90 protein-coding genes, 2 pseudogenes and 2 riboswitches (2 of these 94 cut by a window edge) are annotated in these 115,343 nt (G+C 68.5%); of the genes and pseudogenes, 49 read left to right on the forward strand and 43 right to left on the reverse strand.

Annotated elements, in window-relative coordinates; translation table 11 throughout:
* Positions 1 to 347: the 3' portion of a peptidylprolyl isomerase gene (locus CMV14_RS00275; RefSeq protein WP_066964714.1), read on the forward strand. 310 nt of this gene lie to the left of the window's left edge; 347 of the gene's 657 nt are visible here — the last part of the coding sequence; its start codon lies off the left edge, out of view; its stop codon occupies positions 345 to 347.
* Between the two features lie 109 nt (positions 348 to 456).
* Here CMV14_RS00275 and CMV14_RS00280 read toward each other — a convergent pair whose 3' ends face one another.
* From CMV14_RS00280 to CMV14_RS00290, 3 genes are read right to left on the reverse strand one after another with little or no spacing between them, the layout of a single operon-like run.
* On the reverse strand, positions 457 to 1,950 hold the full coding sequence (locus tag CMV14_RS00280; RefSeq protein WP_066964712.1) for a malonate--CoA ligase: 1,494 nt from the start codon (positions 1,948 to 1,950) through the stop codon (positions 457 to 459).
* Positions 1,951 to 1,971: 21 nt separating this feature from the next.
* Complete coding sequence (locus tag CMV14_RS00285; protein WP_066964710.1) at positions 1,972 to 3,279, reverse strand: lipopolysaccharide biosynthesis protein; 1,308 nt, start codon at positions 3,277 to 3,279, stop codon at positions 1,972 to 1,974.
* The gene (locus CMV14_RS00290; RefSeq protein WP_066964708.1) at positions 3,276 to 4,400 is read right to left on the reverse strand and encodes a glycosyltransferase; all 1,125 of its coding nucleotides are present in this window, start codon (positions 4,398 to 4,400) and stop codon (positions 3,276 to 3,278) included. The genes CMV14_RS00285 and CMV14_RS00290 overlap by 4 nt, the downstream gene beginning before the upstream one ends.
* A 26-nt stretch (positions 4,401 to 4,426) precedes the next feature.
* On the opposite strand from CMV14_RS00290, the gene CMV14_RS00295 reads away from it, so the two are divergent.
* From CMV14_RS00295 to CMV14_RS00305, 3 genes are all read left to right on the forward strand, one after another.
* Positions 4,427 to 5,617, forward strand: a complete 1,191-nt coding sequence (locus tag CMV14_RS00295) for a sugar-transfer associated ATP-grasp domain-containing protein (RefSeq protein WP_238147140.1) — start codon at positions 4,427 to 4,429, stop codon at positions 5,615 to 5,617.
* Between the two features lie 87 nt (positions 5,618 to 5,704).
* Entirely contained in the window at positions 5,705 to 6,733 is a 1,029-nt protein-coding gene (locus tag CMV14_RS00300) for a D-alanine--D-alanine ligase family protein (protein ID WP_066964706.1), read from the forward strand.
* Positions 6,720 to 7,544, forward strand: a complete 825-nt coding sequence (locus tag CMV14_RS00305) for an NTP transferase domain-containing protein (protein WP_083215909.1) — start codon at positions 6,720 to 6,722, stop codon at positions 7,542 to 7,544. The genes CMV14_RS00300 and CMV14_RS00305 overlap by 14 nt, the downstream gene beginning before the upstream one ends.
* Before the next feature lie 6 nt (positions 7,545 to 7,550).
* Here CMV14_RS00305 and CMV14_RS00310 read toward each other — a convergent pair whose 3' ends face one another.
* From CMV14_RS00310 to CMV14_RS00320, 3 genes are all read right to left on the reverse strand, one after another.
* Positions 7,551 to 8,003 carry a MaoC family dehydratase gene (locus CMV14_RS00310; RefSeq protein ID WP_066964699.1) on the reverse strand — a complete coding sequence of 151 codons (453 nt, stop codon included), beginning with the start codon at positions 8,001 to 8,003 and terminating at the stop codon, positions 7,551 to 7,553.
* An 87-nt stretch (positions 8,004 to 8,090) separates the two neighbouring features.
* Entirely contained in the window at positions 8,091 to 8,930 is an 840-nt protein-coding gene (locus CMV14_RS00315) for an HpcH/HpaI aldolase/citrate lyase family protein (protein WP_066964810.1), read from the reverse strand.
* A 63-nt stretch (positions 8,931 to 8,993) separates the two neighbouring features.
* Positions 8,994 to 9,299, reverse strand: coding sequence for a putative quinol monooxygenase (locus CMV14_RS00320; RefSeq protein ID WP_066964808.1), 306 nt, complete (start codon positions 9,297 to 9,299; stop codon positions 8,994 to 8,996).
* Positions 9,300 to 9,457: 158 nt separating this feature from the next.
* On the opposite strand from CMV14_RS00320, the gene CMV14_RS00325 reads away from it, so the two are divergent.
* Both CMV14_RS00325 and CMV14_RS00330 read left to right on the forward strand, forming a co-directional pair.
* Positions 9,458 to 9,940 carry a pyridoxamine 5'-phosphate oxidase family protein gene (locus tag CMV14_RS00325; RefSeq protein ID WP_066964697.1) on the forward strand — a complete coding sequence of 161 codons (483 nt, stop codon included), beginning with the start codon at positions 9,458 to 9,460 and terminating at the stop codon, positions 9,938 to 9,940.
* 40 nt (positions 9,941 to 9,980) lie between these two features.
* Entirely contained in the window at positions 9,981 to 10,925 is a 945-nt protein-coding gene (locus CMV14_RS00330; protein ID WP_066964695.1) for an enoyl-CoA hydratase/isomerase family protein, read from the forward strand.
* Positions 10,926 to 11,047: 122 nt separating this feature from the next.
* On the opposite strand, the gene CMV14_RS00335 is transcribed toward CMV14_RS00330, so the two are convergent.
* From CMV14_RS00335 to CMV14_RS00350, 4 genes are all read right to left on the reverse strand, one after another.
* Complete coding sequence (locus CMV14_RS00335) at positions 11,048 to 12,103, reverse strand: 2-oxoacid:ferredoxin oxidoreductase subunit beta (protein ID WP_066964692.1); 1,056 nt, start codon at positions 12,101 to 12,103, stop codon at positions 11,048 to 11,050.
* Positions 12,100 to 13,947: a 2-oxoacid:acceptor oxidoreductase subunit alpha gene (locus tag CMV14_RS00340; RefSeq protein WP_066964689.1), complete on the reverse strand. Its 1,848-nt coding sequence runs from the start codon at positions 13,945 to 13,947 to the stop codon at positions 12,100 to 12,102. Before CMV14_RS00340 ends, CMV14_RS00335 begins: the two co-directional genes overlap by 4 nt.
* Positions 13,944 to 15,725, reverse strand: a complete 1,782-nt coding sequence (locus tag CMV14_RS00345; RefSeq protein ID WP_066964686.1) for an FAD-dependent oxidoreductase — start codon at positions 15,723 to 15,725, stop codon at positions 13,944 to 13,946. The genes CMV14_RS00340 and CMV14_RS00345 overlap by 4 nt, the downstream gene beginning before the upstream one ends.
* A gap of 302 nt (positions 15,726 to 16,027) precedes the next feature.
* Positions 16,028 to 18,532: an esterase-like activity of phytase family protein gene (locus CMV14_RS00350; RefSeq protein ID WP_066964683.1), complete on the reverse strand. Its 2,505-nt coding sequence runs from the start codon at positions 18,530 to 18,532 to the stop codon at positions 16,028 to 16,030.
* A 135-nt stretch (positions 18,533 to 18,667) separates the two neighbouring features.
* Here CMV14_RS00350 and CMV14_RS00355 point away from each other — a divergent pair, with 135 nt between their 5' ends.
* From CMV14_RS00355 to CMV14_RS00360, 3 genes and pseudogenes are all read left to right on the forward strand, one after another.
* On the forward strand, positions 18,668 to 19,906 hold the full coding sequence (locus CMV14_RS00355) for a DNA adenine methylase (protein ID WP_066964680.1): 1,239 nt from the start codon (positions 18,668 to 18,670) through the stop codon (positions 19,904 to 19,906).
* A gap of 206 nt (positions 19,907 to 20,112) precedes the next feature.
* Positions 20,113 to 20,250 (forward strand): annotated as a pseudogene (locus CMV14_RS27040) (LysR family transcriptional regulator); the annotation flags it as partial.
* Between the two features lie 77 nt (positions 20,251 to 20,327).
* Entirely contained in the window at positions 20,328 to 21,038 is a 711-nt protein-coding gene (locus CMV14_RS00360; protein WP_238147141.1) for a substrate binding domain-containing protein, read from the forward strand.
* Positions 21,039 to 21,051: 13 nt separating this feature from the next.
* Here the strand turns inward: CMV14_RS00360 and CMV14_RS00365 are convergent, their stop codons facing one another.
* Entirely contained in the window at positions 21,052 to 21,453 is a 402-nt protein-coding gene (locus CMV14_RS00365; RefSeq protein WP_066964677.1) for an Ohr family peroxiredoxin, read from the reverse strand.
* Between the two features lie 293 nt (positions 21,454 to 21,746).
* Here CMV14_RS00365 and CMV14_RS00370 point away from each other — a divergent pair, with 293 nt between their 5' ends.
* From CMV14_RS00370 to CMV14_RS00380, 3 genes are read left to right on the forward strand one after another with little or no spacing between them, the layout of a single operon-like run.
* A complete protein-coding gene (locus CMV14_RS00370; protein WP_083215904.1) occupies positions 21,747 to 23,210 on the forward strand; it encodes an efflux transporter outer membrane subunit in 1,464 nt (487 codons plus the stop codon).
* A gap of 3 nt (positions 23,211 to 23,213) precedes the next feature.
* Positions 23,214 to 24,398, forward strand: coding sequence for an HlyD family secretion protein (locus CMV14_RS00375; protein ID WP_066964674.1), 1,185 nt, complete (start codon positions 23,214 to 23,216; stop codon positions 24,396 to 24,398).
* A gap of 41 nt (positions 24,399 to 24,439) precedes the next feature.
* Positions 24,440 to 25,945, forward strand: a complete 1,506-nt coding sequence (locus CMV14_RS00380) for a DHA2 family efflux MFS transporter permease subunit (RefSeq protein WP_066964804.1) — start codon at positions 24,440 to 24,442, stop codon at positions 25,943 to 25,945.
* Positions 25,946 to 25,980: 35 nt separating this feature from the next.
* On the opposite strand, the gene CMV14_RS00385 is transcribed toward CMV14_RS00380, so the two are convergent.
* Positions 25,981 to 27,228, reverse strand: coding sequence for a flavin monoamine oxidase family protein (locus CMV14_RS00385; RefSeq protein ID WP_066964671.1), 1,248 nt, complete (start codon positions 27,226 to 27,228; stop codon positions 25,981 to 25,983).
* Positions 27,229 to 27,322: 94 nt separating this feature from the next.
* Here CMV14_RS00385 and CMV14_RS00390 point away from each other — a divergent pair, with 94 nt between their 5' ends.
* The 5 genes from CMV14_RS00390 to CMV14_RS00410 all read left to right on the forward strand — a co-directional run bounded on the left by CMV14_RS00390 (position 27,323) and on the right by CMV14_RS00410 (position 34,844).
* Positions 27,323 to 27,916, forward strand: coding sequence for an anthranilate synthase component II (locus CMV14_RS00390; RefSeq protein ID WP_066964668.1), 594 nt, complete (start codon positions 27,323 to 27,325; stop codon positions 27,914 to 27,916).
* Position 27,917: 1 nt separating this feature from the next.
* Positions 27,918 to 28,904 carry an anthranilate phosphoribosyltransferase gene (gene trpD, locus CMV14_RS00395; protein ID WP_066964666.1) on the forward strand — a complete coding sequence of 329 codons (987 nt, stop codon included), beginning with the start codon at positions 27,918 to 27,920 and terminating at the stop codon, positions 28,902 to 28,904.
* Between the two features lie 96 nt (positions 28,905 to 29,000).
* The gene (locus tag CMV14_RS00400) at positions 29,001 to 30,497 is read left to right on the forward strand and encodes an ATPase domain-containing protein (RefSeq protein WP_066964802.1); all 1,497 of its coding nucleotides are present in this window, start codon (positions 29,001 to 29,003) and stop codon (positions 30,495 to 30,497) included.
* Positions 30,487 to 32,223, forward strand: coding sequence for an ATP-binding protein (locus CMV14_RS00405; protein WP_066964664.1), 1,737 nt, complete (start codon positions 30,487 to 30,489; stop codon positions 32,221 to 32,223). Before CMV14_RS00400 ends, CMV14_RS00405 begins: the two co-directional genes overlap by 11 nt.
* Before the next feature lie 182 nt (positions 32,224 to 32,405).
* Positions 32,406 to 34,844: a TonB-dependent receptor gene (locus CMV14_RS00410; RefSeq protein ID WP_066964662.1), complete on the forward strand. Its 2,439-nt coding sequence runs from the start codon at positions 32,406 to 32,408 to the stop codon at positions 34,842 to 34,844.
* 63 nt (positions 34,845 to 34,907) lie between these two features.
* Here CMV14_RS00410 and CMV14_RS00415 read toward each other — a convergent pair whose 3' ends face one another.
* Together CMV14_RS00415 and CMV14_RS00420 are read right to left on the reverse strand one after the other, a co-directional pair.
* Positions 34,908 to 35,327: a nuclear transport factor 2 family protein gene (locus CMV14_RS00415; RefSeq protein ID WP_066964659.1), complete on the reverse strand. Its 420-nt coding sequence runs from the start codon at positions 35,325 to 35,327 to the stop codon at positions 34,908 to 34,910.
* A 68-nt stretch (positions 35,328 to 35,395) separates the two neighbouring features.
* Positions 35,396 to 35,776, reverse strand: coding sequence for a VOC family protein (locus CMV14_RS00420; RefSeq protein ID WP_066964653.1), 381 nt, complete (start codon positions 35,774 to 35,776; stop codon positions 35,396 to 35,398).
* Between the two features lie 56 nt (positions 35,777 to 35,832).
* Here CMV14_RS00420 and CMV14_RS00425 point away from each other — a divergent pair, with 56 nt between their 5' ends.
* From CMV14_RS00425 to lexA, 5 genes are read left to right on the forward strand one after another with little or no spacing between them, the layout of a single operon-like run.
* On the forward strand, positions 35,833 to 36,210 hold the full coding sequence (locus tag CMV14_RS00425; protein ID WP_066964651.1) for a DOPA 4,5-dioxygenase family protein: 378 nt from the start codon (positions 35,833 to 35,835) through the stop codon (positions 36,208 to 36,210).
* 47 nt (positions 36,211 to 36,257) lie between these two features.
* On the forward strand, positions 36,258 to 37,052 hold the full coding sequence (trpC, locus tag CMV14_RS00430; protein ID WP_066964649.1) for an indole-3-glycerol phosphate synthase TrpC: 795 nt from the start codon (positions 36,258 to 36,260) through the stop codon (positions 37,050 to 37,052).
* Positions 37,049 to 37,522: a cyclic pyranopterin monophosphate synthase MoaC gene (moaC, locus tag CMV14_RS00435; RefSeq protein WP_066964647.1), complete on the forward strand. Its 474-nt coding sequence runs from the start codon at positions 37,049 to 37,051 to the stop codon at positions 37,520 to 37,522. Before trpC ends, moaC begins: the two co-directional genes overlap by 4 nt.
* 4 nt (positions 37,523 to 37,526) lie before the next feature.
* A complete protein-coding gene (locus CMV14_RS00440) occupies positions 37,527 to 38,714 on the forward strand; it encodes a molybdopterin molybdotransferase MoeA (protein WP_066964645.1) in 1,188 nt (395 codons plus the stop codon).
* Between the two features lie 57 nt (positions 38,715 to 38,771).
* Entirely contained in the window at positions 38,772 to 39,446 is a 675-nt protein-coding gene (lexA, locus tag CMV14_RS00445; RefSeq protein WP_066964642.1) for a transcriptional repressor LexA, read from the forward strand.
* A 125-nt stretch (positions 39,447 to 39,571) separates the two neighbouring features.
* Here lexA and CMV14_RS00450 read toward each other — a convergent pair whose 3' ends face one another.
* Positions 39,572 to 41,647: a ComEC/Rec2 family competence protein gene (locus tag CMV14_RS00450; RefSeq protein ID WP_096367822.1), complete on the reverse strand. Its 2,076-nt coding sequence runs from the start codon at positions 41,645 to 41,647 to the stop codon at positions 39,572 to 39,574.
* 149 nt (positions 41,648 to 41,796) lie between these two features.
* On the opposite strand from CMV14_RS00450, the gene gltX reads away from it, so the two are divergent.
* The gene (gene gltX / locus CMV14_RS00455; protein ID WP_066964640.1) at positions 41,797 to 43,254 is read left to right on the forward strand and encodes a glutamate--tRNA ligase; all 1,458 of its coding nucleotides are present in this window, start codon (positions 41,797 to 41,799) and stop codon (positions 43,252 to 43,254) included.
* Between the two features lie 55 nt (positions 43,255 to 43,309).
* The gene (locus CMV14_RS00460; RefSeq protein WP_066964638.1) at positions 43,310 to 44,593 is read left to right on the forward strand and encodes a citrate synthase; all 1,284 of its coding nucleotides are present in this window, start codon (positions 43,310 to 43,312) and stop codon (positions 44,591 to 44,593) included.
* A 50-nt stretch (positions 44,594 to 44,643) separates the two neighbouring features.
* Here the strand turns inward: CMV14_RS00460 and CMV14_RS00465 are convergent, their stop codons facing one another.
* From CMV14_RS00465 to CMV14_RS00490, 6 genes are all read right to left on the reverse strand, one after another.
* The gene (locus CMV14_RS00465) at positions 44,644 to 44,937 is read right to left on the reverse strand and encodes a type II toxin-antitoxin system RelE/ParE family toxin (RefSeq protein ID WP_066964636.1); all 294 of its coding nucleotides are present in this window, start codon (positions 44,935 to 44,937) and stop codon (positions 44,644 to 44,646) included.
* Positions 44,925 to 45,197 carry a CopG family ribbon-helix-helix protein gene (locus tag CMV14_RS00470; protein WP_066964634.1) on the reverse strand — a complete coding sequence of 91 codons (273 nt, stop codon included), beginning with the start codon at positions 45,195 to 45,197 and terminating at the stop codon, positions 44,925 to 44,927. Before CMV14_RS00470 ends, CMV14_RS00465 begins: the two co-directional genes overlap by 13 nt.
* Positions 45,198 to 45,264: 67 nt before the next feature.
* The gene (locus tag CMV14_RS00475; protein ID WP_066964631.1) at positions 45,265 to 46,623 is read right to left on the reverse strand and encodes a sensor histidine kinase; all 1,359 of its coding nucleotides are present in this window, start codon (positions 46,621 to 46,623) and stop codon (positions 45,265 to 45,267) included.
* Positions 46,620 to 47,735 carry a DUF2336 domain-containing protein gene (locus tag CMV14_RS00480; protein WP_066964628.1) on the reverse strand — a complete coding sequence of 372 codons (1,116 nt, stop codon included), beginning with the start codon at positions 47,733 to 47,735 and terminating at the stop codon, positions 46,620 to 46,622. The genes CMV14_RS00475 and CMV14_RS00480 overlap by 4 nt, the downstream gene beginning before the upstream one ends.
* A gap of 41 nt (positions 47,736 to 47,776) precedes the next feature.
* Complete coding sequence (locus CMV14_RS00485; RefSeq protein ID WP_066964624.1) at positions 47,777 to 49,000, reverse strand: hypothetical protein; 1,224 nt, start codon at positions 48,998 to 49,000, stop codon at positions 47,777 to 47,779.
* 109 nt (positions 49,001 to 49,109) lie between these two features.
* Positions 49,110 to 49,406 carry a hypothetical protein gene (locus CMV14_RS00490; protein ID WP_066964620.1) on the reverse strand — a complete coding sequence of 99 codons (297 nt, stop codon included), beginning with the start codon at positions 49,404 to 49,406 and terminating at the stop codon, positions 49,110 to 49,112.
* 84 nt (positions 49,407 to 49,490) lie between these two features.
* On the opposite strand from CMV14_RS00490, the gene CMV14_RS00495 reads away from it, so the two are divergent.
* From CMV14_RS00495 to CMV14_RS00505, 3 genes are all read left to right on the forward strand, one after another.
* Entirely contained in the window at positions 49,491 to 51,923 is a 2,433-nt protein-coding gene (locus CMV14_RS00495; RefSeq protein ID WP_066964617.1) for a coiled-coil domain-containing protein, read from the forward strand.
* 82 nt (positions 51,924 to 52,005) lie between these two features.
* Positions 52,006 to 52,716: a uracil-DNA glycosylase gene (gene ung, locus CMV14_RS00500; protein ID WP_066964614.1), complete on the forward strand. Its 711-nt coding sequence runs from the start codon at positions 52,006 to 52,008 to the stop codon at positions 52,714 to 52,716.
* A 64-nt stretch (positions 52,717 to 52,780) separates the two neighbouring features.
* A complete protein-coding gene (locus CMV14_RS00505; RefSeq protein ID WP_066964612.1) occupies positions 52,781 to 53,230 on the forward strand; it encodes a pyridoxamine 5'-phosphate oxidase family protein in 450 nt (149 codons plus the stop codon).
* Positions 53,231 to 53,345: 115 nt separating this feature from the next.
* Here the strand turns inward: CMV14_RS00505 and CMV14_RS00510 are convergent, their stop codons facing one another.
* The 3 genes from CMV14_RS00510 to CMV14_RS00520 form a co-directional block, all read right to left on the reverse strand.
* Positions 53,346 to 53,933 (reverse strand): permease, encoded by a 588-nt coding sequence (locus tag CMV14_RS00510; RefSeq protein WP_238147142.1) that lies wholly within the window; start codon positions 53,931 to 53,933, stop codon positions 53,346 to 53,348.
* Positions 53,934 to 54,028: 95 nt separating this feature from the next.
* The gene (locus CMV14_RS00515; protein ID WP_066964609.1) at positions 54,029 to 54,574 is read right to left on the reverse strand and encodes a 2'-5' RNA ligase family protein; all 546 of its coding nucleotides are present in this window, start codon (positions 54,572 to 54,574) and stop codon (positions 54,029 to 54,031) included.
* Between the two features lie 98 nt (positions 54,575 to 54,672).
* Positions 54,673 to 55,323 carry a glutathione S-transferase family protein gene (locus CMV14_RS00520; RefSeq protein WP_066964606.1) on the reverse strand — a complete coding sequence of 217 codons (651 nt, stop codon included), beginning with the start codon at positions 55,321 to 55,323 and terminating at the stop codon, positions 54,673 to 54,675.
* A gap of 445 nt (positions 55,324 to 55,768) precedes the next feature.
* On the opposite strand from CMV14_RS00520, the gene CMV14_RS00525 reads away from it, so the two are divergent.
* Positions 55,769 to 56,041 (forward strand): type II toxin-antitoxin system Phd/YefM family antitoxin, encoded by a 273-nt coding sequence (locus CMV14_RS00525; RefSeq protein WP_238147143.1) that lies wholly within the window; start codon positions 55,769 to 55,771, stop codon positions 56,039 to 56,041.
* Entirely contained in the window at positions 56,038 to 56,304 is a 267-nt protein-coding gene (locus CMV14_RS00530; RefSeq protein WP_066964600.1) for a Txe/YoeB family addiction module toxin, read from the forward strand. The genes CMV14_RS00525 and CMV14_RS00530 overlap by 4 nt, the downstream gene beginning before the upstream one ends.
* An 8-nt stretch (positions 56,305 to 56,312) precedes the next feature.
* On the opposite strand, the gene CMV14_RS00535 is transcribed toward CMV14_RS00530, so the two are convergent.
* From CMV14_RS00535 to thiC, 4 genes are all read right to left on the reverse strand, one after another.
* On the reverse strand, positions 56,313 to 56,639 hold the full coding sequence (locus CMV14_RS00535; protein ID WP_066964597.1) for a type II toxin-antitoxin system PemK/MazF family toxin: 327 nt from the start codon (positions 56,637 to 56,639) through the stop codon (positions 56,313 to 56,315).
* Positions 56,636 to 56,866, reverse strand: coding sequence for an antitoxin MazE family protein (locus CMV14_RS00540; RefSeq protein WP_066964594.1), 231 nt, complete (start codon positions 56,864 to 56,866; stop codon positions 56,636 to 56,638). The genes CMV14_RS00535 and CMV14_RS00540 overlap by 4 nt, the downstream gene beginning before the upstream one ends.
* 85 nt (positions 56,867 to 56,951) lie before the next feature.
* Positions 56,952 to 57,617: a hypothetical protein gene (locus CMV14_RS00545; protein WP_083215903.1), complete on the reverse strand. Its 666-nt coding sequence runs from the start codon at positions 57,615 to 57,617 to the stop codon at positions 56,952 to 56,954.
* A gap of 373 nt (positions 57,618 to 57,990) precedes the next feature.
* Positions 57,991 to 59,850 carry a phosphomethylpyrimidine synthase ThiC gene (gene thiC, locus CMV14_RS00550; protein WP_066964591.1) on the reverse strand — a complete coding sequence of 620 codons (1,860 nt, stop codon included), beginning with the start codon at positions 59,848 to 59,850 and terminating at the stop codon, positions 57,991 to 57,993.
* 43 nt (positions 59,851 to 59,893) lie between these two features.
* A riboswitch (TPP riboswitch) is annotated at positions 59,894 to 59,999 on the reverse strand.
* Between the two features lie 290 nt (positions 60,000 to 60,289).
* On the opposite strand from thiC, the gene crtY reads away from it, so the two are divergent.
* Both crtY and CMV14_RS00560 read left to right on the forward strand, forming a co-directional pair.
* On the forward strand, positions 60,290 to 61,432 hold the full coding sequence (gene crtY / locus CMV14_RS00555; protein WP_066964588.1) for a lycopene beta-cyclase CrtY: 1,143 nt from the start codon (positions 60,290 to 60,292) through the stop codon (positions 61,430 to 61,432).
* Positions 61,429 to 62,013 (forward strand): LOG family protein, encoded by a 585-nt coding sequence (locus tag CMV14_RS00560; protein ID WP_083215902.1) that lies wholly within the window; start codon positions 61,429 to 61,431, stop codon positions 62,011 to 62,013. Before crtY ends, CMV14_RS00560 begins: the two co-directional genes overlap by 4 nt.
* 126 nt (positions 62,014 to 62,139) lie before the next feature.
* Here the strand turns inward: CMV14_RS00560 and CMV14_RS00565 are convergent.
* Positions 62,140 to 62,430: pseudogene (locus CMV14_RS00565) on the reverse strand (GIY-YIG nuclease family protein).
* Positions 62,431 to 62,560: 130 nt separating this feature from the next.
* On the opposite strand from CMV14_RS00565, the gene CMV14_RS00570 reads away from it, so the two are divergent.
* The 5 genes from CMV14_RS00570 to CMV14_RS00590 all read left to right on the forward strand — a co-directional run bounded on the left by CMV14_RS00570 (position 62,561) and on the right by CMV14_RS00590 (position 66,750).
* Positions 62,561 to 62,881 (forward strand): hypothetical protein, encoded by a 321-nt coding sequence (locus CMV14_RS00570; RefSeq protein WP_066964586.1) that lies wholly within the window; start codon positions 62,561 to 62,563, stop codon positions 62,879 to 62,881.
* A gap of 152 nt (positions 62,882 to 63,033) precedes the next feature.
* On the forward strand, positions 63,034 to 64,233 hold the full coding sequence (sucC, locus tag CMV14_RS00575) for an ADP-forming succinate--CoA ligase subunit beta (RefSeq protein ID WP_066964584.1): 1,200 nt from the start codon (positions 63,034 to 63,036) through the stop codon (positions 64,231 to 64,233).
* 182 nt (positions 64,234 to 64,415) lie between these two features.
* Complete coding sequence (locus CMV14_RS00580) at positions 64,416 to 65,165, forward strand: electron transfer flavoprotein subunit beta/FixA family protein (RefSeq protein WP_066964582.1); 750 nt, start codon at positions 64,416 to 64,418, stop codon at positions 65,163 to 65,165.
* Positions 65,162 to 66,091, forward strand: coding sequence for an electron transfer flavoprotein subunit alpha/FixB family protein (locus tag CMV14_RS00585; RefSeq protein WP_066964577.1), 930 nt, complete (start codon positions 65,162 to 65,164; stop codon positions 66,089 to 66,091). Before CMV14_RS00580 ends, CMV14_RS00585 begins: the two co-directional genes overlap by 4 nt.
* Positions 66,092 to 66,276: 185 nt before the next feature.
* A complete protein-coding gene (locus tag CMV14_RS00590) occupies positions 66,277 to 66,750 on the forward strand; it encodes a GAF domain-containing protein (RefSeq protein WP_066964569.1) in 474 nt (157 codons plus the stop codon).
* 45 nt (positions 66,751 to 66,795) lie between these two features.
* Here the strand turns inward: CMV14_RS00590 and CMV14_RS00595 are convergent, their stop codons facing one another.
* Positions 66,796 to 67,968 carry an FAD-dependent oxidoreductase gene (locus tag CMV14_RS00595; protein ID WP_066964566.1) on the reverse strand — a complete coding sequence of 391 codons (1,173 nt, stop codon included), beginning with the start codon at positions 67,966 to 67,968 and terminating at the stop codon, positions 66,796 to 66,798.
* Positions 67,969 to 68,107: 139 nt separating this feature from the next.
* Between CMV14_RS00595 and CMV14_RS26630 the strand changes: the two genes are divergently transcribed.
* A complete protein-coding gene (locus tag CMV14_RS26630; RefSeq protein ID WP_176488976.1) occupies positions 68,108 to 68,281 on the forward strand; it encodes a Thivi_2564 family membrane protein in 174 nt (57 codons plus the stop codon).
* Positions 68,282 to 68,363: 82 nt separating this feature from the next.
* On the opposite strand, the gene CMV14_RS00600 is transcribed toward CMV14_RS26630, so the two are convergent.
* From CMV14_RS00600 to CMV14_RS00630, 7 genes are all read right to left on the reverse strand, one after another.
* Entirely contained in the window at positions 68,364 to 69,737 is a 1,374-nt protein-coding gene (locus tag CMV14_RS00600) for a UdgX family uracil-DNA binding protein (protein ID WP_066964564.1), read from the reverse strand.
* A 249-nt stretch (positions 69,738 to 69,986) separates the two neighbouring features.
* Positions 69,987 to 71,222: a putative DNA modification/repair radical SAM protein gene (locus CMV14_RS00605; RefSeq protein WP_066964562.1), complete on the reverse strand. Its 1,236-nt coding sequence runs from the start codon at positions 71,220 to 71,222 to the stop codon at positions 69,987 to 69,989.
* Between the two features lie 70 nt (positions 71,223 to 71,292).
* Positions 71,293 to 84,969 carry a putative Ig domain-containing protein gene (locus tag CMV14_RS00610; RefSeq protein ID WP_153046157.1) on the reverse strand — a complete coding sequence of 4,559 codons (13,677 nt, stop codon included), beginning with the start codon at positions 84,967 to 84,969 and terminating at the stop codon, positions 71,293 to 71,295.
* A gap of 147 nt (positions 84,970 to 85,116) precedes the next feature.
* On the reverse strand, positions 85,117 to 88,227 hold the full coding sequence (locus tag CMV14_RS00615; protein ID WP_066970094.1) for a CHAT domain-containing protein: 3,111 nt from the start codon (positions 88,225 to 88,227) through the stop codon (positions 85,117 to 85,119).
* Entirely contained in the window at positions 88,227 to 88,355 is a 129-nt protein-coding gene (locus CMV14_RS27345) for a hypothetical protein (RefSeq protein ID WP_255250160.1), read from the reverse strand. Before CMV14_RS27345 ends, CMV14_RS00615 begins: the two co-directional genes overlap by 1 nt.
* Before the next feature lie 88 nt (positions 88,356 to 88,443).
* A complete protein-coding gene (locus CMV14_RS26635; protein ID WP_192876305.1) occupies positions 88,444 to 93,894 on the reverse strand; it encodes a beta strand repeat-containing protein in 5,451 nt (1,816 codons plus the stop codon).
* The gene (locus tag CMV14_RS00630) at positions 93,894 to 95,678 is read right to left on the reverse strand and encodes a ShlB/FhaC/HecB family hemolysin secretion/activation protein (RefSeq protein WP_066970026.1); all 1,785 of its coding nucleotides are present in this window, start codon (positions 95,676 to 95,678) and stop codon (positions 93,894 to 93,896) included. The genes CMV14_RS26635 and CMV14_RS00630 overlap by 1 nt, the downstream gene beginning before the upstream one ends.
* Before the next feature lie 257 nt (positions 95,679 to 95,935).
* A riboswitch (cobalamin riboswitch) is annotated at positions 95,936 to 96,138 on the forward strand.
* Positions 96,139 to 96,270: 132 nt separating this feature from the next.
* Here CMV14_RS00630 and CMV14_RS00635 point away from each other — a divergent pair.
* Positions 96,271 to 98,142, forward strand: coding sequence for a TonB-dependent receptor plug domain-containing protein (locus CMV14_RS00635; RefSeq protein ID WP_066970027.1), 1,872 nt, complete (start codon positions 96,271 to 96,273; stop codon positions 98,140 to 98,142).
* Positions 98,143 to 98,298: 156 nt separating this feature from the next.
* On the opposite strand, the gene CMV14_RS00640 is transcribed toward CMV14_RS00635, so the two are convergent.
* Positions 98,299 to 98,943, reverse strand: coding sequence for a response regulator transcription factor (locus tag CMV14_RS00640; protein WP_066970040.1), 645 nt, complete (start codon positions 98,941 to 98,943; stop codon positions 98,299 to 98,301).
* 639 nt (positions 98,944 to 99,582) lie between these two features.
* Between CMV14_RS00640 and CMV14_RS00645 the strand changes: the two genes are divergently transcribed.
* From CMV14_RS00645 to CMV14_RS00655, 3 genes are read left to right on the forward strand one after another with little or no spacing between them, the layout of a single operon-like run.
* Positions 99,583 to 99,951: a response regulator gene (locus CMV14_RS00645; RefSeq protein WP_066970042.1), complete on the forward strand. Its 369-nt coding sequence runs from the start codon at positions 99,583 to 99,585 to the stop codon at positions 99,949 to 99,951.
* A 13-nt stretch (positions 99,952 to 99,964) separates the two neighbouring features.
* Positions 99,965 to 101,041, forward strand: a complete 1,077-nt coding sequence (gene cheB, locus CMV14_RS00650; RefSeq protein WP_066970028.1) for a chemotaxis-specific protein-glutamate methyltransferase CheB — start codon at positions 99,965 to 99,967, stop codon at positions 101,039 to 101,041.
* A 23-nt stretch (positions 101,042 to 101,064) separates the two neighbouring features.
* Positions 101,065 to 101,328, forward strand: a complete 264-nt coding sequence (locus CMV14_RS00655) for a hypothetical protein (protein WP_066970030.1) — start codon at positions 101,065 to 101,067, stop codon at positions 101,326 to 101,328.
* A gap of 33 nt (positions 101,329 to 101,361) precedes the next feature.
* Here the strand turns inward: CMV14_RS00655 and CMV14_RS00660 are convergent, their stop codons facing one another.
* Genes CMV14_RS00660 through CMV14_RS00670 form a run of 3 tightly spaced genes read right to left on the reverse strand, consistent with a single transcriptional unit; the run spans position 101,362 to position 104,611 of the window.
* The gene (locus CMV14_RS00660) at positions 101,362 to 102,558 is read right to left on the reverse strand and encodes a glycosyltransferase family 4 protein (protein WP_066970031.1); all 1,197 of its coding nucleotides are present in this window, start codon (positions 102,556 to 102,558) and stop codon (positions 101,362 to 101,364) included.
* Entirely contained in the window at positions 102,555 to 103,484 is a 930-nt protein-coding gene (locus tag CMV14_RS00665; protein WP_238147146.1) for a Gfo/Idh/MocA family protein, read from the reverse strand. The genes CMV14_RS00660 and CMV14_RS00665 overlap by 4 nt, the downstream gene beginning before the upstream one ends.
* On the reverse strand, positions 103,481 to 104,611 hold the full coding sequence (locus tag CMV14_RS00670) for a Gfo/Idh/MocA family protein (protein ID WP_066970033.1): 1,131 nt from the start codon (positions 104,609 to 104,611) through the stop codon (positions 103,481 to 103,483). The genes CMV14_RS00665 and CMV14_RS00670 overlap by 4 nt, the downstream gene beginning before the upstream one ends.
* A gap of 182 nt (positions 104,612 to 104,793) precedes the next feature.
* Here CMV14_RS00670 and CMV14_RS00675 point away from each other — a divergent pair, with 182 nt between their 5' ends.
* From CMV14_RS00675 to CMV14_RS26985, 6 genes are all read left to right on the forward strand, one after another.
* The gene (locus CMV14_RS00675; protein WP_238147147.1) at positions 104,794 to 105,360 is read left to right on the forward strand and encodes a helix-turn-helix domain-containing protein; all 567 of its coding nucleotides are present in this window, start codon (positions 104,794 to 104,796) and stop codon (positions 105,358 to 105,360) included.
* Between the two features lie 79 nt (positions 105,361 to 105,439).
* Complete coding sequence (locus tag CMV14_RS00680; protein ID WP_066969066.1) at positions 105,440 to 105,796, forward strand: hypothetical protein; 357 nt, start codon at positions 105,440 to 105,442, stop codon at positions 105,794 to 105,796.
* 75 nt (positions 105,797 to 105,871) lie between these two features.
* Complete coding sequence (locus tag CMV14_RS00685; protein ID WP_066969068.1) at positions 105,872 to 106,321, forward strand: hypothetical protein; 450 nt, start codon at positions 105,872 to 105,874, stop codon at positions 106,319 to 106,321.
* An 83-nt stretch (positions 106,322 to 106,404) separates the two neighbouring features.
* Positions 106,405 to 106,902 (forward strand): JAB domain-containing protein, encoded by a 498-nt coding sequence (locus tag CMV14_RS26645; RefSeq protein ID WP_238147274.1) that lies wholly within the window; start codon positions 106,405 to 106,407, stop codon positions 106,900 to 106,902.
* Between the two features lie 48 nt (positions 106,903 to 106,950).
* Positions 106,951 to 107,139, forward strand: coding sequence for a DUF6961 family protein (locus CMV14_RS00695; RefSeq protein WP_079648458.1), 189 nt, complete (start codon positions 106,951 to 106,953; stop codon positions 107,137 to 107,139).
* A gap of 409 nt (positions 107,140 to 107,548) precedes the next feature.
* Positions 107,549 to 108,856, forward strand: coding sequence for a class I SAM-dependent methyltransferase (locus CMV14_RS26985; RefSeq protein WP_202820879.1), 1,308 nt, complete (start codon positions 107,549 to 107,551; stop codon positions 108,854 to 108,856).
* Positions 108,857 to 108,866: 10 nt separating this feature from the next.
* Here the strand turns inward: CMV14_RS26985 and CMV14_RS00705 are convergent, their stop codons facing one another.
* Together CMV14_RS00705 and lepA are read right to left on the reverse strand one after the other, a co-directional pair.
* Positions 108,867 to 110,399: a tetratricopeptide repeat protein gene (locus tag CMV14_RS00705; RefSeq protein WP_066969072.1), complete on the reverse strand. Its 1,533-nt coding sequence runs from the start codon at positions 110,397 to 110,399 to the stop codon at positions 108,867 to 108,869.
* 2 nt (positions 110,400 to 110,401) lie between these two features.
* Complete coding sequence (lepA, locus tag CMV14_RS00710; protein ID WP_066969074.1) at positions 110,402 to 112,225, reverse strand: translation elongation factor 4; 1,824 nt, start codon at positions 112,223 to 112,225, stop codon at positions 110,402 to 110,404.
* Positions 112,226 to 112,424: 199 nt separating this feature from the next.
* On the opposite strand from lepA, the gene CMV14_RS00715 reads away from it, so the two are divergent.
* Both CMV14_RS00715 and CMV14_RS00720 read left to right on the forward strand, forming a co-directional pair.
* Entirely contained in the window at positions 112,425 to 113,366 is a 942-nt protein-coding gene (locus CMV14_RS00715; RefSeq protein WP_066969076.1) for an SH3 domain-containing protein, read from the forward strand.
* Positions 113,367 to 113,565: 199 nt separating this feature from the next.
* Positions 113,566 to 115,343: the 5' portion of a CHASE2 domain-containing protein gene (locus tag CMV14_RS00720; RefSeq protein ID WP_066969078.1), read on the forward strand. 100 nt of this gene lie beyond the right edge of the window; only the first 1,778 of its 1,878 coding nucleotides appear in the window; it begins with the start codon at positions 113,566 to 113,568; its stop codon lies beyond the right edge, outside the window.

Genomic DNA, 115,343 nt, shown 5'->3' on the forward strand with positions numbered 1-115,343 from the left:
AGATATTGCCGCCGATCGCGCATGAATCGACGACGAAGACCGGCCTCCATCATACGAACGGCGCGATATCGATGGCGCGCAACGCGCCGGGCACCGCGACCTGCGACTTCTTCATCATCGTCGGCGACATGACCTATATGGACGCCAACCCCAGCGCCCCCGGCGACAACCAGGGCTATGCGGTGTTCGGCCATGTCGTCGAGGGGATGGACGTGGTGAAGAAGATCCTCGCCGCGCCGCGATCGCCGACGGCCGGGGTGGGCGTGATGAAGGGCCAGATGCTCGCGGCGCCGGTGAAGATCGTGACCGCGCGGCGGGCGACCGCGCCGGTGGCCAAGGCGCCGTAAATCGTGTCGCCCCGGCGGAGGCCGGGGCCGCAAGAGGCTCTTGCCTAACCTGACCGCAGGAGCCGATGACGGCCCCGGCCTCCGCCGGGGCGACGCGCAGGAGTGAAGCCTACCCCAGCACGTCCTTATGCTCTTCGCGGAGCAGGGCCTTCTGCACCTTGCCCATCGCGTTCTTGGGCAGCGCGTCGACGAACAGGATCGCGCGCGGCTGCTTGTAGCGGGCCAGCTGATCGGCCAGCCCCGCCTTGATCGCTTCGGCGTCCGAGAAACCGGGCTCGCGCGGGACGATCACCGCGACCGGGGCCTCGCCCAGTTCGCGATGGGGCACAGCGATCACCGCCGATTCGTGGACCTGGGGCAGTTCGTCGAGCGCGGTTTCGACCTCGGCCGGATAGACATTGTACCCGCCCGAGATGATCAGGTCCTTGGCGCGCCCGACCAGGCTGACATAGCCACGGGCATCGACGAAGCCGAGATCGCCCGAGACGAAGCGGCCGTCGCGGAACTCGGCCGCCGTCTTCTCCGGCATCCGCCAATAGCCCTGGAAGACGTTGGGGCCGGATATCTCGACCACGCCGACCTCGCCCTGCGGCATCTCCGCGCCGGTCTCGGGATCGGCGATGCGGATCGACACTCCCGGCAGCGGCACGCCGACGGTGCCTGCGATCCGATCCCCGTCATAGGGGTTGGAGATGTTCATGTTGGTCTCGGTCATGCCATAGCGTTCAAGGATGGCGTGGCCGGTGCGCTCGCGGAACTCGCGGTGGATATCGGCGGAGAGCGGCGCCGATCCCGAGACGAACAGCCGCATGTGCGCCACCAGATCGCCGGTGAAGCCGGGATCGTCGAGCAGGCGGATGTAGAAGGTCGGCACCCCCATCATCGTCGTCGCGCGCGGGAGTTGCGCCAGCACCTGCCTGGCGTCAAACTTCGCCAGGAAGATCATCGAGGCGCCGGCGGCGAGGATCGTGTTGGTGGCGACGAACAAGCCGTGGGTGTGGAAGATCGGCAGGGCGTGGAGCAGCACGTCCGCGCCCGTGAACCGCCACGCATCCTTCAGCATGAAGGCGTTGGAGCCGAGATTGTCGTGGCTCAGCATCGCCCCCTTGGAGCGCCCGGTGGTGCCCGATGTATAGAGGATCGCGGCAAGGTCCTTGTCGTCCCGCGCGACATCGTCGAAATGGCCGGGCTGCCCGGCCGCCTGCGCGGCCAGGCTTTCCAGCGTCGCGAACCTCGGCACGCCCGCCACCTCGGCCAGCGGCTCGATCGACGCCAGCGTGGCCGGATCGCAGACGAACAGCGCCGGTTCGGCATCGCGCATGAAATAGTCGAGCTCGCCTGCGGTATAGGCGGTGTTGAGCGGCAGGAAGACCGCCCCGGCGCGCAGCGCGCCGAGATAGAGCATCAGCATGTCGATGCTCTTTTCCGCCTGGACCGCGACCCGATCGCCGATCCCAACGCCCGCGGCGCGCAGCTGGTGTGCGAAGCCCGCCGAGCGGCGCCCGACATCGCCATAGGTGACGATGCCGCCATCGGGGAGATGGGCGAAGGGGGTTTCGGCGGAGGGGAAACCGGCGGCGAGGCGGGTGTAGAGATTGGCCATCCCCGCCCCTTAGCGGAGTGATCAGCGCGATTGAAGCGCCCCCGCCTCCCGCCCCATCCAGACCCGCATCAGCAGCGAGGCGGCGACCGTGGCGCTGGCGGCGGCAATCGCGCCGAACAGCGGCAGCAGCACCGCGAGCAGGAACGCGAACAGCGCCGCGCCCGCCAGCCTTATGCGCAGCACCGCGCCCGCCCGGCCATGCGCAACCAGCCGCGGTTCCAGCGCGAAGCCCGACAGGTCGATCGCGACGCCGACCGCGAGGATCGACAGCAGCCCCTGGGCGAAGCCATAATCCCGCCCGGCGAGCAGCATGATCAGCCAGGGGCCGCCCGCCACGCCGATCAGGATCACCGCGGCCGCCAGCCCCAGCGCGTAGCGGCTCACCCGCGCCATGACATGATCGAGCGTGGCGAGGTCCGCGCCGGCATGGAGCCGGGCCATTTCGGGATAGACGATCCGCGCGGCGATCTGGATCGGCCGGGCGAGCGCACGGGCGATCCTGGCGGCGATGCGATAGCCGCCCGCTGCCGCGGCCCCCGCCACACCACCGACCGCGAGCGTGCCGAGCTGTTCGGTCAGCAGGCCCAGCGTGCCGGCGGCGTTGGTGGTCAGCATGAAGCGCCAGATGCCCGCATTCTCCCGGTTCGCCCTATGCCACTGCCTGCGGCCCAGCGCGATCGGCAGGGGGGTGAGGGCCAGCGCCGCCGCCCAGGTCGCGGCATGCTGGGCGAGCGCGGCGGCGGCCCACGCGGCAAGGAACAGCTCGATCCCGCCGCCCGTGGCCCAGGCGACCAGCGATCCGGCCAGGCGCACCGATGGCCCCACCGCCTGCACATAGGCGATCAGCTCGAACCGATCGACGAGGCGCAGCATGCCGGTCGGCGTCGCCCCGATCGACAGCAGCAGCGCCACCCCGAACCAGGCGGCATGCTGCTGCTGGGCGGGGTTCCAATCCAGCCAGGCCGCGACCAGCGGCACCGCCAGCACCGCGGCCGCCGCCCCCAGCAGGGCGCCGACGATATCGAGCAGGGTGGTGAAGCCGAGCAGCCGGGCGAGCCGATCGCGGCGCCCCTTCGCCAGATGGATCATCCCGTAGCGGATCACCGTCTGCCAGGACTGGAGCTGCGCGACATTGGCGATGGCCTGCCCATAGGCCAGGATCAGCGAGAACAGGCCGAAGCCGGCAGGCCCCAGCGCCCGCGCCGCGACGCCGAGATAGACGAGGCTCGCCACCGCCTGGAAGCCGCGCCCGCCCAGCAGCCAGACGAGGTTGCGGCCCATCCGCGCGAACACCGCGCCGCCGCCTTGGGCTGCCGCCGCCGCCGTCATGCGGCGCTCCGCACCCCGCCCGCCATCTCCGCCAGCACATCCTCGATCAGCCCGCGATAGATGGCCGATGGCAGTGCGTAATCGCGCGCCCGATCGCCGGGACGCACCGCCGCGCCGGAAAGCTGGACATGGATCGCCGCCGCCAGCTCCTCGGCGCGCTCGCCACCGACCAGCAGGCCATGGCGGCCTTCGCCCAGCACCAGCGGCGCGTCACCCGCCAGCCGCGAGGCGATCACCGGCTTACCGACCGCCATCGCCTCGAGCAGCGCCAGCGACGAGCCCTCCCAGCGCGACGGCAGCACGAACAGCGCCGCACGCGCGGCCCAGGCGAAGACATTGCCGGTCTCCCCCGCCAGCAGAAAATCCTCGCCCAGTCCGGCCGCCTCGGCGCGCTGGAGCAGGCTGGAGCGCTCATCCGCGCTGCCGCCGCCGACGATGGCGAGGCGCAGCCGCCGGCCCTGCCGGGCGATTGCCACCGCATCGATCAGCAACTCGAAATTCTTCTGCGGGCGCAACCGGCCGATGCCGAGGACGACCGGCACATCCTCCTCGAACCAGCGATGCGGCGAGGGCGCCCGGGCCTGGGCGAGCGCATGATCGACATCGACCCCGCTCGGTATCTCCACCGCATGGCCCGTCTCCAGCGAGCGGGCGAGCATCGGCGCCCGGCCCAGCGCCGCGCCGACGATCGCGATCCGCGCCGCGTCCGCCACCAGCCGTTCCATCCAGCGCATCCGCAAGGCGCCGCGCAGGCCGTCGCCGCGCGTCACCGCGTTGCTGATGCGGTAGATACGGGGGAAGCGGCCAAGGCCCTGTGCGGCGATATGCGGGGTGGCGTGGCCGAGATTGCCCATCGATACGATCACGCCGGGCGGCTGCGTCTTCAGCCAGCGGCGCAGCGGCCAGGCGGCGGTTATCCGCGAGGCCGCAGGGCTGGCCGCCTCCTTCAGGATCACCGTCCGGTAGGGCGCCCGCTCCACCGCATCGCGGAAGAAGCCCTCGCCATGGCCGGCGACCAGGGTGGTATCGTGGAAGGCGGCGCAATGTTCGGCCAGCATCATCGCGTCGCGGGTCACACCGCTGGAGCGCAGATCGTGGATATAGATGATGATATGGCCCATGCGTCCCGGTCCGACCCGAAAACGTCATGCTAGCGGCGATATATGACGATCCCGCGAGCGCGACGGGACCCGGCATGGCAGGCTATAACCGATTCTATCATCTGAAGAAGGCATGGCCGCTGTTCCCCGGCATCGTCCGCCCGATCGCGGCGGCCTTCCTCGGGGATCATTATGCGCGGCGGCGGGCGCGGCGCGGCCGCTTACGCGCCGGGATCGACGCGCTGGTCGGCCTCGGCTTCCATCTGTGGATCCCGCGCCGGGCCGCGCTGGTGCAGCGGCGCTTCGGCTATGACGAGAACTGGCGCCGCCGGGCGATCGCGATCGCGCGGGCGCGCTTCGCCGATCCCAACGACATCGCGCTGTTCCGGATCGAGCAGGCCGAGCAGCTCGACCATTATATCCGCCGCTTCGAGGATGCCGCCATCAACAAGCGGATCAACCCGCTGGGCTGGACCGGCGACTGCGCGCTGGCCGACAAGCGCCGCTTCGCCGAGCGTTGCCGGATCGCCTGCCTGCCTCATGCCGAGACGGTCGCGATGGTCGAGGCCGGCCAGGTCCACATCCTCGCCGATCCCGCCGACCGGCCGCTGATCGCCAAGCCCGCCGACGGCGAGGGCGGCGACGGCGTCCGCATGCTGGGGTCGATCGCCGACGCGCCCACGCTGATGGCGCGGCTGCGCGGGATACGGCACCCGACCATCGTCCAGCCGCTGATCAGGGTTCATCCCGAGCTGGCCGACATCGCGCTGGGCGCGCTGCCCACCGTGCGGATCGTGTCGATCCTGGACGAGGCGGGCCGGCCCGAGGTGGTGAGCGCCACCTTCCGCTGCGCCTCCGACCCGCGCGCGCGGGTCGACAATATGAAGGCCGGCGGGCTGATCGTGCCGGTCGACCTGACCGACGGGCGTCTCGGCCTCGCCTGCTTCGGCTATGGCGGCCATGATCATGACATCCATCCCGCGACCGGCGCGCCGATCGCCGGACGGACCCTGCCCGGCTGGGCCGAGGCGATCACCCTCGTCACCGGAGCGCATTGCGCCGCCTTTGCCGATTATGCGCTGATCGGCTGGGACGTGGCGCTGACCGGGCAAGGCCCCGTGCTGATCGAGGGCAATGGCAAGCCCGGCGTGCTGATGCCGCAGCGCGCCGCCCGGCGCGGCCTGGGCGAAAGCTGCTACGGCGCGCTGCTCGCCCACCATCTCGCAACCAAATCGTAGCCGTGCCGTCACGCCGCCGCCCCATGCGGGTAACAAGCCCGGCCTAGACCCGTCGCGATCGGCGTACCGCCGGGCTGGAGACACGACATGACCCGCAACGCGGCGCCCCGCGCGCTTCCCGCGGCGACGAAGCGCGCCCTCAAGATCCTGTTCATCGCCAAGCATGTGCATTGGGAAGGCGGGCTGCACCCCAGCGACGGCACCCATGCCACCTATCACCGCGAGATGCGCGCCGTGCTGGAGGGGATCGGCGTCGATCTCCAGCTGGCCGATAGCTATGAGGCGCTGTTCGCCGCCCCCGATGCCGACTTCGTCTTCCCGCTGCTCAACCGGGGCGGCTTCCTCAATTCGGAGATGCTGCTGCCGCTGCTGTGCGAGCGTTCGGGCATCCCCTATCTGGGGGCCAGCCCGATCCTGCGCGGACTTTCCGACGACAAGCATCTTTCCAAGCGCGTCGCCGCCGCGCGCGGCCTGCCGACCGCGCCCTGGGCGATGTTCCGCCATGGCGTGCCGGCCGACCTGTCGATCGTCCCGCCGGCGCGCAAATGGGTGGTCAAGCCCAACGCATCATCGGCCAGCTGGGGGATCAGCGCCGCCCATGACCATGCCGATATCGCGGCTGCGGTGGGCAAGATCCACAAGGAGGGCCATGACGCGATCGTCGAGCCCTTCATCCCCGGCCATGACATCGAGGTGTGCGTCATCACCCTCGACGGCGCGCCGTTCATCCTGCCGGTCCAGATGGTCGAGCAGCATGATCCGAACTATCTGCGCACCTATCTGGAGAAGCGGAACCTGGTCGACGGCCAGGCCTATGACATCCGCCCGCTGACCGACGAGCGCATCCTGCGCGAGGCCGAGCGCCAGTCGCTGGAGATGATGCGCGAGTTCCTGCCCTTCGACTATGGCCGCTTCGAGTATCGGCTGGACCACAGGACCGGCGAACTGAGCTTCATGGAGGTCAACCTCAACTGCAACCTCTGGTCGCGGAAGACGATCGCGATCGCGGCGGCGCAGCTCGGCTGGAGCCATGCCGAACTGATCGAGACGATCCTGACCGAGAGTCTCGCCCGCCAGGGCCTGCTCGCAAGGACCTATGACCGTGTCGCGGCATGACGGCGGCTTCACCGCGATCATCCTGGCGGCGCAGCGCGCGGGCCAAATCGATCCGCTCGCCGAGGCCGTGGGGCTCTCGCACAAATGCCTGGTGCCGATCGCGGGCGCTCCGCTGATCGCGCATGCCGCCGCCGCGCTGTCGGCGACGCCAGGCTGCCGCCGGCTGATCGTGGTGGTCGAGCCGGCGATGTTCATGGCCGTCCGCCAGGTGCTGCGCGACGGGCCGCCGCCGGTCGATTTCGTCGCGGCGGCGGACAATCTGGCAGACAGCGTGTTCGCGGCGGCCGACGGGATCGATGGCCCGATGATCGTCACCACGGCCGACAATGTGCTGCTGACCTCCGGCGCGGTGGAGGCGATGCTCGCCGCGCTCGCGGGTGGCGCGGAGGTGGCGGTGGCGATGGCGAACAAGGCGTCGGTGCTGGCGGCGCATCCCGAGGGACAGCGCCGCTTCTACCGCTTCCGCGACGACGACTATTCGAACTGCAACCTCTACGCCTTCGGCGGCGGCCCGGCGGTAAAGGCGGCCGAGGCCTTCCGCAGCGGCGGGCAGTTCGCGAAGAAGACGTCGCGCCTGATCGCGGCGGTCGGCCTGGTCAACGTGCTGCTGATGGCGATGGGGCGGCTTTCGCTGAAGGGCGCGCTGGCCCGGCTCGGCAAGCGGCTGGGGCTGCGGCTGGAGCCGGTGCTGCTGGCCGACGGCGCCCATGCGATCGACGTCGACAATGAACGCACCTATCGCTGCGCCGCGCTGCTGCTGGAGCGGCGCGAGGGGCTGGCGACCGATCAGGTCCAGGCGCGCGCTGCCTGAACCTGTTCAGGCCGGCTTCTTCCTGAGCAGTGCAGAGCGAAGGCACTGGCAGGTGATCTGGTCGCGCTGGTTGATCAGATGGTGCCGGAAGGTGACGATGCCCGCATCGGGGCGCGACTTCGACTCGCGCAGCTCGACGACTTCGGTGGTCGCGCGCATCGTGTCGCCGATGAACACCGGGTTCGGCATCACCAGCTTGTCATAGCCGAGATTGGCGACGAGCGTCCCGAGGGTGGTGTCGCCCACCGACAGGCCGACCATCAGCGCGAAGGTGAAGGTGCCGTTGACGAGGATCTGGCCGAACTCGCTCGCCTTCGCCGCCTCCACGTCGATGTGGAGCGGCTGCGGATTGTGCGTCATCGTGGAGAAGAGCAGGTTGTCGGTCTCGGTGACCGTCCGCCTGATCTCATGCTCCATGCTGTCGCCGACCTGCCATTCGTCGAACCACCGACCCGCCATCTTCCGCTCCTATCCGATATGCGGTGGGCTAGCCGATGCGCGGGGCGAGCGACAATCGAAAGATCGGCAGAAGCATATAGAGATTGTCTATGAACGGCCGCTCCGGGCAAGCAGCGCTTCGGCCTGCTTGAGATGGGGCCGGTCGATCATCTTGCCGTCGAGCTTCAGGGCGCCCGCGCCGGGATTGGCGGCGAACATGTCGACCACCGCGCGGGCGTGGGCGATCTCCTCCTCGCTGGGGGTGAAACCGGCGTTGATGATCGCGACCTGGGCGGGGTGGATCGCCATCATGCCGGTGAAGCCGTCGCGCCGGCCGCGCGCGACATAGGCGGCGAGGCCATCGGTATCGGCGATGTTCGGATAGACCGTCTCGATCGCGGCGGTGCCGGCCGCGTGCGCGGCGAACAGCACGAGCGAACGGACCGTTTCATAGGGCGCGGTATAGCTGCCGTCAGGATTGCGGGCGGTGGCCGCGCCGATCGCGGCGGGCAGATCCTCGGCGCCCCAGGTCAGGCCGGCGAGCTGGCCTCCCACCTCCCCATAGCTGCCCAGCGCGAACACCGCGGCGGGCACCTCGCTGGCGATCGGCAGCACCGGGGGCAGCGGGCCGCCCGCCATGTCGGCAAGCTGGCGCAGGGAAACGGCACCCAGGGCCTTGGGCAGCATGATCCCGTCGGGCCGGGCGCCGAGCACCGCGTCCAGATCGGCGCGGACATGCTCCGAATCGAGCGGGTTGATCCGCACGAAACAGGGGACCTCGCCGCGATCGGTCAGCCAGGCCGCGACCGCGGCACGCGCCGCCGGCTTGTTCTCCGGCGCCACCGAATCCTCCAGGTCGAGGATCAGCGCGTCGGCGCCGCTGGCGGCGGCCTTGGGGAAACGTTCCGGCCGGTCGCCGGGAACGAACAGGAAGGATTTGAGCGAGATCGTCATGGCCGACGCCATTGCGCGCACCGCGCGCCATGGCAAGCATCAATTCGGAGCAAGGTGTCAGCGCGGGGCGGGCAGGACCAGCACGGGATCGAGATAACGGCCCTCGGGCGGACCGGCGAGAACGGCCATGACCGGCGCGAAGGCCTCCTTGCCAAGCGCGGCGCCGGCGGCCTTATGGTCGTCGACCGAGGCCCAGTGCTCGACGAAGATGAAGGTCGCGGGATCGGCGGGATCGGCGAACAGCTCGACCTTCTCGCATCCGGCGAGGGGCGCGACGAGGCCCGCGAGGTCGGTCAGCACCGCCTTCAGCTCGTCCCCGCGTCCTGCGGCGGCCTGCATGCGATAATGGCGAAGCACGGTCATCTTTCCCTCCTGTCGGTCGAGCTTGAGTAGGCGGCGCACATCGCCCCTGCAAGCCAGCGGCTATCCGGCGATTCCACGGAAAAGGGCGGAACTGCGGCCGGCTGCGCAACCCTGTCCGCCGCTCTTCGTTCTGCTTCCATCACACTGAGGAGAGAAAGATGCCCGTCGATACGCACGCGCTGAAGCAGCATATGTGGGACAAGCTGACCCAGAGCCCCTTCATGATGGTGGGCCTGCACGAGCCGCACATGCATTCGGCGCCGCTGACCGCGCAGCTCGACAAGGATCAGGTGGACACCATCTGGTTCTTCGTCGCCCGCGACAACCGGCTGACCAGCGGCGGCCCGGCGATGGCGCAGTTCATGTCCAAGGGACATGACTATTTCGCCTGCCTTTCGGGCACGATCAGCGTCAGCAACGACCGGGCGATGATCGACAAGCTGTGGTCGCGTGCGGTGGAAGCCTGGTTCCCCGGAGGCAAGGACGATCCGGACCTGACGCTGATCCGCTTCGACATCGACGATGCCGAATTGTGGGAGGCCGACATGAGCCTGACCGGCAAGCTGAAACTGCTGTTCGGCGGCCGCATCCGCGCCGATGAGGAAGGTTCGCACGCGCGGGTTTCCGACACGATCGTCTGACCGCTTCTTGCCAAGGGCCGGGCAGTGCTAGCAAGGCGCCATGGATGCCGAATCCCTGCGCCTCGACCCGGCCCTGCTCGCCCTTCCCTGGAGCGGCGAGCCCCAGCTCGCCGGCATCGTCAACCTCGATGCGGCGGGCGACGCCCCGGAAACGCTGATCGCGCCGCCCTTCCCGCTGATCGGCGTCGGGGATCCCGCCCATCCGCTGGCGCGGCAGGTGGATGCCGTCATCGAAGCGCCGGTGACGCTGGACGGCGTGCTGCGCAACATGGCCGCCCGCCCCAGGACGGCGGCAGTGGTCGTGAAATTGCTGTGCGGTATTGAGGGCCTCCCGTTCGAGCGCGCGCTGGCGTGGGAATCGATGGCCTTCGCGATGCTGCAGGGCAGTGCCGAACATGCCGCATGGCTGGCGCGACAATCCGCCGGCGAGGCGATGCCCGCCGGCCGGATTGACGTGCGGCGCGAGGGCGAGCGTCTGGAGCTACGGATCGACCGGCCCGAAGCGCGCAACGCAATAGACCGGGAGATGCGCGACGCGCTGTTCGAAGCCTTCACCCTGGCGGCGCTGGACCCCGGCATCCGCCATATCCGCCTGACCGGGGCGGGCGACAGCTTTTCGATGGGTGCGGACCTGGCCGAGTTCGGCACGACCCGCGATCCTGCCACCGCCCACCTGATCCGCGCCGCCACCCTGCCCGCCCATATGATCGCGCGCTGCGCCGATCGGCTGGAGGCCCATGTCCAGGGCGCCTGCGTCGGATCGGGGCTGGAGATGGCCGCCTATGCCCGGCGCCTGACCGCCAGCGCCGATGCCTGGTTCCAGCTGCCCGAGCTGGCAATGGGGATCTTGCCCGGCGCAGGCGGCTGCGTCTCGCTCAGCCGCCGTATCGGCCGCCAGCGCACCGCGCTGCTGATCCTGTCCGGCAAGCGCATCAACGCCCGAACGGCGCTGGGCTGGGGGCTGGTGGACGACGTGGTGGGGTAGCCGACGCTCTCCCGGACGGGTGGATGCTGAAACAAGTCCAGCATGACGACGAAATTGGCGCTTCCTTTCACCTTCGGACGCCAACTGATGACACACCCAAGTTCAGGGGTTGACGGCTCCGGTCAGCGCAGCGCCGCGTTGACCTTGTCCAGCGCGGCCGCCGACGGCACCAGTTCGGCGTCGGACAGCGCGTTCAGCGGCTTCTTCACCGTGCCGAGCGCGTCGTGCAGGTCCTCCGCCTCGGGATCGACATAGAGCAGGCCGGTGACGATCTCACCGGCGGCGTGCGCCTGCTGGAGATAGTTGATCGCGCCGACATGGTCGGTCGGGTCGTAATCCTCGGCGATCTTGCGCAGCAGCAGGGTCGAGCCGTCATGCTGGGTCACTTCGGTCAGCGATCCCGGCTCATAGCTTGCCTTGATCGCCATCCGCGCCATCAGCACGTCGAGCTTGTTCACCGCCTCATTATGCTCGCGCACCCAGTCGAAGCTCTTGGTCGAGCCCTTGTGGTTGTTGAAGGCGATGCAGGGGCTGAGTACATCGATGAAGGCGGCGCCCTTGTGGGTCAGCGCCGCCTTGATCAGCGGCACCAGCTGGTCCTTGTCGCCCGAGAAGCTGCGCGCGACGAAGGTGGCGCCGAGCTGGAGCGCGAGGGCGACCAGATCGATGCCGCTATCCGAGTTGACGACGCCCTTTTTGGACTTGCTGCCCTTGTCGGCGGTGGCCGAGAACTGGCCCTTGGTGAGGCCGTAGACCCCGTTATTCTCGACGATATAGGCCATGTTGACGCCACGCCGCATCGCATGGGCGAACTGGCCGAGGCCGATCGAGGCGCTGTCGCCATCGCCCGACACGCCGAGATAGATCAGGTCGCGATTGGCCAGGTTGGCGCCAGTCAGCACCGACGGCATGCGGCCATGGACGGTGTTGAAGCCGTGGCTCGCCCCCAGGAAATAATCGGGGGTCTTGGAGGAGCAGCCGATGCCGGAAAGCTTGGCCAGGCGATGCGGCTCCAGATCGATCTCGAAACAGGCCTGGACGACCGCGGCGCTGATCGAATCATGGCCGCAGCCCGCGCAGAGCGTCGAGACCTTCCCCTCATAATCGCGGCGGGTGAAGCCCAGCGCATTGGTGCGCAGCGAGGGATGGTGGAATTCGGGCTTGGCTATGTAGGTCATCGCACCATCTCCCCGGCGCGGGGCTTGGACAGCCCCATGCCCTTGGCCAGTTCCGTCTTGATGAAGCGCGCCGTGATCGGCGAGCCGTCATAGTTGAGGACTTTCACGAGGCGGGCCGGATCGACCCCGCCCTCGTTGATCAGCAGCGCACGCAGCTGCGCATCGCGGTTCTGCTCGACCACGAACACCAGCTCATGGTGGGCGATGAAGTCGAATATCTCGCCCGCGAAGGGGAAGGCGCGGATGCGCAGCGCATCGACCGCCAGCCCCTCGGCCTCCAGCTGGTGGAGCGCCTCGTCCATCGCCGGGCTGGTCGATCCGTAATAGATCACGCCATAGCTGGTCTTCTTCGGCGCCTTGCGCAGGATCGGCGCGGGGACGATCGCCTTGGCGCTGTCGAACTTGCGGAGCAGCCGCTCCATATTGTCGACATAGACCGCCCCCTCCTCGCTGTAGCGGGCATAGGGATCGCGCGACGTGCCGCGGGTGAAATAGCTGCCCCTGGAGGGGTGGGTCGCGGGCAGGGTGCGATAGGGAATGCCATCCCCGTCGACATCCTTGTAGCGGCCGAAATCGGCGCCCGCCTCCAGCATCTCGGCGGTCATGATCTTGCCCCGGTCGAGCACCCGGTCATGATCCCATTCGAACGGGTCGATCAGCCATTCGTTCATGCCCATGTCGAGATCGAGCATGACGAAGATCATCGTCTGGAGCCGGTCGGCCAGGTCGAAGGCGAGCGCGCCGAATTCGAAGCATTCGTTCGGCCCCTCGGGCAGCAGCAGCACATGCTTGGTATCGCCATGGCTGGCATAGGCGGCCGAGAGGATGTCCGACTGCTGGGTGCGGGTCGGCATGCCGGTCGAGGGGCCGCCGCGCTGCACGTCGAAGATCACCGCCGGGATCTCGGCGAAGTAGGACAGGCCGATGAACTCCTGCATCAGCGAGATGCCGGGCCCCGAGGTGCAGGTGAAGGCGCGCGAACCGTTCCAGCCCGCGCCGGTGACGATGCCGATCGAGGCGATCTCATCCTCGGCCTGGACGATCGCATAGCGCGCGCTACCCTCTTCTGGGCCGGCCTCGGGATCGTGGCGCAGCTTCTTGCAATAGGCGATGAACGCCTCGGCCAGCGATGTCGACGGGGTGATCGGATACCAGGCGCAGACGGTGGCGCCGCCATAGACCGCGCCGAGGCCGGCGGCGGTGTTCCCATCGACGAAGATACGCCTGCCGACCTTGTCGCTGCGGCGCAGCTGCAGGCCGAGCGGCCTGAGGTTCGCGCGGGCATGATCGAAACCGATCTGGAGCGCTTCGAGATTGGCGGGGATCAGCGCCGGCTTGGAGGCATATTCCTCGCTCAGCAGCGCCTCGACCACGCCGCGCTCGATACCGAGCAGATAGGTCAGCGCGCCCAGATAGATGATGTTCTTCAGTACCTTGCGCTTCGACGGCTCGGCATAGGCGGCGTTGCACAGCGCGGTCAGCGGGATGCCGACGATGGTGATGTCCTGGCGGAAGCGATCGGCCGGCATCGGCTTGGTGCTGTCATAGAAGAGATAGCCGCCGCTCTCGATCTCGGCGATGTCCTTTTCCCAGGTCTGCGGGTTCATCGCGACCATCAGGTCGACCCCGCCGCGCCGGCCGAGCCAGCCATGGCCGCTCACCCGAATCTCATACCAGGTCGGCAGCCCCTGGATGTTCGACGGGAAGATGTTGCGCGCGCTGACCGGCACGCCCATGCGCAGGATCGCCTTGACGAACAGCCCGTTGGCGGAGGCCGATCCCGATCCGTTGACGTTGGCGAATTTGACGACGAAGTCATTCACCGCGGTGATGGGCACGCTCATTTCATGCACCCCCCGGCATGGGTCATCTCCAGCAATGTCTTCTGCATGTCCCAGGCTCCGGTCGGGCAGCGTTCGGCGCACAGGCCGCAATGGAGGCAGACATCCTCGTCCTTCACCAGCACCCGGCCGGTCGGCAGGGTGGAGGAGACGTAGAGGTCCTGCGACAGGTTCATGGCGGGCGCCTTCAGCCGCGGCCGCAGATCCTCCTCCTTGCCGTTGACGGTGAAGGTGATGCAGTCGGTCGGGCAGATGTCGACGCAGGCATCGCATTCGATGCAGAGCGGCTTGGAGAAGACGGTCTGGATGTCGCAGTTCAGGCAGCGCTGGGTCTCGGCCCAGCTGCGCGGATCATCGAAGCCCAGCTCGACCTCGGCCTTCACATCGCCCAGCGCCTCGGCGAGCGGCAGCAGCGGCACCTTCTGCCGGTCCTCCAGGCTGACGTCGTTGTCGTAGCTCCACTCATGGATGCCCATCTTCTGCGACGATATCTGGACCCCGGGCGGAGGCCTGAGGCGGAGGTCGGCGCCCCGGCAGAAATGGTCGATCGAGATCGCCGCGTCATGGCCGTGCGCGACCGCCCAGATGATGTTCTTCGGCCCGAAGGCGGCGTCGCCGCCGAAGAATATCTTCGGGTTGGTCGACTGGAAGGTGGTCTCGTCGACCCGGGGCATGCCCCACTGGTCGAACTCCAGGCCGATGTCGCGCTCGATCCAGGGGAAGCTGTTCTCCTGGCCGATCGCGACCAGCACGTCGTCGCATTCATGATGCTCGTCGGGCTCGCCGGTCGGCTTCAGGGTGCGGCGGCCCTTCTCGTCGATCACGGGAGCAACCTTCTCGAAGGTGATGCCGGTCAGCTTGCCCCCTTCATGGGTGAAGGCCTTGGGGACGAGATAGTTGAGGATCGGGATGCCCTCATGCTGGGCATCCTCCTTCTCCCAGGGCGAGGCCTTCATCTCGTCATAGCCCGAGCGGACGATGACCTTGACGTCTTCGCCGCCCAGCCGGCGCGAGGTGCGGCAGCAGTCCATCGCGGTGTTGCCGCCGCCGAGCACGATCACCCTTTTGCCGATGCCCTCGACATGGCCGAAGGAGACATTGGCCAGCCATTCGATGCCGATATGGATGTTGGCGGCGGCCTCCTGGCGGCCGGGGATATCGAGATCGCGACCGCGCGGCGCGCCGCTGCCGACGAAGATCGCGTCATAATCCTGCTTGAGCAGGGCGGCGAGGCTGTCGACCCGCTGGCCCAGCTTCATCGTCAGGCCGAGATTGGTGATGAAGCCCATCTCCTCGTCGATCACGCTTTCGGGCAGGCGGAAGCGCGGAATCTGGCTGCGGATCATCCCGCCCGACTTGGCATCGGCATCATAGACGGTGACGTCATAGCCGAGCGGGGCGAGATCGCGCGCCACCGTCATCGAGGCGGGGCCCGCGCCGATGCAGGCGATCTTCTTGCCGATCTTCTTCTTGGGCGGAGCGGGCATCCGCGCCGCGACGTCGCCCTTGTTGTCGGCGGCGACGCGCTTCAGCCGGCAGATCGCCACCGGCTCCTCATCGACCCGGCCGCGCCGGCAGGCGGGCTCGCACGGCCGGTCGCAGGTGCGGCCGAGGATGCCGGGGAAGACGTTCGACTTCCAGTTGACCATATAGGCGTCGGCATGACGCCCCTGCGCGATCAGGCGGATATATTCCGGAACGGGGGTGTGGGCCGGGCAGGCCCATTGGCAATCGACGACCTTATGGAAATAATCCGGCGCCTCGATATTGGTGGGCTCCAACGCAATCCACTCCTCTCGATCCGCTCCCCTGTCTTGGCGGGGCGGCGGTCCTTGTCAGGTGGCCCGTCCGTCCTGTGCCCGCACGAGATGCGTGGGCCTGACCTTAACGCGCCGGAACAGCGCTCGCCAAGCCCGTTGTCATTAAAAATTCACGGGTAGCGACGCGATTCGCCCCATAATCCTGGTAAATTGCATTGTACAGTCGTTCAAATACATGAAGCGCGGATCATTTCGCTCCGGCCGACGATAAAAAAGGGGCGGCGCCAAGCGCCACCCCTCCGGTCATCGCAGCAGGAACGGGATCAGAAACGGAAGCCGAGCGCCGCGCGGACCTTGAGCTCGTCCTCGCCCCTGATGAAGCGGTTCTCGCCGCCGGCCTGCCAGAATATCTGGTCGCCGAGCGCCCCCGTGAAAGACAGTGCGGCACCGACATAGTCACGCGCGGTATCGGGCAGTGCGAACGCCTGTGTGCCCATGGCATGCTGGGCCGAGGCGAGGCGGACGGTCGCCGCCCGGTCGCCGCGCTCGTCCTCCCTGGCATAGCTGATCCGGATCGCCGGAACGAAGGCCGGCGACGCCATCAGCTTCGCCTCCAGGCCGGCATAGCCGGTCAGCCGCTTGTACCGGACCTTGCCATAGGCGACGTTGCCAAGGCTGGCGCCGGTCTCGGTGTAGCCGTCGATCTCGGCATCGACATAGTCATAGCCGGCGAAGGGCCCGACGCGCAGCCTGTCGAATGCCGCCTGCCAGCCGATCTCGCCGCCGATCGACCAGGCGTCGCCATCGGGATTGCCGCCGCCGGTCAGTCCATAGGCCGAATCGCGCGCGACGTTGCGGATCTGCAGATCGACCGCCTTCGATACCGCCCCCTGGACGTAGAGGCCGTTGGCGAGGCCGATCCCGGCATAGCCGCCGACGCTGGTTCCCCGCGCCTCCAGGCGGTTGCCCGCGCCGAAACCGCCATCGAGGTTGCGATAGCTTATCAGCAGGCCGACCCGCACCGGGCCGATCGCCGCATCGATGCCGCCGTTCATGGCATAGCCGTCGGCGTTGAGATCGCCGCCGCCCAGTTCCGCGCTGTTGACCCGCGCATAGCCACCGTCGATCCAGATCCGCACGCCCTTGCCCATGCCGGTCTCGCCGATCTGGCGCGCGCCCTGCAGCGCATTCAGGCCGGCGCGGGTGGCGGTGAGGCCGATGTCGGCAGCGGCGCTGCGGGTCGCGTTGATCGCCAGCGGCGCGGTCGCGATCATCGAGGAGAGCGCCTGCGGATCGACATAGGTCGGCAGGGTCAGCCGATAGACCAGCAGCACGTTGTCATTGTTGCCCGAGCCGTCGAGCGCGCCCGAGGCCGAGGTGACGCCGTTGAAGGTGACGCTCGTACCCTGGAAGTCGTTGTCGTTGCCGACGAACAGAAAGAAGTCCTGCGGCGCGCCCTCCTCCAGCACCGGCGCCAGCGCCAGCGCCTCGATCTTCTCGCTGATCGTGGTCGGGTTGCTGAGCGGAAGCCGGGTGAGGTTCATGCCGACCCGGCCGAGCTGGACCGGGTTGAGCATGTTGACCAGCTCGACCTGCCGGACCGGGGTAATGCCCGCCACAAGGCCGCCATTGCTGGCGATCGGGGTCACGCCGGTCTCATAGGCGGTGCCCGCCAGGTTGGTGGCGCCGCTGGTATCGACCAGCAGGATGCTCTTGAACATCGGTGTGGTGCTGGTGCTGGCATTCGCCGCCACCCCACGCCCGATGCCGTCGCGGGCGAGCACCAGGAACTGGGTGTCGTTGAGCGCCAGCATCTCCGACTGCGCGGCGGTGCGATCGGGGGCGCCGCCCGATCCGTTGTTGTTGAAGATCGGCAGCTGCAGCACATAATGGCCGATCGGGTTGGCCGGCGCGGCGTTGCCGCTGATGTCATAGACCAGGATGCGGGTGTTGTTGCGGGTCTGCTGGTTGGCGCCATTGGTGTCCTGCACCGTCGCCGACTGCTGGATCGTCACCAGCTTGCGGTTGTCCGGGGTCAGCGCCATGGCTTCCAGGCCCTGGTTGTTGCGGCGCCCGGTCTGGCCCGGAGTGGTGCTGTTGAAATTGATCGCCCCGCCGGTGCGCGGCAGCATTGCCGCCACCGTCTGGATCGCGCCGATCTGCTTTCCGGTCGCGTCGAAATAATAGATGCCGTCGGCATATTCGTCGGAGACGTAGAAGCTGCCGTCGGGCCGGAAGGCGATCGCCTCGGCGTCGAGGCTGATATGGCCGGCAGCGGTGCCATCGGTGGCGATCGGATAGACGATGCCGCCCCGGGTCACGGTGCTGGCGCCCGGATCGCGGCCGGTCATCTCCACGCCCAGCGCGTCCTTCAGGGTGAAGCCGCCGGTCGGGGTGATCGTCACCTGGCTCTGCGAGCTGGCCGCCTGCGGCAGCGCCGCCGAGCCGCCGGCGAGCGGCCGGAAGGTGATGGCGCTGGTGTGGACGCGGTTGCGATAGTCGATCGCGCCATCGAACGGCCCGCGATCGGGCAGGGTGAAGATGCTGCCCGAATAGCTGCCGTCGGCGTTGCGCCGCCAGCTCGACAGGTCGATCGCCATGCCCGAGAAGCTGCCCAGCGTCTCGCCCCGGAAATCGAGCGTGGTGGCGCTCAGCCGGCCCGCGCCGGTGATGCCCCGGTTGACGAAGGTCACGCCACCCAGGGTCGCCGATTCGGAACCGGCGGCGTTGGTGATGTGCGGCGTGGTGAAGCTGGCCGACTGGGCATGAGCGCCGCCGGCGGCGGAGATCGCCGTGCAGGCGAGGAGAATCTGGCGGATAGATCGCATGGTTCGAAGCCCCCTGTGAAAACGGGGGACCGTTATTGGCGGGGGGTGACAGTGCGGCGGCAACCATGTTGCAACCCCGTGAAACCACGCGGCGCCCATCGACAGCGGGCACGGGGCGCTCTACCCCTGCGACCCATGCGTTATGACCGCCGCCTGCACGCCGCGCGCAGCACCGACCATTATGTCTTCAACCAGCTGATCCCCTATATCGGCAACAAGCGGAAGCTGCTGCCGCTGATCGGGCGCGCGGTGACGGCGAGCGGGGTGGCGGCAGGCGGGAGCTTCCTGGACCTGTTCGCGGGCAGCGGCGTCGTCGCGCGCTTCGCCAAGACGCTGGGCTTCCGGGTGATCGCCAATGACTGGGAACCCTATGCCGAGGCGATCAACCGCTGCCATGTCGGCGGCAATGCCGCGCCGCGCTTCGGCGCGCGATCCTATGCCGAGATGCTGGGCCAGCTCAACGCGCTGCCGCCAACCGCCGGCTGGGTGACGGACCATCTCTGCCCCGATGACGACGAGGCGCTCGAGATCGGCCGCGACCGGATGTTCTACATGCGCAAGAACGGGATGCGGATCGACGCGATCCGGGAGGAGATCGCCCGGCTGGAAGCGTCCGGCGCGATCGACGCCGATCAGGCCGCCTGCCTGATCGCGCCCTTGCTCTACCAATGCTGCTACACCAGCAACACATCGGGGGTGTTCAAGGGCTTCCACGCGGGCTGGGGCGGCAGCAACGGCACCGCGCGCTACCGCATCTGCGGCGACCTGATGCTGGAGCCCGCCCTGTTCCTGGACAATGGCCAGACGAACGAGGTGACCCGGCTCGACGCCCACCGCTTCGCGGCCGAACATGGGCAGAGCTACGACTTCGTCTATCTCGATCCGCCCTATAACCAGCACCCCTATGGATCGAACTATCATGTCCTCAACAGCGTCGCGCTGTGGGACAAGCCCGAACTGAGCCCCAAGATCAGCGGCCGGGGCGACAAGTCTGCAATCCGGCACGACTGGCGCAGTGAACGGCGCAGCCCCTATAACAGCGCGCGCCACGCCGCCGCCGCCTTCGCCGATCTTGTCGGCTCGCTGCCGGCGCGCTGGATCGCGGTCAGCTATTCCACCGACGGCAACATCCCGCTGATCGACCTCGCCCGCGCCGCCGTGGCGCGCGGCGCGACCCAGGCCTTCATCCAGCCGTACAAGCGCTATCGGGTGAGCAGCCAACGCTTCTCGGCCAAGCCGCTCAACGCCGAGTTCGTGCTGCTGATCGACACCGGCCGCCGCGCCACCACCTCCCCAGAGGCGATCTGCGACGCGATCCTCGCCGAGGAACGCGCCGCGCTGATGCGTCATCCGGAGATGGCGGTCGCGCCCTAGATCCTCCCTATGCCGCAACCATGGGTAGGGGGACCGCCGCAGGCGGTGGAGGGGCTTTCCGACAATCCCGGCCGCGCGGACCGAGACGGTGACCTCTCCACCACGCCTTCGGCGCGGTCCCCCTCCCCGTCCTTCGGACAGGAAGGATCCAGGGGCGCTTCTCCTCGCATCGATCAGCCGCTATCCTGCCGGCAGGGGGACCGGACATGCCGCACCTGCCCGATTTCGAAGCCTGGGCGATCTTCGCGAAGGTCGCCGAGAAGGGGTCGTTCAGCCAGGCGGCCGAGGAGCTGGGGCTGGCCAAGACCACCGTCTCCAAGGCGATCAGCCGGCTGGAGGAGCGGATGCGCACCACCCTGCTCCACCGCACCACGCGCAAGCTGTCGCTGACCGAGAGCGGGCGGCGTCGCTCGACCGGGCGATGCGCATCCTGGCCGATGGCGCCGCGATCGAGGCGGACATATTGGAGGAGGCGGCGATCCCGCGCGGGCTGGTCCGCCTCGCCACCTCGGTCACCTTCGGGGAGACCGCGCTCGCCCCGCTGCTCCCCTCCTTCATGGCGACCTATCCCGACATCAGCCTCGATGTCGTGTTCACCGAAGGGCGGGTCGATCTGGTCGGCGAAGGCTATGACCTTGCGATCCAGATCGGCGACAATCCCGACGACAGCTCGCTCCGGATCAGCCGCCTGTTCAACCTGCGCCGCCGGGTCAGCGCCGCGCCATCGCTGCTGGCGCGCCACGGCATGCCGTCGCACCCCAGCGAACTCGCCCATTATCCGGCGCTGATCCCCAGCCATGTGCCGTGGGGTGCCGAGATCGACTTCACCGGCCCAGACGGCAAGCATTGCCTCGTGCCGATGTCGGGGCCGCTCAAGATCAACAGCACGCTGGGCCTGCGCGAGGCGCTGATCGGCGGCGCGGGGGTGAGCCCGATGCCCGAATATTTCATCTGGGAAGCGCTGGAGGACGGCCGGCTGATCGAGCTGTTTCCCGACTGGACGATCCCCTCGGCCCCGATCTGCATGGTGACGCCGCCGGGCCGCGCCCGTCCGGCACGGGTGCGCGTGCTGATGGAATTCCTGCGCGCGCAATTCGCGAGCCAGCCCTGGGCGCACGGGGTGGAACGGTGACGCCGGCGCGCCGTCAGGCGACGCTCAGCCGGACCTCGACATTGCCACGGATCGCCCGCGAATAGGGGCAGATGCGGTGCGCGGCGGCCGCCAGCCGCGCGGCCTCTTCCTCCGCCACGCCCGGCAGGTCGACCGACAGCAACACCGACAGCCGCTCGCCGAGCCCCACCGAGGCGGTGACGTTGCTGTCGGCGGCAAGCTCCACCCCCTCGTCCCGCGCCACGCGCTGGAGCGACGAGAGGAAACAGGCCGCATAGGCGGCGGCGAACAGCTGTTCGGGATTGGTGCCTTTTCCGGCGGGATCGCGCGGCCCGTCCAGCCGCAGCTTCAGCCGCCCGTCGGCGCTGGCGGCAGCACCCGACCGGCCGCCGAGCGCGGTCACCTGGGTCTGATAGGGGGCGGTCCTGGATCGCATCGATCAGGCGGGTCTCCGGATCGGTCGCACCGCCCGGCGGGGGGTACAGGGGGAGTGCCGGACGGTGCTTGGCGCCCATCTAGCGACCGGCCCGCGATCGAATTAGCCATCCGGCCTTCATTTCACTGGTGACGGAAAGCCACCAATCCCGAAACGGGGCCTGCCCGCTCCCCGCCCGGCACCCGTAATGATTAGAAGCTAATCGCCACCTCTATTATGCACTTTTGGTGGATAATCTGAACAAGGGCGCGGGCCTATCTCCCGGCGGATCAAGGTCCAGGGAAAAGACGCCCATGTCCCGTTCCGCCCAAATCCTCCGTTCCGCTTCCATCACCACGCTTGTCGCCGCGCTGCTGTCCGGCTGTGCCGCCGTGCCACAGGTGCAGCCACGGGTGACGCCACTGTCTGCGGCGTCCGCCGGCCTCGGCGGCGCCACCGCCCTTCCTGCCGCGGGCGCGTGGTGGAAGGGCTTCGGCGATCCTCAGCTCGACCGGATCATGGCCGACGCGCTGGCCGGCAATCCCTCACTGGATGCCGCGACCGCGCGGCTCGCCCGCGCCCAGGCCGGGATCGCCGCCAACAAGGCGGGGCTGCTTCCGCAGATCGACGGCAGCGCCGATGCCACCCGCCAGCGGCTGAGCGACCAATATATCATCCCGCCGCCCTATGGCGGCTCGACCCGCTGGATCGGCAACGCCCAGGCCAATCTCGGCTGGTCGCTCGACCTCGCCGGTCGGCAGAAGGCGCTGGTGGCGCAGGCCGCCGCCTCGGCCGACGCCGCCGGGCTCGATCTTGCCGCCGCGCGGGTGACGCTGTCGGGCGCGGTCGCGCAGGCCTATGTCGACCTCGCCCGCGCCACCGAACAGGCCCGGATCGCCGACCGCTTCGTCGCCTCGCGCGAGCAGCAGTTCAGGCTCGCCCAGGTCCGGCAGCGGACCGACCTGTCGAGCGACTTCGACCTGCGCGCCGCCGAGACGCTGCTCGCCGAGGCCCGCCAGGCGAAAATCCGCGCCGATGGCGCCCGGCAGCTGATGATCCATGCGCTGGCGGCGCTTGCCGGGCGCGGTGCCGACTATCATGCGACGATCACCGATCCGGTGCTGACGCTCGACCGCGCGCTGCCGGTCCCGGCCGCGCTGCCCGCCGATCTGCTCGGTCGCCGTCCCGACATCCTCGCCGCCCGCGCGCGGATCGAGGCGGCCGAGGCGGGACGCCGGGTGGCGAAGGCCGATTTCTATCCCGATGTCGACCTGAAGGGGCTGGTCGGGCTCCAGGCGATCGGCCTCGGATCGCTGTTCACCGGCGGGGCCGCCACCTATGGCGCGGGCGCCGCCCTCCACCTGCCGATCTTCGAGGGCGGGCGGCTGAAGGCGAACTACAAGGGTGCCGTCGCCGGGATCGACGAGGCGATCGCCAGCTATAACGGCACGGTCGTCGGCGCGGTGCGCGAGAGCGCCGACGCGCTTTCGGCGATCGCCACCAACGCCGCCGATGCCGCCGAGCAGCGCCGCGTCTCGGCCGGGCTGGCCGAAACGATGCGGCTCGACCAGGTGCGCCTGCGCACCGGCCTGGGCGTCCAGCTCGACGTGCTCGGCGCGGGCGACCGGCTGCTCGCCGCCAACCAGCGCGAGATCGACCTTGCCGCCGAAGGCGCGGCCGCGCGCATCCGGCTGCTGGTCGCGCTCGGCGGCAGCTTCGATCCGATCAACCAACAGACCGCGTCGGCCACCCCCGCCGCCACCCCCGCAGGGAGGTAATCCATGAACGCCATCACCCCCATCCAGGCCGAAGACGAAGCCCCCGCCCCGCCGCAGGGCGCGCCCCGTGCCCGCAAGCGCGGCCTGCTGCTGCTGGGCGCGGCGGTGCTGATCGGCGCCGCTTCCTATGGCGGCCATGAACTGCTGGCCCCCAGCAGCGAAGTGACCGACGACGCCTATGTCGCCGGCGACGTGGTGGCGATCACCGCGCGCGAGCCGTCGACCGTGCTGGCGATCAACGCCGACAACACCGAACAGGTGAAGCGCGGGCAGACGCTGATCGAGTTCGACCCCGCCACCGCCGACGCGCAGATGGCGGCGGCCGAGGCGGAGCTGGCCCGCGCCGTGCGCGCCGTCCGCTCCGATTTCGCCAAGGTCGACGAGACCGGCGCCGCCACGGTGCAGGCCGAGACCGAGCTGGCCAGGGCGCGCAACGACCTGGCCCGCCGCCGCGCCGCCGCCGCCGAAGGCGCGGTATCGGGCGAGGAGGTGGCGCACGCCGCCGACCAGGTCCGCACCGCCGCCGCCGCGCTGGCGCTGGCGCGCAGCCGCGGCGCGCAGGCGCATGCGGCGGTGGACGGCACCAGGATCGAGACCAACCCCGACGTGCTCGCCGCGATCGCCGCAGTGCGCCGTGCCGCGATCAGCCAGGGGCATAACCGGCTGGTCGCCCCCGTCGACGGCATCGTCGCGCAGCGCGGCGTCCAGCTCGGCCAGCAGGTCGGCCCCGGCACCCCGCTGATGGCGGTGGTGCCGCTCGACCGGCTGTGGATCGACGCCAATTTCCGCGAGACCCAGCTGGCCGACATCAGGGTGGGCCAGAAGGTCGAGATCGAGACCGACATCTATGGCGGCGGCGTGACCTTCCACGGCAAAATATTGGGACTCGGCGCGGGCAGCGGCAGTGCCTTCGCGCTGCTGCCGCCGCAGAATGCCAGCGGCAACTGGATCAAGATCGTCCAGCGGGTGCCGGTGCGCATCGCGCTCGACCCCGCCGAGCTGAAGGCCAATCCGCTGCGGATCGGCGTATCGGCCAAGGTGACGGTGGACACCAGCGACCATCATGGCGCCCCCGTCGCCCGCGTCGCGGCGCCGCCGCTGCCGCGCGAGACGAGCCAGGACGGCGGGCCGGCGGTGCAGGCGAAGATCGACGCGATCATCGCCGCCAACCGGGGGACCCTCCGGTGAGCGGCGCGGCGCCGGCCGCTGGCCCCGCGCCGCTTTCCGGCATGGCGCTGGGCGCGGCGGCGCTGGCATTGGCGCTGGGCACCTTCATGCAGGTGCTGGACACCACCATCGCCAATGTCTCGCTGCCCACCATCGCCGGCAATCTGGGCGTCAGCACCGACAGCGCCACCTGGGTCATCACCGCCTTCGCCGTCGCCAATGGCGTGACGGTGCCGCTGACCGGCTGGCTGATGAGGCGCTTCGGGGTGGTCCGCACCTTCGTCGCCTCGGTGTTCCTGTTCACCGCCGCCTCGCTGCTCTGCGGCCTCGCCTGGAGCCTGCCCTCGCTGATCGCCTTCCGCATCCTGCAGGGCGCGGTTTCGGGGCCGATGATCCCCGGCAGCCAGGCGCTGCTGATCTCGATCTTCCCGCCCGAGAAGCGCGCTACCGCGCTCGGCATCTGGACGATGACGACGCTGACCGGGCCGGTCGCCGGGCCGATCCTGGGCGGCTATATCTCCGACAATTACCACTGGGGCTGGATCTTCCTGATCAACGTGCCCGTCGGCCTCGCCGCCGCCTGGGTGAGCTGGCGCGCGATGAAGAGCCGTGAGACGCCGACCGGCAGGCTGCCGATCGACGCGGTCGGGCTCGGCCTGCTCGCCTTCTGGGTGGGGTGCCTCCAGGTCTTCCTCGACCTGGGCAAGAATGCCGACTGGTTCCATTCGTCCTTCATCACCACCATGGCGCTGCTCGCCGCGATCGGCTTCGTCGCCTGGCTGATCTGGGAGCTGACCGACGCCCGGCCCGCGGTCGACCTGAAGCTGTTCCGGAACCGCAATTTCGCGCTCGGCACGGCGGCGCTGACGCTGGGCTATGCGGTGTTCTTCGGCAACATGCTGCTGCTCCCGCTCTGGCTCCAGCAGCATCTCGGCTACACCGCCACCTGGGCAGGGCTGGTGGCGGCGCCCAGCGGCGTGGTCGCGGTGCTGGCGACGCCGATCATCGCCCGGCTGTCGGGCAGGCTCGACGCGCGCTGGCTGGCGACGCTGGCCTTCGTCGCCTTCGCGGCCTCCTATGCGATGCGCAGCGGCTTCACCGTCCAGACCGACTATTGGCACTTCATGCTGCCGATGCTGGTGCAGGGGCTGGGGATGAGCATGTTCTTCATGGCGATGCTGGCCATCTCGCTCGATGGCGTGACGGCCGAGCAGACCCCGTCCGCGACCGGCCTCACCAATTTCGCGAGGATCACCGGCAGCAGCTTCGCCGCCTCGCTGGTGACGACGCTGTGGGACCGGCGCGAGGCGCTCCACCAGAGCCGGCTGGCCGATGCCAGCTCGTCCTTCGATCCGGTGTTCCAGCAGGCGGGCGCCGCGCTCGGCCGGCTCGGCGTCAGCGCCCAGCAGGGCTATGCTATGCTGACCCGCGAGATGGTGGGCCAGGCCTATCTGCTTTCCTCGGTCGACATCTTCCGGGCGAGTGCCTGGGCGATGATGGCGATGATCGCGCTGGTCTGGATCGCCCGCCGCCCGGCGCCGATGACCGGGCCGGTGGCGGCCGACTGATCGCGGACAAAAGCGCCGATCAGCCCTACCCAGGCCTAAGCCGCCAGCCTGCCCCGCAGGCTCGCCAGCACCGATCGCGCCGCCGCCAGCCCGGTGTCGAGCGCGCCGTGCGCGGTGGAGAAGTCGGCCGTCGAACAGGCTTCGCCCGCGAAGAAGATGCGATCGTCGACCGGTTCGGCCAGCACCGCGCGCCGATCCGCCATGCCGGGCAGGGCATGGCTGTAGCCGCCCTCGATCCAGCGGGTCCTGCCCCAGGCCGATCCGCCGAGCAGATGGAGGTGGGCGCGGATATCGTTGCCGAGCAGCGCCGCGAGCTCGTCGATCGCGAAGGCCGCCGCGTCGGCGGGCCCCAGCCGTTCGAGTTCGCAGGCCGCCTTGCCGCCGAAAAAGCCCTCGACCAGGGGATAGCCCATCGGTCGGAGCTGGTAGCTGCCCGTCCTGACGCTGTGCGGATTGCCGAGCAGATGGCCGTCGCGGGGCAGCATGTCGGGCTGGCCGAGCGCCAGGAAGATCTTCTCGGCATGGCCCAGCGGCAGCGCGGCGGCGGCCTCCTGCTTGGCGGGAAGCGGCGGGTCGAAGGCGAGCGCGCCCGAGGCGAGCACCGGCGTCGGCACGGTGACGATCGCGCGATGCGCGCGGATTGTCCCCTGGTCGGTGTCGAGCGCCAGCATCGCCGCGCCATGGTCGATCCGCGTCACCGGCAGTTCGAAGCGCGCCTCGACCGAGGCGGGCATCGCGGCCGCGATCAGCGATCCATAGCCTTCGCGCACCCGCCAGTTGAGCTCGCTCGCGGCATCGTCATAGGCAAGATAGTCGGCCGCCGAGACCCGGTCGAAACCCGCGCCGTTGATATAGCCCGACAGCGCCTCGATATAGGCGTTCCACCGGCCATCGGGCAGCAAGGCATCGCCCGCGCGATCCGAAGCCGGCGGGTCGGCGCGCAGCCGCGCGGTGAAATCCTCGAAAGCCAGCATAGCTTCATGCTGATCGGCGGCGGAGAAGCCGAGATTGCGATACTGATCGCGCCAGCCCGGATCGCCCTGATCGATGGTGAAGCCCAGTTGCCGGCCGATCGCCACCCAGCGATTGCGCTCGGCCGAATGGAGATAGCCGCAGCCCATATCGACCGCGATCCGGCCGAGGCGCAGGCTGCAGGCGCGGCCGCCGATCCGGTCCTGCGCGTCGACCAGCAGCAGCCTGAGGCCATGGCCCGCCAGCGACCGCGCGGCACCGATGCCCGCCGCCCCGGCGCCGATGATCACCACGTCGAACTCGTCGCTCATGACGGCAACAACGCATGAACGCGATTTTGTTCACGGCATGCGCGCGGACAGCGATGCTTTGCGTATGCCGCAAACCCCGCTACAGGCTGCCGCCATGATCCTCGTCATCGACAATTATGACAGCTTCACGTGGAACCTGGTCCATTATCTGATGGAGCTGGGGGCCGAGGTGGAGGTGGTCCGCAACGACGCGATCGGCGCGGGCCAGGCGATATCGAGCGGGGCGGAGGCCTTCCTGATCTCGCCCGGACCCTGCTCGCCGAATGAGGCCGGTATTTCGCTGGAGCTGGTGGGCGCCTGCGCGGCGGCGAAGAAACCGCTGCTCGGGGTCTGCCTGGGCCATCAGTCGATCGGCCAGTATTTCGGCGGCCAGGTGGTTCGCGCGCCGCAGCTGATGCACGGCAAGACGAGCCCGATCCTGCATGACAATAGCGGCCTGTACGAAGGCCTGCCCTCGCCCTTCACCGCGACCCGCTATCATTCGCTGATCGTGCCCGAGGAAGGGATGCCGGCCGAGCTGCTGATCAACGCGCGCACCCCCGACGGGCAGGTGATGGGCGTCCGCCACGCGACCCTGCCGATCCACGGCGTCCAGTTCCATCCCGAAAGCATCGCCACCGAGCATGGCCATGCGATGCTCGCCAATTTCATGCGGGCGGCGGGGATGAAGGTGAAGGAGCGCGCCTGACTTGGCGACGCTGCCCGACCCGCTTTTCCCGCTCGACCAGGCGACCGCCTATGAGCTGTTCTCGGCGATCCTCGACGGTGCCCATGACGAGGACAGCCTGGTCGCCTTCCTGACCGGCATGGCCGAGCGCGACGAGACCAGCGACGAGATAGCGGGCGCCGCCCAGGCGATGCGCGAGCGGATGATCCGGGTGCGATGCCCCTGGGGCGCGATCGACGTATGCGGCACGGGCGGCGACGGCGCCCACAGCCTGAACGTCTCCACCGCCGTCGCGATCGTCGTGGCCGGGGCGGGCGTGCCCGTCGCCAAGCATGGCAACCGCGCCGCATCGTCCAAGGCCGGCGCCGCCGACACGCTGGAGGCGCTGGGGCTCGACCTCGACCGCGCCTCGGACCGGGCCGAGGCGAGCCTGAACGAGATCGGCCTGTGCTTCCTGTTCGCGCAGAAGCACCATCCGGCGCTGAAACCGCTCGGCCCCGTCCGCAAGCGGATCGGGCGGCGGACGATCTTCAACCTGCTTGGGCCGATCTGCAACCCGGCCGGGGTGCGCCGCCAGCTGATCGGCGTGGCCCGCCCCGATTTCCTGCCCACCTTCGCCGGCGCGCTGGACCGGATCGGCTGCGAGGCGGCAATGATGGTCGCGGGCGACGAGCCGCTCGACGAACTGTCGATCAGCGGCCCCAGCAGCATCTTCCGCCTCGGCTCGATCGGCTTCGGCCCGGAGCGCTTCACCCCCGAGCAGGCGGGGCTGCCGCGCCACCCGCTCGACGCCATTCGCGGCGGCGACCCGGCTTATAACGCCGCCGCGCTCACCCGGCTGCTGGACGGGGAGGCGGGTGCCTATCGCGATGCCGTCCTGCTCAACGCCGCCGCCGCGCTGATCGTCGCCGGCAAGGCCGCCGACTGGGGCCAGGGCGTGGCGATCGCCGCCGGGGCGATCGACAGCGGCGCGGCCAGGGCCCTGCTCGCGCGCTGGATCGCCTTCTGAAGCCCGCCCGCCACGCCTGAGGCATGGCCAAGGGAACCTCGGCCCTCCCGCAGTGTTCACATCCATTACGCTTTCGAAAAGGTGATGGCGGAATCAATGCCGGGTAGAATCTCTTCGGGAAACGACGGTCTCGACATCATTCTCAGAGGCGGCCTGCCTGCCAGGCGCCTCTATCTGCTGGAAGGCTCCCCGGGATCCGGCAAGACGACCTTCGCGCTGCAATTCCTGCTGGAAGGGGTGCGCCAGGGCGAGAGCTGCCTCTACATAACCCTGTCGGAGACCAGCGAGGAGCTGCAGGCGGTCGCCGCGTCGCACGGCTGGGAGCTGGACGGCATCGAACTGTTCGAATTCGCGTCCGCCGAAGCCGTGCTCGGCGGGGATCGCGACCAGTCGGTCCTCTACAGCTGGGAAGTGGAACTGGGCGAGACCGTCCGGCTGATCGAGGAACAGGTCGAGAGGATCAATCCGCGCCGGGTGGTGTTCGACAGCCTTTCGGAGATGCGGCTGCTGGCACAGGACCCGCTGCGCTACCGCCGCCAGGTGCTGGCGCTCAAGCAGTTCTTCGCGGGCCGCGACACCACCGTCATCCTGATCGACGACCTGACCGGGGGCGACCGCGATACCCATCTCCACAGCCTGTGTCACGGTGTCTTCACCGTCGAGCGGCTGACGCTCGATTTCGGCGCCGCACGGCGGCGGATGCAGGTGCAGAAGCTGCGCGGCGTCGATTTCATCGCCGGCTATCACGACCTCAACATCCGCAAGGGCGGGATCGACATCTTTCCGAGGCTGATCGCGTCCGACCACGGCGAGCCGGCCGGGGGCGGGGCCGCCTCCAGCGGGACCGCGTCCAGCGGGATTGCCGAACTGGACGCGCTGTTCGGCGGCGGGCCGATGCGGGGCACCAGCACGCTGCTGACCGGGCCGGCCGGCAGCGGCAAGACGTCGATCGCGATGCAGTTCGTGATCGCGGGCTGCGCGCGCGGCGAACCGGCCACCATCTATCAGTTCGACGAGCGGGTCGGCACGCTGCTGGCACGAATCGGCGCTCTGGAGAGCCAGGTCCAGCGCTATATAGACGATGGCTGCCTGGTGATCCGGCAGGTGAACCCCGCCGAACTGTCGCCTGGCGAATTCGCTGCGATGGTGCGTTCCGAAGTCGAGCAGCGCGGCGCGCGGACGATCGTGATCGACAGCCTCAACGGCTATCTGGCCGCGATGCCGCAGGAGCAGCAGCTGATCCTGCAGATGCACGAGCTGCTATCCTATCTGAACCATCACGGCGTCTGCACCTTCCTGATCAATCCGCAGCATGGGCTGGTCGGCTCGATGGCGACCAGCCTCAACATCTCCTATGTCGCGGACGCGGTGGTGCTGATCCGCTTCTTCGAGGCCGAAGGGCGCATCCGCAAGGCGATATCGATCCTGAAGAACCGGGGCGGCGAGCATGAGGATGCGATCCGCGAGCTGCGCATCGACGCGCAGGGCATCCGCATCGGCGAGCCGCTGCGCGATTTCCGGGGCGTGCTGACCGGCACCCCTGAATATCGCGGCACGACCAACCCGCTGATGGAAGGCCGCGGTGCCGCATAGGACAGCGAAATTCGGCCATAGGGTGCTGGTTGCGGCACCTTATGGCCGCGACGCGGAAAGCGTGGCCGGCCTGCTGCGGCGCGAGGGCCATGACGTCGCGATCTCGAAGGACCTGGCCTCGATCGCGGACCGGCTCGACGACCATCTCGGCGCGGTGATCCTGACAGAGGAGGCGCTGGGCGCGGACCGGCGCCGGCTGCGGGCCGCGCTCGACGCACAACCCGCCTGGTCCGACGTGCCGTTCATCGTGCTGGCCGCGCGGCGCATGGGGCCGCTGCCGCCAAGCCAGGCCGCGGTGCTGCGCATTTCGGACGTGGTCGACAATTTCACCGTGTTCGAACGGCCGCTGAGTTCGATATCGCTGCTGAGCGCCGTCCGCTCCGCGCTGCGTTCGCGCCAGAAGCAGTTCGAGATGCGCGATCATCTTGCCGAGATCGGCGCCCGCAACGCCGCGCTGGCGCGCAGCGAAGAGGAACTGCGCGCCGCCCGCGACATATTGGCGCGCAACCATGACCAGCTGGAGGCGATGGTCGCCAGGCGCACCGAGGAACTGCGCCGCGCCCAGGAGCACCTCCATCAAAGCCAGAAGATGGAGGCGGTGGGGCAGCTGACCGGTGGCATCGCGCACGACTTCAACAATATGCTGACCGGCATCATCGGCGCGATGGACATCATGCGGCGCCGGATCGCCACCGGCCGGTTCGAGGGGATCGAGCGCTATATGGACGCCGCGACCACCTCGGCGAACCGCGCGGCTGGGCTCACCCAGCGCCTGCTCGCCTTCTCCCGCCGGCAGTCGCTCGATTCCCGGCCGGTGGACGTCAACGCGCTGATCGGCACGCTCGGCGATCTGCTTGTGCGGACGATCGGCGAACAGGTGGCGCTGGAGACGCGCCTGGATCCCACCATCCCGGCCGGCATCGCCGATGCCAACCAGCTGGAAAGCGCCATCCTGAACCTGGCGATCAACGCGCGCGACGCCATGCCCGAGGGCGGGACGCTGTCGGTCGCGACCAGCTGCGTCGGGATCGACCCCGCCATCGCGGCGGGCATGGCCGACGCCAAGCCGGGCCGCTATGTCGTCGTTACGGTCCGCGACACCGGCGTCGGCATGCCCCCCGAACTGCTCGACAAGGTGTTCGAGCCCTTCTTCACCACCAAGCCGCTGGGCCAGGGAACCGGGCTCGGCCTGTCGATGGTCTATGGCTTCGCGCAGCAGAATGGCGGGCATGTCACCATCGACAGCACGCCGGGCAAGGGCACGGCGGTGAGCATCTACCTGCCCGCCACCGAACGCGCCGGGATCGATGCGGGACAGGAGATGCCCCGCGCGCCGCAGGGGGCCGGCCAGCAGGTGCTGGTCGTCGAGGACGATCCCTCGGTCCGCCTGCTGATCCGCGACGTGCTCGAGGAGGTCGGCTATGCCGCGATCGAGGCGCGCGACGGCCAGGAAGCCGTGCCGATCCTCGAATCGGACATTGCGATCGACCTGATGATCTCCGATGTCGGCCTGCCGGGCATGAACGGCCGCCAGCTCGCGGACACCGCGCGGCTGCACCGGCCCGACCTGCCGATCCTGTTCGTCACCGGCTATGCCGAGAATGCCGCGATCCGATCCGGCTTCCTTGGCGCGAACATGGGGATGATCACCAAGCCATTCTCGCTCGACGACCTTGGCCGCAAGATCGACGAGATATTGGCACCGGATCGCATAGCAGCCGGCTAGCCGATCCCCATCAGGCCACAAGATACGAGAAACAAAGAAAAATCTTGCCACTCGGAAGCGGGCGATGGTCCGCGAAACCGACCGGCCCACCACGCAAATGCGAATCGTTCGCAGAATTTATTTGCGAATCGTTTTCATTATCGATAGCTGCCGGCCCCGTCACGACAGGGAAAGGTTTCAGCATGACGATGGAGATGAAGGGGGCGAGCTTCCTCGCGCTGGCATGTGTGGGCTTCATTGCCACCGCGCCGGCCGCGGCGCAAACCGCCGACAAGCCCGAAGGCGAGAAGAAGCTGGGCGGCATGACGGTGACGGCGACCGCGATCGAGGAAGAGATCAAGGTCGAGCGCGTCGAGAGCCCCAAGGCCACCCGCGCCCTGATCGACACCCCGCAGACCATCACCGTGATCGGCGACCAGGTGCTCCGCAAGCAGAACCTGCTGACGCTGCGCGACGCGCTCCAGACCATTCCCGGCATCACCTTCGGTGCGGGCGAAGGCGGCGGCGGCTATGGCGACAGCATCAACCTGCGCGGCTATTCGGCCAATAACGACATCACCCAGGACGGCGTGCGCGACAGCGCGCAGTACAGCCGCAGCGAAACCTTCAACCTGCAGCAGATCGAGGTCTATAACGGCGCGAACAGCGTCTTCAACGGATCGGGATCGGTCGGCGGCACGATCAACCTCGTGACCAAGACGCCGCAGGCCGACGACCTGACCATCGTCCAGGGCGGCATCGGCACCGCCGATTATTATCGCGGCACGATCGACAGCAACCTGCGCGTGAGCGACCTGATCGCCGTCCGCCTGAACGCCGTCGCCCACAAGAACCGCGTGCCGGGCCGCGACGTGGAGCGCAACAAGCGCTGGGGCATCGCGCCGTCGGTGACGATCGGCATCGACAGCCCGACCAGCCTGACCCTGCAATATCTGCACCAGGACGACAGCAACGTTCCCGTCTATGGCGTCCCCTATTTCCGCAATGCTGTGAACAGCGGGCCGCTTCCGGGCTACGACCCCAAGGACCGCAACTATTACGGCATCGAGAATCTCGACGACCAGGACATCGTGGTCGACCAGCTGACGATGCGCTTCGCCCATGAGTTCAGCGACAAGGTGTCGGTCCGCAACCTGACCCGCTGGCAGCGCGTGGAGCAGGATTCGTCGACCAGCGCGCCGCAGGGCGTCTATTGCCTCGCCAACGGCTTCCAGCCGCTGCCCGCGACCAACATCGCCTCCACGCCGCTGGCCTGCCCGGCCGCCCAGAACACGCCGGGCACCTATTATCCCAGCGGCCCGCGCGGCAATATCCGCAACCAGGAAAACCAGCTGCTCTACAACCAGACCGACCTGCGCGCCGTGTTCGATACCGCCGGGCTGGAGCATACGCTGGTCGTCGGCGTCTCGCTGACCAAGGAGGATTATGAGCTGGTGAGCGGCAATGTGCTGCGCACCGCGGCCGGCGCGACCGTGGCCCAGCCGCCGATCAGCCTGGCGGCGCCCAACACCATCTATACCGGCGCGGTGAACTTCATCCAGGCGGGCCGATCGCAGGGCAGCAGCAGCAACGTCGCCGGCTATCTGTTCGACACGGTGAAGATCACCCCGCAGCTCGAGTTCAACGCGGGCCTCCGCTACGAGCAGGCCAAGGCGACCTTCCGCGCCGACACCTTCTCGACTGTCGTGGGCCCGACCCTGGGCGCCTATACGCGCGGGCTGGACCAGCGCAGCAACGAGAAGCTCTTCTCCTATCGCGTCGGCCTGAACTTCAAGCCGATCGAGACGGTCAGCCTCTACGCGGCCTATGGCAATTCGCGCACCCCGACCTCGGCGACGGTACGGCTGGGCTGCGGCACGCTGATCACGGCGCCGGCCGGATCGCTGGATCCCTGCGACGTCAGCCCGGAAAAGGCGGTGAATTATGAAATCGGCGCCAAGGCCGACCTGTTCGACCGCCGCCTGCAGCTGACCGCCGCGCTGTTCCGCAACGAACGGACCAACTATCGCGTCGCCACCAACGATCCGATCGTCACCACCCTGCAGGTGACCGACGGCCGCTCACGGGTGGACGGGCTCGCGCTGGGCGCCAGCGGCAACATCACCGAAGCCTGGGCGATCTTCGCCAACTACACCTATCTGAAGAGCAAGGTGCTGCAGAGCGTCTCGAACTTCTGCCTCGCCAACCCCGGCCCGCGAGTGGATGCCGGAGTGACGGTCAACCCCTGCGCCAACTCCGCCGCCATTCCGGACCCGCAGGCCGGACAGCGGCTGACCAACACGCCGCGCCATGCGGGAAGCCTGTTCACGACCTATCAGTTCCCCTTCGGACTGCAGCTAGGTTATGGACTGACCTATACGGGCAGCTTCGCGCTCAACAACAGCGCCCTGGCTTCGGGGACAACATTGCCGGCGGTGAGCACGCTGACCCCGGTCTTCCGCTCGAAGAGCTGGCTTACCCACCGCGCCTTCCTCTCCTATGAGGTGACCGACGGCGTGACCGCGCAGGTGAACGTCCAGAACGTCACCAACAAGCGCTACTTCACGGGCATCCGCAACAATGGCTGGGCGACGCCCGGCGAGGCCCGCTCGGCGGTGTTCAGCCTCTATTACAGCTTCTGATCGCTAGCCAGCGACCGATGACGGGGCGCTCCGGGCCGCAAGGTCCGGGGCGCTTCGCCATTTTCAGGCCAGCAGCGCGGCGCCGCCGATCCGATCGACCAGCAGTGCGGTATCGGTGAACTGGACGAGCCGGGTGGCGCGATATTGCTCGTCGAAGCTCCACAGATCGAACAGCTCGATCTCGAACGGAGCGCCGCCCGGCGCCGAAGCGGTGATGTGCCAGCGGATCGCGGCCTGGCCTCCCTCCACCACCGCGTCGAGCCGTTCGAAGCTGTGGAAGCGGACCCTGTCGACCAGCGTGGAGACCACGTCCATCGCCGCCGCCGGCCCGGTGGGCAGGGTGGCGGCCATCAGCGGGGATCGCCCGACCAGTTCGAACACCGCGCCCGGCGCCCAGATCGCATCGAGCGCCACCTTGTCGCCGCTGGCGCGCCGCGCATAGGCGTCGTCCACGGCCGCGAGTATCGAAACCCGATCCAGCATGTGCCCTCCAGCTGTGGGTAAGCCACACCCTTAGGATTTGCGCGGCCGGGCGGCAATATGCGAAGCGCTCAATCCCGCGGATAAGGGCGGGTGATCGCCTCCAGCAGATGCTCGTCCGGATCGGTGAAATAGACGCCGCGCCCGCCGCCAAAATGGTTGATCCGGCCCGGCTGGCTGCGCGCCGGATCGGCCCAGTGGTCGAGGCCTCTTTCCCGGAGGCGCCCGAGGATCGCGTCGAAGCTCTCCTCGTCGACCAGGAAGGCATAATGCTGGGGCGCGACCGGCCCCTCCTTCTCCATGAAATCGATCGACACGCCGTTGTCCAAGTCGACCACCAGGAAATGATGGAAGGGCACGGGAGCGGGCCGGCCCAGCATCCCGGCGAGGAAATCCGCCGAAGCCCGCTTGTCGCGGCACCAGATGATGCTGTGGTTGAGTTCGACCGTCATCGACTTCGCTCCACGACGATTGCCGTTCCGGGACCGCGATCCTAATCTGCCGCACCATGACCGGCCCGGATGCACCCTATCACGCGCACATCTATTTCACAGCGTCCGAACGTCCCGCCGCCGAAGCGCTGCGCGACGCCTTTTCGCGACGAGCGGACATAGTGTTCGTCGGCGCGATGACCGAAGGCCCCGCCGGGCCGCACCCGATCCCGCAATATGAAGTGCATTTCAGGGTGCGTTCGCTGCCCGACATCGTCCCGCTGATCGAGGCGGCGGGGCTGCGCGCTCTGGTCCATCCGCTGACGCTCGACGATCTCGCCGATCACACCAGCCTGGGGCAATGGCATGGCGAGCCGCTCGACCTCGACCTTACCGTGCTCGATCCGCCCGGCATCAACCGGGGGCTGGCCCGCTTCGGGCGCAGCGATTTCTAGCCCGCCCAACTGGACCCGCCGCCCGCCCCCCGCTATGCCGCGCGGCGATGAGCAACAAGCTGACCGAGATCTGCGACACCAAGCGCGAGCATGTCGCCCGGGCGAAGGCCGCGACGAGCTTCGCCGAGCTGAGCGCGCGCGCCAGGGCGGCCGATGCGCCGCGCGGCTTCCGCGCCGCGCTCGACGCCAGGGCGGCGGCGGGCGGCTATGGCCTGATCGCCGAGATCAAGAAGGCGTCGCCGTCCAAGGGGCTGATCCGCTCCGATTTCGATCCGCCCGCCCACGCCCGCGCCTATGAGGCGGCGGGCGCCGCCTGCCTGTCGGTGCTGACCGACGTCCCCTATTTCCAGGGTCATGACGATTATCTGGTGCAGGCGCGCGCCGCCTGCGCACTGCCGGCGCTGCGCAAGGACTTCATGGTCGATCCCTGGCAGGTGACCGAGGCGCGCGCGCTGGGCGCCGACGCGATCCTGATCATCGTCGCCGCGCTGGACGATGGCGAAATGGCCGAGATCGAGGCCGCCGCCATCGAGCATGGCATGGACGTGCTGGTCGAGGTCCACGACGCGGCCGAACTGGAGCGCGCGATCAGGCTGAAATCGCGGCTGATCGGGGTGAACAACCGCGACCTGCGGGACTTTTCGATCGATCTCAACCGCACCTATGAGCTGGTCGGCAACGCGCCCGCCGGCTGCACCTTCGTCGCCGAGAGCGGGCTCGGTTCCAAGGCCGATCTCGACGCGATGGCCGAACATGGCGTCCGCTGCTTCCTGGTCGGCGAGAGCCTGATGCGCCAGGACGATGTGGCGGCCGCCACGCGCAGGCTGCTGACCGGGGCATGAGCGACAAGCTCACCCATATCGACGAGGATGGCGCGGCCCGCATGGTCGACGTCTCCGCCAAGGCCGAGACGAAGCGCGTCGCCGTCGCCGAGGGCCGCATCCTGATCGCGGCACAGGCGCTGGAGGCGATCCGCGCCGGTTCGGTGAAGAAGGGCGACGTGCTCGCGGTCGCGCGGGTCGCGGGGATCATGGCGGCGAAGAAGACCGCCGACCTGATCCCGCTCTGCCACCCGCTGCCGATCTCGGGCGTCACCCTCGACCTCGCGATCGAGGCCGACGGCATCCGCGCCACCGCGTCGGTGACGACCACCTATACCACCGGCATCGAGATGGAGGCGCTGACCGCCGTCTCGGTGGCGCTGCTGGCCGTCTATGACATGGCCAAGGCGCTCGACAAAGCCATGCGGATCGAAGGGGTCCGGCTGCTGTCCAAGACCGGCGGCAAGTCGGGCGACTGGAAGGCGGAATAGGCCGATGGCGCTGATCCCGACGGCCGAGGCGCAGGCGCGGATGTTCGCGCTGAAGGAGGCGCTGCCCGTCGAGACCGTGCCGCTGCTCGACGCCCGTGGCCGCTATGCCGCCGGGGACATCCTGTCGAAGCGCACCCAGCCCGCGCTCGATCTGTCGGCGATGGACGGCTATGCGATCCGCTTCGCCGAACGCCCCGGCCCGTGGACCGTCGCGGGCGAAAGCGCGGCGGGCGGCGGCCTCGGCCGCGCGCTGGCGCCCGGCGAGGCGGCGCGCATCTTCACCGGCGCCCCGGTTCCCGAAGGGGCCGACAGCATCCTGATCCAGGAGGAGGCGGGCCGCGACGGCGACAGCCTGACCATGACCGGCGAGGGGCCGCCCCGGATCGGCGCGCATATCCGCCGCAAGGGCAGCGACTTCGCCGAGGGCGACATACTGATCCCGGCCGGTGCCCCGATCGGCGCGGCGGCGATCGCGCTGGCGGCGAGCGGCGGCCATGGCGCGCTTCCCGTGCGGCGGCGCCCGCGCGTCGCGATCCTCTCGACTGGCAACGAACTGGTGCCGGCGGGCGAACCCACGACCGGCGCGCTGCTCCCCGCCTCGAACGGGCCGATGCTCGCGGCGCTGCTGGCGGGCACCCCGGCGCAGGTCACCGACCATGGCATCATCCGCGACGATCTCGGCCTGATCAGTGCCGCCTTCGCCGATCTGGCGGGCGGCGCCGACATCATCGTCACCACCGGTGGCGCCTCGGTCGGCGACCATGACCTCGTCCTCCCCGCGCTGGAGCAGGCGGGCGCGACGATCGACTTCTGGAAGGTGCGGATGAAGCCGGGCAAGCCGGTGATGATCGGCACGCTGGGCGGGGCAATCGTGCTTGGCCTGCCCGGCAATCCGGTCTCGGCCTTCGTCACCGCGACATTGTTCCTGAAGCCGCTGATCGCGCATCTGCTGGGCAGCGCCCGGCCGGTTCCGCCCCCCGCCGCCGCCCGGCTGGGCGAAGCGCTGCCCGCGACCGGCGGCCGGGCCGAATATCTGCGCGGCAAATGGTCGCGGGGGCTGGCCGTCCCCACCGCCAGCCAGGACAGCGCCGGCCTCGCCGCGCTGGTCGAGGCGGAGCTGCTGATCGTCCGGGAATCGGACTCGCCGGCGCTGGAAGCGGGCGCCGATGTGGAGATCATTCCGCTCGCTTGACAGATTCCCTACAGTTGCCTAAATGTTCCTCGTCCGTTCCCGACAAGGACCTTTGGTATGCTGACCCGCAAGCAACATGATCTGCTCATCTTCATTCATGACCGGCTGGCCGCGACCGGCGTGTCGCCCTCGTTCGAGGAGATGAAGGAGGCGCTCGACCTCAAGTCCAAGTCCGGCGTCCACCGGCTGATCAGCGCGCTCGAGGAGCGCAACTTCATCCGCCGCCTGCCCAACCGCGCCCGCGCGCTGGAGGTGCTGCGGATGCCGGAGACGGTGGCAGGCAAGGCCGCCGCGCCCGCGACCAAGGCGAAGGCCCCCGCCTCCGCCCCGGTGCCGCAGGCCGCGAACGAGAATGTGCTGGAGATTCCGCTGCACGGCCGCATCGCCGCCGGTCTGCCGATCGAGGCGCTGGAGGGGCAGAGCAGCCTGTCGGTTCCCGCCGCGCTGCTTGGCCCGGGCGAGCATTATGCGCTCGAGGTGTCGGGGGACTCGATGGTCGAGGCCGGCATCCTCGACGGCGACTATGCGCTGATCCGCCGCGCCCAGACCGCGCGCGACGGCGAGATCGTCGTCGCGCTGATCGCCGATCATGAGGCGACGCTCAAATATTTCCGCAAGGAAGGCGCGATGGTGCGGCTCGACCCGGCCAACCGCTCCTATGATCCGCAGCGCTACAAGCCCGATCAGGTCCAGATCCAGGGCAAGCTGGCAGGGCTGCTGCGGCGCTACTGAGCGCCGCAAGCCCACCACGGGCGGCGTCCCGGCGGAGGCCGGGGCCGCAACAGGCGCTTGCGGGTAGCTGACCGAGAAGCTCTTACGGCCCTGGCCTCCGCCGGGGCGACCGCTTTTCTGGCCGTCTAGCGGAACACCGACCAGGGGTGCTGCCCGACATGGGCCGCCACGCTGTCGATCCGTCCCCGGTCGAGATCGACCGAAAGCCCGCCGGTCCGCGCCAGCAGCGGCCGGTCGATCTTCAGCCAGCGCGGGTTGCAGCCGCGCGGCAGGCGGCGTTCGCTGATCGCGATGTCGGCAGCAGCGCAGGCCCGCGTCATGCGGCGCCAGTCGACCAGATAGGGGCTGCGCGTCGCGAGGATGCGCCAGCGCCGCCCGCCCCGGTTGATTTCCGCCAGGCACAGATCGGCCGAACAGCGCGCCTGCATCAGCGCATCGAACGGCAGCGGTTCCGCATCGACCCCGGCCGCCTCGCTCAGAACCCCGCGCATATAATCGCCGGTCCGTTCGCGCAGCAGCGCCACCCGGCCATCGCCGAGCGCCAGCGCGACATGGCGGCCGTCCCCCGTCACCAGCAGATCGGGCGCGGGCGAAGCCAGCGCCCAGAGCGCGCCCACCGCAAGCGGCGCCAGCCCCCAGCGCCGCAGCTTCGTGCGCCACAGCGCCAGCCACAGCCCGCCGGCCACCATCAGCGCGAAGGCCCCCCAGGCCATGGTCGGCAGCATCGCCACCGATCCCGGCGCGTCGGCGACGCGGTGCGCGATCCACAGCAGCAGGGCGAGCGCATGGGAGGCGAGCCACCAGGCCGGCCCGCCAAGCCCCGCCACATCGAGCAGCAGCGCCAGCGCCTCCAGCGGCATGATGACGAAGGTGGTGAGCGGGATCGCGACGATATTGGCGGCGGCGCCGTACAGCCCTGACTTGTGGAAATGGAACAGCGCGATCGGGGCCAGCGCGGCCTCGATCAGCAGGCCCGAGAGCAGCATCACCGCGATCGCCCGGCCCCAGCGCGCCGCCAGCCGCTCCTCGCGCCGCGCGGCGAAGGCGGCGACCCTGGGATGATCGAGCAGCGCGACCAGCGCGGTGACAGCGGCGAAGCTGAGCTGGAAGCTCGGCCCCGCCAGCGCCTCGGGCCAGAGCAACAGCACAACGAGCGCGCCGGTCGCGACGAGCCGCAGGGTGATCGCTTCCCGCCCCATCGCGATCCCGGCCAGCACCAGCAGCGCGGCGACGCAGGATCGGATCGTCGGCACCTGCGCGCCCGACAAGAGGGTGTAGGCGATACCGGCGACCGCCCCCGCGCCGGCCGCGATCAGCAGCAGCGGCGCGCGTAGCGCCAGCGCCGGGCTCAGCGCCAGCAATCTGAGCGTCAGCAGCAGCACCCCGCCGACCACCGCGGAGACGTGCAGCCCCGATACCGAGAGCAGATGGGCGAGACCGGCGCGGCGGAGCGCCTCGGCATCCTCCTCGGCGATCGCGCCCTGGTCGCCGGTCGCCAGGCTGGCGGCGATCCCGCCCGCGCTGGCACCGGCCACCCGCGCCTCGATGTGCTGCGACAGGCGGGCGCGGGCGTCGGCGAGCCAGAGCAGGAAACCGCCCGCCTCGCCCGCCGCGATGCGCGGCCGGTCGAGCGCCTTGCCGGTGGCGCCGATGCCGGCGAACCAGGCGGCGCGCGCATAATCATAGGCGCCCGGCACCGCCGGCGGCGCGGGCGGCAGCAGGCGGGCGCGCACCACGATCCGGCTGCCGCCGACGACCGGCCCGGCCAGATCGGCCTCGTCGATATTGAGCCGGAGGCGCGGGGGCAGCAGCAGGCCGGGATCGGTGGCGATGGTGAGCCGCACCAGTTCGCGCGCCGGCAGCCGCTCGACCGCCTCGATCCGCCCCGCCACCTCGGCGACCCGTGGCCGGTCGATGCGCGGCGAGGCCACCCAGTCGGCGCGGAACCAGATCAGCAGCAGCCCGGCGAGCGCGACCAGCCCACCCGCCAGCAACGATCGGCCCAGCCGCGTGCCGGGGCCGACCGCGAGCCCCAGCAGAGCCACCCCGCCGAGCAGCGCCATCGCCGCATACCAGCCCGCCGGGCGGGGCAGCGCCAGCCAGAGCGCGATTCCCGCGCCCAGCGCGACCGGCAGCCACAGCGCCAGCTGATCGCGCTCCGCCTCCAGAACCGCCTCGATCCGCCGCGCCGCGCCGGCCATGCGGTCCCGCAGGCCGGCGATCACCGTTCGCCCGACAATGGGGCCGGGCCGGCACCGTTCGAATCGCCGGCCAATTTGACCCGGCGGGAAAATGCTTTACGGGGCGCATCGACATCGCAGGCCATTGCCCGATCTTGGAGAAACCGCGCGTGGGCGCAAGCACCGAAAATCAGACCCCATCCGGCCAGGTCGTCACCCGCTTCGCCCCCTCGCCGACCGGATTCCTGCACATCGGCGGCGCGCGCACCGCTTTGTTCAACTGGCTGTTCGCCCGCCATCACGGCGGCAAGTTCCTGCTCCGCATTGAGGATACCGACCGCGCGCGCTCCACCCAGCCGGCGATCGAGGCGATCCTCGACGGCATGACCTGGCTCGACCTGAACTGGGACGGCGAGGTGGTCTATCAATTCTCGCGCGCTGCCCGCCATGCCGAGGTGGCCCAACAGCTGCTCGCCGCCGGCCATGCCTATCGCTGCTATGCGACGCCCGAGGAACTGGCCGAGCTGCGCGAGCAGCAGAAGGCCGCCCGGCAGCCGCTGCGCTATGACGGCCGCTGGCGCGATCGCGATCCTTCGGTGGCGCCGCAGGGCGCCCCGTTCGTCATCCGGCTGAAGGCCCCGCGCGAGGGCGAGGTGACGATCGACGACCGGGTGCAGGGCCAGGTCACCGTCCAGAATGCCGAGCTCGACGACATGATCCTGCTCCGCTCGGACGGGACGCCCACCTATATGCTGGCGGTGGTGGTCGACGACCATGACATGGGCGTCACCCACGTCATCCGGGGCGACGACCATCTCAACAACGCCTTCCGCCAGCTCGCCCTGATCCGGGCGATGAACGAGATTTCGGGCGACTGGCCCGATCCGGTCTACGCCCATATCCCGCTGATCCACGGCGCCGACGGCGCCAAGCTCTCCAAGCGCCACGGTGCGCTGGGCGTCGACGCCTATCGCGACGAGATGGGGCTGCTGCCGGAAGCGGTGAACAACTATCTGCTGCGGCTCGGCTGGGGCCATGGCGACGACGAGATCATCAGCCGCGAGCAGGCGGTGGAGTGGTTCGACCTCGCCGGGGTCGGCCGTTCGCCCTCGCGCTTCGATTTCAAGAAGCTCGAGAATCTCAACGGCCATTATATGCGCGAGGCCGACGATGCGCGGCTTGCGGACCTGATCATCGCCGGAGTCGCGGCCGATGCGGGCCGCGAGTTCGACTCGGAGGATCGCGACCTTCTGCTTCGCAGCATTCCTTTTTTGAAGGCAAGGGCCAAGGATCTCAAGGAGTTACGGGACGGGGCGGCGTTTCTGTTTCGCACTCGCCCGCTCGATATGGACGAGAAGGCCGCATCGCTGCTAGACGAGCCGGGCAAGGCGCTGCTGGCCCAGGCCCGCGACGCTCTTGCGGCCACCGCCGACTGGTCCGCGGCCGCGCTGGAAGCGGCGGTCCGATCGGTGGCGGAGCAGGGGGGGATCGGCCTCGGGAAAGTGGCTCAGCCGCTGCGTGCTGCGCTCACGGGCCGTACCACCTCCCCCGGGATATTCGACGTCCTGGCGCTCCTCGGCCGCGAGGAGAGCCTGGGCCGGCTGGGCGACCAGCTCGAACAGGGGTGAACCAACGGACGGGGCCGGCGCGCCGGCCCAGGGGCGAACGACAGGAGAATGAGCTATGGCGGATAATGTGAAACTGGAGTTCGGCGGCAAGGCGTCCGAATATCCCGTCCTGTCGGGTACCACCGGCCCCGACGTCATCGACATCCGCAAGCTCTATGCCGCGACCGGCGCCTTCACCTATGATCCGGGCTTCACCTCGACCGCGTCGTGCCAGTCGGCGCTGACCTATATCGACGGTGACGAGGGCATCCTGCTCCACCGCGGCTATCCGATCGACCAGCTCGCCGAACAGTCGAGCTTCATGGAGGTCAGCTACCTGCTGCTCAACGGCGAGCTGCCGAGCGCCAAGGAGCTGGAGAGCTTCACCTACACGATCAGCCGCCACACCATGCTGCACGAGCAGCTGGCGACCTTCTATCGCGGTTTCCGCCGCGACGCGCACCCGATGGCGATCATGTGCGGCGTGGTCGGCGCCCTGTCCGCCTTCTACCATGACTCGACCGACATCAACGATCCCAAGCAGCGCATGATCGCGTCGCACCGGCTGATCGCGAAGATGCCGACGATCGCGGCGATGGCCTATAAATATTCGGTCGGCCAGCCCTTCCTCTATCCGCGCAACGACCTGAGCTACACCGCCAACTTCCTGCGCATGACCTTCGGCGTGCCGGCCGAGGAATATGAGGTCGATCCGGTGATCGAATCGGCGATGGACAAGATCTTCATCCTCCACGCCGACCATGAGCAGAACGCCTCGACCTCGACCGTGCGCCTCGCCGGCTCGTCGGGTGCCAACCCGTTCGCCTGCATCGCGGCCGGCATCGCCTGCCTGTGGGGCCCGGCGCATGGCGGCGCCAACGAGGCGGCGCTCAACATGCTGCGCGAGATCGGCACCCCCGATCGCATCCCGGAATATATCGCCCGCGCCAAGAACAAGGACGATCCGTTCCGCCTGATGGGCTTCGGCCACCGCGTCTACAAGAATTTCGACCCGCGCGCGAAGGTGCTCGGCAAGGCCGCGACCGAGGTGCTCGACAAGCTCGGCATCAGCGATCCGGTGCTCGACACCGCGCGCGAACTGGAGCGGATCGCGCTTTCCGACCAGTATTTCATCGACAAGAAGCTCTACCCGAACGTCGATTTCTATTCGGGCGTGATCCTGTCGGCGATCGGCTTCCCGACGACGATGTTCACCGTGCTGTTCGCGCTCGCCCGCACCGTTGGCTGGGTGGCGCAGTGGAACGAGATGATCTCGGATCCCGAGCAGAAGATCGGCCGCCCTCGTCAGCTCTATACGGGCCCGGCGATGCGGGACTATGTGCCAGTCGCCAAGCGCTGAGCTGTTCTGCCGTTGAAGATCAAAGGGCCGGGGCGGAAGCTCCGGCCTTTTCAGTATCCGGCTTCGCGTTGGTGCCGAAAGGCCAGCAGATAGACCGCATCGTCGGCCGGTTCGTGACGATAGAGTGCGACATAACCCGAATCGCCGAACTCGATCACCAACTCGCGCATCGCCATATCCGGGGCGAAGGGCCGCCCCATCGCTGGCGTAGCTTCCAACTGCGCAAGCCGCTCAGCGATAATCCGACCAGCCCGCCGGGCGGCCTCCGCGCTCTTGCCTTCCAGGAAGGCGCGGCACCGGCTCAAGCCCCGCACCGCGCCTTCGGTAACGATCAGTCGTGGCACTCGGGAGACCCTGCCTCGCCGGGCGTTCCCCAGCTATCCAGCCAGGCGGCCAATTCTCCGCCGGTCAGATGACGCCCGGTTTCCCGGTATGCCGTCCACGATGCCACCGCTTCCTGCCGGAAGCTCTCCTGGGCCTCTTCGCGCTCGACATATTGGCGGATGGCCTCGCGCATGATCCAGTGCGGCGATCGATCGCGCAAGGCTGCGAGCTGCTGGACGCGGTCCTTCAGTTCCTCGTCGATCTTGATCGATGTCGCCATGCCGGCTCCTGATATCAAAAGGTATTACCTCTTAATATAGCCATGTCGGCGCGGCCATCAAGCCGGATCAATGCCCAACAGGAAGCGTCAGCACGAACCGCGCGCCCTGCCCCCGCGCGCTGTCGACGCCCAGGTCGCCCCCCATCGCCCGGGCCAGGCGGCGGGAGATGTACAGGCCCAGCCCGCTGCCGGTGCCGTCGCGCAGGCCGAGCCGCTCGAAGCGCTCGAACACGCGCTCCTGGTTCTCGGGGGCGATGCCGTCGCCCGCATCGGCGACGATCACGGCGGCGATGCCGTCCTCCGCCTCGCAGCGGATCCAGACGGTGCCGCCGGCCGGCGAATGGCGGATCGCGTTGTTGAGCAGGTTGATCAGCACCTGGAGGATGCGCCGGAAATCGCCGCGCGCGATCACCGGCCCGTCCTGGCCCGGCCCGTCGATCCGGACATCGGCATTGGCGGCGCGCACCGCGAGCAGACCGGCGGCGCGCTGGGCGGTGTCCACCAGATCGACCTTCTCTACATCGGGACGGAAATCGGCGCGCTCGATCGTCTGGAGGTCGACAAGATCGTCGACCAGCGCGAGCAGGTGGCGGCCGGCCCCGGCGATATCCTCGGCATAGGCCGCATAGTCGCGCCGCACCGGGCCGTCATCGCGGCGCGAGATATTGTCGGCATGGCGGATGATCCGGTCGAGCGGCTCGCGCATCGCCCGGCTGAGCTGGCCGCCAAAGGCCTCGTCCAGCGGCACCGGATCGGGCAGGCGCGGACCGCCCAGCGGCAGCGGCGCATCGCGCCGGCTGACCAGCAGCTGATAGCCGGCAAGCCCCTCGACCCCGCCGCCGATCAGCGGCACCCCGGCGATCCGCACCGGGATTCCCTGGCCGAGCAGGAAGGTGGCACCGTCATCCTGGAACCGGTCGGCCGTGCGCGCCGCCGCCACGATCGCCGACACCCCGTCGCCGTCGCTCGACATGGCGAACAGCGCCTCGACCGGTTGGCCGACCGCGCCCGGCAGGTTGGACGGTGGCTGGGTGATCCGCAGCATCGCATCGGTCTCAACGATCCAGTCGGCGGTGGCGCGGCTGAAATCGCGCCAACGCAACGCATCGATGCCGGGGCTGGGCTGCAGCGGCGCCATTTCCTGCCAGCCGGTGATCGCCAGTTCGACCCCGGAAGGATCGGGCGCCACCCGTACCCACAGGTCGACATCCTGATCGCCATAGCCGACCACCACCTGGCGCGAGATGCTGATCCCCAGCCGCCGCGACAGCCGGGCCAGCGTCGCGAGCTGCGGCAGCGCGAGCATGCCGCCCTCCACCCCGCCGGCGCGCTCCTGCAGGCGGAGCAGCGGCGGGTCCGCTTCGACCAGCCGGCCGCGATCGTCGAGCCGGCCGTTGACGGGGCGAAGGCTCTGCGGGGCGTTCATCGCCGCCGCCCGCCTTCGCCGATCTCGATCACGGCGCGGCGATAATTGGGGTCGAGCCGCCAGATCAGCACCGCTTCGGCGGCTTCGCGCTGGTCGAGCGCGTCGAACGCCTCGGCACGGGCGACGATCACGTCCTCCTCGGCGCCCTCGGCCGAGCCGATCCGCCACAGCATCGTCACCGCCGCCTCGCGCGCGCAGTCGATCGCGCGCAGCACCGTGCCGAGCATCATCCCCGTGGGATCGGCGATCATCGACCAGACGCCGGGCGGATCGATCCCCGCCCGCTGGGCGACCGCCGCGGTGAACAGCGCCAGCCAGCCTTCCTCCAGCGCGTCGGCCAGCAGCTTGTCATCGAGCAGCCCTCTGGCGCCGAGCAGCCCGGCCAGCGCGGCGGCGCGGCCCTCCAGCGTATCGGCCTCGTCATGCTCGGCGAGCAGGGCGCCCACCGCCCCCGCCAGCAGCAGATCGGCCCTGCTGTCCGGCAGGGCATGCTGGCGGACCAGATAGTGGCGCAACGCCGCCGCCACCGCCCAGAGCAGCTGGCGATGCGGCGCCAGCGGCAGATCGGTGCGTGCCAGCGCGGGATCGCCGAACTGGTCGTAGCGCCGGCTCTCGGCGATCAGCAGCGCCATGGTCGCGGCGGCGATGTCGGCATCGCCGAGGTCGAGCAGGCGCTGGGCGAGGTCGGCGACATGATAGGGGGAATCGCGGCCGAGCATGACCGCCAGCCGGTGCTCGTCGACCCGGCGGAGCATCGCCGCGACCAGCCCAGGCTCGCGCAGCAGATGGGTGCGCTCGAGCAGCGGCAGCGCGATCGCGACACCGGCCGATCCCAGCGCCGCCACCAGTTCCGGCCGCTCGTCGCCCAGCGCATCGGCGACGCGCAGGCGAAGCTCATCCTCGATCGCGCCGATCATCGCCCGCAGGAGCTGGCCGATCTGGGCGCGGTGCTGGTCGGACAGGGCGATGGCGGCGTCGTGGAACAGGTCGCTGGCGGCCCGGTCCACCCGGTGGTCGACGCTGTCGAGAGCACGCGCGGCATCGGACAGCCAGCGCGCCGTTCCCGCCGCGGGCTGCCCCCATGACTGCCGTTCGTCTTCCAACCCCATCATGCTTCGTTCATATCGAAATGTCGTTAAGCCGAAGCTAAGTTTCACTTGTCACAAAATCGTGCGCCCTTCCATGCCGCCACGAACCTTTCGAGGAAGCCGGCCACAGCATAGAGCGCGAGCGCGGCCAGCATCCAGCGCCAGCCGCCGAGCACCGCGAGCAGCGGCGCGATCCAGAGCAGCGCATCGACGCTTGCCTGCCAGCGCGGACTGGGCAGCGGCCGGATCGCCGCGACGATCGGTTCGAGCGCGGCCAGGCCGAGCAGCGACGCCGGCACCAGCGCCGCCACCATCCACCAGCCCCAGCCGCCCTCGGCCGCGAGCATCCGGGCGAGCAGCAGCAGCGCCGCGAAGGCCGCGCCGTGCCGGGCCAGGGTGGGGATGGCAAGCGAGGCCGCCGTCCCGCCCCAGATCCGCGCCATCCGCCGCCCCGCCGAGGCGGCCGCGGCGGCCAGCGGCAGCAGCAGCACCGTGCCCCAGAACAGGTGGAAGGCGGCAAGCAGCGCGCCCGCCCAGGCGATCCCGGTCGCGGCCCAGGCGACCAGCGACTGATCGACCTGGCGCCCGACGAGCGGCCCGATCAGCGGGGTCGCCACCAGCCGGTGGAGATAGAGTTCGGTCCAGTTGCCTTCGCCCGCATCGGCGCGGCGCAGCAGCCCCGCCTCGATCGCGCCGAGCGCGGCCGGCCCGGTGACCAGCATCGGCGCGGGCAACGCCGTCTCGGCCCCCGGATCGAGCGCCGCGATCCGCACGGCATCGTCCTGAACCAGCCGGCGCAGCAGGGTCGAGCCGAGATCCCAGTCGCCCAGCATCTGCGCGGTGTTTTCGAGGAAGCCTTTCCCGAACAGGGCGAAGCCCGCCCAGCGCTCGGTGGCGTCGATCCGTTCGAAATCGTCATGCTCGGGGCTGTCCGGCAGCACGAGCAGCGCGGGCGGGGCCGCCCCCGCCAGCCGGTCCACCGCGCCCTGCGCCGCGATCACCCCGTCGGCGACCAGCAATATCCGCTCCTCGGGGTGCAGCCGGTCGATCGCATCAGGCAGGCTGCGGGCGATCTCCACCCGCGCAGGGCCGCGCCGCAGCCGGTCCACCGCCTGCGCCAGCGCCGCCGGCACCCGCTCGACCAGGATCAGGATATGCTCCGCCCCCGCCGCCAACGCGAGCCCGGCCTGATATTCGATCAGGCTGCGGCCGGCGAGCGGCAGGGTGGCGCGGAGCCCGTCACCTATATCGGTCTGGTCCTGCGCGACGATCAGCGCGGCGAGCGGCACGTCCCTCTTCCCCCGTGTGGCAAGCCTTCAGGGATAGAAGCTGCGTAACGATTCTGCAAAGCGCGAATGACGCGGGGATGTGCGGATTTGGGGCGCTATTCGCCCCGCCTCAGGCCCTGCAGGCCGCCAGCGCGTCGGCCACGGCATCCAGCAACAGCGGGTCGGGGCCGGCATGGGCGGCGCGGGCGGCGACCTCCATCAGCGCCGTCATGCCGAAACTGGCGGCGAGGCCCTGCAGCTTGAACGCCTCATCGCGCCAGCCCTTTACCCCCGCTGCCCGCGACATGGCGGCGACATGGCCGGTGGCCGAGGCGAGGAACAGCGCGCGCAGTTCGGCGGCGGCGGGGCTGCCTTCGCCGACGGCTTCGGCGAGCAGGCGATCAAGCGATCCGGGTTCGAAGGACATGGACCGCATAAGGCGATGAATCGGGTAAAGATTTCGTTAGTGGAGGCTATCCCCCGAGTCGCGATTCCTGTAGCATCGGGGCTCATGGGGAAGGCACCGCATCCGCTGGATCGCTGGCCCGCCGCGGAGGCGGCCGAGGCCGAGGCCGTTCGTGCCGCCGCCGGCGGCCAGGAAATCATTGAAAATCCTGCCGAAGGCGACGGCGAACTGCTGTTGGGGGAAGGCGCCCGCGAGGCCGCTTCGGCCTTTGGCGAACTGTCCTCCTCGATGCCGCCGCGCCGTGCCGGGGATATGGCGATCGGCGCGCTGTTCGGGCTGGTGGCGGCGGGCTGGATCGGCTTCTGGGTGGGCGGCGTCGCCCCGACCCGGCTCGACCTCGCCGCGATCGCCAACAGCATCGCGCTGGCGAGCGGGCCGCTGGCGCTGCTCGGCATCCTCTACCTGCTGTTCCAGCGCGGCACCCGGCGCGAGGTGAGCCGCTTCGGCGACACCGCCCTGTCGATGCGGATCGAAGCACGCCGGCTGGAGGAGGCGGTCGCCCGCGTCACCGCCGCGCTCGACAGCCGCCGGGCCGAGCTGGCGACCCACGCCGCATCGCTGCTGGAGGAGGGCGACAAGGCCGCCGGCAAGCTCCAGCAGATCAGCATGGACATGCGCGACGAGACCGACCTGCTCGCCCGCCAGACCGAACTGCTCCATGGCGCCGCCGGGATGGCCCGGTCGGACATGAGCGGGCTGATGCTCGATCTGCCGCGCTCGCTGGACATGGTGAAGGAGGTGTCGACCCTGATCGATTCGATCGGCGGCACCGCCCGGACGCATGCCGAGGGCCTGTCCGAGGCGCTGAGCGCGATCGTGGCGCGCAGCCATGAGGCCGACGAGATGATCGGCGCCGCCAGCGGCCGGCTGGCCACCCAGATCGGCAAGATCGAGACCCGCGCCGAGCGCACCGCCCGGACGATCGAGGAGGCCGGCAGCGCGCTGGGCACGTCGATCGACGGCACGCTCGACAAGGCCGTCGCCGCGATCGACCAGACCCGCCAGGGCCTCGACGCGCAGCGCGAGGCGATGGCGGCGATCATCGACCATGGCCGCGCCGCGCTCGACGAGGCCGGCACCGCCGCTGCCGCCTCGATCGCGCAGCGCCTGAACGAGATGAGCGGCCTGGCCAATGGGCTGTCGGCGCAACTCGTCGCACAGGATGAGGACGCGCGCCGGCTGGTGGCGAATCTCGAACATGCGCTGGGCGCGATCGAAAGCCGCTTCGAGGCGCTGGGCGCGACCGGGACCGAGGCGACCGCCGACCTGGCCGAACTGGTCGTGAGCCTGAGCGAGCATGTCGACAATCTCGGCCAGGCGGTGACCAACAGCATGGCCGGCGCGCGGACGCTGACCGACCGCGCCAACGCGCTGCGCATCGCCTTCGATTCGATCATCGGCAATATCGAGCGCGACCTGCCGCAGACGATGCAGCGGGTGGAGGCCGAGGCGGCGCGCGGCGACGCGACGATGCGGGCGATCACGGCGCAGGCCGAGCAGCTCAGCCAGACCGTCGAGCGCGCGACCGACCGGCTGGGATCGGCCGACATGATGATCGACCGCCAGCGCGACGCGGTGGCCAGCCTGGGCGATCTCGCCGCCAAGCGGATGGCCGGCATCGCCGCCGAGGGCGACGCGCTGCTGGAGCGCCAGCGCGAGCTTTCCGACGCCTTTGCCGAGGAAGCCAACGCCCGGCTGGAGGCGCTGCGCGACCATTCGAACGAGCTGGGCCGCCTGATCGCCGAGAGCGAGGGCAATATGCGCGCGCTGTCCGAACTGTCGGGCAGCAAGCTGATCGACGCGATCCTGAAGGTGCGCGAAAGCGCGTCCGAAGCGGCACGCGGGGCGCGCGCGGCGCTGGAATCGATCATCCCCGACGCCTCCGAGAAGCTCGCCCGCAGCAGCGCCGAGGCGATCGAGCGCGCCTTCGGCGACCAGATCACCCAGCGCATCCACATCATCTCCGACACCGCCGAGGCCGCGGTGGCCGCCGCCAACCATGCCAGCGAGAAGCTGCTCCACCAGATGCTCGCGGTCGGCGAGGCGGTGGTGGCGATGGAGAAGAAGGTCGGCGAGGCCGAGACCCGCCACCGCGACGTGGCGCAGGAAACCGTGAGCCGCGAGGTCGCGATCCTCGTCGAGCATCTCAATTCGGCGGCGATCGACGTCACCAAGCTGCTGTCGCACGACGTGCCCGACGGCGCCTGGAAGGCCTATCTCCACGGCGACCATGGCGCCTTCACCCGCGCCGCCGTCCGCCTGCTCCGCCAGGAGGAGGTCAACCGCATCGCGCAGCTCTATGACGGCCATGTCGAGTTCCGCGAGCATGTGAACCGCTACATCCACGATTTCGAGGCGCTGCTCCGCCGCGTCCTCTCGAGCCGCGACGGCGGCGCGCTGGCAGTGACGATGCTCTCCTCCGACATGGGCAAGCTCTATGTGGCGCTGGCCCAGGCAATCGAGCGGCTGCTGATCTGACGCTTTCCGCTTCTCCCCGTCCTCCGGACAGGGAGGAACTTGGGGTTGCCCGCGCTCGCCCGCTGCGCCAGAACGCGATCCCATGGCGGGTGACATCAAACTTCACGACAGCTGGCGCGGACCCCTGAAGGCCGAGTTCGACGCCCCCTATATGGCGCAGCTCCGCCAATATCTGATGGAGCAGCGCGGACAGGGAAAGCGCATCTTCCCGGCCGCCAGCGAATGGTTCCGCGCGCTCGACCTCACCCCGCTCGACAGGGTCCGCGTCGTCATCCTGGGGCAGGACCCCTATCACGGCCTCGGCCAGGCGCATGGGCTGTGCTTCAGCGTCCGCCCCGGCGTGCGGCCGCCGCCGAGCCTGGTCAACATCTACAAGGAACTGCACAGCGACCTCGGCATCGAGCGGCCTGCCCATGGCTTCCTCGAGCATTGGGCCCGCCAGGGCGTGCTGCTGCTCAATTCGGTGCTGACCGTCGAGATGGGGCTGGCGGCGTCGCACCGCGACCGGGGCTGGGAGACCTTCACCGACGCGATCATCCGGCTTGTCAACGCCAAGGCCGATCCGGTCGTGTTCCTACTGTGGGGCAGCTATGCCCAGAAGAAGGCGGCGTTCGTCGATTCCACCGACAGGGGCGGCCGCCACCTCGTCCTCAAGGCGCCCCATCCCTCGCCCCTGTCGGCGCATAGCGGCTGGTTCGGCTGCCGCCATTTCTCCAAGGCCAATGCCTTTCTCGAAGCGAACGGCCTGGCGCCGATCGACTGGTCGCTGCCGGCGGTCGAGGCCGTGGCCTGACCGTAACGACCGGAGCGATCCGGAGGCGGCCGCGTTCTCCCTGTCCCCTCACAGGAGAGCGATCATGAGCGACCGGAGCCTGGCCGACCTGGCCGAGAAGATGCGCGACATCGATTTCACCATGTTGTCGACCCGCACCGCGGGCGGCGCGATCGGCGCGCGGCCGATGAGCAACAACCGTGAGGTCGATTATGACGGCGACAGCTATTATTTCACCTATGACGACGCGCTGATGGTCGCCGACATCCAGGCCGATCGCCATGTCGGCCTGGGCTTCCAGGGCAAGTCGGGGATGATCCGCCAGCGCCCCTTCTTCGTCGCGGTGGAGGGCGTCGCGACCCTGGTCCACGACCAGGGGCGCTTTGCCGAGCATTGGAGCAAGGACCTGGACCGCTGGTTTCCGCAGGGGATCGACATGCCGGGGCTGGTGATGATCCACGTCCATGCCGAGCGGGTCCATTATTGGGACGGCGAGGACGAGGGCGAGATCAGGGTGAAGATGGCGGCGGCCTAGCCCAAGCGAGCGCAGCGAGAGTGGTCGCCGCGGTGAGGGTCTGGCCGACGCCGGAAAAAAAGAAGACCCTCACCCAACCCTCTCCCATGAAAATGGGAGAGGGCTACCGAGGGGATCAGGCCGCGCGATCGAGCAAGGGGCCCATCGCCAGCACGTCGCCGGCGCTGAACACCAGCTTGCCGGGGGTTTCCTCAACCGCGTGGAAGAAGAAGGGCGTGCCGAAGCTGCCGCCCTCGACCAGCTGGCCTGCCATCTCGGCGGCGACGGCGGTCACCAGATCGGCCTGGGCGCCGCTGTCCGAGGTCGAGGTCGCGGTGAGCCGGCGGCCCATATAGGCCCGATATTCGGCAAGGGTCGTCTCCGGCCGGTAGAGATAGTTGAGCTCGCGATAGGGCTCGCCGGGCCAGGGATAGATGATGTAGCGCATCTCCAGCCGGCGGAAGCCCTGCGGGAATTCCTGGTGGACCACCTGGCAGACGGTGCAGTCCTTGTTGGTGAACATGTAGCAGATGCCGTCCGACGCGGCCTCGCGCGCGGGCTCCCGGATGCTCGGCAGCATGGCCAGTTGTTCCCAGAAGGGCGCGAGTTCGGCCTGGAAACCGGCCTGCTCGGGAATCCCGGCCTTCGCCGCCCCGGCGACCGACGCCCGGCCCGCGATCATCAACGCCGGCATTGCGGCCAGCACCATCCGCCTGTCCAACATCCGCTCTTCCCGATCCTACCGTCCCCACCCGGCAGAGCCCGGTGTAGCGCGCCGGCCGGGGGATGAACAGGGTGGCATGGCGGGTGGCAGGCGGCTCAGCCGAGCTTCCAGCGGCCCAGCACGACATGCTCGGTGAGGCCGACGAGGCTGTGGACCAGCATGAATTCCTCCGCGCGCCAGCTGAGCGGCCAGATCGGGCGGCGGACGCCGCCATCCTGCCCATAGGCCAGGGTCATGTGCGGATCGAAGCGGAAGCCGCGATTGGGCCAGATGCCGGCATCAGCGATTGCCAGCTGGAGCCGCTGCTGGAAGGCCTTGAGCACCGGCATCGGCTCACCGGGCTTGAGGCAGGTGACATGGCCGTTGCCGACCAGCTCCTGCAGCACCAGCCGCAGTGCCGGCCCTTCAACCCGAGCCGCCGCCGCGCACAGATCCGCGATCAGGCCCGGGGTCGGCGACATCGGCAGGTCGAGCGCCCAGAGGGTGATGTGCAGCCGGTGATCGAGCACATGGCTTTTCGCGACCCCGATCTCCCCACGCACGGCCGCGATCTCGGGGACGATCCCGGCATCGGGCATCAGCGCGAAGAACAGCCGGTGGAGCACCACCTCATCACTGTCGAAGGACCGCAAGAGACTCATGAAGTTTCTCCTTTGTTCTCACCTCCTACACGATTCGAGATTGGAACAAAACAGAAACTTTTCCCGCCCGGCGTCGAGCGAGGCAATGGACTGCGGCGTCAGGCCGCGCCCTGCCCCGCGCGCGCCGCATCGGCCGCCGCGTAGAAGGCGATCTGGTCGGCATGGGCCTTGCGGAAGGCGGGCCGATCGGTGATGCGGGCGACATAGGCCTCGGTCGCCGGCCGATCGCCGAAAGCACGGACCGCCGGGAGGCGCAGCACATCGGCCATCAGCAGATCGGCGACGGTGAAGCGGCCGGCGGCGAGCCACTCGCGCTCGCCCAGCACCGCTTCGAGCTGGCCGAGGCGCTTTTCGACCCAGCCGGTCAGCGCATTGTCCTCCTGGCCCGACATCCGCAGGAACCACCAGGGCACGCTGACCATCTCCACCGAGTTGAGCGCGGCGATGGTCCACTGCACCGCCTCCGCCTCCCCGGCCGGATCGGACGGCATCAGCCGCCCGCCCTTCCGCGCGAGATGGAGTAGCGCCGCCCCGCTTTCGAACATCTTCAGCCCGCCATCGTCGAGATAGGGGACCTGGCCGAAGGGCTGGCGATCGAGATGGTTGGTCTCGCGATCCTCGAACCGGATGGTGCGGACGGCGTAGGGCAGGCCCGCCTCCTCGCACGCCCAGCGCAGCCGCAGATCGCGCACGAACCCGCGCGGGCCTTCGGGCACCCAGTCGAGCGTCCAGATGGTGAGGTCGTTCATGGGGGCGGGCCTTCTGTGGTTGCCGGGTCCCGCATCCTGGCGCAATCGCTCTGGATCGTGAACCATCTATGGGGCGAGGGCGGTTGAAGCCCGCGACGGTCTCGATCGCCGCGCTTCAACCATGGCTCTCGGGCGCCCGCGTCCCGTGGCTCCGCAATGTCCCGTGTTGCGATTGAATCGCAAATAAGCCGGGTGCACGGGGTTGTGTGTTCGTTTTTTATTTTTTGCTCCGGCGCGGGTCCGCAGGGCGATATTCCGCGCCATCGCCTTGATGTGTCCGTCATGAGAATGAGCCGCGCCCAGCGTGGAAAACTATGCCTGCCGGACCGGCATAAGCAGCAACCGCTTTCCTACATGTCAAGACAAAAGGGGAACATAGGACCCTCTGCGTGCCGCGCGCGAGGAAACCGCCAGCGAAGGCCCAATTGAAATATCGTACAATATATTGTACGTCTTTACCATGGACTCGATCAGCTATTCGGAAACCCGGGCCAATCTGAAGGCCGTCATGGACAAGGTGGTGGAAGACCGCGCCCCGGTCACGATCACCCGCGCGCGCGGGCAGGAGAATGTGGTGATGGTTTCGGAAAGCGAATGGGCGTCGATCGAGGAGACGCTCTATCTGCTCCGCTCGCCCGTCAATGCCGCGCGCCTGCTGGACGCTGTCCGCGGGCTGGAGGCCGGCGGGGGCGAGGAGCATGAGCTGATCGAACCGTGAAGCTGGTGTTCTGGCCGACGGCCTGGGAGGATTATCTCCACTGGCAGGCCGAGGACCCCAAGCTGCTCGCCCGTCTCAACGACCTGATCAAGGAATGCCGCCGCAATCCCTTTCGCGGAACCGGCAAGCCCGAGCCGCTGGGCGGCAATCTGAGCGGCTGGTGGTCCCGCCGGGTCAATGGCGAGCATCGGCTGGTCTATCGGGTCAGCGGCAAGGGCGAGGCGCAGGCGCTGGAGATCGCGCAGTGCCGGTATCATTATTGAGCACCGCTTCAGCCCGCGAGACCGAGGAAGATCATCAGCGAGCGTTCGACGCGCCCCAGATCGTCATCGGATAATATGCCGATAGTGCTGTCCACCTTGTGCCGGGGCACCGTGACGAGGATGTCCACCATCACATCGGAGGTGCGGCGCAGTCCATTGGCTTCGCTGGGCTCGATCCGGGGTCGAATCGTCTCCTCCGGTGTCAGGCTGCTGGTCATCAGCGCCAGAACCAGATTGCCGGTGGGGTAGGCATCGCTTTGCAGGACAAGCGCCGGCCGTGGCTTTCCGCCGAACCCGCTGCCCGCCGCCACCGTCACCAGATCGCCGCGCTTCAATCCTCATCCTCGGGCGGCCAATATTGGACGGCTTCGGCAAAGGCGATGTCGTTGGACCGTTCGAGCTGTGCCGCCATCGCCAGCGCATCCCGCCGCGCCTGCTCCTGGAACTCCGGCGTGCGGACATCGGGCAGCCAGAACTGCTTGAGCCGATAGCCCTTCGCCCGCATCGCCGCGCGATGCTTCGCGACGCGGCCCTTGCTGTCGTGGGATTGGGGGCGGTTCATCGGCGGCTCCGTTACATGTAACGTATGCCGGCGAGGTTGGAATTGCAACGGCGGAAATTAGTGCATTGGCACCGGGATCCGAAAATCAATCTTTCGGAGCTTTTGCCTTCCTAGCTTTCGGCTTAACTGAGGCGGCAATAATTGGCTCTTCTAATGGAGCCGGTGGAGCCGGTGGAGCCGGTGGAGCCGGTGGAGCCGGTGGAGCCGGTGGAGCAACTGCTCCAACGGCAGGAACATCTTGGTCAAGATCGTCTGCACCAATCTCACTGGCACGAAATATGAGCGCCTGCCACTTAGCTTCAGAAACTTTTCCTCTTTCAGCGTACCGGCGAATGACGTGATAAGGATTCCAAAAAAGCGCGTAAGAGAACTCGCCCGTCGGTCCCGCCTTGAAATCGATGAAACCTAAATCCCTTAGCTTCGCCAAGCGATCGCGCCATGTGTAGAGAGCTCGTTGCCCCGAGAAGCCTGCAGCAAACGCCATTTCATGAGGTCGATTCAGGTTCAAAAACCCCTCATCATTTAGCCTGCACCACAGCTCTAGATATACAGCTCCAACTGGTTGGCCTTTGTCCGCCAAGTCGTTCATGATCGAAAGCATGAGCGGCATTGCCCGAGGAACAGTCGCAAAGCCGTCTCGATTTTCACGGTCCCACAAATGATCTTTGGTCACTCCTGGCCAAAGTTTTTCGCGGAGTTCTAGCTTTCGCTCTTTCGCCGCCGACTTCGTTTTTTTAAAGATAAGAGCCATTGCGCACCTCGCTAAGGGGCGGGCTCGAGGGTGGAATCTCAAGCCCTTCGCAATATTGCCGGCAGGGCGTGCGGGTTACGGAAGCGCATGGAACCGCTACGTAACCCGCATTCTTGCGATAGAGGCAAAATAGTCGATATCTGTGCAAAGTGAACTGTTCAGTTCGCGAAAGTGGGCACCACTGATGGGCAAAAACTGGATCTGCTTGCGTGATTCAGCAAACTCCTACGGCACAAGCTCGACAGGTGAGTTTGTGCTGTAGGGATCGAGATATGTGGTTTTTCCAGTAGTTAACTAGATTTCCCGGTGCTCATGGTGATCCCGGTGATCGGTGCTCATGGTGATCCCGTGCTCCGGTGCTCGTGCGCGTGCTTCACTCCGCCGCCGGCAGATAAATCTCCCCGCCCTTCTCCTTGAACACGTCGCTCATCGCGCGCATGCCGGCTTCGGCTTCGCCGGCTGCGATGAACTGATCGGCGGGCGCGTTCTTGGTCGCCGCGAAGTCCCGCACCTCTTGGGTAATTTTCATCGAGCAGAATTTCGGGCCGCACATCGAGCAGAAATGCGCGGTCTTGGCACCCTCGGCCGGCAGGGTCTGGTCGTGATACTGCTCGGCCGTGTCGGGATCGAGCGACAGGTTGAATTGGTCGCGCCAGCGGAACTCGAAGCGGGCGCGGCTGAGCGCGTCGTCGCGGAGTTTGGCGGCCGGGTGGCCTTTCGCCAGGTCGGCGGCGTGGGCGGCGAGCTTGTAGGTTACGACCCCGACCTTCACATCGTCGCGGTCGGGCAGGCCGAGATGCTCCTTCGGCGTGACGTAGCAGAGCATCGCGGTGCCGAACCAGCCGATCATCGCCGCGCCGATTGCGCTGGTGATGTGATCGTAACCGGGCGCGATATCGGTGGTCAGCGGCCCGAGCGTGTAGAAGGGGGCTTCGCCGCACGCCTCCAGCTGCTTGTCCATATTCGCTTTGATCTTGTGCATCGGCACATGGCCGGGGCCTTCGATCATCACCTGCACGTCATGCTTCCAGGCAATCTGGGTGAGTTCGCCCAGCGTCTTGAGTTCGGCGAACTGGGCGGCGTCGTTGGCGTCGGCGATCGAGCCGGGGCGGAGACCATCGCCCAGCGAGAAGGCCACGTCATAGGCCTTCATGATCTCGCAGATCTCCTCGAACCGCTCGTAGAGGAAACTCTCCCTGTGGTGCGCCAGGCACCATTTCGCCATGATCGATCCGCCGCGGCTGACGATGCCGGTGACGCGGCTGGCGGTGAGCGGGATGAAAGGCAGGCGCACGCCGGCATGGATGGTGAAATAGTCGACGCCCTGTTCGGCCTGCTCGATCAGCGTGTCGCGGAAGATTTCCCAGGTCAGGTCCTCGGCGACGCCGTTCACCTTTTCCAGCGCCTGATAGATCGGCACGGTGCCGATCGGCACGGGCGAGTTGCGGAGGATCCATTCGCGGATATCGTGGATGTTGCGGCCGGTCGACAGGTCCATCACCGTGTCGGCGCCCCAGCGGATCGACCAGACCATCTTGTCGACTTCGCTGGCAACGTCGGAGGCGACTGCCGAATTGCCGATATTGGCGTTGATCTTCACCAGGAAGTTGCGGCCGATCGCCATCGGCTCGCTTTCGGGGTGATTGATGTTCGACGGGATGATCGCGCGGCCGCGCGCGACCTCGTCGCGGACGAACTCCGGCGTGACATAATCGGGGATCGAGGCGCCGAAATCCTCACCGTCGCGGAGCAGCTTCTCCTTCAGCGCGGCGCGGCCGACATTCTCGCGGATCGCGACATATTCCATCTCGGGGGTGATGATGCCGCGCCGGGCATAGTGCATCTGGCTGACGTTCTGGCCGGCCTTCGCGCGCAAGGGCCGCTTCACGACGTTGGGGAAAGGCGCGACGCCGCCGGCCCGATCGGGGCCCTTCAGGCCATTATCCTCGGGCTTCACGGCGCGGCCGTCATATTCCTCGACATCGCCGCGCGCGACGATCCAGTCGCGGCGGAGCGCGGGGAGGCCCGCCATGATGTCGATGTTCGCCTTGTCGTCGGTATAAGGGCCGGAGCAGTCATAGACGCGGACCGGGGGTTCGTTGGCGGTCGGCTCCAGCGCGATCTCGCGCATCGCGACGCGGATGCCGCCCGGCCCCTCGACATGGATCTTGCGCGATCCCCGGATCGGTCCGGTGGTCACCTTCATTTCGGTGCGCGCGGGGATATCGGCCATGTCGTCTCTCCATTCGAGGCTGGGGCGACATGGGGAGGAGAGGCCTGGACCGGCTTTCCCTCCCTACGCCGGTATCAGCCGGATCAGGTTCAGCGGGTCGTGGGCATTTCAGCGCCACCTCTCAGCCATCGGCTCCCCGGGGATGGGTGCGTTGTAAACAAAGCGCGGGGGGCAGGAAAGCCCTTATCCGGGGGCAGCATGCCCGCACGGGTCCACCCGTCCAGACCCGTCATTCGAGAAAGCGGGACCTTTGCGTGATAGAGTCGTCGCCCCAACACGCGTCATCCTCGCGGATGCGGGGATCCATAACCCCTTCGCCCGAGAGGTTCGAGCTTCAGAGAATATGGATTCCCGCCTGCGCGGGAATGACGGGAAGGGGGGGGAAGGGAATGACCACGAAGGCTGGCTTCCCGGTGCGGCCCGTCTATAAGCAGCCGTCATGAGCGGCGTCATGTGCGATCTCGCCATCATCGGTGGCGGCCTTTCGGGGGGCCTGATCGCGTTGGCGGCGCGGCGGATGCAGCCCGAGCGGCGGATATTGCTGATCGAGGCGGCGCCCGCACTGGGCGGCGCGCATCTGTGGTCGTTCGTCGACAGCGATGTGGGCGAAGCGGAGAAGGCGCTGCTCCAGCCGCTGGTGAACTATGGCTGGCGCGAATATTCCGTGGTGTTCCCGCAGTACAAGCGCGCGCTGCCCTTCCCCTTCTACAGCCTGCGATCGGACCGGTTCGACGAGGCGCTGCGCGAGGCGATGCCGGCCGAGAGCATCTTGACCGGCCGCCGCGCCACCGGCGTCAGCGCCGACGGCGTGGTGCTGGAGGACGGGACGATGATCGCCGCCCATGGCGTAATCGACGCGCGCGGGCCCGCCGACCTGTCGCTGCTCGACCTGCATTACCGCAAGTTCGTCGGCTATGAGCTGACCCTGGACGGCCCCCACAGCGTGCGCCGCGCCACCCTGATCGATGCCGCCGCCGATCCGGCCGAGGGCTTCCAATATATGATGATGCTGCCGATCGAGACCGACCGGCTGTTCATCGAGGATGTCCGCTACGAGGCGTGGCCGGACATCGACATGACCGACCATGGCAATCGCATCGTCAACCATGCGGCGCGCTTCGGCTGGCGGATCCGCAGCTCGGCGCGGGGCCAGGCAGGGATATTGCCGATCGCGCTGGGCGGCGCGTTCGACGATTACTGGAATTCGGGCGGGGTGGGCGTCGCCAAGGCCGGGCTGCGCGCCGGGCTGTTCCATCCGGTGACCGGCAATTCGCTGGCGGACGCGGCGCGCACCGCGCTGCTGGTGGCGGGGGCGCAGGACTGGTCGGGCGCCGCGCTGCACAAGCTGCTCCACGACCATGCCGCCAGGGCCTGGGCCCAGCGCGACTATTATCGCCGCTTCGCCCGCCACATGCTGCGCGGGCTGCCGGTGGCCGAGGGCTATATGATGCTCGAATCGCTCTATCGCATGGACGCGGACCTGATCGCGCGTTTCCACGGGATGCGGCTGGGGCTGGCCGATCGCATGGCGCTGAGCCTGGGCGAGGGGCCGATGCCGCTGAAGGCGATGCTGGGCCGATGATCCGCGCGCTCTGCGTCTTCTGCGGATCGAGCCCCGGCTTCGATCCCGTCCATGGCGAGGCCGCCCGCGCGCTGGGCGCGGCGATCGCGGCGGCGGGGATCGACCTGGTCTATGGCGGCGGCAAGGTGGGCCTGATGGGGATCGTCGCCGATGCAGTGATGGCCGGCGGGCGGCGCGCGACCGGCGTGATCCCCAGAGCGCTGTTCGAGCTGGAGGTGGGCCACACCGGGCTGTCCGAACTGCACGTCGTCGCATCGATGCACGAGCGCAAGGCGATGATGGCCGACCTGTCCGACGGCTTCATCGCGCTGTCGGGCGGGATCGGCACCTTCGAGGAACTGTTCGAGATCTGGACCTGGGCGCAGCTGGGCGACCATGCCAAGCCGGTGGCGCTGCTCAACATCGCCGGCTTCTACGACAAGCTGGCGGGATTCCTTGACGATGTGGTGGCGGCCGGATTCCTGCGCGCGGTGCACCGCGACATGCTGATGATGGGGGATGAGCCGGCGGCGCTGGTCGCGCGGATGCGGGATTATACGCCGCCGGTGGTGGCGAAGTGGATCGGCGACCGGGAGCGGTGAAAATTGAACGTCACCCCAGCGCAGAGTGACTGCGGATTGAGGTCGGGATTGCCCCCGGCAATCCCTTATCCATGCCGGGGGCATGGATAACCTCAATCCGCAGTCTCTGGGTCCATGTCTGTCATCTCATGCGTTGAGCGTCAGATAGAGATCGACCCAATCCGGGTTCGCCTTTTCGATCAGGTCGAACTTCCAGGAGCGTTTCCAGGCTTTAAGTGCCTTTTCCCGCTAGATCGCTTCCTCGATTCTTTCATATTGCTCGACGAGGACGAGGCGCTTTAGATCGTAGCGGCGACAGAAATCAGAACCTTTCCCCTCGCGGTGCTGGTTGACGCGCCGTGCGAGGTCAGCGGTGACGCCGATATACAACGTCCCGCTCGGCTCGTTGGTCATGATGTAGACGTATCCGCCCGCCATGGGCAGCATCTTGCGACGGCAGAGACATGGATGCCAGCCTTCGCTGGCATGACGGCGCTCTTGTTGGGCGCTCTTGTTCATTGCTTATCCATCTCGTCCATCGCAATAGCCCCGCCGGAAGGAGCCGCCCATGAACCGCCCCATGCTGATCGCCCCGCTCGCCGCCCTGGCGCTGTCGGCCTGTGCCACCGTCTCGCCCGAGGCGCGGGTGCGGACCAAGCTGATCGACGCGGGAATCCGGCCGCCGGTCGCGGGCTGCATGGCCGAGCGGATGGTCGACAGGCTCAGCCTCGTCCAGCTCAAGCGGCTGCAGTCGCTGGGCGGGCTGGGCACGAAGGACGTGCGCGGGATGAGCGTCGACGAACTGGTCCACCGCCTGCGCGCGCTGCAGGACCCGGAGATCGTCTCGGTTGTGCTGAAGGCGGGGATCGGCTGCTCGATCGCGGGATAGGGGAGCGGGCCGGTGCCGCGACAGCAAAGGCTGCGAAGCTGATCTATTGCACCGCAAAATGATATTGCCGCTCTTGGGGTTTTCAAGCCCGCGCTTTCATGCTTTAGCGCCTGCCGATCTGATCGGACTCAGCAAGGGACAGGCGCTCCACCATGAACATCCATGAATATCAGGCCAAGGAACTGCTAGCGAAGTTCGGTGCCGCGGTTCCCGCCGGCTATGCCGCGCTCAGCGTCGACGAAGCGGTCGAGGCCGCCAAGAAGCTTCCCGGGCCGATCTGGGTGGTCAAGGCGCAGATCCACGCCGGCGGCCGCGGCAAGGGCAAGTTCAAGGAGCTGAGCCCCGAGGCCAAGGGCGGCGTCCGCCTGTCCAAGTCGATCGACGAGGTGAAGGCCAATGCGCAGGAGATGCTGGGCAACACGCTGGTCACCATCCAGACCGGCGAGGCCGGCAAGCAGGTCAACCGCCTCTATGTGACCGACGGCGCCGACATCAAATCCGAATATTATCTGTCGATGCTGGTCGACCGGAAGACCGGCCGCATCGCGATGATCGTGTCGACCGAGGGCGGCATGGACATCGAGACCGTCGCCCATGACACGCCCGAGAAGATCCGCACCATCGTGATCGATCCGGCCGAGGGCTTCATGCCGCACCATGGCCGCGCAGTGGCCTTCGCGCTGAAGCTGAAGGGCGATCTCAACAAGCAGGCGGTCAAGCTCGCCGAGCAGCTCTACAACGCCTTCATCGCCACCGACATGTCGATGCTCGAGGTCAACCCGCTGGTCGAGACCACCGACGGCAAGCTGCTGGTGCTGGACGCCAAGGTGAGCTTCGATTCGAACGCGCTCTACCGCCACCCCGACATCCTCGCCCTGCGCGACGAGACCGAGGAGGATCCGGCCGAGATCGAGGCGTCGAAGTACGACCTGGCCTATATCAAGCTGGACGGCGACATCGGCTGCATGGTCAACGGCGCCGGCCTCGCCATGGCGACGATGGACATCATCAAGCTGAACGGCATGTTCCCGGCCAACTTCCTCGACGTCGGCGGTGGTGCCAGCAAGGAGAAGGTGACCGCGGCGTTCAAGATCATCCTCGCCGATCCGGCGGTGAAGGGCATCCTCGTCAACATCTTCGGCGGGATCATGAAGTGCGACATCATCGCCGAGGGCATCGTCGCGGCGGCGAAGGAAGTGAACCTGTCGGTGCCGCTGGTCGTGCGCCTCGAAGGCACCAACGTCCAGCAGGGCAAGGACATACTGGCCGGCTCCGGCCTGCCGATCGTCGCCGCCGACGATCTGGGCGATGCCGCCAGGAAGATCGTCGCCGAGGTGAAGAAGGCGGCCTGATCCGCCCGCGCCGGATCGGCCAACCATCGGACCCGATCTGCAAATCGTGACTTCGCAGTTTCGCAAGTTCGCATTTGATTTGATCGGGCCGCGTGGCAATGGCGATCGGGTAAAGGTGCCAAGCCGCGAAATTAAGGGATACGGCCTCCCCAGGGCAGGTGCCAAGGCCAAGGAGTGAAGCTATGAAAGTCCTCGTGCCCGTCAAGCGGGTGATCGATTACAACGTGAAGCCGCGCGTCAAGATGGACGGCAGCGGCGTCGATCTCGCCAACGTCAAGATGTCGATGAACCCGTTCGACGAGATTGCCGTCGAGGAAGCGATCCGCCTGAAGGAAAAGGGCGTCGCGACCGAGATCGTGGCCGTCTCGATCGGCGAGCAGAAGGCGCAGGAGACGCTGCGCACCGCCCTCGCCATGGGCGCCGACCGCGCGATCCTGATCGTCAGCGAGACCGAGGTGGAGCCGCTGGGCGTCGCCAAGCTGCTCGCCAAGATCGTCGAGGAGGAGGCCCCCGGCCTCGTCATCCTCGGCAAGCAGGCGATCGACGACGACAGCAACCAGACCGGCCAGATGCTGGCGGCCCTCACCGGCCGGCCGCAGGGCACCTTCGCCTCGAAGGTCGAGGTCGAGGGCGACTCGGTCAAGGTGACCCGCGAGGTCGACGGCGGCCTGGAGACGGTCAGCCTGAAGACCCCGGCGATCATCACCACCGACCTGCGCCTGAACGAGCCGCGCTATGCGTCGCTCCCGAACATCATGAAGGCCAAGTCCAAGCCGCTCGCGCAGAAGACCCCGGCCGATTACGGCGTGGACGTTTCGCCGCGCCTCAAGACGCTCAAGGTCTCCGAGCCGCCGAAGCGTTCGGCCGGCATCAAGGTTGCGGATGTTGACGAGCTTGTCGCCAAGCTCAAGGCGCTGGGAGTTGCGGCATGAAGACGCTCGTCTGGGTTGAACATGAGGGCGGCGCGGTCAAGGACGCGACCCTCTCCGCCGTCACCGCCGCGTCGAAGCTCGGCGAGGTCCACCTGCTGGTCGCGGGCGAAGGCGTCGGCGCGGTCGCCGAAGCCGCCGCGAAGATCGCGGGCGTCGGCAAGGTCCATGTCGCCGACGGCGCCGCCTATGGCCATGCGCTGCCGGAGAATGTGGCGCCGCTGATCGTCGATCTGATGGGCCATCACGACGCCTTCCTGGCGCCGGCCACCGCCAACGGCAAGAACATCGCGCCGCGCGTCGCCGCGCTGCTCGACGTCATGCAGATCTCCGAGATCCTGTCGGTGGAGAGCGAGGACAGCTTCACCCGGCCGACCTATGCCGGCAACGCGATCGCGACCGTGCAGTCGTCGGACGCCAAGAAGGTGATCACGGTGCGCGCCACCGCCTTCGAGAAGGCGGGCCGCGAGGGCGGATCGGGCGCGGTCGAGGCCGTGTCGGGCGCGGGCGACGCGGGCCTCTCCAGCTTTGTCGGCGCGGAGATCAGCAAGTCCGAGCGTCCCGAGCTGACCTCGGCGAAGATCATCGTCTCGGGCGGACGGGCCCTGCAGAACAGCGAGAATTTCCACTCGGTGATCGAGCCGCTCGCCGACAAGCTGGGCGCGGGCGTCGGCGCGTCGCGCGCCGCGGTCGACGCCGGCTATGTGCCGAACGACTATCAGGTCGGCCAGACCGGCAAGATCGTCGCTCCGGAAGTCTATATCGCGGTCGGCATCTCGGGCGCGATCCAGCATCTCGCCGGCATGAAGGACTCGAAGACGATCATCGCGATCAACAAGGACGAGGAAGCCCCGATCTTCCAGGTGGCCGACATCGGCCTGGTCGGCGACCTGTTCAAGATCGTCCCGGAGCTGACCAGCAAGCTCTGATCGCTGCGATCCGGAGATATTGAGGGGCGGGTGCCGGACGGCATCCGCCCCTTTTCCGTTACGGCGTAGGTGGGATTGATCCGTTTCCGTTACGGAATTGTAGGGAAAACCATCCATAGCCGTTGCGGCGCGGACATATGCGCCATAAGCTTGCCCCTTCTGGGCATAGGGATTGGGGCGTGCCGATGATCGACGATCTTCAGGCGGATATCGCCGCGATCCAGCGGATCGGCTGCATGTCCTCGATGCTGGAACTGTGCTGCCAGGTGACGGGCATGGGCTATGCCGCCGTCTCCCGCGTCACCGAGAGCAGCTGGATCGCCTGCGCGGTGCGCGACGAAGCGGGCTTCGGCATCGCCATGGGCGACGAACTCGACGTCGATACGACCATCTGCGGTGAGGTGCGCACCGGCCCACGCGCCATCCTGATCGATCATGTCGCCGAGGACCCGATCTTCCGCGAGCACCGCACGCCGAGGCTCTACGGCTTCCAGAGCTATATCTCCTCACCGATATTGCGCGCCGATGGTCGGCTGTTCGGCAGCCTGTTCGCGGTCGACACGGCCCCCGCCAAGCTCGCCAACAGCAACGCGCCCAACAGCTTCAACCTGTTCGCGCGGCTGATCGCGATGGAGCTGGACGCAGCGGACGCGGGGTAAGCCCGCCATTGCCGATGGCCGTGCCGGGCATGGGCATGCCGTCCGTTACGAGGTGCGCGCTCCCCCGAACAGTTCGGCGATCGTCCGCACCGAGGCGTCGGCGGCGGCGCGATCGGGGGTCTCGTCGGGGTCGTTGAAGCCGAAGCGGTCGTCGGCGCCGAGATCCTGGACGACGATCCCGTCGCGCCGCCCCAGCACGCTCACATTGCGGTAGAGCAGCCCGTAGTTCACCCCCGCCTGGGGCAGCAGCCAGGCGATCTGGCCACGCACCGGCACGATGCTCTCGTCGCGGAACAGGGCGCGGGCGCCATAGCCGGTGCAGTTGACGATCACCTTTTCCCGGAGCCGCCCCAGCTCGGACGGGTGGTGAAACTCGGCGGTCTCGATCCGGCCGCCGGCGGCCAGGAAATCATCGGTCAGCAGATGTGCCAGCCCGGCGACGTTGAAGGTCATCTGGCTGTTGCGCAGCGCATAGCGGGTGGCGAAGGGATGGCTGCCGGGGCCGAAGACCTGCGAGCGCGGCGTGATATCGGCGATCAGATCGGAATAATGGGCGAAGCCAGCCACCTCGCTGGCGCGGAAGGCGGCGCGCATCTCGTCGGGCGGCAGGTCCGACAGGGTATAGCGGTCGGTCCATTCGACCGGATCGCCGGGCAGCCCGACATAGCTCTGCCACATCGCATAGCTGCCATGCGCCATCCGGCTCCATTGATCGGCGAAGGGCTGGCCGACCGCATTCGCCATGGCGACCCGCGAATCGGGCGTCCAGCTGCCGGTCGCACGGGCCGAGCGGACCTCGGGGAAGCGCTCCTTCGCGTAGATCGTCGCCCGCAGGCCGGCGCGCTGCGCCATGATCGCTGCGGTGAGGCCTAGCGCCCCGGCGCCGATCACCGCGATCTCCTTCGGGCTCGCCGCCATGGCGAGACGCAGCGCCTCCTGCGCCGAGCCCCAGCTCAGCGACCAGCCGCTGCCGCCATGGCCGTAATTGTGGACCACCAGCTTGCGGCCGACCTGCTCGCTCTCGATCCGCGGCCCCGCCGCGCGGAACGGACGCAGGCAGACAGTGACGCGGAACAGCCGGTCCGGGATCGCCCGGATGGGCATGATCGGCCCGATCGGATCGAACAGCGGTGGCACCGGCTGGGCAAGCAGCCGGCCGGGGCCGGCGAGGGCGGCGGCGGCAAGCGCGCCATGCTGGAGGAAATGACGTCGATCCATAAGCGGCTCCGAAACCGAGGCGCCTCTCCCGCCCCGCAATCGAGCATAGCGCGCGGCCCCCCGCAAGGGCCGCCGGAACATTCCGCCCCGTTCCGGGTTCGTAAAGACAAGACAACATCAACAATATCAGGAGGGCCCGATGCTCATCCATGTCATCATCGTGCTGGTTATCGTCGGCATATTGCTGTGGCTGATCAACAATTATGTGCCGATGGACGGCAAGATCAAATCCATCCTCAACGCGGTGGTGGTGATCGTGGTGATCCTGTGGCTGCTCCAGGCGTTCGGCCTGCTCAGCGGCATCGGCATTTAATTTCTTCCGCGAGTTAACCCCGGCGCCCTCTCCGGTTTCCCCCTTTCCCGGAGAGGGCCTCGGCGTGTCCGGCACAGGCCTGTCATCTGCACATGGCGCGCAGATCCTCCACGAACCGCGCATATTCCTCGTCCACCCTTTCCCTGTCGGGCATGCGCAGCAGGAAGCTGGGATGGATCGTGGCACGCGCGGCGGTGCCGTCGGGCAGCACCAGATCGCGCCCGCGCTGCGACGTCAGGCTCTGCGCCCTGCCCGTCTGCGAGTGGATTGCGGTGGTTCCCAGCAGGACGATCCGCGACGGCCGGATGATCGCCTTTTCCTGATCGATCCACCAGCGGCAGGCGCTGATCTCCCCGGCATTGGGCCGGGCGTGGATGCGCCGCTTTCCGCGCGGCTCGAATTTGAAATGCTTGACCGCGTTGGTGACATAGGCGCGGGAGCGGTCGATCCCCGCCTCGGCCATCGCCTTGTCGAGCATCTGCCCCGCCGGCCCGACGAACGGCTTGCCGGCCAGATCCTCCTGGTCGCCGGGCTGTTCGCCGACGATCATGATGTCGGCATCGGCCGGCCCTTCGCCGAACACCGTCCGGGTCGCGCATTTGTAGAGGCCGCAGCGGGTGCAGTGCGCCGCCTCCTCGCGCAGCGCCGCCAGAGCCTTGGTCGCGTTGCCGCCGGCTTCGGCCTTGGGCATGATCCGCTCCACCATCTGCGTCTCGCGGGCCCGGGCGCCCGCGACCAGTGAGGGGATCAACGCGGTTTCGGGCATATTGGCCCAATATTTTCGCGGCATCTCCTTCAGCATCGCCCCGGTCTTGAGCCGCGCCGGATTGAAGATCGAGGCGTAATAGCCTTTCCACAGCGCCTCGACCGGATCGCCGGCCGGCGCATCGGCGCGCGTTGCGCCGGGCCCCTCGCGCAGGCGTTCGCCGTCCCAGTGGATCGACAGCTCGGGCGTCAGGATCGACCAGCGCATATTGGCGAAGCGCCGGGCGAAGAAGCCGGCATTGGCCCGGACGATATGATGATCCGGCTCAAACCAGGCTACATAGGTGCCATCCAGCTCCCGGAACCGTACGAAGGCACGCATCTTGTGGATGTCGCGCCGCACCTCCTTGGCCAGCGCCTCCAGCCGGCGGCGCAGCGGATCGGCCTCGTCGTCGATCAGCGCCGGATCGTCGCGCAGACGCAGCAGCATCGCATAGAGCAGCGCGAAGCGTTCGGCGTCGCGGTGGAGGACGACATGTTCGGCGAGGTCGAGGAAGCGCTTCGGCACCGAGAAGGCCGGCAGGCGCGGCGGGGGGACCGGATCGCCGGTGGCGTCGCCGAACAGGTCGCCGGCCTCACCCTCGACCTGCCAGCTCAGCGCGTCGGGCGGAAGATCGGCGAGCGCCGCCGCGCGGGCGGCATCGCGCCACCCTTCATGATCGTCGGGGCGGGCGAGAAGGATGCGGATCATTCGTGACGGGGCCCGCCTTCCCCTTCTTCGTCATTCCCGCCTTTCGACTGCCTGCAAGGCAGGCGCTCAGGATAAACTTCGGCAATATGCCGAAGGCGGGAATCCATATCTTCTGAAGCTCGAGCCTCTTGACGGGAGGGGTGATGGATCCCCGCATCCGCGAGGATGACGAATGTTGGGGGCAGACGCTTTTTACGCAAAGGCCCCGCCGGCGCGGGAATGACGGTTGAAGGAGGTACGCTCACCGCCCTACCCGAACAGTTCCAGCTGCTCGGTGAGCTTGGTCCGCAGGTCGATCCGGTCGACCAGCGCGGTGGGGCGCCAGTCGCTGGTGACGATGAACGGCCGGAGCTTGGCGATCGAGCGCGACAGCCGCCCGACATCGGCGAGGCTGAGCCGCCGCCAGCGGCGCGAGGCGATGATGCCGTCGACCGCCTTCACGCCCAGGCCCGGCACCCGCAGCAGCAGCTCGCGCGGCGCCCGGTTGACGTCGACTGGAAAGGCTTCGCGGCGCTGGAGCGCCCAGGCGAGCTTGGGGTCGATATCAAGCGGCAGCATTCCCTGTTCGTCGGTCGCCTGCGCCACCTCGGCGGCGCGGAAGCCGTAGAAACGGGTCATCCAGTCGGCCTGGTAGAGGCGGTGCTCCCGCATCAACGGCGGGCGCCGGAGCGGCAGCACCGAGGACGCGTCCGGGATCGGGCTGAACGCCGAATAATAGACCCGGCGCAACCCGAAGCGATCATAGAGCCGGCTGGCGGTGCCGACGATGTCGCGGTCACTGGCGGCATCGGCGCCGACGATCATCTGGGTCGACTGGCCGGCGGGCGCGAAGCGCGGCGCCGATCGGTAGCGGCGCATCGCGTCGCCGCCGTCCTCGATCGACGCCTTCATCCCCGCCATCGCATCCTCGATGCGGGCGGTCGACTTTTCCGGGGCCAGCCGCTTCAGCCCCGCCACCGTGGGCAGCTCGATGTTGATCGAGACGCGATCGGCATGGCGGCCGGCCGCCTCGATCAGCGCCGGATCGGCGTCGGGGATCGTCTTGAGATGGATATAGCCGCGAAACTGGTGATCCTCACGCAGCGAGCGCGCCACCTCGACGATCTGCTCCATCGTATAGTCGGACGAGCGGATGATGCCGGAGGAGAGGAACAGCCCCTCAATATAGTTGCGCCGGTAGAAGGCGAGAGTGAGATCGACCACCTCCCTGGCAGTGAAGCGGGCGCGGCGGACGTTCGAGCTCTTGCGGTTGATGCAATAATGGCAGTCGAACACGCAGGCGTTGGTCAGCAATATCTTGAGCAGCGAGATGCAGCGGCCATCGGGCGCATAGGCATGGCAGATGCCCATGCCCTCGGTCGATCCGATGCCCTTTGACTGCCCGGCCGAATCGCGCTTCGCGGTGCCCGACGAGGCGCAGGACGCATCATATTTGGCGGCATCGGCCAGAATTTCGAGCTTCTGCCGGACATCGATCTGGGCCATTTGTTCTGTTTATGTTCGCAGCATCGGCTTGTCCACCCCGATGCGGCGAAGCGAGCCGCCCCGCCGCTGATCAGGGGGTGCCGCCGACATCGAGGCCGTCGGCGCCCTGCCACAGGCTCGAATTGCCGCTGCTGATCACCGGCGTATCGATCTGGGTGGAGCTGCTGCCGATCGCGTTGACGTCGACGACGACATTGGGATTGGCGACGGCCGCCGCGGCGGCGCCCTCGCCGCCGCCTTCCGACGACTCCTCGTCACCACCGGCATCGGCGGGATCGGGAGGCGTGTCCTCGGCGGCGGCCTGCTGGTTGCCGCCTTCGCCCTGGCCACCCTCGCCGCCCTGGCCGCCCTTGTCCCCGTCGCCGGAGGCCGAGCCGCCCCCGGAAGCGGAGCCGCCCTGGTCGCCACCGCCACCACCGCCGCCCGAGGACTGGCTCTGCTGGCCGCCCCCCTGGCTGGAGGAGGACGAGCCACCGCCACCGCCCGAAGGCTGCGGAGGCGGGGGCGGCGGTGCCGGCGGCGGCGGGCTGGCGGAGAAGCCCCCGCCGCCCAGCGCGCCACCGACGGGGCCGGTGCTGACCGATCCACCCGAGACGCGGGCTCCGGTCAGCGACGACTGGATGCTCGACGTGATGTTCGTCGTCTCCTGCTGCACCGTCATCATCACCACCGGCTGCTGAATCGGCGGCGGCGGCGGTGGCGGCGGAGGTGGCGGCGGCGGAGGTGGCGGCGGCGGCGGCGGAGGTGGCGGCGGCGGCGGCGGCGGCGGAGGTGGCGGCGGCGGCGGAGGCGGCGGCGGCGGCGGGGGTGGCGGCGGCGGCGGCGGCGGCGGAGGTGGCGGCGGCGGCGGAGGTGGTGGCGGCGGCGGCGGAGGTGGCGGCGGCGGCGGCGGAGGCGGCGGCGGCGGCGGCGGAGGTGGCGGGGGCGGCGGGGGCGGGGGCGGGGGCGGCAATGGGGCAGCGTTGACGGTGATGGAGAAGCTCATCACCGCCATCTGGTTGTTGGAATCGGTGACGGTGATCTGGAAATTGGACGTGCCAGCCCCGACCGGCGTGCCGGTGATATTGCCGGCCTGATCGAGCGAAAGCCCGGTGGGCAGGCTGCCCGACGTCACAGTGTAGACATAGGGGCCGGTGCCGCCCGATGCGGCGAACATCTCCATATAGGAGGAGCCGCTGATACCGTTGGTCAGCGAACTGGTGTCGAACATCGGCGAAGGCGGCGGCGTGACGGCGTTGATGGTGATCGAGAAGCTCATCACCGCCGTCTGGTTGTTGGAATCGGTGACGGTGACCTGGAAATTGGAGGTGCCCGCCCCTACCGGCGTGCCGGTGATATTGCCGCCCTCATCAAGCGAGAGCCCGGTGGGCAGGCTGCCCGACGTCACGGTGTAGACATAGGGGCCGGTGCCGCCCGATGCGGTGATCGTCTGGACATAGGGATCGCCATCGCTGCCGTCTTCGAGCGGGCCCGTGTCGAAGGTCGGCGATGGCGGCGGGGGCGGCGGCGGGGTCGGTGGGGGCGGCGGCGGCGGGGTGCAGGTCTGCCCGTTCACCGTGCAGCTGCCGAAGCTGTAGGTCCCGTTCACGCCGGTCACGAACTCGAAGCCGCCATCGGTGGTGAGCCCGAAATTGGCGAAGTTGATATTGCCTTCGGTCGACCGGATCTGGCTCACCGTCGAGGGGAAATTGCTGCCGGTGGCGATGATATCGACATTGCCGGCGCTGATCGTGCCGCCATTGGCCTCTATGATGAAATAGCCATGCTGGGGCCGGCCGAACGGGCCTTCGAACGCGCGGAGCTGGATGTTCGCATTGCCGGTGATCGTCACCGCCCCCGGATCGAGCGGCATGAAATCGCCGCGATATCCGGCGAAGATGGTGACCCCGCCGCCATTGGCGCCACCGCCGCCACCGCCGGAGCTGGTGAAATCGCCGCCACCCGCGCTGGCGATCGCGACCAGAGAAGCCAGGGTGGCGGTGCCGCCCTCGGCCCGGACCTCGATCGTCCCGCCGGTGCCGGTGCCGCTGATGCCGCCCGATCCGGTGCTGCCGCCATTGGCCCCGGCGGCGCCATCGCCGCCACGGACGCCCTGGCCGAAGACGTCGAGCTCCACGGCGCCGAAATTGCCGGTGCCCAGGGTTGTCGGGGTCTGCGGGCCGCTGAGGATCGCCAGCCGCACCGAGCCGCCGAAGCCCGCGCCGCCCGCGCCGCCCGCGCCGCCATTGACCGCGTCCTGCGACCCGGTGACGTTGCCCGAGCCATTGGCGCCGGCCCCGCCGAAGCCGACCGCCTGGGCCGTGATGCTGCCGGTGGTGATCGCCGCGACGCCGGCGTCGCCGCCGACGAAGATCGTGCCGCCCCGGCCATCGCCGCCCGCGCCGCCCGCCTGGCCCGACACGGTGGTGTTGGCCTGCGCCCCGCCGCCGCCGCCGATGGCGACAAGCGTGAGGGCGGACGCGTTGACCGTGCTGGCCGCTGGAGACGGCCCATTGGCCGCAAGCGCCGCGACCCGGATCACGCCGCCAAATCCATCGCCGCCCCGGCCCGGCGCGGCGCCGGGGACATCGGCGGCATTGCCGCCGCCATTGGCCGTCATGCTGAGCCCGCCGCTGAAGGTCAGCGTTCCCGAATAGGCCTCGGCGAAGGCGCCGCCATTGGCGACGATATTGCCGGGGGCGCCGCCGCCATAGCCGGCGCCGCCATTGAAGCCGCGCCCGCCACCGCCACTGACGTTGACCGAGGTGCCGTTGGTGACGGCGATCGAACCATGGGCCGCCTCGATCCGGGCGAGGCCGCCATAGCCGGCGGCAGCGGTGGCGCCATCGCCGCTCGAATTGCCGCCGCTGCCGCTGGCGGACAGGCTGAGGGTGCCGGTGCCGATCGTCGAACCGGCCGACGTCACCTCGAGCAGCGTCGAACCGCCGATGCCGAGCCCGCCGGTGGCGCCGCTGCGGCCGTTGCCGTCGGCCAGGAACTGGACCACCCCGCCCGCACTGAACGCGCCGCCGCCACCGACCGTGAGCCGCGCGGTGCCGCCCGTCCCGGCGCCGCCGATGCCGCCCGTGCCGAGCAGATCGTCGCCCCCCAGCGCGCCGAGGTTGACGTCGATGCCGTTGGTGACGTTGATCGCCCCGCCATTATCGACGCCGATGATCAGCGTGCCGCCAAAGGCATCGCCGCCCTCGCCCGTGGTGCCGCGGGCATTGCCGCCAAAGCCGTTGGCGACGCCGCTGAGATTGGCGATCCGGATTTCGGCATCGGCGCCGTCGGCGCTGATCTCGACCTGGCCGCCGGTGGCGTCGCCGCCCCGGGTGCCGCCGACATTGCCGTCATTCGATCCGCCGCCCCGCCCGGTCAGCTCGAAGGCGATGCTGCCGGTTTCGATGCTGGCGGAGGAACCGGTCGCGCTGAGCCGGATCGCGCCGCCACGGCCTTCGCCGCCGGCGCTGGTCGGCGATCCGCCGCCCCGGCTGGGGCTGTTGGGGTTGATGTTGATATCGCCGAGGACGATCCCGGCCGAATCCTGGGCGGTGACCTCGAAGGTACCGCCGGTGCCGGTGCCGGTCGTTCCGCTGGTGGTGTTGCCGCCATTGGCGGCGAGATTGAGGTTGCTCGCCTGGGTGAAGGCGATCGAGCCGGTGCCGGCGGCGGTGATCGACAGGGTGCCGCCTGTCGCGTTGCCGCCCGCGCCGCTGTTCGAATCATTGCCGTTCGCGGTGAGATCGAAGTTCAGCCGCCGCGCCTCGATCTGGCCGCTGCCGGTGACCGAAAGGCTGATCGTCCCCGCCTGGGCGGTGCCGCCATAGCCGCCCTGCGAACCGCCGCTGCGCGCGCCATAGCCGCCGCCCAGCGAGCCGACCGTGATCCGGCTGCCCGTGCCGGCCGTCAGCGACAGCGAACCGCCGGTGGCATGGCCGCCTGCGTCCGAGCCCAAGGTGGCGCCCGCAAAGGCGTTGAGATCGATCGCCTCGAAATCGCCGGTCTCAATGACGCCGCCGTTGAGCGCCGACAGGGCGATGCCGGCGCCCTGGGCGAAGCCGCCCTCTCCGGTGATGCTGTTGCCCGCGTTGAGCCGCGAACTGAGGATCGGATTGGCGGTGAGGTGGATCGTGCCGCCATCGGCGGTGAAGTTCATCGTGGCGCCGCTGGAATCGCCGCCTTCGCCCTCACCGATGTTGCTGGCGTTGCCGGCATCGGCATTGCCCTCGACCGCCAGGGTCTGGACAAGGGTGATGTCGCTGCCGCCGCCGGTCGCGGTCATGGCGAGATGGCCCGAGGACGCATTGCCACCGTTGCCCGGAGTGTTGCTGCCCCCGGCCGAACTGATCGTGACGGTGGTGCCCCCGGCGACGTTGACCGTGCCGCCGCCGGCCACCGCGAATTCCGCCACGCCGCCGATGCCGTCGCCGCCATCATTGCCATAGCCGCCGGCGCCGCGCAGCCGCAGGGTCACGTTGCCGGCGAAATCAAGCTCGCTGCCGGCGTCGAAGGCGTGGAGGTAGAGGCGGCCGGCATGGCCTTGCCCGCCCGCGCCCAGGCCATTGCCGGACTGGCCGGCACCGTTGACGCTGAGCATCACATCGCCGTTGAAGGCGAGGCCGCCGCCGAGGATCGTCTCCAGCCGGATATCGCCGCCCTGGCCGTTGCCGCCCGGATCGCCGCTGATGATCGCGGCGCCGCCCTCGCCCTGGGCCTGGGCGTTGAACGCGCCGTCCACGGTGACATCGGCGCCCGCGCCGGCCGCCACGATGGTGACGTCGCCGCCCCGGCCGAGCGCGCCCGCCCCTCCGAAGCCGTTGGCAGCGATCGTCAGCGCGCCGTCGAACTGGACCTGATCGCCCGCCGATATCGCCTCGATCCAGACATCGCCGCCGCGCTGATCGCCGGTGCCGCCGATATTGCTGGTGAAGATGCTGACATCGTCGCCGAAGCTGACCGAGCCCGCGCCGCTGCGGATACGGACGGTGCGTTGCGGCGCGGCGATGTCCAGCTTGCCGCCGAACGTCTGCGCGCCCTCGATCTGAATCCCCATGGCCGATCGCCAATAGGTCTGCACACCGCTGGCGGTACCGAAGCCGCCCCGCAGCAGGACGGCCGTATCGCTGCCATTGCCCGAAGAGACCGGCCCGATATTGTTGAAGCCCCCCGCGACATCGCGTCCGGTGGCGATCACGATCCCCTGGGCACCGGCGTCAACGCCCTGCCCCAGGGCGAAATCGAGACTGCCGTTGCTGAGATCGAGAAAGACAACGCCCTGCGAGCCGGTGGCGAGATAGATGCCATGCGCCTCGCCGACGCCGGGGGTGACCAGCGTGTTGCCATTGTGGGTCAGCGCGAAGACCGCGTCCGTGCCCTGGTTGACGGTGATGCCGAACAGGTCGTCCAGGGTGATATCGGCATCGCGCGCTGCGACATAGGCGACGCTGCCGGTCGCGTTGACCGTGCCCTGTTGCTCGATCCGGGGCGCGATGAGGGCGAGGTAGCCGTTGGCAGATATGCTCGAATCGATCCGGATCAGCTGGCTGTCGGCGCTGGCCTGATCGGTCCGCAGATCGGTGAAGCGATCATTGGCATCGGTGAAGCCGATATCCGCAGTCGACAGCACCAGCCCGCCGACGTCGATGGTGGCGCCGCCGCCCAGCAATATGCCGCCGGGGCTGTAGAACCAGATATTGCCGCCGGGGCCGATGAGATTATTGCCCGCATCGTAGAGGCGGCTGCGCAGCGTGCCGTTGAACGCGATCGCCCGGCCCGAAGCGCCGCCGCCGGGGATCACCCGGTTGAGGACGGTGAAGCCGCCGAGATTGCCGGTGCCGTTGCGGAAGGTGGCGGTCGAGCTGCTCGGCAGGAAATCGATCGCGCCGCTGCCACCAGCGGTGTCGTCGGGCGTCCAGTTGATGATCGCGGTGGGCGCGTTGACGAAGATGGTGTCGCTGTTGTCGACACGCTGGATGTCGTAGGCAGCCGTCGTCAGCGCATCCGGAGCACCCGCGAAGCCGAATATCTGCGGCAGCGGAGGCGGCGGCGGGGGACCGCCCGACAGGCCCTCGGGCGGATCGGCGGCGGGATCGCAGGCGACGCCGGCGACCACGCATTCGTTGATCACGGTAGGCACGTTGAGGGCGTAGAAGTCCGCCGTGATGCTGCCCTGGGTATCGAGGTAGAAGGCGACCGTGATGCCGTCCCCGGTGATCGCCAGATCGGCGCCGTTCGGATTGACGAAGTCGATCGCGCCATAGGCCGCCTGGATGCGGTTCGGCGCGCCTTCGCCGCCGGGATCGCCATTGGCGGTGATGGTCGCCTGGGCGGTGACGCTGATGTCGCCCCGGAAGGTGGAGATGTTGAAGGTACCGGCGGTGTCGGAGAAGGTGCTGCCCTTGTCCGTCCGGTCGCCGGTCAGGTTGGCCGTGAAGCCGGCGAGCTCGACCCGGCCGCGCTGGTCGTTCTGTTCATAGCGATTGCCCGAGCCGATCTCGAAATCGCCACCCCGGCCGCTGCCGTTGACGCCGAAGGTGCCGTCGCTGCCGCTGCCGCTGCCCAGGCCGGCGTCGCCGCCTTCGCCACCATGGCCGACGAGGGTGATGGTGGTGGCGCCGCCGATCTTCAGCCCGGTGGGGGTGGCCCCGTCGCTGGCGCCGTTCGCGCTGAGCCTGACCGTTCCGCCGCGACCGTCGCCGCCATCGCCGCCGGATCCGGCCTGGAAATCCGTCGAATCGCCGCCATTGCCGCCATCGCCGCCGATGCCGCCGGCATTGATGTCGGCGGCGTTGATCCGGACGAAGCCGTCATTCTGGACGACCGCGCTGTCCCCACTGACCAGCCCGATCTCGACATGGCCGCCTTCGCCATTGCCGGCGCGCCCGCCGCTGGAGCCGGGGCTGCTGCCCGACTTGTTGCTGCCCCCGGTGCCGCCATTGCCGCCGCTGCCCCGAACATCAATGAGCTGCGAGCTGATGTCGACCTGCCCCCGGCCCGCCTCGGCACCGATCGACACGGTGCCGCCGAAGCCGCTGCCGGCATCGCTACCCGGCTTGCTCGTGCCGCCGGCGTCCCGGCCGGCGGCACCGATGCCCTGCATGTTCCAGACGAAATTCTGCGGCGTGCTGGTGATATGGCCGCCGCCGCTCTCGCCATTATAGGCGAAGATTTCGCCATAGCCGCCATAGCCGTCGCCGCCGGCGCCCAGTGTATTGGCACTGTCCGGGCGATTCTGGCCGCCGAGGCCGCTGGCGCTGAGGAAGACGGCGCCGCCGGTGAGCGTCAGCGTGCCGTCGTCGGCGCGCAGATAGAGCCCGCCGCCGCCGTCGTTCAGCCCGAAACCGCCCGATCCCTCGCCGCCATGATAGCCGGTGCCGCCGAGGCCGCTGCCGTTGAAATTGCCGTCGCCGACGGTCACCGATCCGCCGTCGACGACGCGGATGCCGGCCTTGCCGCCCTGTCCGAGGCCGCCCTGCGAATCGGTCAGCACCACATTGTTGCCGTCGCCGATCACATTGCCGCCATTGCCGACCGCGGCGATGCCCAGCGACCCGATGGTGATTCCGGTGCCGCCCTCGGTGCCGATCTCCCCGGTCCCGCCATGGCCGGTGCCGCCCGCCATCGCGCCCTGGCCGCCATTGCCGTTGGCGTCGAGCTGGAGGCCGCCGAACTGGAGGGTGCCGCTGCCGCCGCCGACCGTCAGATAGCCGCCATAGCCGTCGCCACCGGAGCCGGCGACGCCATAGCCGCCGACGGCGTTGGCGCTGATGATGAAGGTGCCGTCGCTGCGCACCGCCGCGCTGTCCTCGGCCCGGACATAGAGGCTGCCCCCGGTGCCGGTGCCCGCCGTACCGTCCGCGCTCGCGCCGCCATAGCCGGTGAGCAGGGCAAACAGGCCGTCATGGAAATAGAGCGAGGAATCGCCATCGGCGCGGATGTCGATGCGGCCGCCGGTCGCATCGCCGCCGCGATCATAGCCGTCGCGGATCGAACCCTCGGCGCGGATGTCGATATTGCCATGGGTATCGATATGGCCGCCATCGAGCGCGAAGAACTCGAACTGGCCGGCGGTCGCGGTGCCGCTGTGGTTGCCGGTGACGCCATTGCTGCCGCCGCCGCCCGCTATGGCATCGAGCGACATCTGGATCGAAGCGCCGTCCTGCGCGGTGCCGATCGACAGTGCGCCGTCCGCCCCCGAGGCGACCAGCTGGATATAGCCGTGCGGATCGTTGCTGCTCGGCAGATCGGTGATGACGTTGCCGCCATTGCCCTGGTCGCTGTTGCCGCCGCGCGCCGTGGCGAAGAGCTGGAACTCGTGACCGGCCGAAGCCTCGATCGTCCCGCCGAGTGCCTGCACCTGCAGGGCGCCGGCATAGGCATCGCCGCCGTCATTGCCGAGGCCGCTGGCATTGCCGCCATAGGCGCTGGCGACCAGGGTCGTCGTGGCGCCGATCTGGATCGACGCGCCCTGAAGCGCCGTGACGCGAATATTGCCGCCCTCGCCATCGCCGCCCTTGCTGCTCGACGATCCGCTGCCATAGCCTTCGGACTGAACGTAGAGCCGTCCGCCTATGGTAAGCTGGGCGCCGGCGGCCTCGGCCGCGACGACCACGTCGCCGCCGGTGCCGCGCTGGCCTTCATTGCCGGCGATACCGCTTGCGGTGATATCGACATCGCCGTCGAACTGGAGGTGGCCGTTCGCCTCGTTGCTGCGGATCGCGACCGAACCGCCATGCCGCGCCCCGCCACCGATATCGGTGACGTTGATGTTGAGCGCGCCCCCGACGCTCACCGTGCCGGCCGCCGGGCGGATCAGCACATCATGGCCGGGATTATGGATATCGAGCCGGCCGCCGAAGCTGTGGCCGCCCTGGAAATCCAGATCGGTCGCCGCGCGGATATAGGTGGGCACCTCGCTGCCGACGGCGAAGCTGCCGCGCAGCAACGTCCCCAGCCCGGTGCCGGCATTGGCGACGCCATTGCCGATATCGTTGAAATCGGCCTTCAGCTCGTGGTTGAACCCGATCAGGATGGCCTGGTTCTGGGCGCTGACCCCCTGCCCCAGGGTGAAATCGAAGCTGGCGCCGCCCACATCGACGAACTGGCCCTGGCCATGGGCCGCGGCCGCGACATAGATGGCGTGCTGCCGGCTGTCGTTGTCGGGGACATCGACGATCGTCTGGCCGGTGAGCGTGAGCGCGAAGGTCGCGTCGGAGCCGCCATCGGGATCGTAGATGATCGCCATTCGGCCGTCGCGGAAATCGATATCGGCATCGCGCGCCGCGACATAGGCGGCACTGCCCTTCGAACGGACGACACCGCTCTGCTCGACGACCGGCGCCATGGCAAGGAAATAGTCGCTGACGTTGATGCTGGACGATTCGACCCGGACCAGCTGGCTGTCGAGGCTGGCCTGTTCGGTGATGATGTCGGCGAAGCGCTCGTTCGCATCGGAAAAGCCGATATTCGCGGTCGAGAGCACCAGTCCGCCGACATCGATCGAGGCGCCGCCGACCAGGATGCCGTTCGGGCTGTAGAACCAGACGTTGCCGCCGGTGCCGATCAGAGTGTTGCCGGCATCGTAGAGACGGCTGGTGATCGTGCCGTTGAGGGCGATCGCGCGGCCGCTCGCCGCGCCGCCCGGCATGATCCGGTTGAGCACGGTGAAGCCGCCGAGATTGGCGGTGCTGTTGCGGTAGGCAGCGGTCGAGCCCGAGGGCAGGAAGTCGATCGCGTTGCTGCCGGAGCCGGTATCGTCGGGGGTCCAGTTGATGATCGCGGTGGGCGAATTGACGAAGATCGTGTCACCGCCGCTGTCACGCTGGATGTCGTAATCGGCGGTCGAGAGCGAGCCCGGCGCCCCGGCGAAGCCGTTGCCGCCGGTCGGCGGCGGGGGTGGCGGTCCACCGCAGCTGTCGTCGAGCAGGCAGCCGCCATCGATCGACAGGACACTGAAGGAATAGGTTCCGGCGACCACATTGCCGCCGGCCAGCTCCACGATCTGGAGATTGCTGTCGGGCGTGGTGACGACGAGATCGTCGCCGGAGGCGTTGTCGAAGGTGATCGTGCCCGATTCCGCCCGGATCAGGCCGGGATCGCTCTGCGACGGCGGAAGGTTGAGGAAGGCGACGATGGACGTCCCGCCGATCCGCATGTCGCCACGCAGCGCGGTGATCTCGAAGCTGCCGGCGACGCCCTCGGCACCATTGCCGGAGCCGCGATTGCCCGACAGATTGGCGGAAAGGCCGCCCAGATCGACCATGCCCCGGACATCGTCGGCGCCATCACGGCTCGTCGATTCGATCCGCAGCGAGCCGCCGGTGCCGCGGCCACCGCCGCCGTCCGGGCCCTGGCCGCCGCCCTGGCCACCCGTGCCGCCCAGGCCGCCATTGCCGCCATAACCGCGCGCCAGGACGTCGACCGGGTCGGCTATCTCCAGCCCGACAGCGGGGTTGCCGCTCGATCCATGGGCGTAGAGTTCGACGCTGCCGCCCTCGCCAAGGCCGCCCGCGCCGCCGGTGCCCCCGTTGGGAGCCCCCGATCCGCCGTCCCCGCCGTCCCCGCCGAAGCCGATTACTTCGGCGGACAGCCGGTCGAGGCGGGTCGAGCCCTCGGTCTGCTGGCCGGCCGGACCATCATCGAGCAGCACCCGGATGCTGCCCCCGGTCGCGCCGCCGCCCGCGCCGGCCACCGTCGGCTGGGCCGCATTGCCCTGCGCGCCGCCATTGCCGCCGCGCCCGCCGGTGGCGTTTGCCTCGGCATCGACGTCGCCGATGTCGATCTGGCCATTGCCGGCCTCGGCCGAGATGATGATCCGGCCGGCCACCGCATCGCCGCCGGCCCCGCCGCCCTGGCCATCCCCGGCCACACCGGCATTGCCGCCGGTCGCGCCGGCGTTGATGCTGATGTCCATCGCGCCGGTCTCGACACGGCCGATGCCGTTGCCGGTGAGCGCGACGATCCGGACATCGCCGCCGCCGCCGTCACCGGCGCCAAGGACGACGCCGTTGCGATCCGCCTCGCTCAGGCCGCCGATGCCGGTCGCGGTCAGCGACAGGAACAGGCCGGTGATATCGAGCGTGCCGTCGGTCGCGTCGAGGAAGGCGCCGTTGCCGCCTTCGACCAGCCCGGCACCGCCTTCACCGAACCCGCCGATATTGCCCGCGCCGCCGCGGCCGTCCGAACTGATCGAGCCACCGCTGATCGTCACCTGGCCGCGGAAAACCTCGACACCGGCACGGCCGCCATAGCCGGCGCCTCCGGCCGCCCCGGCGCCGCTGCCGGCGATGTCGCTGGTGAAGCTGAGGCCGGCCGCCCCGCCCTGGCCATCGGCGCTGAGGCTGATCTGGCCAACTGTCACCGTGGCGCCGCCGGCGCTGGTGACGACGGCAGTGCCGCCCCGGCCCTGGCCGCCCTGCGCCGCACCGGCGCCGCCGAGGCCGTCCGCGATCAGCGAAATGCTGCCGACGGAGAACCCGCCCGACGAATCGCCGCCGAAGACCAGTTCCCCGCCCTGCCCGTCGCCGCCCTGCCCGGCGAAGGCGGTGCCGCCGACGCCATTGGCCTGGATGCCGAAGCCGCCATCGACATCGATCGTCGCGCTGCCGACAGTGCCGATGAGGGTGCTTCCGCCGAGCCCGGTTCCGCCGGCGCCGGCTTCGCTGCTGCCGCCCTCTCCGTCCAGGGTCAGCGACAGGCCGCCCGTTATGGAGATGGCGGAACCATCCACCGCGATCAGGCGGAACAGACCGCCGGTGGCGTTGCCGCCGGCCTGCGACTCCCCGCTGTTGACGCGGGCCGAGGCGCTGGCATCCAGCGAGCCGTGGATGGTGATGCCCTGGCTTTCGAACGCCGCCATCTCCAGATAGCCGGCGCGCGCCTCGCCACTGATGCTGGCCCCGCTGCCGCCGCCGGCATCGGCATCGAGATTGACGCTGATCGATGCGCCCGACTGCTCGGTGCCGAACTGGATATGGCCATCCTGGCCGTTGACGATGAGGGCGACATAGCCGCTGACCTGCCCGCCCTCGTCGAAGCGGACCGCGCGGGCATCGCCGCCGGCGCTGCCGTCGCTGTCGCCGCCCGAGATCCCGGCGCTCAGCTCGCTAGATCCGCCGCCGATCAGGATGCCGCCATTGGTCGCGGCCAGCCGGACCGTGCCCGCCAGGCCTTCGCCCCCGCCGCCATCCGCGCCGTTGCCGCCATGGCCATCGGCGAAAAGATGGACGCCCTGGCCGGTCTGTATCGTGCCGCCGTTCAGCGCCTCGACCGATATCTGGCCGCCCGAGCCATTGCCCGCCAGCCCGCCGCCGCCCTGGATCGATCCGCCGGTACCGCTCGCCCGTCCGGTCAGCGCCCCGCCGATGGTGAGCGAGGCGCCGGCGCCCGTCGCTGACAAGGCGATATTCCCGGCCAGCGCGTCGGCGGGGCCGGCGGCCGAAGCGCCGGTGTCGATGGTGAGATCGCCATCGATGCTGAGGACGGTGCCCGCATTGGCGCTGATGCCGACGCCACCGCCATTGGCGGCGCCCGAGGTGGAGGAGACGCTGGTGTCGATCGACAGGCTGCCGCCGATCCCGGCATTGCCCGCCGAGCTGTCGACCGCGACGTTCAGCCCGCCGGCGACGATGCCGACATCGCCGCCTGCCGCGAGACTGGCCACCGTCAGGTTCTGCGCGGACCGGATATAGACCGGGGCGCCATCCTCCTGCGCAAGATCGCCGCCCTCGATGCGGACGGCGCCACCGCCCCGGCCGATCGAGACATTGCCGACCGCATCGAGCGACGCGGCGGAAACATCGCGCCCCGCGGTCAGGACGATGCCCTGGTCGCTCGCCTCGACGCCCTGCGCCAGGGTGAAATCGAGGCTGCCGCCGGTCAGCAGCATCGTCAGCGCCTGGTTCTTGGGCACGGCGACGAGATAGATGGCGCGGTGGGGCGGCTCCTGCGGGTTCGACGGCGCATCGACCGTGACGTTGGTGGTGCCGCTGTGGGTGAGCGCATCCGCGACACCGCTGCCGACCGGCACGCTGATGTCGAACAGCTCGCCGGAGAAGGTGATGTCGGCGCGTTCGGCCGCGACATAGGCGACATTGCCGTGCGAGCCGACCGAGCCCGCCTGGACGATCTTCGGCGCGATCACCCCGACATAGTCCGAGCCGCTGACCGTGGCGCCGGTGTCGATCCGCACCGCCGCCCCGGCGCTGCTGTCCGTCAGACCGTTGAGCGCAGTGAAGGGATCCTCGTCATCGTCGAACTGGGCATCGGCGGTGGTGAGGACGAGGCCGCCTACGTCGATGGAAGCACTGGCGCCGACCAGGATGCCGCCGGGGCTGTAGAACCAGACGTTGCCGCCGGTCCCGATCAGCCCGCCCTGGGCATCGTAGAGCTTGCTGGTGATCGTGCCGTTGAGCGCAATGTCCCGCGTCGTATCGGCGGGGACGATGCGGTTGAGGACCGTAAAGCCGTTCTGGTTGGCCAGGCTGTTGCGGAAATCTACGCTCGATCCCGAGGGCAGGAAGTCGATCGTGCCGCCGCCCGTGGCGGTGTCCGTCGGCGTCCAGTTGATGATCGCGGTCGGCGAGTTGACCGTGACCGTATCGGTATTGGCGTTGCGGACGATGCTGTAATCGGGGGTCGAGATCGCGCCCGGACTACCCGCGAAGCCATTCGCCGAACCCCGCGCCGGCAGCACCAGCATCGACGCCAATGCCAGAACCGAGGTAAGCGTACGCGCCTGCGGCATACCCGGGATACGGGACGCCATCGGCCGCCCTGAACTGCTGCTGCCCCCCACAAGCCCCCCGGATGGCCGCCGGAGACCCGGCCGCCTTGTTGCCCCGCAGCCCGTCTAGCATGCGCGAATCGGGTCAACCAGCCCGTAAGGTTACGGTCTTCCCGGAAAAAATTCCGATCAGCGGGTCGACTGGACCGTGCTGCCCGGCGCGCTGGGCGCCGGCAGCAGGGCGCGTTCGCCGTCGCCGACGATCGCGAAGGCCGACCAGTAATAGGGATGCGAGGTGTTCACATCGTCCATCAGGCCGTTCTGCGCCTTGCGCATCGCCGTTGCCATCGCCGTGCCCGGCGGCGCCGTGAACAGCCCGCTGATCAGCCGCTTGGTGGCGTTGAAATCGTCGGGCACCGGCCAGTGGCTGGCGATCACGGTGCGGGCACCAGCGCCGACGAAGGCGCGGACCAGGCCGTCGAGCGCGAAGTTGCCGCCGGTGGTGACGCCGGCCTCGCGGGTCGCGCCGACCGTCGCCATGCCGGCCGTGTCGCAGGCCGAGAGGACGACGACATCGGCATCGAGCTTGAGGTCGAAAATCTCCTTGAACGACAGCAGGCCATCCGAGGTGCCGCCACCGAAGCTGGTGAGCAGCGCCGGGCGCGCCGGGCATTCGGGGCGCGGCGCGGTGACCAGGCCATGGGTGGCGAAGTGGATGATCCGATAGTCCTTGAGATCATTGAGACCAAGGATCGTCGAATCCGAGAAGTCGCCACCGACGATCAGCTTCGACCGGTCCTCCCCGATGATCCCGCTGGCGAGATAGAGCTCGGCCGAGGAGATCGGATTGTTCCAGTTGCTGAGCGGCCAAGCGCAGGGATCGGCCTGCGACGGCGGCGGCACGAAGAAGGGATTGAGCGACGGGCGCATATTCTCGCCCATGCCCAGATAGCCCTTCGGCGCCTTCGAGCTGGCGACGTCGCGGCCGTCGACGAACGAGCGCGGGCTGACCACGGTCGAGACGTCGCGATCCCTGCCCAGCCAGTTGATCCCGCGGAAATCGAAGTCGTCGGCATTGGGCTTCTTGAGCCGCGCCAGATAGGCGTCGACGCCGTCCTGATCGATCGGCAGCAGATTGGCCGGCAGCTGGAGCAGCGGGCCATCGGGCTCGTAGATGAAGTTCGTCACCTTGTGCAGCTCGGCGTCGATCGGGCCCATCAGCGACACATAGAGCTTGCGCGCCAGCACCAGATCGAACGGATAGGTGGCCATCTGGCCATTCTCATATTTCACGACCGAATCGCGGATCTGCGCGACCGTGTCCTCGATCTGCTTGGTGGTGAGATCGAGCTTCCACGCCTTGGCGACGTCCTTGCTGACGAACATCGCATAGGCATCCTGCCCGACCAGCGTGACCTTGTAATAGCCGTCGCCGGTGTGCAGCGCCTTCTGCAGCTCGTCGACGCCCATCGTCGACGGCGACAGGACGCGATAGCGCGGGAATTTCGACAGCTTCGCCTGGAGCACGGTCTGATCGCGCTCATAGCGCAGCTTCCTGCCGCGCGCTTCCTCGAGCGCGGCCGCCTCGGCCGGGTTGGCGCTGGCGCTCATCCGCGCGACCTCGCCGGTGACGCGGGCGATATAGCGCGACAGGGTGACCGACTGGCGGAACAGGCTGGCCGCCTCGTCATCGCCGCCTGAAAGTTCGCGGGCCAGCAGCGCCTGGGTCGCGGCGATGCCGGGCCGCAGCATCACCTGGCTGGCGCCGAACATCCGCTTGACCGCCTGGGGATCGGTCGCCGAGCGCTCGGCGAGCAGGCGGAAATAGGGCCGAAGCAGGTTGCGGATCGAGGTCATCGCCCCGGGCAGGTTCTCCGCCGCGTTGATCACCTCTCCGAACATCGTCATCGCCCGGTCGCCCTGGCCATGGCGGCTCAGGAAACCGGCGAAGCTGGCCTTGGCGCCCAGCGAGACCGCGGTGTTGGGATATTGAATCTCCACCACCTGCAGCGAGTCGGCATAGAGCCGCTCCGCCTCGGGTATGTTGTTCTCCGCCTCGGCGATCAGCGCGAGATCCTTCTGGATGCTCGACCGCAGCCAGCCGGTGCTGTTGATCTTGCCTTCGCGGATCGACTGCATCGCGGTGATCGCTTCGTCGAAGCTGGCGCGGGCCTTCACATAATCCTTGGCGATGCGGAAGGCCGCGCCGCGCAGCTGAAGCGCCTGCGCGTCGAGGATCTGCGCCCGTTCGAACGGCTGCAGCCCCTGATCGAGCGCGCCGAGCTGGCTCATCTGCGAATTCTCGCGGTTGAGATCATCGGCGACGCTGCCGTCAATCTCGCCCGAGGCCAGCTTGGCGTCGACCGCCGTCTCCCGCTGGATTTCGGCGACCGGCTTGGAAAGCTCGGCAACGGCCTCCTTCAGCTTCTTCTGGTTGAGATAATGCATCGCATAGAAGTTGCGGAGCATGCGGCCGAGGACGGGATCGGACAGCGCGGCCGGGGTCGCGGCGCGAGCGAACAGGCTGTCGGCATTGACGAAATTGCCCTGGTTCGATTCCTGCATCGCCTGGTTGGCGTAATATTCGGGCAGGCGCGAGCCGGCCTTCGATCCGCTGGCGGCGTCGCGTTCGACCAGCGCCTCGAAGAACTCGGCCGCTTCGGCGTAGGAACCGTCATTGTTACGGGCATAGGCCTCGGCCAGGGCGCTGTCGCTGTCGAGCGCGCCGGCCTGGACGCGCGCGAAGGCCGCCGGATCGCCGGCCGATGTGGTCGCGACCTGGACCTCGCCCTTGACCATGGTGTCGGCGATCATCGTCCGCAGGCCGAGCTGGAGTGCGCTGTCATAGCCGCCGAGACCGTCGGCGATATAGACGGTGCTGCCCTTCTTGTAGGCGTATATCTTGTAGGCGAGCTGGTTGCCGTCGGTGCACTCGCTCTGCATCACCTCGCCAAGGCCCTCGATCTTGGTCGCGGCCGGCGCCTGGCAGGTGAGCGGCGTCTCGCTGTTGGCGATGACCCGCGCCACCGGATCGCCGGCGTCCTTGCGCAGCGCGAAGAGGCGGCCGACCGGGGAGGCCGCGTCACGGCAGACGATGCGATAGCCGCGATCGAACATGCTGATCAGCACCGGGCTGACCGCACGGTTCTGGGCGGTGCAGAGCACCCCCGAGGAACCGATGCGGAAGCTGTTGCGCAGCGACAGGCTGCCCGGTTGCTTGGCCGCGGGCGCCATGGCGGGCAGGCCGAGCGCGAGCGCGGCCAGCAGCCCGAGACCGAGCGCGGGACGGTTCATACGCATCACTCATTCCCTCCTGGTGTATCGCCGACGCCGTCGGCGCCCTGCCACAGGCTGCTGTTGCCGCTCGAGATGATCGGCGTGTCGATCTGCTGGGCGGCCCCGGCAACCGTGCTGGTGTCGATCAGCACGTTCGGGTTGCCGACGGTCCCGCCCGAGGCGGCCGCGGCGCTGCTCTCGCTGCTGTCCTCGTCACCGCCCTCGTCGGTCGCGGTCTCCTCACTCGCGGCGGCGTCGCTGCCCCCGCCCGAGCTGCTGGAAGCGCTGCTCGACGAGGAGCTTTCGCCCGAGCCGGAATCCGAGCTGGAGCTGGAGCTGGAGCCCGAACCGGAGTCCGACGACGAGGATGAAGCCGGCGGCGGGGGCGGCGGTGGTGGTGGCGGAGGTGGTGGCGGCGGAGCCGTCACCGTGCCGCCGGCCACGCGGGTGCCCGTCAGCGACGCCTGGATGCTCGAAACGATGTTCGTCGTCTCCTGCTGCACCGTCATCACCACTTCCGGCTGCTGGATCGGCGGCGGCGGAGGCGGCGGAGGCGGCGGGGGTGGCGGTGGCGGCGGCGGCGGCGGCGGAGGCGGCGGCGGAGGCGGCGGAGGCGGCGGCGGCGGCGGAGGCGGCGGCGGCGGCGGCGGAGGCGGCGGCGGCGGGGGTGGCGGTGGCGGCGGCGGCGGCGGCGGCGGCGGAGGCGGAGGCGGCGGCGGCTCCGCCGGTGCCGCCAGGGCCGTTGACGTTCGATTCATGATCGCCGGCATTGGCGCGGACGATCAGGCTATCGATCGAGACACCCGCGGTCTGCCCCTGGGCGAGCGCACCGCGCGACAGGACGATCGCATTACCGCCCTCCGCCGCGCCGCCCGCGCCACCGGCGCCACCATTGCCCGAACTCGGCCCGAAGGCGGCCTGGCCGGCGGCACCAGCGCCACCCTGCGCGACGACGTTGATCGTGACGCTGCCATAATCGGCGACACCCTCGGTGCCGGCGACGGCGGGACCGCTGAACAGGCCGACATTGACGACACCGCCCGAGGCGCTGCCCCCCGCGCCACCGGCGCCGCCATTCGGCGAACCGGAAGTGCCCGAGGTGCCCCGGCCGCCATCGCCGCCAAGGCCGTTGGCGACGGTAACGAGGCTGTCGATGGTGACATGAGCGACGCTCACCGCGCCCCCGACGCCGATCTGGCCGCCGATGCCGTTACCGCCGATGCCGCCGGAGCTGCCCCCGGCGATCGATCCCTCATTGTTGAGATCGCCCGCGTCGCCGCCAAAGCCGTCGGCGCTCAGGATGGCATTGTCGACCGTGACGATGCTGGTGGTGGGGCTGCCGGTGTCGACCAGCGCCTGCAATTCGGCATAGCCGCCATAGCCATGGCCGCCATGGCCGATCGTGCCGTCGCTGTGCGACACGGCGCCGCCGCCGAAACCGCTGGCGGTGAGGGTCACGCTACCCGTGGTCTCGGAATCGCCCACGATGAGGGTACCGGAGGACGCGGTAACGCTTGCCCCGAAGAAGGGATTGAAATCGGTAAAGTCGGGCGCGCCGCCGAAGCCGTCGCCGCCGGTGACGCCGTCACCGCCGCGGCCGCTGGCATCCCCCGAGATCGCCTGGGTGACGTTGATCGTGCCATGGAAGGCGCGGACGCTGGTGAGGCCACCCTGGCCGGTACCGCCGATCGCGTTGGACGAGCCGTTCGAGAAGCCGGCGCCGAAGCCGGCATCGCCACCCTGGCCGTAGGAATCGAGGAATATGCGATCGGCATTGATCGTGCCGCCGCTGGAATTGACGCCGACAAAGACGTTCCCGCCGCGGCCGAGGCCGCCGCCGGCCGCACCATCGCCGCCATAGCCATTGCTGTTCAGGCTGACCGTGTCGAGCGTCATCGTGCCGTCGGTGTTGGTGACCTGGACGGTCAGGGCGCCGCCGTTGCCGCTGCCCCCGGCCCCATGGCCGCCGGTACCGCCATAGGCCGAGGCGTTGACCTCGAGCCCATAATAGCCCTCGACCTGGTCGCGCGCGACGAGCGTGCCGTTGTTGCTGACCTGGGCGATGAAGGAGCCGCTGGTCGCGTTGCCGGCATTGGCCGTGTCGCTCTGCGAGACGCCGCCGCCATAGGCGCTGACATCGGCATAATAGCCCTGGTTGAGGTTGATCGTTCCGGTGCCGGCGAAGATCTCGGCACGGCCGCCGACGGCGTTTCCGCCCGGCGAAGGCGGCGACGATTCGACTTCGTAATTGGCGGTCGCATCGACGATCACCGAGCCGTTGAGGGTAAGCACCCCCGTACCGCCGACATTGAGCCGCGCGGTGCCACCCGAGGCATTGCCGGCGCCGCCCGTCGTGGTGCCATAGCCGGCGCGCGAGGCCGCGCTCAGATAGACGTCGCCATTGGCATGGGTCATGGTCGAGCTGTTGCCGAGGCTGATCTCGACCCGGCCCTTCTCGGTGCCCTGCGAGGCGAGGACGGAGATGGCGCTGCCGCCGAAGCGGCCATCGCCGCCTTCCGAATCCGCCGCCAGGTCGATCTCGCCGCTCGAGCTGATCGTCCCGCCATTGGCGAACAGCGAAACGAGGCCGCCGCTGCCGGCGCCGCCGGTCGCGGCCGCATTGCCACCCTCGCCATCGGCCTCCACATCGAGCCCGGTTATCTGCAGCAACCCACCCGACGTGCTGAGGTTGACGGTGCCGCCATTGCCTGCCCCGCCGGTACCCGACGTGATCCCCGGGCCGTCGCCGCCATGGCCATCGGCATCGATTTCCAGCACGTCGCTGAAGGCGAGATGCGCGCCGGTACCCGAGCTGCTGCTGTTGATGAAGACGCTGGCGGTGCCGCCGGCGCCAATGCCGCCGGTGCCGTTCTCCTTCGAGCCGCCCTGGCCGGTCAGGTCGGCGTAGAGCCCCCTGATGTCGATCCCGGCCGAGCCAGTGCCACCGAGATTGAGCGTGCCGCCGGTACCGACGCCCGCCACGCTGGAGCTGGTCGACGAGACGCTGCCGCCAAAGCCCGACAGGTTGGCGTTGACAGGGCCGAGGTCGATATTGCCGCTATCCGAGGTGAAGATTCCGAGCCGTCCGCCGGTCGCGTTGCCGCCGGTCGACGTGCCTTCGGCGCCGATCCGCGCGAGACCGACGACGCTGATCGAGTTGCTGATGCTGTCCGAGAGGCTGATCAGGCCGGCCGACGCCGCGATCTGTATATTGCCGCCCGCCGCGGCGCCCGAGACGCCGTTATCACCTACTCCGCCCTGCGCACCCGCGCTGAGCAGCGTGTTGCCGCCGCTATAGGTGATGTTGCCGCCGGTGCTGATGCCGATCTGGATATAGCCGCGCGCGGGATTCGCGACGTCGGTGGGATTGGTGGGGTTGCCCTGCGCGTAGAGCGCACTGCCGCCGTTGGTATAGCCGTTGCCGCCCCCGGCATTGGCCTCGAGCTCCAGGCTGGAGCCGCTGATGTTCAGCGAGCCGCCGACCACCGACAGGATGACGCGGCCGCCGAGTGCGTTGCCGCCATTGCCGGCGTTGAGGCCGCTGTCGCCGCCGTGACCGCTGGCGGTGATCTGCGCGCCGTTGCCGATGTTGACGGTGCCGCCCGTGCCGCCGCCGCCCAGGTAGATGCCCGCCTGGCCGCCCGTGCCGGCGCCGCCGTCGCCGGTCAGGCTGAGGGTTTCCCCGCCATCGCCATCGGCATTGACGGTGAGGCCGCCGGTCAGCGTGATCGTTCCGGTCGGGGTCGAGCTGGTGCCGACGCTGGTGCTGCCGCCGATGCCCGCGCTGCCGGCGCCGTTGCTGTTGTTCGCGCCGGTGCCGAAGGCGTTGAGGGTCGTGCTGCCGGTGACCGTCAGGTTGCCGCTGCCGCTGATCCCGATATTCGCGTTGCCACCGGTGGCGACGCCGCCGGTACCGGTGCCGGTCGCCGCGATCGCTGCGGCGCCCACCAGCATGTTGCCTGCGACCGAGACCGTCGAGTTGGAGGAGGCGAGGACCGAGGCGGAACCGCCCGTCGCCGAGGCAGCGGCGAAGCTGAGCGACGAGGGCGTCATCAGCGCGCCAGGCGCCGCCGCGGCGGTGACCGTCAGATCGCCGCCGACGGTGATGTTGCCGTTGTTGGCGGAAAGCGTCGCGGAGCCCCCCTGCGAGCCCACCACGATGAAGTCTCCCGGGGCGGGACTCTGCGGATGGATGCCGAAGGCGTTGGCGCGGACGTCCAGGCTGCCGGTGATGTTAATCGCGCCACCGAAATCGGTGTAGACCAGCGCCGTGCCGGCGGTGGTCGGGGTGCCGTCCGGGCTGATCGCCTTGGTCGAATCGATGATGGCATTGCCGGCAACGGTGATCGTCTGGCCGTTCACCCGCGCACCCAGATGGGCGTTTCGGATGCCGAACAGATTGATATCGCCCGAGAAGGCGAGCGTGCCCGACGTCGGAGCGGCGAACAGATCCGCCGTCGAGGACGCCTGGACGTTGCCGCGATAGACGCCGCCATTGAGATGGACATTGGTATCGGCCGTCGACGGAGCGCGGCCGCCGAGCGGATTGGATGCCGTCGAAGAGACATTGTAGCCACCCGACAGCAGGATCGCGCCGTCCGCAGCCCGGGTCGCCGATACCGCAGTGTCGAAGCCCAGCGCGGCGGGATTGAGCGCCATGGTGATGGCGCTGTTCTTGGCCACCGAGACCAGATAGATGCGGCGCGCGAAATCGGTGGCGCTGTTCGCGGCTTCCCAGAAGGTCGAGCCGGTGTGCTGCAGCGGGCTGTCCGAACCGACCGGGACCTGGATGTCGAACAGGCCCTGGTTGATCGTCAGATTGACCTGCTCGCCCGCCACATAGGCGGCGGTGCCGTTGACCTTCACATTGTTGGACTGCTGCTGGATCACCGGCGAGACGACCGCGAGATAGGCGGCCTGCGGGCTGAGGAACTGTCCGGAATTCTCGGGATCGGGCAAGCGCACCACCTGGGTGGCGTTGATCGTCGCGCCCGGCACGATGTTGATGCCGTTGGTGGTGAAGCCGAGGGTCGAGCTGCGCGAGTCCATCGAGAACATCGCGTTGGGGTCGATCGAGGTGCCGCCGCCGGTCGACGGGTCGCCCGTCGTCAGCAGCAGGCCGCCGACGTCGAACACGGCGTTGCTGCCGACGAGGATGCCGCCCGGGCTGTAGAACCAGACCCGGCCGCCATTGCCGAGCGTCTCCTCGCCATCGAGATCGAGCAGCTTGGCGATGACATGGCCGTTGATCGCGACGCCGCGCCCGACCGCATTGTCGGTGGGGATGATGCGGTTGAGGACGGTATAATTCTCGCCGAGATTATCGTTACCGTTCTGGAAGGTGACGCTCGCATTGCTGGGCAGCACGTCGATGAAATCGGTGGCGCCGGCGCCGGCGCTGGTATCGTTGGGCCGCCAGTTGATGATCGCCGTCGGCGCGTTGACCGTGACGACGTCGCCATTATTGCCGGCGCGATCCACGGTATAGTTGGTGCCTTCGAACAGGCCGCTGCCGACATTGAAGGTCGCATCGGGCAGGTTCGCGGCGAAACCGTTCGCCGCCAGCGTCTCCTTGGCCGGGAAGGCCAGCACCGTGCCAATCGCCAGCGCGGAGGTGACCGCGCGGTGCCGGGAACGCGCCGCACGATTGCGACGGCTGAACGGATCGATTGAACGGGCTGAGTTACGCATCACTGATTTTCCCAGGGCCAGAGCTTGCTCGTGACAGATACGAGGAAACGGGGATCATGGTTGTGGGTCTGGAGACCCGCCGCCTTCAACGGGAAGGCGATGGTTCCGTCGATCCGGAAGCGGTTGTTGAGCAGGGCGCGCAAGCCACCGCCGACCGAAGCGACGAAATTGGGGTTGAGCCGGCCCGCACCCTTGTCCCAGGTCCAGGCGAGATCGGTGAAGCCGAACGGCAGAATATTGAGATTGACCTTCTGGAACGGCCGGACATTGGGCAGGCGCAGTTCGAAGGCGCTGCCAATGCCGCTGTCGCCGATGATCACGCCCGGATCATAGCCGCGGCCGATCGAGAAGTTGCCCGCCGAATATTCCTCGAAGCTGAACAGCGGCGTGAAGGCATATTGGGCACGCGGCATCACCGCGATCCAGTAGCCGCCGGCGATATTATATTCGAACGAGGCCGAGGCGCGGACCAGGCTCGACGTGCGATCACCATCGGCACGGGCAGGCGTAAGCGGGCCGAAGGGGTTACCGGGCCGCGCGATCGACGGCGGCGACGCATCGAGGATGTTCAGACCCTGACGGAATTCAAGCGATCCCGAGCCGCGCCATTTGGGCGCGCGCCGCTCCGACACGTCGGCGGTGTCGAAATCGAGCCGCACAAAGCCGACGCGCAACTTGTCCTTAGTCAGGGTGCCGACGAGGCCGGGGCCGCCGTCGAACGCCACGCTCTGGTTGAGGAAGTCCATGCCGACGGCACCGACCATGCTGAACGCCTGGGTGCGGATCCAAGGATAGCGCACCTCGCCGGTCGCGAACAGGGTCCGCGCCTTGATGTTGAAGGTGGCGCCGGCGATGGTCGGCTCCGACCATGCATAGGTGAAGGAGCCGCTCAGGGTCAGCCCCTCGCCGCCGAGGCGGGTGTCGTAGCCGAGCTGGACGAGCTGCTGCTCCTTGAAGTCGGCGGTGCTGGAGACCGATGCGGTCAGCCGGTCGGCACCAATCAGACCATAAGCAGCGGCCGAGAGCGCGCCGCTCCAGCGGCCCGAGCTGTGCGAGGAGAAATTCTGCGCGGCGAAGTTCACGTCGAGCGGGTTGCGGACAACGCTGATCTCGCCGATCAGCTCGCCGGGCGCGGTGCCGGCGGGCTTGAGCGCGAGGCGCACCTCATAGCCCGGCATCTCCCGCGAGAGCAGCAGGTAGCGCTCGGCGGTGTAGCGGTTGAACACCTTCTCTTCGGTCAGGTGCTTCATGTAGGCTTGCAGCGTTCCTTCGGCGGGCCCGGCATTGCCGCGCACCCGGATCGCAACGATCTTCGCGAACAGCACCTCGAACCTGACGACACCATTCTCGATCCGCTGCACCGGCACCTGGATCGCCGCCAGATAGCCCTTGGCGCGCAGCGCCGTCGCCGCCGCGTCGCGAATCGTGCAGATCGTGCTGATCGGCCGGTCCGGCCCAAGCAGCGAGACATAGCTCGCCTTCAGCTCTTCGGCGGTGATGCCCTGGAGGTTGTTGAACTGCGCCTCGCTGATCGACACCTTGATGTCCGCATAGGCGGGATTGTCGAGAGCGCAGGGCGCGCGTTCGATATCGCCGTCGATCGTCAGCCGCGCCGAGCGCTGCGTCTGTTGCGGACGGTTGCGATCGATCTCCTCGCGGGTGGGAGCAAGCTGCTGCTGCTGGACCGCAGGAGCGCCCGGCGCGAGCTGCGCCAGCGCCGGATTGGATGCCGATGTGAAAAGCAGCGCGGTAAAAACCACGACCGAATAGAGCGAGCTGCGCAAAATGCCCCCCGAATGACCCCTCAGTGGCGAACCCCTACGCCGGACCCCGTTCTATCCGCCTTTACGGCCGATGTCATCGCCTTAGTCGTTTTTGCCCCAATGCGTTGCGCCGCCGACACGGTGGCGCGGCGCAGGCGATGAAATGGCTTATGCTCCGCCCGGCGCGCGCGAAAAACGCACTAGCGCACAATAGGTCCGATTCGGCCTTTCATTGCTGCATCGCAACGACCCGCTTGCGTATCGACATTCCCCGGCCTAGAGGCGCCGACGCGACAGGTTCCCGGAGACGGGATCAAAGGGAATTTGGAAAAGCGGTCCAACCGCCCAGCCGAAGCTGCCCCCGCAACTGTGATCGGTGAGCGATCGTCCAACTATGCCACTGGATGCCTCGGCATCCGGGAAGGCCGGACGAAAGCGGTGACCCGAGAGCCAGGAGACCTGCCTGTCGCGGTCGTTCCATCATGCGGGCGGGGTGCACCACATGATCGAGGGAAATCCTCGCGTGACGACGCTCGACGGGGTCACGCGCGGGGGGCATTGTCCAACGCGTTCCGCACGCGGCTCCGATGGCTTGATCCATGGGAGACTATCCATGCGGACGTTCACTACCACTACCCTGATCGCGGCGCTCGCCGCGCTTCCCGCCGCCGCCCACGCCGACGAGGCCGGCGACGCCGACAGCATCATCGTCACCGCCAGCCGTTCCGAGCAGAAACTGTCGGAGGCCGGCCAGTCGGTGACCGTCATCGACAGCATGCTGATCGAACAGCGCCAGACCGTCTCGGTCGCCGAGCTGCTGCGGACCACCCCCGGCGTCACGATCGCCCGCAACGGCGGCCCCGGCGGCTTCACCGGGGTCTTCATCCGCGGCGCGCAGAGCGAACAGACCGTCGCGCTGATCGACGGCGTCAAGATCAATGACCCGTCCTCCCCGGGTGGCGGCTTCAACTTCGCCGACCTGCTGACCGACGGAGTCGAGCGGATCGAGATATTGCGCGGCCCCCAGTCGGTGCTGTGGGGCAGCCAGGCGATCGGCGGCGTCGTCAACCTGATCACCCGCGCGCCGACCGAAACGCCGCAACTATCCGCCACCGGCGAATATGGCCGCTATGGCACCGGCCACCTGACCGCCAATGCCTCGGGCACGGCCGGCCCGGTCGCGCTCAGCGCCGGTGCGGGCTATCTGACCACCAACGGCATCTCCGCCTTCGCCCGCGGCCCGGAACGCGACGGCTATGACCTGTTCGGCGCCCATGCCAAGGCGGTCATCACGCTGGACGAGCGGCTGTCGATCGACCTGCGCGGCCTCTACACCCGCAGCAAGGTCGACCTCGACGGCTTCGCCCCGCCGACCTTCGCCTTCGGCGACACAAGCGAATATTCGCGCCAGGAGCAGATCGTCGGCTATGCCGGCATCAACGCCGGGCTGTTCGACGGCAGGCTGAACAATCGGCTCGCCATCGCCTACACGCTGATCGACCGCGACAGCTATGACCGCGCACTGACCCCGCGCAAGACGCTGGCCGGGCGCGGCCGCAACCTGCGCTACGAATATCAGGGCGTCGCCGAGATCGCCGACTGGGCGAACGGCACCTTCGGTGCCGAGCATGAGAAGCAGAGCTACCGCACCTTCGACAGCTTCTCCGGCCGGCAGAAGCGCAGGGCGAACACCGACAGCGCCTATGCCGATATCCACCTGAAGCCGGCGGCGGGGCTCAGCATGGGCGCCGGTATCCGCCATGACGATCATAGTGGATTCGGTGGCGCGACCACGATGAGCGCCGACACCGCCTATTCGCCCAATGGCGGCGCGACCCTGATCAGGGCCAGCTATGGCGAGGGCTTCAAGGCACCCTCGCTCTACCAGCTCTATGGCGACTTCGGGAATCCGGCCCTGGTGCCCGAGAAGGCGCGCGGGTTCGACGCGGGGATCACCCAGCAGCTGCTGGACGGGGCCATCGAGGCGAGCGCGACCTGGTTCACCCGCAAGGTGCGCAACCAGATCGACTTCGACCTGTCGACCTTCGCCTATGGCAATCTCGCCGCGGTCCGCGCCCGTGGCGTCGAACTGGGGCTGAAGCTGCGCCCGGCCGAAGGCTTCACGGTCGACGCCAACTACACCTACACCAAGGCGGTGAACCGCCAGCGGAGCGATCCCAATTTCGGCAAGGATCTCGCCCGCCGCCCGCGCAACAGCGTCAACGTCTCGGCCGACTATGCCTGGCCGTTCGGGCTGAAGACCGGTGCCACGATCACCCACCTGTCGCGAAGCTATAACGACGCGGGCAATTTCACCCGGATCGACGGCTATGCGCTGGTCGACGTGCGGCTGGCCTATCCGGTCACCGACCGGATCGAGCTGTTCGGACGGGTCGAGAATCTGTTCGACCAGCGTTACCAGACCGCGACCGATTACGGCCAGCCGGGCCGCGCCGCGACCGCCGGCGTCCGCCTGCGCTACTGACGCGGACAAGGGACAGGGCCGGCGCGGCTATCGCGCCGGCCCTGTCAGCCGCATCGGCGACAGGCCCGGCCCGCTCCGGTGGGGGAAGGAGATGAAGCGGGCGAGCCGCGGACTCGGACGCGGCATCGCCCTTATAGAATCGCCGCCCTGGCCCGGCTATCGCGTGGAAATACGGGGCGCGGGGCGATCGAGCCAGCCGGCCAGCGCGGCGATGCGGATCGCGGCGAGGACCGATGGCGCCTCCAGCGTACTCAGCACGCGCGCCCGGACTATCTGCACGGCGCGCGCATCGAGCCGCAGCGCCCGTCCGATCTCCTCATTGGTCTCGCCGCGGATCAGCCGGGCGAACAGTTCGGCCTCCTCTCCGCCGAGCCGGGCAACCAGCGCCTTGGCACCGGCGACGAGCGCTGGCGGCTCGGAGCCTTGTTCAAGCAGGTGGAAGCCGCGATCCAGCGCGTCGAGCAGCGGCCGTATCTCGTAGGGCTTGTGGAGGAAATCGACGACGCCCGCGCGGAACGCCTCGATCGCGATGGAAAGATCGCTGAACCCGGTCACGACGATGGTGCGGAACCGGTCGGGCCGCTCGGCAAGAGCCCGCATCGCGGTGACCCCGCTCGCCCCGTCGAGCTGGAGATCGAGGACGACGCAGCCCGGCTCCAGCCCGTCCAGCACCGACAGGAAGGCGTCGCCATTGGCGAACTCGCGGCATTCATAGGCGCCATGCGCCTGGACGAGGCTGACGATCGAGGCGCGCACGATCGCCTCGTCATCGACGACATAAAGTAGCCGCCCTGCCGTCATTTCGCGCCCGCGGTCCTGCGCACCTTTTGACCCTTGCCCCAAAATCTGTGTATTTCTAGACAGTTACCCAGGAAATTCTGGCGCGCAACAAAAATGATCCGGATTTTGTTACGGAACAGAAATTTTCTAGTCACCGTCGAATATGTGTCGAAAATTTGAAGATCCGTATCGTCTCATCGGCAAAAAGCCTGTGATGATCAACCTCGGTTTCTATTGATTTTCGGACATTTTTCAGTCGCTTTCCTGCTATCCGTGACGAATAGTAATATTTTATATTTCACTTACGTCAATTCATGTAATTATTTAACAAATACGCCACCCATTTCGGAGGATGGGCCCACCCGCGTTGGTCACAGCTCTGGAAATGACGCGCCGCCGCCCTCATGAAGGGCAGCCCGGTTTCGTTCCAGGGGACGAGCCGTCGCGAAGGGCGGGAAGAACCATGGCGCCGCCTATAATTGACGCGCCGGGCCCCGCGCCCTCGGACTTTTACCTAAGACCCAGTGCCCCGCGCACGCCGGCAGCCCGGCGCGACCGGAGATTTTTTCGCGGTCGAGCGGCGTTGGAAACGCGCTGTTAACGGCTTTCGCTTACCGATCGAAACGGGCCGCGAGGCCCACAACCATGGGATGGACGCGCGTGGCCAAGACGATCCTCACTGTAGACGATTCGGCTTTCATCCGGAAGCTGCTCCGCGTCACCCTCGCGGGGCAGGGCTTCAACGTCGCCGAGGCCGAGGACGGGGTCGCCGCGCTCGAATGGCTCGCCGCGAACGAGCGCCCCGACCTGATGATCACCGATATCAACATGCCGCGCATGGACGGCTTCGGCCTGGTGGAGGCGGTACGCGCCGAAAGCCGGCATGACGCCATGCCGATCCTGGTGCTGTCCACCGAAGCCGCCGACGAGAAACAGGACCGCGCCCGGGTGGCCGGCGCCGATGGCTGGATCGTCAAGCCTTTCAACCCCGATCAGCTTGCCAGCGCGATCCAGAGCGTTTCGCAATAGGACGACCGACCAGATGACGCTTCCCCGCCGCGCCCGTGTGCTGGTCGTCGATGACTCGATCACGATGCGCGCCTTCTTCGGTGCGATCTTCGAGCGCCACAAGAATATCGAGGTGGTCGGCACCGCCGCCAGCGCCGACGAGGCGCGGCGGATGATGATCGACTTCCGCCCCAATGTCGTGACCCTGGACGTCGAGATGCCGGGAATGAGCGGGCTCGACTTCCTGACCGAGATCATGCGCGACCGGCCGACGCCGGTGATCATGCTGTCCTCGCTGACCCAGAAGGGGGCCGAGACATCGTTCGAGGCGCTGGAGCGCGGCGCGGTCGACTGTTTTCCCAAGCCCACCTCGACCAACCGCGAGGAGTTTGCCGAGAAGCTCTGCGCGCTGGTGCTCGCCGCCGCGACCGGCGCCGCCCGCTTCGCGCGCTACGCCAAGGACGCCCCCGCGCGGCCCCAGGCCAGCGCCGCCGCGGCAGCCACGCATGCGGGCTTCGACTGGAACGGCAAGATCGTGACGATCAGCGCCTCGACCGGCGGCGTCGACGCGCTGCTGCAGCTGCTCCCCGCCTTCCCGGCCAATTGCCCGCCGACCGTGATCAGCCTGGGGATCGATCCCGATTTCGTGGCGCCGCTGCTGCAGCGGCTCAAGACGCGCTGCCCCGCCAAGGTGCTGATGGCCGAGGACGGCCGCCCGCTCCAGCCCGGGCAGATCCAGATCGCCTGCGACCCCGGCACCCACGCCGTGATCGACCGCTGGCCGAACCCCTCGCTGCGGCTGCTGCGCTCGGACCCGGTCAACGGTGCGCGTCCATCGGCCAGCCTGCTGTTCGCGACCGCCGCCAAGACCGCCGGCACCAACGCCGTCGGCGCCATCCTGACCGGCATTGGCACCGACGGCGTCGCCGGCCTCAAGGCGCTGCGTGCGACCGGAGCGCTCACCATATCGCAGGATTCGCTGACCTGCCTCGTCGACCAGGCCCCCAGCGCGGCGCGCGCGGCCGGGGCGGTGCAGCTCGACCTGCCGATCGAGGCGATCGCCACGACCATATTGGACAGCTGCCGCCGCCAGGCGGAAGCCGCCGCCTGAGCCAGCGGAAGGCGACCGCAACCATGGCCCAGGCCTGCTCCTCCGATCTGCTTGCCCTCCTCGCCGACGAGCTCGACGCGGCGCGCGGCCAGCTGGAGGCGCTTGGCCAGAACCTGATTTCGGACCAGGAGATCGCGGCCCGCCACGTCATCGAACTCCAGGCGATCGACCATGTCGGCCAGCGCTGCGCCTCGATCGCGACGATCCTGCGCGGCGACGATGCCGGCGCCAGCCGCGCCGCGCCGCTGGAGACGATCATCGCAAGGGTGGCTGCACTGCGGCGCTGACTCGTGTCGCCCGGTCTCCGCCGGGGCGACGTTTCATTCCATTCCGAACAGCGCGATCAGCTGTGGCGCGATCCTGTCGATGTCGTGCCGGGCGACCACCCGCTTGCGGCCTTCCTTGCCCATCTTCGCCAGCACCGCCCTGGTCGCGCTCATCGCCGCGCGGATCGCATCGGCCAGCCCTTCGGCATCGCCGGGCTCGATCAGCCAGCCGCATTTCTCGTCGACCAGTTCGGGGATGCCCGCGATCCGGGTGGTGATCACCGGACGGCCCATCGCGAACGCCTCCATGATCACGATCGGCAGGCCCTCGGCATGGCTGGGCAGCAGCAGCGCCCGCGTCTCGCCGATGCGGCGGCGGACCTCGGCATTGGTGCGCCAGCCGAGCAGCTTGATCCGCCCGCCCGTCGCCGTCGCCATGATCTCCCGCTCGATCGCGGCACGGCTCTCGCCGTCGCCGATCAGCACCACCGACAGCTCGCCATAGGTGGAAGCCGCCGCCGCGACCGCCGCCGGAATCTCGACCTGGCCCTTTTGCGGGCAGAGCCGCCCGACCGAGAGCAGCCGTGCGCTCATCGGCGGCGGGCTCGGCTCGGCGGGATAGTCGCGCAGGTCGACGCCGCAGGGGACGATCTTCACCCGACCATGCAGATGTTCGGGCAGATAGGCGTGGAGCCGGTCGCGGCAATAGGCGCTGATCGCGATCACGAAGGCTGCATGCTGCACCTTGTCGGCGACGCTGTTCTCCACCAGCCGTTCGAGCTCGTCCGGGCCGTGGACCGTGAAGCTGTAGCGCGGGCCGCCGAGCAGATGGCACAGCATCGCCACCGTCGCCGCGTTGGTGGAGAAATGGGCGTGGACATGGGTGATGCCGAGCCGGGCGCAGCGCTTGCGCAGCCGGATCGCCTGGGCGAGATAGGCGCTGTGGCGGACGAAGCCGCCGCCCGCCGCGCGGTGCATGTCGCCGAGCCGTTCAAGCGCCTCGCCGAAGCTGCGCGGGTGGAGGATCGCATGGCCCGCCAGCCCGCCCAGCAGCCGCCCGCCCTGCCCGCTCAGCAGATATTCGACCCGTCCGCGTTCCGACATGTCCTGCGGATCGACCAGCCGTTCTTCCCAGTGGCGGACCGCGAAGCGCTTGACCGGCACCCCCGCCCGCTCGATCGCGGCGATCTCCCGCCGGATGAAGGTGGTGCTCGTCATCGGATAGCTGTTGAGCAGATAGGCGAGCTTCATGCGCCACGGGCCTTTCCGATCAGCCGCGCCGCCTCCGCCATGCGCGCATGGCCGACGATCGGGCTCTCGATCTGCCCGCCACGGTAAAGGGTGGTGAAATGTGCCAGCTCATGCAGCCAGGGACTGGCACCCAGCGGGTGCCAGCGCCCCGCCGCGCGCGCACCGAAGTCCCCCAGCCGGCGGACCAGCGGGTTCTGCCGCGTCCGCCGCCACCAGGCCGGTGCCCGGGCGGCCGGACCGGTGAAGCGCAGCCGTTGCGCGGTCAGCAGCGGCGGCAGGACTTCGACCGCGCCGGCATCGCCCTCGATCCGCAAGCTGTTGTCGAGGCGGGCCAGGAACGACACGGCAAGATCCGACGTGCCGCCCGCGCGGTGATCGAGGCGAAGGCGCGCGGCCACATCGACGCCCCGGCGATCGCGCTCGACCGTGCAATCCATCGCGCGCACCGGGCCGAGCGCGATCAGCGCCAGCATCAGCGGATAGACGGCGCGATCGGCCAGCACGCCGCCATCGGCATCGAACAGGCGGGGAGCGCGCGCACGCGCGACGGGATAGCCGAAGCTGGCCTCGACATGCGCCAACCGGCCGAGCCGGCCCGTATCGGCGGCATGGAGCGCGGCCGCAACCGCGGGGAGGAAGGGTGTGGCCACCGCCTCCATATAAAGGAGCCGATGTCGTTGCGACAATGCAATGAGGTCGCCCAGTTCCGCCGGGTCTGTCACGCAGGGCTTTTCGCACAGCACCGCCTTGCCCGCCTCCAGCGCGGCGCGGGTCTGGGCGGCATGGTCGCGGTTGCGCGAGGCGATATAGACGGCCTCCGCATCCTCGATCGCGACATCGCCGGTCAGCACCCGCATCCTCGCCGCCATCGCGCCACGACCGATCACGTGGAAACGCAGCGGCAAGGAAGCGAGGGGCGCGGTCAACGCCGCCATTCCATCGGCGCGATCGGATCGAAGGCGGTGCGCGGGCGATGCTCGCCTCCGGCCTGGATCGCCAGCGCGACCTCCGTCAGGTGGAGCGCGAAATCGCCGGCGAGGCGCGGCGGACGCCGTGCGGCGAGCGCCAGCGCCATCTCCGCGACGCCGAGCGCGAAGTTCATCGACGCGGCGCCGCGCCGCCCGACCATCGGATGGCCGCCACCCGCCGCCGGCACCTTCCACGCGACCGGACTGTCGAACAGCCGCCGCCGGATGACGTGCCGCCGCCGGACGCGGACGGCGGCGCCATTGGCCCAGGCCTCGTCCACCTCCAGCACGCCGCCGTCGCCGAATATGCGCAACCGGTGATCGTGCGACGCGACGATCGAGCAAGTGAGCCGCGCCACCATCGCATCGAAATGGAGGCTGGCCGAGGCATAGTCGGGCGCGGCATGGCCCCCACCGGTCTGGCTGGCGTCGAGCAGCCGTGCCGAACCCGACACGATCCGGCGCACCGGCCCGAACATCGCCATCAGCCAGGAGAGATAATAGCCGGCATGCTCGAGCGTGCAGCCGGTGGCGAACTCATGCTCCGCCGGCCAGGGCGCGCCGCTGGCCGATCGCCAGCGCTGGTGGGGGGCCTGCGCCACGAAGCCGTCGTCGAGCTCCGCATAGGCGAGGCGCGGGGTGCCGATCCGCCCGTCGCGGAGCGCGGCCCACACGGTCTGCGCCGCGCGGCCCAGCACCGAACAGGGCGCCGAGGCGAGATGCAGGCCCCGGCTCCGCGCCAACCCGGCCAACGCCTCCGCCTCGGCGAGATCGAGCGCCAGCGGTTTTTCGCTCCAGACATGCACGTCCGCCTCCAGCGCCGCGCGGCTCACGCCGGCATGGGCCGAAGGGCTGGTGAGATTGAGCAGGATATCGGGCCGCGCCGCGATCAGCCCGGCCAGGGACGGCGCCGCCGGCACCGACCAGTGGGCGGTGAAGGCGGCCAGCCGCGCCGGATCGACATCGAAGGCGCCGATCACCTCCAGGCCGGGGAAGCTGCGCAGCGACGGCATGTAGAGATCGGCGACATAGCCCGTGCCGACGATCGCGATTCGCGCGCTTGGCCGATGGTCCCCCGCTGCCATGAGGCGAGCCTAGGGGGGCGGGACGCGGATCGCAATGCCGGCCGAGACGTGCCCCGATCGCGGGCAAATTCCGATTCGCGCCCTCGGTGGCGGCCGGCCACCGATTCGCTGTCACCAGCATTTCACGGCGGGTCATCATCCTCGCCGAAGCGTCGGGTTTTACACAGTCGAGGATACGCGATATGATCGGCTCCATGGAATCGGATCGCATAGAGAAGCTAACCGAGGCGCAGCGCGTATGCCTGCGCATGGTTCTCATGCATCTCTCGTCCAAGGACATCGCCCGCGAACTAGGCATTTCCCCCCATACGGTCGACCAGCGGCTGCGCATGGCCATCCAGACCCTGGGGGTCGCGAACCGCTTCGAAGCGGCCCGGATTCTCGCGCGTTACGAGAGCCCGAACGCCTATCAACCGGCATATCAATCAGCCGTATATCAATCGCCGCACGTTGCTCCCCCGCCGGTTCATGCCACTGTTGGCTTGTCCGACATTCCTGGGGCACGGCAGGGCGACAACGGCTTCCATGGCAGCGCGGTACGGGAGGAACAGATAGCGTTCCGAACCCCGGCCTTCGTTACCGGCAGCAGCTTCGTCAACCTTCCGATCCCCACGCCGGGGAGGGAGCGTAATGACCTAAATATCGTGCAGCGGCTGGGCTGGATCGTAATGATCGCGATAGCCACAGCTCTTGCATTCGGCGGGCTTCTGGCCGGCCTCGATGCGCTGAAGCGCCTCCTGCAGGCCTAAGCGCCTCCTTCTTCCAAACCGCATTTTTCCGAAACAGGGACGCGCGTGCCGAGGACAGGCAGCGCGAAGGGAGCAGCACATGTTCAATCGCGATACCATTCTCAAGCGTCGCGCCGTTGCCCAGGACGTGGCCGACCGCCTTTTCGCCGCCGAGCAGGCGATCGACGCTGCCATCGCCAAGACCGCCGAGCTGACCGGCTATATGCCGACCGCCCGCGTCGAGGCCGGCCTGGCCTGCGAAGTCGGCCAGGAAGCGCTGGAATATGCCGCCGAGAGCTTCTCGACCCTGGTCCGCGCCCGCGCCCAGATCATCGCGAGCCACCGTGAACTGAACACCGCCAAGGACCAGATCGGCCTTCGCACCGTTTCGTTCGGCGGCGGCGTCGGCAAGCCGTTCGAGCAGGTTCGTCACCTCACCGAGGTGGCTGCGGCCTGACGCGGAGCAAGCGAAGGCGCAGGGCGCCGACATGGACTTCTTGACCGGAGATGAGCCTTATGATTCGGTCGATCCATGCTCACCCTGCTCTTCCAGCTCCTGTTCTTCGCGGTCCTCATCCCGGTATGCAGCTATGCGGCATGGTGCGGGGGATGGCCGGAACGGGCGGGAGCGGCGATCATGGTGGCGGCCACGATCCTGACGATCGTAGCGGCAACCAGCTTCAACCCGACCTGGCAGGGGCCCGAAACCGGCATCTTCCTCGTCGACCTGATGATGCTCGCCGCGCTCGTCAACCTCGCCCTCTATAGCGACAGATATTGGCCATTATGGGTAACATCCTTCCATTTGATCGCAGTGACCATTCATCTGGCTACACTCGTCGATCGGTCGGTCGCGGCGCTGGCCTACGCCAACGCGGCGGAGTTCTGGGCCTATCCGATGATGGCAACGCTGGCCTTCGGAACCTGGAACTACCATCGTCGCCAGCGTTCGACCCGCAAGGGGAATGCCGCGCGGTACTAGAGGATCTGCTCGAGCCGCTGGCCCATCCGCAGAGCGGCGCGATCATCGACGAACTGCTCGACGAGTTCGGCACCCTGCCGGCGATCCTCGCCGCCGAGCCCGCGCAGCTCCACGCCTGCCTGCCGCAGGATGGCCAGATCGTCGATTTCCTGCTGGCCGTGCGGGTGGCGATGCTCCATTCGCTGCGCACCCAGCTGGGCCAGACGCCGATCCTGTCGACCTCCGAAGCGCTGACCAACTATCTGTTCGCGAGCATGGCCTACAACACGGTCGAGCATCTCCGGGTGCTGTTCCTGAACTCGACCAACCGGCTGCTGCGCGACGAGGTGATGGCGAAGGGCACCGTCAACCAGGCGCCGCTCTACCCGCGCGAGATACTGAAACGGGCGCTCGAGCTCGGCGCGACCGCGCTGATCGTCGTCCACAACCATCCGTCGGGCGATCCGACCCCCTGCCAGGCCGACGTCAAGGCGACGGCGCATCTGGTGGGGGCCGCCCGCACCTTGGACATTGCCGTCCATGATCATCTCATCGTCGCGCGAACCGGCTGGCGAAGCCTGCGCGCCGAGGGGCTGATCTAGGGCATGTCCCAGCCGTCGGAGAAGAAGAGTAGCGTCATGGAGACGAGTATGATCCGGGACTTCGCAAGGCGGGTGATCGACGATTTCGGCGATCAGACCGACAGCTATGTCGCCAGCCGCATCGGCGTGCTGATCCGCGACGGCGACAGCTATGGCGTGGGCCTGTGGAAGGCCGTCGCCACCGAGATCGAGCGCATCCGCCTGCCCGAAGCGAACGTGCCGCGCAGCCGCCACTGAGCGGTTCCGCACCACGAACGAGACCTAGACGAGATTGGCGCGCCCACCGCGGCGCTGCCTGACCGAGTGCCCGGCCGGCTGTCCTCCCCCCGATCCAGCCGGCCGGGGACACCCAGGGAGGACTTCCAGCCCCCACAGGGCGGCGGACCGGCAAGGGGCATTGCGGTCCGCCGCCCGACTTTTTTCAGGGGCCTCGCGATCCGGCTCCCCCGAATCGGCAGATGATCCGGCCATTCGAAGATCGCCCAAGGCTAAATGTCACCGTAACAGGCTTTGATATGGCTTGATATCGCGGCCGCTCGGCGGCCGCGCTGCTGCCCGGCATGGAGGATCACCCCTGCATCGCCGCGCAAAGGATGACGGGGAGGAACGCATTGTCGATCCGTCCGCTCTATGTCTATGGGATGGCATGAACAGCAGCGCCCCCAGCTTCTCCGAGCAGATTTTGGCCGCGGAAGCGGCCGCCACGACCTTGGCGACAGCCCAGCGTGAAGCGTCCAGCGACCTGGCCAAGGCAGCGGCCGCTCAGGGCCGCCATTACCCCCAGATCATCATCGAAGCGGCCGATCTGCTGCGCCGCCTGGGCGAGCCGGAGGCGGCTCTCGATCTGATGGGCGAGGGCGTCGAGCTCGACGGGCCTACCGCGCCCTTCCAACAGGCCTATTCACGGCATTGCCGGGAGGCCGGGGATCTCGACGGTGCCCGGCAATGGCTGCGCGGCTCCATGTTGCGGGCCCGGCCGAATGCGGGCATGGCCCTCGCCCTTTGCGAGATCGAACTCGGGCGGGGCGACCAGGCCGCTGCCGACGAAGCGCTGGAGCTCGCCATCCAGCTACGCTGGATCGACGCCCCCGCACTGCGCTACGCCGCCGACCGGCTCACCGCGGCAGGGCGCGGCGATCTGGCCGCCATTCCGTTGATGATGATGCATCTTCGGGCGAAGGGCGATCTGTCCCTGCGCCGCGAGCTGGCTCCACTGCTTCAGGCGCATGCGCCGTTCGAGCGCGTGCCGGAAGCGGTGCGGTCACGCCTCGGCCTCGCCGATCCGGCGACCCTTGCGGACGTCGCGGTGCCGGCCGGCAGCGACAGCGGCCATCAATTCACCAATGGCTGGTTCCAGGGCGCCGCGAAATCCGTCTGGGACGATCTGGTGCCGCAGATCGATCCGACCCGGATCCTGGAGATCGGATCGTTCGAGGGGGCCAGCAGCTGCTACCTGATCGACACCCTGGCCACACGCAAGGATATCGAAATCCACTGCATCGACACGTGGGAGGGCGGCGTCGAGAACGCGGCAGACGGCTGGTCTCCCGCCAATATGAGCGATGTCGAGCAGCGCTTCCTCGACAACATCCGGCTTTCGGTGGATCGGGCGCCGCACAAGGTGGACGTGCACCTTCACAAAGGTCGCAGCGACCTGGCGCTGTGCAAGCTGCTCGCCGAGGGCCGGCAGGGATATTTCGATTTCATCTATGTCGACGGCTCGCACCAGGCCCCCGACGTGCTGTGTGATGCCGTCCTCGCCTTCCGGCTGCTGCGGGAAAACGGCGTGATCGCCTTCGACGATTATCTGTGGAAGGAACCACTGCCCTACGGAGTGGACCCGATACGCTGCCCCAAGCCGGCGATCGACGCCTTCACCAATCTCTATTGCCGCAAGATCTCTATCATCAGCGCGCCGCTCTATCAGCTCTACGTTCGCAAGCTTTGCGAGTGATGGTCCGGATTCACGGCACCAGCCGGTGCCCCATCGACCGATCGAGCACGACCCCGCGCGTATTGTAGCCCATCCAGGCATCCACCACCGCGCCGATATCGAAGGCGATACCGCCAAGCTGTTTGATCCGGTCGCAATAGAGCTTGCCCAACATACCGCCGGCGACGAGGAACACGGCGCCCCGGTGCGGCACGCGGATCTCCTTCATGAGCCGATCGAACACCTCCGGAAAATGGGTGCCGCGATCGGCGGCGTCCTGGGGTCGTCCAAGCCGACTCTCGCCGGGAATGACGTAGGAGGCGCTGTTCGGAATGCCGAGCTGGCGGGCGAGCAATTCGGCCAACCCGGCGTGGGGCCCGACCGAACCGATGAAGTCGATCCCTTCCAATATGTCGGCATAGAAGGGTACCCGCTCATTGAGGATGAGGCTGTCGAAGAATTCGCAATAGCGTCCTCGCGGAGCAAGGCGCTCCATGTGGCGGTCCAGCGCGGCAAGGCTGCCGGTATGTTCGGGTTCGTTGGCGAAGCGCGGGGAGCTGGGTACGCCAAGCAGGTCGGCATCGACGATCGCCTCCTCGAGCTGCTTCGCGAGCCCTTCAAGGCGGGCGGGATCAGCGCGGCGAATATCCGCTCCGTGCCAGTTCCGCCAGATGTAGCGGCCGACAAACTCGATTTCGCCGTCGGTCAGCGGGCCTCGCATCTCAGGGCGATGGCACAGCAGGAAACGCGCCTCGCTTTCGCCGAGCCTGATCCACGAAAAGGGCTCTCCGCGCGCGATCGCAGCACGCAGGAAGGCGACCATGTCGTCGGTAAACACCCATTGCCGGGAGGTTTCCCTCTCCTGGGCCAGCCGAACGGTGCGGGGATCGGCGAAATAGACCGCCGACAGCTTGTAATGCGCCGCCTGGGCACCGGCCTGAAGCTGAAGGGCCTCGTCGATCACCGGCATGCCGTCAAGTGCCAGCAGGCGGCCGAAGTCGGCGAGATAGGCTTCGTCGCGATAACCGCGCGCATAAGCGAGGACGAAAGGCGTCATCGCCAGATCGGGCCGGCCGAGCGCCCAGAGCTGCCGTCCGTCGATCGCCAGCCCCGCAGCGTCGTTCGTCCTGAACCGCACCGCCGCCGCGAGGAGGGCTTCGGCGCAGCCGGCGCGACCCGCTTCAAGCTCGATACTGGCCAGGGTCGTGAGCAGCCGCGCGTCGGGCCGGGCCCTGAGCATCGTGCCGCGCAGCCATAGCGCCGCGCCATCGAGATCGCCCATCGTGCGCAACTGCCGCGCCAGAGCGGCCTGCAGCGGGGCCGTCGGCCCGTCGAGCGCGACGCCCTTTTGAAGCGTCTCGCGCGCCCTCTCCGCCTCGCCCAGCCCGGCGAGCATTTCGCCGGCGCGGATCAGAACCTGGGTCGCATGGCCGCCCGCCGTCACGGCGCGCTCGATCTGCCGCACCTTGTCTTCCGAGCCCTCGACCGCATCGAGCATGCTCCACGCATCTTCGACGGCCAGCAATCTGTCGAGGAAATCAGCCGTCATCGGGCTGGCCGCCATGATCAGCCCTCGTCGCCCATCCGCAGCGCCGCGATGAAGGCTTCCTGCGGGATGTTGACGTTGCCGTACTCGCGCATCCGCTTCTTGCCCTCCTTCTGCTTTTCCAGAAGCTTGCGCTTGCGGGTGGCGTCGCCGCCATAGCATTTGGCGGTCACGTCCTTGCGCATCGCCGCGATCGTCTCGCGGGCGATCACCTTGCCGCCGATCGCCGCCTGCACCGGGATCTTGAACATGTGGCGCGGGATCAGGTCCTTCAGCCGCTCGCACATGTGGCGGCCGCGCGCCTCGGCGGCGGCGCGGTGGACGATCATGCTGAGCGCGTCGACCGGCTCGCCATTGACCATGATCGACATCTTGACGAGGTCGCCCTCGCGATGGCCGATCTGGTGATAGTCGAAGCTGGCATAGCCGCGGCTGATCGACTTCAGCCGGTCGTAGAAGTCGAACACCACCTCGTTGAGCGGCAGTTCATAGGTGATCTGCGCGCGGCCACCGACATAGGTGAGGTTCTTCTGAATGCCGCGCCGGTCCTGGCAGAGCTTGAGCAGGCTGCCGAGATATTCGTCGGGCACGTAGATGGTCGCCTCGATCCACGGCTCCTCGATCATCTCGATCCGGTTGGGATCGGGCATGTCGGCCGGGTTGTGCAGCTCGATGACCTTGGCGTCCTCATATTTCGAATGGCTCAGCGACAGCTTGTAGACCACCGACGGCGCGGTGGTGATCAGGTCCAGATCATATTCGCGGGTCAGCCGCTCCTGGATGATCTCCAGGTGGAGCAGGCCGAGGAAGCCGCAGCGGAAGCCGAAGCCGAGCGCCGCCGAGCTTTCCGCCTCGAAGCTGAACGACGCATCGTTGAGGCGCAGCTTGTACAGGCTCTCGCGCAGCTTCTCGAAATCGGCGGCGTCGACCGGGAAGAGGCCGCAGAACACCACCGGCTGGACTTCCTTGAAGCCCGGCAGCGCTTCGGCGGTGGGCTTCTTGGCATCGGTGATGGTGTCGCCGACCCGGGTCTGGCTGACCTCCTTGATCTGGGCGGTGATGATGCCGATCTCGCCCGCCGCCAGCTCGCCGAGCTGTTCCAGCTTGGGCCGCATGCACGCCACCCGATCGACCAGATGCTGGGTGCCGTGCTGCATGAACATGATCTGCTGGCCCTTCTTCAGGACCCCTTCGACCACGCGGACCAGGATGACGACGCCCAGATAGGGATCGTACCAGCTGTCGACCAGCATCGCCTTGAGCGGCGCGGTGCGATCGCCCTTCGGGGCGGGGATGCGCTGGACGATCGCCTCCAGCACCTCGTCGATGCCGATGCCGGACTTGGCGGAGGCGAGCACGGCATCGTCGGCGGGCAGGCCGATGATGTCCTCGATCTCCTTCTTCACCTTGTCGGGTTCGGCGGCGGGCAGGTCGATCTTGTTGATGACGGGCACGATCTCATGATCATGCTCAATCGACTGGTAGACATTGGCGAGCGTCTGCGCCTCGACGCCCTGCGCCGCATCGACCACCAGCAGCGCGCCCTCGCACGCCGCCAGGCTGCGCGACACCTCATAGGCGAAGTCGACATGGCCCGGCGTGTCCATCAGGTTCAGGACATAGTCCTTGCCGTCCCTGGCCTTGTAGTCGAGGCGCACGGTCTGCGCCTTGATGGTGATACCCCGCTCCTTCTCGATATCCATATTGTCGAGCACCTGGGCCGACATCTCGCGGTCGGAGAGGCCGCCGGTGCGCTGGATCAGGCGATCGGCCAGGGTCGACTTGCCATGGTCGATATGCGCGATGATCGAAAAGTTGCGGATGCGGTCGAGCGGAACGGTCACGGAAAATCCCGGGTGCGAGGGGAAGCGTTGGCGCGCGCCATAGCAATGCCGGGGCCGCGACGCAAAGCCGCGCACGCATATCCATCCTTGGCTATGGCCAGAACGACCGATTTCATGAATCGTAAGGACGGGGCCGGAGCCTGATTCGCGTATGCAGACGCGGTCGGTTTCACCTCGAAACGAACGGGGGTTCACTATCATGAAGTATCTGCTTTCGGCAGCGATGGCCGCTGCCCTGCTTTCCACCCAACCGGCCTTCGCGGCCGACGCGCCCGTGGCTCTCGCCAAGTGCGACAAGCCGATCGGCGCCATCGCCGTGGTCGACGGCGACACCCAGGGCTGGACCAAATATGGCCTGTCGAGCCCACGCGACCTGATCGCCGCCATGGCGGTGCAGAGCGGCTGCTTCACCCTGGCCAACAACAGCGGCACGCCCGCCGACTTCCTGGTGACCGCGATCGCCGGCGACAAGGAAGAGGTCGACAAGGGCACCAGCCTGGCCAAGACCGCGCTGACCGAGGGCCTCGTCCGCTCGGGCGCCGCCGGCAGGATGATGGGCAACGTGCCCTTCGCCGGCCAGGCGCTCAGCATGTTCGGCGGCTTCGGCGGCAAGAAGAAGACGGTCGCCGCCGGCCTGAAGGTGATCAGCCCGGCCACCGGCCAGGTGATCGCGGCGGGCACCGCCGAGCAGACCAAGACGGTGATGTCGTTCGGCGGCGCCGGCCTGGTCCCCAGCAATCCCTGGGGTGACGCGGCGCGCGCGCAGATGGCAGCGATGGGCTATGGCGATCCCTATGCGGTCGGCGGCTCGGGCGGCTATGGCAGCTCGAAGGACGGCCAGATGCTGGCGACCGCGTTCGTCGGCGCCTTCAACAATGTGGTCGCGCAGCAGGCGGCGCTGGTCGCGGTGAAGCCCGCCGCCGCCGCTGCCGCTGCCGCTGCCGCCCCGGTCGCCACCAAGCCCGGCTACACCACCGCGATCGACACCAAGCTCTACGCCGGCCCCGCCAAGGGCGAGACCGTCCGCGCGCTGCGCGCCGGCACCAGCCTGACCCCGACCGGGGTGCGCGAGGGCCTGTTCGTCGAAGTCAGCGATGCCTATGGCACCAAGGGCTGGGTTTCGGTCGAAGACCTGAAATAGGCGCGCGGGAGGCGCCGCCTCCCATCGCATCAAGGGCAGGGCCCCGATCCGTCATGGCGGGCCGGGGCTCTTCCTTTTCGCGCATAGTTTACAAGGCCGCAGCTTTGCATGGCGCGCCGCCCGATGATAGGTCTCGCCACCGGGGAGTGGGGCATCATGGCGAACGCGCGACATCAACTCGTCCATCCGGCGACCGGCCATGGCCGCGCCTAGCCAGCGCCCGCCGAGCGCCGCGCGGCTCGATCGCGGCTGGCTGATCCTCGCGCTGGTGGCGACCGCGCTGGTCGCCGCGCTGTCGCTCGGGCGGCTGACTGAGCGGCTCGATTATATCGTCTATGACCATGCGCTGGCGGCCACCGATCGGCCGCCGCCCGAGGACATCGTCATCGTCGCGATCGACAATCGCAGCCTGGAGGCGATCGGCCACTGGCCCTGGCCGCGCAGCGTCCACGCCCGGCTGCTCGACCAGCTGGCCGGGGCGCAGCCGAAGAGCGTCGGCTATGACGTGCTGTTCATCGAGCCGACCGCCGACGATGCGCTGCTGGCCGGGGCGGTGCGGCGCAACCGCACCTGGCTGCCGCTGGTGATCGACGTGCCCGGCAGCAACGGCGCGCCCTATGACATCGCGCTGCCCAGCGGGCCGCTGGCCTCGGCGGCGGCGGGGATCGCCCATGTCAATCTCCACTTCGACGGCGACCGGGTGATCCGCCAGGCCTATCTGGAGGAGGGGGACGGCCAGCGCAGCTGGCTGCAGCTCGGCGCGGCGATGGCCGGGCTGCGGCCCGAGGGGACGGGCGCGGGTGAGACGGGCTTCCGCCAGGAGCGGCCGGTGCTGATCCCCTATGGCGGCGCGACCGGCCATATCCCGGCGATCTCGTTCGTCGACCTGCTCGACGGGACGGTGCCGCCCGAGCTGATCGCGGGGCGCCATGTCCTGATCGGCGCCACCGCCGATGGGCTGGGCGACAGCTATCCCACCCCCAAATCGGGCGCCACCAGCCAGATGTCGGGGGTCGAGATTCAGGCGCATCTGCTCGACGCGCTGCTGCGCGGAGACGCGATCACGCCCGCATCGCCCCTTTGGGTGCTGGGCTTCGCGCTGGCGGTGGTGTGGATCCTGCTGGCCGGCATCGTGCTGCTGCGGCCGCGCGGGATCGCGATCATGACGGTGCTGGTCGCGGTCGCCATCGCCGGCACGAGCCTGGCGCTGTTCCGCTTCGCCCATATCTGGCTGCCGCCGATCGGTGCGCTCGCCGGTCTCGTCTTCACGATCTCGGTCGAGGCGTGGCGCGAGCGGGTGCGCCTGCGCGAATCGCTGGTGCGCGAACAGATCGCCGCGGCGGCGACCGAGGGGGAACTTCAGGCCGGCCGCACCATTCAGCTGGGCATGCTGCCGCCCCGCGCCGATCTGTCCAGCTTCGACCCGCGCCTCGACATCGACGCGCTGCTGGAACCCGCCAAGTCGATCGGCGGCGATCTGTTCGACGTGATCCGGATCGATGCGGACCGCATCGCCTTCCTGGTCGGCGACGTCACCGGCAAGGGCGTGCCCGCCGCCCTGTTCATGGCGCTGAGCAAGGCGCTGGCGAAGAGCGTGGTGCTGCGCGGCGTCTCCAGCCTCGCCGATGCCGCGTCGATCCTCAACGAGGAGCTGATGCGCGACAACAGCGAGTCGATGAACGTCACCATGCTGATCGGCATCATGGACCTGAGGACCGGCGAGCTGATGCTGATGAGCGCGGGCCATGAAGACCCGCTCCACATCCGCGCCGACGGCGCCATCGCCACCCACAAGCTGGACGGCGGGCCGCCCTTCTGCATCGTCGACTTCCCCTATCCCGACGAGCCGATGAAACTGGCGCCGGGCGAGGCTCTGCTGCTGATCTCGGATGGGGTGAGCGAGGCGCTGAACGGATCGGGCGCGCTGTTCGGCCATGAGCGGCTGCTTGCCGCCGTCCAGGGCCGCACCGGCGCCAC

The organism is Rhizorhabdus dicambivorans (assembly GCF_002355275.1).
Classification (GTDB): domain Bacteria; phylum Pseudomonadota; class Alphaproteobacteria; order Sphingomonadales; family Sphingomonadaceae; genus Rhizorhabdus; species Rhizorhabdus dicambivorans.

What these genes read in the sequence shown, in the direction of transcription:
- CMV14_RS00355 (WP_066964680.1), top strand. Translation starts at nt 18,668, where the DNA reads ATGCGTTATGACCGCCGCCTGCACGCCGCGCGCAGCACCGACCATTAT.
- ung (WP_066964614.1), top strand. Translation starts at nt 52,006, where the DNA reads ATGGCGGGTGACATCAAACTTCACGACAGCTGGCGCGGACCCCTGAAG.
- CMV14_RS00280 (WP_066964712.1), bottom strand. Translation starts at nt 1,950, where the DNA reads ATGGCCAATCTCTACACCCGCCTCGCCGCCGGTTTCCCCTCCGCCGAA.
- CMV14_RS00475 (WP_066964631.1), bottom strand. Translation starts at nt 46,623, where the DNA reads ATGAACGCCCCGCAGAGCCTTCGCCCCGTCAACGGCCGGCTCGACGAT.
- CMV14_RS00595 (WP_066964566.1), bottom strand. Translation starts at nt 67,968, where the DNA reads ATGGATCGACGTCATTTCCTCCAGCATGGCGCGCTTGCCGCCGCCGCC.
- CMV14_RS00670 (WP_066970033.1), bottom strand. Translation starts at nt 104,611, where the DNA reads ATGGCAGCGGGGGACCATCGGCCAAGCGCGCGAATCGCGATCGTCGGC.
- CMV14_RS00300 (WP_066964706.1), top strand. Translation starts at nt 5,705, where the DNA reads ATGACCCGCAACGCGGCGCCCCGCGCGCTTCCCGCGGCGACGAAGCGC.
- CMV14_RS00505 (WP_066964612.1), top strand. Translation starts at nt 52,781, where the DNA reads ATGAGCGACCGGAGCCTGGCCGACCTGGCCGAGAAGATGCGCGACATC.
- CMV14_RS00415 (WP_066964659.1), bottom strand. Translation starts at nt 35,327, where the DNA reads ATGCTGGATCGGGTTTCGATACTCGCGGCCGTGGACGACGCCTATGCG.
- trpC (WP_066964649.1), top strand. Translation starts at nt 36,258, where the DNA reads ATGAGCAACAAGCTGACCGAGATCTGCGACACCAAGCGCGAGCATGTC.
- CMV14_RS00285 (WP_066964710.1), bottom strand. Translation starts at nt 3,279, where the DNA reads ATGACGGCGGCGGCGGCAGCCCAAGGCGGCGGCGCGGTGTTCGCGCGG.
- CMV14_RS00540 (WP_066964594.1), bottom strand. Translation starts at nt 56,866, where the DNA reads ATGAACCGCCCCCAATCCCACGACAGCAAGGGCCGCGTCGCGAAGCAT.
- CMV14_RS00590 (WP_066964569.1), top strand. Translation starts at nt 66,277, where the DNA reads ATGATCGACGATCTTCAGGCGGATATCGCCGCGATCCAGCGGATCGGC.
- CMV14_RS00675 (WP_238147147.1), top strand. Translation starts at nt 104,794, where the DNA reads ATGATCGGCTCCATGGAATCGGATCGCATAGAGAAGCTAACCGAGGCG.
- CMV14_RS00410 (WP_066964662.1), top strand. Translation starts at nt 32,406, where the DNA reads ATGACGATGGAGATGAAGGGGGCGAGCTTCCTCGCGCTGGCATGTGTG.
- CMV14_RS00375 (WP_066964674.1), top strand. Translation starts at nt 23,214, where the DNA reads ATGAACGCCATCACCCCCATCCAGGCCGAAGACGAAGCCCCCGCCCCG.
- CMV14_RS00660 (WP_066970031.1), bottom strand. Translation starts at nt 102,558, where the DNA reads ATGAAGCTCGCCTATCTGCTCAACAGCTATCCGATGACGAGCACCACC.
- CMV14_RS00470 (WP_066964634.1), bottom strand. Translation starts at nt 45,197, where the DNA reads ATGGCGACATCGATCAAGATCGACGAGGAACTGAAGGACCGCGTCCAG.
- CMV14_RS00325 (WP_066964697.1), top strand. Translation starts at nt 9,458, where the DNA reads ATGCCCGTCGATACGCACGCGCTGAAGCAGCATATGTGGGACAAGCTG.
- CMV14_RS26985 (WP_202820879.1), top strand. Translation starts at nt 107,549, where the DNA reads ATGAACAGCAGCGCCCCCAGCTTCTCCGAGCAGATTTTGGCCGCGGAA.
- CMV14_RS00385 (WP_066964671.1), bottom strand. Translation starts at nt 27,228, where the DNA reads ATGAGCGACGAGTTCGACGTGGTGATCATCGGCGCCGGGGCGGCGGGC.
- CMV14_RS00340 (WP_066964689.1), bottom strand. Translation starts at nt 13,947, where the DNA reads ATGAGCGTGCCCATCACCGCGGTGAATGACTTCGTCGTCAAATTCGCC.
- CMV14_RS26635 (WP_192876305.1), bottom strand. Translation starts at nt 93,894, where the DNA reads ATGCGTAACTCAGCCCGTTCAATCGATCCGTTCAGCCGTCGCAATCGT.
- CMV14_RS00695 (WP_079648458.1), top strand. Translation starts at nt 106,951, where the DNA reads ATGATCCGGGACTTCGCAAGGCGGGTGATCGACGATTTCGGCGATCAG.
- CMV14_RS00510 (WP_238147142.1), bottom strand. Translation starts at nt 53,933, where the DNA reads ATGTTGGACAGGCGGATGGTGCTGGCCGCAATGCCGGCGTTGATGATC.
- CMV14_RS00515 (WP_066964609.1), bottom strand. Translation starts at nt 54,574, where the DNA reads ATGAGTCTCTTGCGGTCCTTCGACAGTGATGAGGTGGTGCTCCACCGG.
- CMV14_RS00615 (WP_066970094.1), bottom strand. Translation starts at nt 88,227, where the DNA reads ATGCGTATGAACCGTCCCGCGCTCGGTCTCGGGCTGCTGGCCGCGCTC.
- CMV14_RS00310 (WP_066964699.1), bottom strand. Translation starts at nt 8,003, where the DNA reads ATGGCGGGTCGGTGGTTCGACGAATGGCAGGTCGGCGACAGCATGGAG.
- CMV14_RS00680 (WP_066969066.1), top strand. Translation starts at nt 105,440, where the DNA reads ATGTTCAATCGCGATACCATTCTCAAGCGTCGCGCCGTTGCCCAGGAC.
- CMV14_RS00545 (WP_083215903.1), bottom strand. Translation starts at nt 57,617, where the DNA reads ATGGCTCTTATCTTTAAAAAAACGAAGTCGGCGGCGAAAGAGCGAAAG.
- CMV14_RS00360 (WP_238147141.1), top strand. Translation starts at nt 20,328, where the DNA reads ATGCGCATCCTGGCCGATGGCGCCGCGATCGAGGCGGACATATTGGAG.
- CMV14_RS00335 (WP_066964692.1), bottom strand. Translation starts at nt 12,103, where the DNA reads ATGACCTACATAGCCAAGCCCGAATTCCACCATCCCTCGCTGCGCACC.
- moaC (WP_066964647.1), top strand. Translation starts at nt 37,049, where the DNA reads ATGAGCGACAAGCTCACCCATATCGACGAGGATGGCGCGGCCCGCATG.
- CMV14_RS00380 (WP_066964804.1), top strand. Translation starts at nt 24,440, where the DNA reads ATGGCGCTGGGCGCGGCGGCGCTGGCATTGGCGCTGGGCACCTTCATG.
- CMV14_RS00490 (WP_066964620.1), bottom strand. Translation starts at nt 49,406, where the DNA reads ATGTCCTTCGAACCCGGATCGCTTGATCGCCTGCTCGCCGAAGCCGTC.
- CMV14_RS00330 (WP_066964695.1), top strand. Translation starts at nt 9,981, where the DNA reads ATGGATGCCGAATCCCTGCGCCTCGACCCGGCCCTGCTCGCCCTTCCC.
- CMV14_RS00460 (WP_066964638.1), top strand. Translation starts at nt 43,310, where the DNA reads ATGGCGGATAATGTGAAACTGGAGTTCGGCGGCAAGGCGTCCGAATAT.
- CMV14_RS00450 (WP_096367822.1), bottom strand. Translation starts at nt 41,647, where the DNA reads ATGGCCGGCGCGGCGCGGCGGATCGAGGCGGTTCTGGAGGCGGAGCGC.
- CMV14_RS00370 (WP_083215904.1), top strand. Translation starts at nt 21,747, where the DNA reads ATGTCCCGTTCCGCCCAAATCCTCCGTTCCGCTTCCATCACCACGCTT.
- cheB (WP_066970028.1), top strand. Translation starts at nt 99,965, where the DNA reads ATGACGCTTCCCCGCCGCGCCCGTGTGCTGGTCGTCGATGACTCGATC.
- CMV14_RS00440 (WP_066964645.1), top strand. Translation starts at nt 37,527, where the DNA reads ATGGCGCTGATCCCGACGGCCGAGGCGCAGGCGCGGATGTTCGCGCTG.
- CMV14_RS00715 (WP_066969076.1), top strand. Translation starts at nt 112,425, where the DNA reads ATGAAGTATCTGCTTTCGGCAGCGATGGCCGCTGCCCTGCTTTCCACC.
- sucC (WP_066964584.1), top strand. Translation starts at nt 63,034, where the DNA reads ATGAACATCCATGAATATCAGGCCAAGGAACTGCTAGCGAAGTTCGGT.
- CMV14_RS00640 (WP_066970040.1), bottom strand. Translation starts at nt 98,943, where the DNA reads ATGACGGCAGGGCGGCTACTTTATGTCGTCGATGACGAGGCGATCGTG.
- crtY (WP_066964588.1), top strand. Translation starts at nt 60,290, where the DNA reads ATGAGCGGCGTCATGTGCGATCTCGCCATCATCGGTGGCGGCCTTTCG.
- CMV14_RS00295 (WP_238147140.1), top strand. Translation starts at nt 4,427, where the DNA reads ATGCTAGCGGCGATATATGACGATCCCGCGAGCGCGACGGGACCCGGC.
- lexA (WP_066964642.1), top strand. Translation starts at nt 38,772, where the DNA reads ATGCTGACCCGCAAGCAACATGATCTGCTCATCTTCATTCATGACCGG.
- CMV14_RS00585 (WP_066964577.1), top strand. Translation starts at nt 65,162, where the DNA reads ATGAAGACGCTCGTCTGGGTTGAACATGAGGGCGGCGCGGTCAAGGAC.
- CMV14_RS00365 (WP_066964677.1), bottom strand. Translation starts at nt 21,453, where the DNA reads ATGCGATCCAGGACCGCCCCCTATCAGACCCAGGTGACCGCGCTCGGC.
- CMV14_RS00480 (WP_066964628.1), bottom strand. Translation starts at nt 47,735, where the DNA reads ATGATGGGGTTGGAAGACGAACGGCAGTCATGGGGGCAGCCCGCGGCG.
- CMV14_RS00400 (WP_066964802.1), top strand. Translation starts at nt 29,001, where the DNA reads ATGCCGGGTAGAATCTCTTCGGGAAACGACGGTCTCGACATCATTCTC.
- CMV14_RS00290 (WP_066964708.1), bottom strand. Translation starts at nt 4,400, where the DNA reads ATGGGCCATATCATCATCTATATCCACGATCTGCGCTCCAGCGGTGTG.
- thiC (WP_066964591.1), bottom strand. Translation starts at nt 59,850, where the DNA reads ATGGCCGATATCCCCGCGCGCACCGAAATGAAGGTGACCACCGGACCG.
- CMV14_RS00705 (WP_066969072.1), bottom strand. Translation starts at nt 110,399, where the DNA reads ATGGCGGCCAGCCCGATGACGGCTGATTTCCTCGACAGATTGCTGGCC.
- CMV14_RS00425 (WP_066964651.1), top strand. Translation starts at nt 35,833, where the DNA reads ATGACCGGCCCGGATGCACCCTATCACGCGCACATCTATTTCACAGCG.
- CMV14_RS26630 (WP_176488976.1), top strand. Translation starts at nt 68,108, where the DNA reads ATGCTCATCCATGTCATCATCGTGCTGGTTATCGTCGGCATATTGCTG.
- CMV14_RS00600 (WP_066964564.1), bottom strand. Translation starts at nt 69,737, where the DNA reads ATGATCCGCATCCTTCTCGCCCGCCCCGACGATCATGAAGGGTGGCGC.
- CMV14_RS00685 (WP_066969068.1), top strand. Translation starts at nt 105,872, where the DNA reads ATGCTCACCCTGCTCTTCCAGCTCCTGTTCTTCGCGGTCCTCATCCCG.
- CMV14_RS00350 (WP_066964683.1), bottom strand. Translation starts at nt 18,532, where the DNA reads ATGCGATCTATCCGCCAGATTCTCCTCGCCTGCACGGCGATCTCCGCC.
- CMV14_RS00495 (WP_066964617.1), top strand. Translation starts at nt 49,491, where the DNA reads ATGGGGAAGGCACCGCATCCGCTGGATCGCTGGCCCGCCGCGGAGGCG.
- CMV14_RS00580 (WP_066964582.1), top strand. Translation starts at nt 64,416, where the DNA reads ATGAAAGTCCTCGTGCCCGTCAAGCGGGTGATCGATTACAACGTGAAG.
- CMV14_RS00390 (WP_066964668.1), top strand. Translation starts at nt 27,323, where the DNA reads ATGATCCTCGTCATCGACAATTATGACAGCTTCACGTGGAACCTGGTC.
- CMV14_RS00560 (WP_083215902.1), top strand. Translation starts at nt 61,429, where the DNA reads ATGATCCGCGCGCTCTGCGTCTTCTGCGGATCGAGCCCCGGCTTCGAT.
- CMV14_RS00655 (WP_066970030.1), top strand. Translation starts at nt 101,065, where the DNA reads ATGGCCCAGGCCTGCTCCTCCGATCTGCTTGCCCTCCTCGCCGACGAG.
- CMV14_RS00520 (WP_066964606.1), bottom strand. Translation starts at nt 55,323, where the DNA reads ATGAACGACCTCACCATCTGGACGCTCGACTGGGTGCCCGAAGGCCCG.
- CMV14_RS00605 (WP_066964562.1), bottom strand. Translation starts at nt 71,222, where the DNA reads ATGGCCCAGATCGATGTCCGGCAGAAGCTCGAAATTCTGGCCGATGCC.
- CMV14_RS00420 (WP_066964653.1), bottom strand. Translation starts at nt 35,776, where the DNA reads ATGACGGTCGAACTCAACCACAGCATCATCTGGTGCCGCGACAAGCGG.
- CMV14_RS00570 (WP_066964586.1), top strand. Translation starts at nt 62,561, where the DNA reads ATGAACCGCCCCATGCTGATCGCCCCGCTCGCCGCCCTGGCGCTGTCG.
- CMV14_RS00635 (WP_066970027.1), top strand. Translation starts at nt 96,271, where the DNA reads ATGCGGACGTTCACTACCACTACCCTGATCGCGGCGCTCGCCGCGCTT.
- CMV14_RS00320 (WP_066964808.1), bottom strand. Translation starts at nt 9,299, where the DNA reads ATGACCGTGCTTCGCCATTATCGCATGCAGGCCGCCGCAGGACGCGGG.
- CMV14_RS00610 (WP_153046157.1), bottom strand. Translation starts at nt 84,969, where the DNA reads ATGGCGTCCCGTATCCCGGGTATGCCGCAGGCGCGTACGCTTACCTCG.